This window comes from Clostridium sp. K13 (assembly GCF_019734195.1).
GTDB lineage: Bacteria > Bacillota > Clostridia > Clostridiales > Clostridiaceae > Clostridium.
Genome location: NZ_JAASHM010000003.1, coordinates 1 through 115,343, shown reverse-complemented (window position 1 = coordinate 115,343; position 115,343 = coordinate 1). Strand labels below are relative to the sequence as shown.

The window sequence follows — 115,343 nt, the reverse complement described above, 5'->3', positions numbered from 1 at the left end:
GTTAGAGCTTGATTTTGGCTTTTTTCTATTTGATCCCAAAGAGTATAGTTATCATGGGCATCAGCATAGTTTATACTTTCATTTGGGTTTGAAGTTAAGGTATAAATAGAACCCTTTAATCCCTCAATTATATTCCAATTACAAATTGCATTATGTTGATTTCCATTTATAAATCCATTTGATGGATTATTATCTCCTCTAATTGCATCCCTAAATGTATCATTAAAAACAGAGAAATTTTCATTTCTTTGTGAGCCTTTAAATGTACCATTCATTAAAGGTGAACTTCCACCCTTCCATGGTTCACCATAAATCAAAAAGTTTGAATCAAATTTACGAGATTTACGAACTATTTCTTTAGTAGTATTTATATCTAATAATTCCATTAAATCAAAACGCATTCCATCAATTTTATAATTTTTTATCCAATGAATACATGAATCAATTATAAATTTTCTTACCATTGGTCTTTCAGTTGCTAGTTCATTTCCACAACCAGAGCCATTAGTAAATCTTCCAAGATAATCAGTTCTAAAGTAATATCCTGGCACAATGTTATCCATATTCATAGTCCCCATCATATGATTATAGACCATATCCATAACAACCCTTATTCCTTTTTCATGGAATTTCATAATCATTTCTCTTAATTCAATAATTCTTGTTATTGGATTATATGGATTTGTTGAATAACTTCCTTCAGGTACATTAAAATTTTTAGGGTCATATCCCCAGTTTCTATTGTTTGAACTTGGAAAACGCTCATCTACTGATCCAAAATCAAAAACTGGCATTAAATGAACATGGGTTACTCCTAGTTCTATTAAATGATCTAGTCCCGTTTTTACAGTTTTACCAGTATAAACATCTTTGTATATTGTATTTTCCTGTACAGCACCTAAATAAGTACCTTTTAAGCTATCATTTACTCCAGAGCTTTCATCAATTGTAAAGTCTCTAATATGCATTTCATATATAATAGAATCATCTTTGCTTTTTAATTCAGGAATATTATGATTAATAAATCCATAAGGCTTTGTAAGCTTATCATTTATATCTACTACATATCCTTTATCGCCATTTACACAAACAGAAGTTGCATAAGGATCTATTGCATATGTTATTTTATCACATATATTTCCATACATATCTACATCTTTAAAGTATATCTTATATAGATAATACATTTCATTTGCATCATCTTTATTTATAACAGTAGTATACACTCCTGTTTTATAGTCATATATCATAGGATAACTAATATACTCATCCTCTTCTTTAATATACCACTCCTTATATAGTAACAGTTCAACTTTATAACTAGTTGGAGCCCAAAGCTTAAAGGAAATTGCATTATTTAAATAAACTATTCCTAAGTCTTCTTTTGAATAATAAAATTTATCTAAATAGTTTCTAAATAAAACTTTATATGGTCTATAAGTATTAGATGCAGAAACTAAAAGTAAATCATTTGCACGTATATGTCTAGGTATATTAGTTATTATTACTTCTTTTCCCCTGATTATAGAAGAGGTACCTTCAATCTTTTCACCATTTAGATATAATTCAAAATCAAGTCCTAATAAAGGCTCACTTGAAAGATAAACTTTTACTTTGTTATGGTCGTCTATAACGGCAAATTTTATATTTGTTTGATTTGCTATTATGGCTGATTTTAAAGAAGTATATCTTCGTTGATCTCCATATATTATATATACGTCTTTGTATAGACCTTTTAAATCATAAGTATTAGTTTGTTCAGCCCAATAGTTTATCCAGTTATTTCCCCATTGTTTTTTTCTAATAATTAAATAATCTTCTTTTACATATGATGCAAAGCCATAATCTGTATTTAAATTAAAATCTCTTTCTTCACCAGAACAATTTTCTCCAAATAACCAACAATTCCAAATATAATCATGACCTTGATAATTATTATCTTCTAAATAAAAATGTACTAATGTACCAATATATTTATTATCCTCTACTATTATTTTCTTTGTTGCAATTAAATCTTTATCAATAGCTTTTCCACAAATAATTATTTCAGTACCTTGTGGTACATTATTATTTACTATTAAATATCCATTTTCAATTTTTGCTCCATCAATTTCATTTTCTAAATACCATGTCATTTCTGGTAGTGACATTCTTCCATATAATCCTGTACATACACCTATTAACTCAACAGGTCTTTTGTAAGTCACTATATTATTTGATGAGTAAATTTTTAATGTATCATTTATCTTTTCCCACATGAAACTGAAGCTATTTTTTTCACTTCCTTCCGAATCTATCCATATTTCATTTCCGTTACAGTCAATTAATATATATTTATATCTATACTTCCCGGGTTTCAGCCCATTTGGAAATTTAATTTCTTTTATCATTTTTAAGGAACCATCATTTGTATCTACTTGCCAGTTTAATTTATATGCTTCAGATTTTTCCCAAGCATTAAAATCTCCAACAACATATGCATAAATACAGCCATCATATTTTGCTGTGAATCGTATTGTGTTAGATATAGGACATAAATCTACAGAATAAATGCCCTTATCATTATTATTTATTTCAAATTTCTCAATAAAATCTGTACTTTTCATATAAACACCCCGTCATATAATTCTAGCCTAAAATTAAATTTATAATACATTAAAAGCAAGAAAATAATATATATTTAACCATAGTATACATTTATTGTAACATTTTTTTGAGTATTTTTCATATTAAAAATCACAAAAAAACAAGATAAGACACTAAAGGAAGTGTTTATCTTGTTTTATTTTAAAAAAGTTTTTTTAGAAATTTAAGGAAAATACGTTTATCTTTAATTTCTATATCTATAATTTCATTTTTAATTTTATCTAGAGAATATTTAAAGTCATGTTCATAAAAAAGGTTTATTATGTCATTATTATTACATAAAGCAGCATAATGAATAGCCATTAAATTTCTATCATCTTTTATATAAAGATTAGCACCTTCTTCTATAAGCAAACTACATAAATCAATATTGTGTTCTAAAACAGCATAAAATAAAGCAGTTTTACCATCCTTATCTCTATAGTCAATATTAGAAACCTTTATAAGGCCTTCTACCACTTTATAATCATTATTTTGTGTTGCTTTAATAATATCACTTGTTTTCAATTTAAACACTTTTAAACATTACTTTAATTATTTAATATATTTTATTTACTCAACTTGAGTTAATAATCTTCTCATTACATCTTTAAGCTTATTATATCCTAGCTCTTCGTTAGCCATTACTAAAACAGCTTTTATATCATTATCAGAAGGTTCCCACTTATAAGCTTTAAAATCTATTATAGAGTCCTCTGGTAGATATTCTTCAAGTTCAAAGCCTAATTCCTCTGTAGATGCCATATATTCATCAAATAAAGCATCTTCATCTAATTCATTAATATCAACACTTTCTTCTATTTCTTCATTTAATGTATCGATGCTTACACTTAAATTAAAAGCAACTATATCTTCTCTTTTAGAACCTTTACTCATATCTTTTACAACTTTAAATTCAGTGTTTTCTTCAATTATATTTTTTATATCATTACTATCTAAAACTCTATTTCCAAATGCAATATACATTATTATGTTTCCTCCTGGGTTTTAATTTACCTTCTACAAAAATCAAATTGATTTTGTAGAAGGTATTAAATTTAAAAATCTTATTTATAATTTAACAAAATAAATGATAAATATCAACAACAAATGTTAATATTATCATTAATAAAAGTATAACCTGTATTTAGTGCAAGTTTATTTAGGTCATAATATTTAGGTTTTCCATGTAACTTAATAGAATTTATTAGTGAATCTAAAGGAACTAAATTAGTTAAATTAATCAAGCTTCCTAATAAAATCATATTAGCTAGTGATTTATTTCCTATGCTAGTAGCAATATCATCACAAGGAACTTTTATTATTTTAACATCATTTCTATTAGTATTTATAGTAACTAAATTACTATCTATAATTAGGAGCCCATCTTTTTTTAAATATGATTGAAATTTTTCTAATGAAGGATTATTCATTACGATAACAGCGTCAGCATGAGTTATTATTGGAGATGCTACTTCATCTTTACCTAATATTACAGAACAGTTAGATGTACCACCTCTCATTTCTGGCCCATAAGAAGGCAACCATGAAACATTTAAATTATTGTCCATAGCTGAATAAGCTAAGAATTTACTCATAGTTTGTATACCTTGACCACCAAATCCTGCAAAAATGATTTTATACATAGGATTTATTTACCTCCACTATTAAATATCTTTTTTTATTCCTAAAGGATAAAAAGGAATCATGTTATCAGTCTGCCATTTCATTGAATCTATAGGGGTTAACCCCCAATTGGTTGGACAAATAGAAAGAACCTCTATAAATGAAAATCCTTTTTTGTTTATTGAGTTTTGAAAGGCTTTTTTTATTGCCTTTTTAGTTTTATTTATATTTACTATACTATTTATTGCAGTTCTTTCTACATAGCAAACTCCATCAATAACTGATATTATTTCTGACATCTTCAATGGGTTTCCTTGTGTTTTAATATCTCTTCCATAAGGACTTGTTTCTGTAATTTGCCCAGGAAGAGATGTTGGTGCCATTTGTCCTCCTGTCATGCCATAAATACAATTATTAATAAATATTGTTACTATGTTTTCACCTCTTGCGGCAGCATGGATTATTTCAGCGGTTCCTATAGCAGCTAAATCACCATCCCCTTGGTAGGTAAATACTACTTTGTCAGGATTAGCTCTCTTTATTCCTGTTGCAACGGCAGGAGCTCGTCCGTGAGCTGCCTCAAAAACATCACATGCAAAATAATTATATGCAAGAACAGAACAACCAACAGGTGCAACTGCAATAGTTGTATCTAAAATATTTAATTCTTCTAGTACTTCTCCAATTAATTTATGAACTATTCCATGTCCACAACCAGGACAATAATGTGTTTTTACATCTATTAAGCCTTTAGTTGGTGCATAAACTTTATTCATTTATTACTCCCCCAATTACAATTAATATATTTTATTATTTCTTCTGGAGTAGGAACTATTCCACCTGTTCGACCATAAAAGCTTACATTAGATTTTCCGTTTACAGCTAATTTTACATCTTCAACCATTTGACCACAGGACATTTCAATACACAAAAAGCCATTTTTTGTTTTAGTTACTGCATTTTTTATTATTTCACTTGGAAATGGCCATAATGTAATTGGGCGGATTAAACCTAGATTTATTCCAAGTTCCTTAGCTTCTTTAATAACTGTTTTACATATTCTTGATGTTGTTCCATAAGCTATTAGTATTAAATCGCAAATTTCATCACAATTATATAATTCAAATTTAACTTCTTTTTCTTTTATAATATTATAAGTCTTTTGAAGTTCACTGTTTAAGTTCTCAAGCTCTAAAGGATCTAAATAAAGGGAATTTATTATATTATGAGATTTTCTCCCATTTAAACCATTAGCCTTCCATGTTTTTTCAGGAAGAGGTCTTTTAACTCTTTCCTTAAATTCTATTGGTTCCATTATTTGTCCTAGCATACCATCAGCCATAACCATAACGGGAGTTCGATAAATATATGCTACATCAAATGCTTCTTGAATTAAATCATAAATTTCTTGTACACTATTTGGAGCATAAACAGGAAGATTAAAATCACCATGACTTAAACCTTTAGTTGCTTGAAAATAGTCACTTTGAGCAGGTTGAATTCCTCCTAATCCTGGACCACCTCTAACTACATCTATAATTACACAAGGTAACCTTGCACCAACTAAATAGGATATTCCTTCAGACATTAAGCTTATACCAGGGCTAGAAGATGAGGTCATACATCTTACACCAGTTCCTGCAGCTCCATATATCATATTGATTGCAGCTATTTCACTTTCTGCTTGTAAAAACACACGTCCTCTATTAGGCATTTCTTTAGATAAGTAAGCTAAAACTTCGGTTTGAGGAGTTATAGGATATCCAAAGAAGCATTTACAGCCAGCTTTTAAAGCAGCTTCGCCTATAACTTCATTACCTTTCATAAGAAACTTTTCACTCATTGTTATCTATCCTCCTGAATTTTTTCTATACTTATAGCTGAATCTGGACAAACTTTAGCACAGCAAGAACAACCAATACACATATTTTTATTTTCTTCTGAAATTATTGGAGTATAATAACCACTTTCGTTAACTTTTTTATCCATATCAATTATCTTTTTAGGGCAAAAATTAACACAAAGCTCACAACCTTTGCATCTATCTTTTCTAAAAGTAACCTTAAACATTAAATAACCTCCTATATAATTAATCCCATGGAAATTTTACTTTTCTATCAATTTCAAAAATATCAGCAATGATAAGGTTTTCAATAAGTGGTGTAAATTCTTTTAAACAAAGTAAATATGAATAACTTATATTTAATGCTTGTGAAAGTAATTTAGATTGAGAATCACCGTAAATAATGTCAGTTATTTTAGTATTTGAACCATAATGAGTATTAGAAACTATATCTGTTATCTTCATATTACACAAACTTTCAAATGATTTTATTTGATAAATAGCATTATTATAGTTTTTAGTTTGAGGTCTTGCGGTATTAAAAATATAATACATTTTATAGTTATCTTTTAGTTCGTTTTTTAATTGAATTAGAGCTTTAACTCCATCAAGATCTCCTCCAACGTCTATAATAATAGAATCAAAATTAGATTTTAAAGAAGTCATTATATTAAAAGGTATTATCATAAGTTCAGCATTATTTAACTTTGGATTTGGTGCTATAACTGTAATATTATATAAAGATGTGAGCATTTCGATATATTCTCTAGAGCAAAAATAAGGATTAACAATATCTATGTCAATAAGAGCTGTCTTTTTGTTTGAAAGGGATTCTTTAATTGCTAAATTAATAGAAAATTCTGTTTTGCCGCTTCCAAAATTTCCTGTAACTATATGAATTGTACTCATAAATCACCTCACCTTATAGAAATAGTTAAGACAAAATATGTTTATATAAAATATTATATGCTTAAGTTTTTATAGTGTATTTTTATGTATTTTTTATGTTGATAATACATTGTAGCAAATTTTATCTAATTAAATAAATAGTACCATTATTATTAAAAATATTAGATTTAATATATAAAAAAACACAGAATATAATAATTTTACATTCTGTGTTTTGAAATTTTAGGCTCTTATAACTCTTTTTAATGATATATTTATTGTTTGATAAAGAATAAATCCACCAATTGTATTTATTATTAAAGCTGGAATTACTATAGTAACAAATAGTATTGAAAATTTAGCAGGTAATCCAACTATATATTGAGCTGATAGTAAAAAGGTAGTTCCGCTTATTAATGTTCCAAGTGGAAAACTGATTAATACTAATAAGTTTTTCTTAATACTTTCATTAATTTTTATAGAATCTGTTATTTTATTTATAGATAGTAAAATAACATACATTAAATTTACAGTAACCATCTTATCTATAATATTAGGAAGCTGACCTCCAGGAAATTTAGTTGTTAATGCAGTAAATACACCTGTAATTATTGCAGCAATTATTGATGTTTTATAATCATTGTTATTAATTATCATTATTATAAAAAGCATGGCTAATGCAAAATCTGGTTGCATTGGTAACCCTAGCGCTGGAGTAATTTGATGTAATATAGCACCTATAGCTAAAAGAAGAGCGTTAATAACCATTTTTTTTGTATTCATATTTCTTTTCATTTTTATTCCCCCTGAATTTAAATAATAATTATGAGTTTTAAATTTTATATTTGATTTAGCTATTGTTCATACCATATTAATCACCTCCTTAAATATTGATTTATTATTATAAATAAAAAAACTCCGTCCTATAATATAGGACGGAGTAAATAATCCGCGGTACCACCTAATTTATGAAAAATAAATAATAAATTTCATCACTTAAAACCAAGTACTATCATACTTGTCCTACTATAACGTGTAGGTTACGGTTTCCGGTACTAAGATATCTTTTCCCTTTACTTCTCTAAGGCCCATTCATATAAAGTCTTCTTGTTAAGATCCCACCATCCTTAACTCTCTTTAATAAAGCTACAATATACTACTATCCCTTGTCTAAGAATTTAAATTTCTTTTATTAATAATATAATATCCATAAATTAGGTAAAAGTCAACATTATTTTTTTATATTATTAATTGTTATATTTGATACTTGTGGAAATAAGTTTTCATAAAATTTATCAAACCCATCATCTTCTAATAATACTTCTTGTTTATCATCAACATAAAATTTATTCATAGTACTAATTACTAAGTCAAACTTTTTTAGATTATTTTCTTCAAGTAATACTGTATAAAGATAAGCTAAATGATTTTGCATATATGCTTGAATAGTATTCATGTCCTCTTCAGAAATTTTACCATCTTTACATAAGTCTTTTATAGGACCGTTCTTTAATGCAAAGTAAGATGATGCTTTTGCTATATTTGCTATATATTCTTGTGGTTTTTGGTTATTCATATGGTGTATTTCCTTTCATTCGTAAAATAATTAGATTTTCATATAAAATATTTTATATTACTATTAATTTACTTACAATAGTTTCAGTGTATAAAAGCTTTATTTAAAAGTTTAAATTTTCTTCTATTTCTTTTATATGATTTTCTATTATATATTTAAACCAAAAAGTATAATTGTCAGGATTAGTTTTAAGATCAACTTTTATATTATCTAAGGATATCCATTTATAATCTTCAACTTCTAAAGGATTTATTGATATTTCATTAGAGTATCTACCAAAGTATACATGATCAAATTCATGTTCAATAAGATCATTATCAAACTTTATATAGTACATAAAAGAAAATACTTCTTTTAAATCACAAGAAAATCCCATTTCTTCTTGTAATCTTCTTATAGCTGCATCATCAGTACTTTCATCTTTATTTGGGTGTGTACAACAAGTATTTGTCCAAAGACCTGGAGAGTGATACTTTCCACTATATCTTTTTTGTAATAACAGTTCATTCTTTTCATTAAAAATAAATATTGATAAGGCTCTATGAAGTAGTCCTTTTATATGAGCATCCATCTTTTCTATATGCCCTACTTCATTGTCGTTTTTATCAACACAAATTATAATTTCCTTCATTTAAAAATCTCCTTAATAACCTTTTAAAATAAATAGATTTATAGGGTTAAGTATATTTAGATAAAATAAGCGTCGTAATTTTTTAACGACGCTTATTTTAAAATATTTATAAATATTTTATCTTCTTTTAAGCAATTTATACAAACCAATAAATCCTATTAAAGCTCCTACTCCAGCCATAATAACAACTTTAGAATCAATGTTTTTTATTTTATCCATAAATAAATCAGAACATCCGCATGCACATTCTGAATTACTATCCATAGATTCATTATAATCATCATCTAAATAATCAAAATCATTATCATTAGTATAATCACTGTTATTATCATCACAATTATATTTATAAAGATTAATATATTCTTCTTCGCAATTATCTGAATCCTTATAATATGATCTTTGAGTAATAGCAGGAACTTTTATTCTTTTTGTAGCTGCATCTAAATTTTTGCTTAAGTTTATTCCTATACTTTGGTACATAAGTATCACCTCAACCTTAGTATAATCACTTTTTTTAAACTTAATTCAAAATTATAATTTTTCTATTTCTTTTATTTCGTTTATGTATGTTTCATTAGTGCTGTCTGCATCATGTACTATATTTAAATAACTTAAAGCATCTTCATATTGTTTTAATGCCTTATAGCACATTGCAATACCAAAGTAAACATCTATTGTTCCTTCTTGTAAATCTATTGCTTTTTCGTAGTTTATTAGTGCGTTAGTGTATTCTCCTATATTAAAGTAGTATTCAGCTAATCCAATATAAGCTCTACCTATATTTTCATCAATTTCAATAGCTTTATTAAAGTATTTTAATGCTTCATCATTATTATTTAAGTATTTTAAATTAATCCATCCTAGATTAACTAATATATATGCAGTATCATTACTATTTAGTACATTTGAATTTAAAATATTTTCTCCTAATTTAATAGCTTCTGAGTATTTATTTAAATTGATATTTATATCAATTAAGTAAGCAGTAACAAAAAAGCTATTTGGATTTTCTAATTTTAAGTTTTCAAATATAGATTTACTTTCTTCAAATTTATTTAAATAAAATAAAGATTCACCTAATAAACTTTTAGCATATGTACTGTTAGTACAATTATTAGATAATGATTTTTCTAATATATTTACAGCTTTATCAAATTCATCTAATGACATATAGCAATCAGCAATATAAGCATAGAAATCTGAGTTGTTACTTTCTTTTAGTGCATTTAATGAAAAGTCTAAAGCTAATTCAACATCTTCATTCATTAAATCATTATATTTTTCTAAAAACTCTTTATTTAATTCCATTAGAGTACCTCTTCTTATTAAATTTTAGTAAACATTATTAAATTTATTCAAATAACCTTAGTATTTCATCTTTTGATAATTCAAAAATATTATTAATATCTAGAGAATTATTATCTAGAATTTTATTTATTAATTGTTTTTTCTCATTTTGTAACTTAATAACTTTTTCTTCAACTGTATCTTTAGCTATAAGTTTTATAACTTCAACAATATTTTTTTGTCCTATTCTATGAGCTCTATCACTAGCCTGTGCTTCAACAGATGGATTCCACCATGGATCAAAGTGTATGACAATATCTGCACTTTGCAAATTCAAGCCAGTACCTCCCGCTTTTAAGCTTATTAGAAATATAGGTATATCACTTTCATTAAATTTGTTTACCTCTTCACTTCTTTTCTTCTGTGACAGTGTACCATCTAAATAACAATATTTCAAACCTTCTATTTCCAATCGCCTTTTTATATTACTTAAAACAGATGTAAATTGAGAAAAAACTAGTATTTTATGTCCTTCATCATTTGCCTGATTTAATATTTCTATTAGAGCATCTATTTTACCACTATCTCCTTCATAATTATCTAAAACAACACTTGGATCAAGTGCTATTTGTCTTAGTTTTGTTATATATGATAGTATTTCTATTTTCCCATTTGAAAACTCATCATCACGTATTTTCTTTTCAATTAAATCAATAACTTTATTATTATAAATACTATATATTTTTTGTTGAGACTTAGGAAGTTCTACTTCAATAATTTTTTCAATTTTAGCTGGAAGCTCTTTAAGAACATCTTTTTTTAATCTTCTTAATATAAAAGGTTTTATCAAATTCTTAAATTCTGTTGATAATTCATTATTATCCATAAAACGTCTATAATACTTTACTATAAAAGTATCCCTATCAAATAAGTATCCAGGCATTATAAAATCAAATATAGACCATAACTCTAATAAGGAATTTTCTATTGGAGTACCTGTAAGGGCAAATCTGCTTTTACATTTAAGCTTTTTTACATATACTGCATTTTGAGATGCGTAATTCTTTATATTTTGAGCTTCATCTAATATGACACAATTAAAATCAATATTTAAATATGTTTCTATATCATTTTTAAACGTTGAATAAGTAGTTATTAGAACATCCAAGTTATCAATATTATTAAGTAGTTTCTTTCTATCATCCTTATGACCTGTAATTAGTTTTACATTCAATTCAGGAGCAAATTTACTAAACTCTTGTTTCCAGTTTAATACTAATGAAGAGGGTGCAATAATTAATGATGGTTTATCTTTAATAGAGGCTATAAATGAAATAGTTTGTATAGTTTTACCTAACCCCATTTCATCACCTAATATTCCACCAAAACCTAGTTCGTATAAAGTTTTTAAAAAACAGTATCCTGTATATTGATATTTTCTAAGTTCTCCAATAAATTCTTTTGGAATATCATACTTTAACTTATTAATATTATTAAATTGGGTCTTTAAAGTTCTTAAATAACCTAGACCTTTTAAAAACTTAATGTTATTTTCTTTTATAAATTCATTTGCATATAATCCTTTGCTTTTATGAAAATCAATAGTGTTATTTTCTATATAATTACAAGAATTAAGGTTATCTATTAGTTTTAAAAAGTTATTCAATTCTATTGATTCTAGATCAAGATAATCTCCATTTTCAAGTTTATAATATTTTAAATTATCTCTAAAAGCTCTTAAAATATTGCTTATTTCAAAAGCAGGTATATCTTTTATATCAAATTTTAATTCAAAATAGTCATATTTTCCTGCAGATATATTTCCTATTATGCCTTTAGAATCTATTTTACGAATACCTTTAAAATTCTCTGAATAATAAACTTCACCAAAGTTTTGCAGTTCATGAATTTTGTTTTTAAAGAAATTATATATGTAATCATCACCTAATGTTAAATAATATTTATTGTTAACATAATCAAAGCCAAGAGCTTTTAAAGCAGACATAATTTCTTGCTCTTTATTAAAATCCCTATATATTATTTTTTCATCAAATTCATTAAATATATTGAATTCATATTTATCATATTGAACTTTTAAGGTCATTAAGACAAAGTTATTTTCTCTATCAAAATAAAAGTTGAACTTTGGTTTAGCTAAAACAACTTTATTTTTGATATTTGAAGATAATATTAAATTATCACTTATATTATTAAGTGTTGGGATAAGTTCTTTTAACACTCTCTCTTCTTCAGTTTTAGGAATAATAACCTTATTATCTTTTTTGAAAATTTCGTAATAGGGTTTTATTTTATTAATAAAGTTTTTTTGTGGTAGATATACAGTAGCACCATTAAATAAGATATTATAATTGTTGTTTAAAATCATAGGCAAATCAGACATAAGTTGTAGCTTATATTCTTTATCTATATATTCTAAATTCATTTCTATATATGGATTACCAATTACAATTTCACAATCAACAGGTCTACTATAGAAGCCTTCATTAAAATAAGTACGATGATCTTTTATAGTATAAAAAAAATCCTTTATTAGAAATTTAGGTGGATATATGTATTTTCCTTCTATTAATCTATCATTTGATTTTAAATACTTAGGTTTATTACCTTCCATTTCATAAAGTTCATAAATAAAATCAATTAAAGCAATGTCCTTGCTAGAGAAATACTGCTTGCTCATATCAAAGGTAAAGTCATTGCTATATTTTAATGTTATATTATTTTCGTAATAAACTAAAAATTGTCTTATATCTCTAATTATATTTAGTTTATTAGATGAAGTATTTTTTAAACCAATTTTAAATTCTATAGAAAGTTGTCCTTTATAATCTATTTTATTTAAATAGATTTCTATTTTTAACTCTTCTTTATTTCTATCTTTAAGAAGAACATCTAAAACATTTGGATTTTTATTAGTGTACATATTCCCTCTCCTTTACAATTTTTTATTATATCATAGATAAATAAGTATTTAGAAGTAGCATAAATGTAAAAAAAAGCTGTGCTTTCAACTAAGCACAGCTTTTATGTTATTTATTTTCGATTTTATCTAATTTTTTATTATATAAAAACATATATAATGATACAGCAAATATAATTATATAACCAATTACACTTAAGTAATCTGGTAAAACACCAAACATAACTATACTTATTATTGCTGAGAATATAATATTGCTATAATCAAATATAGATATTTCTTTTGCTTTAGCATATTTATATGCAATAGTAATACCAAACTGACCAATACTAGCAAAAATACCCGCTAGAATTAAGTAAATAAACTGAATTAGGGACATTTCCTTATATACCATTAACATAAATGGTAATATTACTATTGTAGAGAAGAATGAGAAATAGAATACTATAGTATAATATTTTTCTTTGCCTCCTAATACCCTTAAACAAGTATAAGCCGCTGCTGCACATATAGCACCACAAACCCCTATAAGAGATGGAATTATATCTAAATTAAATTGTGGCTTTATTATAAATAAAGCTCCTATAAAGGCAACTAGAATAGCTAGTCCTTGTTTTAGGTTTATTTTCTCTTTTAAGAAAATAGCACAGAATATTATAACAAAAAATGGACTTAATTTATTTAACATATTTGCATCTGATAATACTAATTTATCTATTGCATAAAAGTTAAATACTATTCCTAATGTACCAAATAGTGAGCGTAAAATTAGAGTTTTTTGATTTTCCAACTTTCCAAAGAAGCTTTCTTTATTAATAAGTATTAATACAAATGCAATTACACAGGATGTTATATTTCTAAAAAATGTTTTTTGAAATGAAGGTAAATCACCTGAAAGCTTAACGAATGCAGACATCATTGCAAAGCCAAATGCAGACATTATTATAAATAAAACACCTTTTGTTCTATTACTTAACTTTATATTTTTCATATATCCTCCTAAATTATTTTTTCTTTTTATAGCTTACCATAAATAATAATTATCATCTATATATAATTATAACTTATATAATTATTTACTTTAAAATAAAAAAAGACCTATAGTAAATAGATCTTTTTATTGTGATTTAGAATTTTATACTGGAAACTTGTCTAACCATATTTAATTCATTTTCAGATTCAACTTGAACTAATGTCTCATTCCAATCTTTATCAAATGCTATTTTAAATATTTCTACATCACTTTTGTTGTTTACTGGAGCCATTGCAACATATTCAGTTTTATTAATTAATTTTTGTTCTAATATAGCATATTCAACTTTATTTCCAGATTCATCAGTAAATTTCATAGTCTTTTCAGTCATATGTAATCTCTCCTTATAAAATTAATATTATTAGTATTATAAAAAGAAGAGGAAATTATTACAGTTTTTAATAAAAATATGATTAAAGAACATATGTTCATTAGCAACGAAAGTATCATTTACTTATTAAATTAATAATAAATAGCATATAATATTAAAAAAATATTTATAAAAAACTTATTATTATGCCATTTCACTTTTATTGCAATAAATATGCTTATCAATAATTATGCCAGAATCCATAGATACAATTTTATTTGAAACAAGTTTAGCAAATTCCATATCATGTGTAATTATAAGCATAGACATTCCATTTTTACTTAAACTTTTAATTAAGTTTGCAATATCTTTAGTTAAAGATGGATCTAAAGCTGAAGTTGGCTCATCAAAGCACATTAGCTTTGGATTTAATGCTAAGGCTCTACCTATAGCTACTCTTTGCTTTTGTCCTCCTGATAATTCACAAGGATAATTATTAGCTTTGTCTTTTAAACCTAAAAATGATAGAATTTCTTTTGCATTATTAATAGCATTTTCCTTTTTTTCACCTAATACTCTTATAGGAGCCTCAATAATATTTTCTATGACAGACTTATGAGGAAAAAGGTTAAAGCTTTGAAAAACAAGGCCAATATTTTTTCTAATATCATTAATTGATTTTTTATCTGCATATTTTCCATCTTTAAAGAATAGTTTCCCATTAATCTCAATACTACCTTCTTCACATTTTTCTAAGCCAGTTATTGATCTAAGTAAAGTTGTTTTACCTCCTCCTGATGGACCTACTATTACAGTAATTTCTCCTTCATTAATATCTAAATTTACACCTTTCAATACAGTAGTATCACCAAATGATTTTTTTAATCCTCTAACCTTTAGCATAATTTCACCTCTTAATTATAGTATTGATATTTTTTTTCGAGCTTGTCTAATAATTTAGTTAGTATTCCTATAAGAATTAAATAAACTATTCCAATAACTACTAATGGTAATAAAGATGAATCTCTATTACAAGCTATCTTACCTACTCTTAATAGATCATCTAAGCCTATAACATATACTAAAGCAGTATCTTTTACTAATGTTACTACTTCGTTTGCTACCGGAGGTAATACTCTTTTAAATGCCTGTGGAAGTATTATTCTAAAAAATGTATCTTTTTTTGATAATCCTAATACGTGAGAAGCTTCATATTGACCGAATTCAATAGAAGATATTCCAGCTCTGAATATTTCTCCAAAATAAGCACCATAGTTTAATGTAAATGCAATTATAGCAGCTGGGAATCTATCAATTACAATATTTAGACTAGGAAGTCCAAAAAATATAAATACTATTTGTAAAAGAAGAGGAGTTCCTCTAATTATTAAAACATAAAAACTTGTTAATTTATTAATAACCTTTATTTTTGATAATCTACATAATGCTACTATAATTCCTAATGGTATAGATAGTATTAAAGTTAAAATAAATAGTTCAATTGTTACCTTTAATCCTTCAAAAATTTGAGGTAATAAAGTAAGAATATAATTTAAAAGTGTATTAATTTCAGCCATTATATTTTCCAAGTTAGTTACTCCTCTCTTTTAATTATTGAACTTTAATAGTAATATCTTCACCAAACCATTTTTCAGATATTTTTTTCAATGTACCATCTAGTTGCATTTCAGTATAAGCATTATTAAAAGCATCTACCATTTCTGTATCACCTTTTCTAATACCAACACCATATTCTTCTTCACCAAAGTTATCAGACAATATTTTAAATTTATCTTCGTCTTTTAAACTTATATAGTATCTTACAAGGATTTCATCTGCTACTACAGCATCAATTCTACCAGCTTCTAAATCCATTAATGCTTGATTATTATCTTCAAAAGTAACAGCACTTCCTCCAGCAAAGTTATTATATAAATCCTCTTCTTTTTCCATTGCAGTAACAGCTGGCGACTCACTTTGTGCACCAACTTTTTTACCGTATAAGTCCGACTTTGAATTAATACTACTATCAGATAGTGTTACTATTACTTGTTTGTTTTTTAAATATGGAACTGAAAAATCAACTTTATTTTTTCTTTCATTTGTGATTGTATATCCATTCCATATAAAATCTATATTTCCTGCTTTTAATTCTGATTCTTTCATAGTCCAGTCAATTGGTTGAAAAACAATTTCTTTATTTAACCTTTTACCTAATTCTTTTGCTAAATCAACATCGAATCCAGTTATTTCACCACTTTCATCTTTAAATCCCATTGGAGCAAATGCATCATCCATACCAACTATAAGTGTATCTTTTTTTAATGTACCTTCTGAAGAAGATGCCTTTGAGCAACTAATAAGAGCCATTGATAGCGATAAAAGACTAACCCCTAAAGTTATTTTTTTTATTAATTTACAGTAATTCATAAATATATCCCCTTTATATAAAAATTCAAAAACGCTTTTCTTATTTAAAACTTTATCACGTTAAAGTGTTAAAAGCAATACTTTTCCAACTTTTTTATAAAAAAAGAACAATGAATAATATATTCATTGTTCCTAAATTTTTAACTTAATATTTCTGTTAAATATTTTCTAAGTTCCATATTTAAAGAATTATCTCTTAAATATACTAATTTACTATTTATTTCTTCATCTTTATTGTGTAAAGAATAAAAACTTAATGCAGCTTTAAGTCTTAAGTCTTCAGCTACTGAAGATAAATCAAATTCACCCTTTTCATTCTTTAAAATTAAAGATAAGTCCAACACTTCATCGCTAAGAGCAACTGCTTTTAAAAATATTAATTGTTCTCTTGTAAATGTACCTACGTTATTAATTATACTTAATGTAACATCATATGCAGATTCAATATTATTATCGTAAATATATTTTTTAAAATATACTTCTAGCGTTTTTAAAACTTTTGCATTATTTTTAACTTGTGATAAAAAGCCTAGTGTTGAAATTATATTCTCTTCACTGAAGTTTTCCATTATATAAATAATAGAATCTATAATTTTATTTTCTTCAATGCCTTTAGCAGCCATTTTACATAATAAATTTACAGCTTTTATACTATTGCTTGATTTATCATTAGAAATCTTTAATAATTCATCAACACTATTTTCATTAAATGAATATAGTATAGTTAATACAGCATTTTTTACAGCATTTGGCCATGCACCTAAACCATTATATCTTCCTTTTAAAGCAGTTGGTTTAGAAATCCCACCATATAAATATTCTGTTAAGGCTGTTATATTTTCTATACCTATTGCTTTTGCAGCTTCTTTTGCATATATCTCCATAGAATCAAAGTTTTGAGACTTATCAACTACCTTTAATATTTCACCAGTTATTAATGTTTTTAATTCTTCAGGTGTAAGCTCTGCCATGTTATGAAACTCTTCAATATTATCTATTACAAAATTATAATTAAAACTATCATTTTCATTATTTGTAACAGTATTACTTTCTTCTTCTTTTATTTCTTTTATCTCTAAAGCTTCCTCTAAATCTATATTATCTTCATTTTCTTTTTTTCGCTTGAAAAAATCAAATATCCCCATTTATATTACCTCCTAATTCAATTTCACTTACTACATCTATAAACGATTCTTTCAATAATTGTGCTGTTAATCCCATACCTTTAATTTTAGTTCCATTAAAATTACCATCATATATATAATTAACACCACATGATGGGCTACCCTCTTTTAATATTGCCTTTGTTATGTTAAGTTTTTTAGCAATTTTTAATGTTTCTTGTGCGCCTTTAATAAATTGTGGTGTTACGTCTCTACCGTTTTTATCAATTACTAACCCATTATTATTTAATATATCTAAAGACTTACCTATAATTTCACTTGGTATTCTTGGTGTGGGCAGTCCCCCTAATTGTTCTGGACAAACTAATATTGCCTTTCCAGAAGCAAATAAATTATCACATATTTCATTATAATTGTTTAAACCATTGTATTTACAATTTACTCCACATAAACATGCGCTTATTAAATACATAAAACCCCTCCTTAGTATGCTTTAATTATAGCATACTGGGAAAGGGTTTCAAATGAATTTAATTTATTAATTTAGCTCTATTTTAATTCTACAATCGTTACTCCATCTCCACCTTCTCCATATACACCAAGTCTATATGATTTTACGTGAGGATGTCTTTTTAACATATCATTAATAGCTTTTCTTAAAATACCTGTTCCTTTACCGTGAACTATTGTAACTTCACCTAAGTTTCCTAAGTATGCTTCATCTAAATATTTATCTGTTCTATAACAAGCTTCTTCAGAATCCATTCCTCTTAAGTCTATTCTACTATCCACAGATTTCATATTTAGTTTAACTTCTCTTTTTTTCTTTTCCTTTTTCTTTGGTTCTTCTGGAACTTTTCTTAAATCTTTTAATTTAACATTAATTTTTATTATTCCAGCTTCTACTTGCACTTCTCCTTTATTATCTGGAGTTGATACAATTATTACTCTTTGATTTAAAGAAGGTAAAAATGCTTCCATACCAAGAGTAACTTTAGTAATTGTTTCACCAGTGTTTTCTCTTGATTTAACCATAGCAGCTTCTTTTTCTTCAAGACTAGCTTTAAGTTTGCGTCTTTCTTCTTCTAATCTATTTCTACCACCTGAAGATATTCCCATCTTTTCTAATTCACGCATTGCTTTAACAATTTCATCTGCTTCATCTTTGGCATTAGAAATAATTTGTTTAGCTTCCTGACGAGCTTCATCATAAACTTTATCTCTAACAGTATCTAATTTCTTTAGTTTTTCATCATATTTCTTTTTTAAATTTTCAGCCTCATCTTTGATTCTTTTGGCTTCTCTTGCATCACGATTAGCAATTATACTTTTTTCTTGAAGATCTCTAATTAAATCTTCAAATTGTAGATTTTCTTCAGACATAAAATCTTTAGCTTTAATTATAACATCTTCACTTAAACCAAGTCTTTTTGATATTTCAAAAGCATTAGATTTACCAGGAACACCTATTAATAATCTATAGGTAGGTCTTAATGTTTCCACATCAAATTCAACAGATGCATTTTCAACTCCAGGAGTTTTTAATGCATATCCTTTTAATTCACTATAATGTGTTGTTGCTATAATTCTAGCTCCTCTTTTATTTAAAGTTTCTATAATTGCAACTGCCAATGCAGCACCTTCAGTAGGATCAGTTCCAGAACCTAATTCATCAAATAATACTAGTGAATCAAAAGAAGCCTCTTCTAAAATTGACACTATATTAGTCATATGTGATGAGAAAGTTGATAGAGATTGTTCTATACTTTGTTCATCCCCTATATCTGCAAAGATATCTCTAAAGAAGCCAATTGATGAACTATCTTTAGCTGGAATTAGTAATCCACTTAATCCCATTAAATGTAGTAGGCCTACAGTTTTTAATGTTACAGTTTTACCACCGGTATTAGGTCCTGTAATCATTAAGGTATTAAAATCCTTACCTAAATAAATATCAGAAGGAACAACTACTTTAGGATCTATTAATGGATGCTTTCCTCCTAATATATCAAAGCTTCTATCATTTCTAACATTAGGCTTTATTGCATTTAGTGAAGATGCATATTTACCTTTAGCAAATATAAAGTCTAATTCCCTTAAAATATTAGAATTACTTCTTAAAATATCAATATTATCATGAACTTTTTCAGAAAGCTCACTTAGTATTCTTTCTATTTCAGCTTTTTCTTTAAGCATCAACTCTTTAATTTCATTATTTAAATTAACTAAGCTTATTGGCTCTATAAAAAGAGTTGCACCAGTAGAACTTTGGTCATGTACAAGCCCAGGTACAGCTCCTTTATATTCTGCTTTAACTGGTATTACATATCTATCTCCTCTCATTGTATAAAGAGAATCTTGTAAGTATTTTGAATTTGATCTAACAATTGAGTTAATTTTTTCTCTAACAGAAGAATTCTTTTCTTTTAAGCTTCTTCTTATATTATATAAAGTGCCACTGGCTTTGTCGCTTATTTCATCTTCTGAAATAATTGCAGAGTCAATTTCATTTTCAAGATTTTTTAGAGGAACTAAAATAGATGCTAAATCTTCAAGATGTCTATAGCCAACTTCCTCTTCTTTTCTTGAAATATATTCTTTAAACCTTCTAGAGCATCTAAGCATAGCCCCAATCTTCATTAATTGTCCAGGATTTAATGTTCCACCCTTACCCGCTCTTTCAAGTTCTTCTTTAGTTTCATGTAATCCCTCAAAAGGAGGTATGCCCTTCTTTATCAGTATATCTAAAGCCTCATTAGTTTCTTCTAATTTATTTTCAACTTCATAAATAGACTTATATGGAGAAAGAGCATCAATGAGCTCTTTTCCACCACTAGTTACAGCATAGCTTCTAAGTTTATTTTTTACTTTATTAAACTCTAAAATTCGTAAAGTTCTTTCCTTCATAAATTTCTCCTATATAAACGCTATTTTTTTATATCTTTTGATAGTTTTTGATTATTAATAACTAAGAAAATTGCTACTACACCACTTACAATTAATATTGAAATATTAATAATATTTTCATAATAATGAGTTTTCCCAATAAAAGAAGAAATTAAAATTAACATTTCACAAACTAATATAGCAAGTAGAATTATACTAGTTTTCCAATTTCCTTTTACTTTTGATGTTGTTTCAAGCTTTTCATTATAAGATAAGCTTTTGAACCAATCTGTTTTTAATATAGACGACGATTTTTGCATTTGAAAAATACCAAATACAAATACAGCAATTAATACCAAAATATTTAATATTTTCATTATTGCCCCCCTATTCTATTCCTCTTCTAAATTGACCTTTAGTATAATTACTCTTATCATATTCTTTATTATTTTTATACATAGTAATTACTTTCTTTACTTCATCATAACTTTCATCTCTAAAATCAAATCTAAATGTTTTAACTCCAATTTCCTTTAAAGTATTTACTTCATCAAATAAATTTAATGGTACTGGATTTAAAATATAACTTCTACAGAATAAATCAGTCATTACTCTATTTCTTTCATTAACTCTATCTATAAGCGTAAACTTATCTCTAGTACATATTGCATTACATTCCACATTAGTTTTTCTACCACCAAAGGTACTTCCAATTGGACAGTACTCACTAATCATAAGTTCTGGCTTACCATAAATAACATAGGCATTATTACCTTTATTTTTACGTAGTATTTCTTTAATTTCTGATCTATTTAATTCCATACTTAATGTTGGAATTGCAATTTCTCTTTGATAAAACTCTAAACTTTGAGAGTTCATTATATTAAGCTTATAATCACCAATAATTAAAATAGAATCTTTATATACATTAATTAATCCTACATTAGATGTTATTATTCCTTTTATATAAGGTTTTACTTTATCTATAAATTTACATACTTTATCAAATTCACCTTTTATTATAGAAGATGTTTTAATGTATAGATTTACTTCACCATTTACCTTTTCAAATGTATCAATTATATCAGAAGCTCTAAGTGCACCTAATTCTCTACTAAATATATCAAATGCTATATCTTTTACATTAGAATCTAATAATGCTTTAAGTTGATCTTTTGTTATACAACTATATATTTCTGGCATTTCAAGAGTATTTCTAATTAAATCAGAATTAGTTTTATCTTCTTTTTTAGGACGTTTTCTTCTAGCTTCTTTACAAATACTTTTAGCAATGCTTTCTAGTGCATCTCTTCTTAAGTTATTTAAATCAGCAATACGTAAGAAGCCATTTTCAAAATCAGTGAATTCAATTAAGTCTAGTTTATATGGAATTTCACCAGATTTTTTTAATGCTTCTTCAATTCTTTCTTTATCTAAAGGTCTTTTTTCTGCCTTCTGTACAATTTCACCAGTAAAGATGTATTCTTTATTATTATGTACTATACTTAATTCTATAGGAGCATCAACAATGAACTTAACTTTTGCATTTAGAGATATTTTTTTATTATAAGGCTTAATATAAGCCTCTAACTCATCAAATAATTGCTTGTTTAAGCTTTTAAATAATTCATCACCTTTTTTATAATCTATAGGGAACAGTTTAACAACATCACCTCTTTTGGCAGCTGAAACTTCTTTACCATTTAAAAGAATTTTACTTACTGAAAATCCCTTATCTCTATATCTAACACCATCTCCTAAAGCTAAGCTTTCTTTAAGTTTGATTTCACCAGATTTCTCTACTATTCCTAATGGAACACCAGCATTTTTAGGTGAGTTAAAACTCATCATATCTTTACCAGTATTACCTTTTAAATATGCATTAGTAAAGCCACTTCTATTAAATAATTGAAGTAATTGACCTTTACCCTCCTGTACATTGTATTTTTTCTTAAATAGAACTTTATCTACAGCTTTTCTATAATTATCTACAACTCCAGCTACATATTCTGGTCTTTTCATTCTACCTTCAATTTTTAATGAATGAGTACCACTTTCAACTATGTCATTAACATCATCTATAGTACACATATCCTTTGGACTTAATAAATGACCTTTTTGTTCACCGGATTTTTCACCTTTTAATGTATATTCCATTCTACATGGTTGAGCACATCGTCCTCTATTACCACTTCTTCCACCTATTATTGAACTCATAAGACATTGGCCAGAGTAGCTAACACAAATTGCCCCGTGGACAAACATTTCGGTTTCTATCATTAAATCTGATGAGATATGCTTAATTTCATCAATTGTCATCTCTCTAGATAAAACTAATCTATGAAAGCCTTTTTCTTTAAAATATATAGCTGCTGCTCCATTATGAATTGTCATTTGTGTTGAAGCATGAAGCTCTAAATCAGGATACTCTTCTTTAATTCTTTTAAAAAGACCTAAGTCTTGAATTATAAGAGCGTCAGCACCTATTTCATATAAATAGCCAACATATCTAACAGCCTCTTCAATTTCATTTTCTTTTAGTATTGTATTTATTGTTACATAAATCTTAACACCATAACTATGCGCATAATCAATAGCTTTTTGCATATTTTCATTATCAAAATTTGATGCATATGCTCTAGCAGAAAATTTGTTCCCACCAAGGTAAACCGCATCTGCTCCTTTATTTATAGCAGCATACAAGCTTTCCATACTTCCTGCTGGTGCAAGAACTTCTATTTTATTCATAAAAATCTCTCCTAAATTTATTAAGTTAATGTAATCTTTTGTTCAAAATATATAATGATTTAACTGTTATAGTATAACCATTATAGCTACTTATTGTTATATCATAATTATTATTGTTTTTCTATAGTAATTAAGATAAGTCCGTTCAAGGATGAACAGACTTATCTTAATAAAGGATTTTTATCTCTTTTTTCTACAGCTAATTTAAATTGACTATCCATAAGTTTTTTTTCTAAATCTAAAACTTTATACTTGTAGTTTTGTAATTGAAAATTAATATCTTTATTACGCAATCTATAAGTTTCTTTTTTACTTAAGGCATCTTTTAACTCAGATTCTAATGTAGTAATTTTTTTCTCGAAAGAATTTTTTTCTTCTAAAATTTGTTGTGTATTTGATACTTTAAATTCTTCTAATTCTGCTTCTTTAAATTTAACTATTTCTTTTAATTTAATTTCATTTTCTTTTAATTCAGAATTCTCAACAGAATAATTATTAACTTGACTATGATATGATGATACTTTTTCTTTTAAATCATCATTTTCATCACTTAATATAAGATTTATTTTTTGTGTTTTCTCTAGCTTTTCCACTACTTTTTCATATTCTGAACTTAAAACTCTGTTATTTAATTCATCATTACAGTTTCTAAGTGTAGTTTCAAGCTGTTGATTTTTATCTTGTAATTCTGATAATTCTTTATTTAATTCTGAAACTTGTAATTCATTATTATTATTTATTTCAGTTAAAGCTTTTACTTTTTCAGTTAATTCTTCACTTAATAGTTTAAAACTTTCCAACTCTTTTAATTTTGTTTCCATATCGAATATAATAGATTTTAGAGATTCAACTTCTGATGTCCTTGCTTTTGCAGTCTCGTCTATTTCAACTTTAAGTTCTCTTAATCTTTCTTTTAATGTTAAATGACGTTCTTCAAGAGAATTTTTTTTCTTGGTGATATTTCCAATTTCTAAATCACATTTAAAAAGCTCATCTGCAATATTAACAGCTGTAAGAACTGCAGCAGAACTTGTACTTAACTTTTTATTACTTCCTGAAATTTCTCTTATTTTAGTATCTACATAAGCGGCAACATCAGATAAATATCTTTCGTCTTCTTTTCCTCTTAAATTATATTCTACACCATTTATTATAACCGTTACCGTATTCATTTTGCACCTCTCGAATTTTCATTATGCTACAATTATACCACAATTGACTTAAAATAACTATATGTTACCTTAAATTGATTAATGGAATATATACTGTTATACTAATTTCTGCGAGGTGTTTATATGGATTATATGAAATTGTTAGAAAAGTGTAATTTATGTATGAGAAATTGTAATGTAAATAGAAATAAAGGGGTAAAGGGTCTTTGTAATAGTACTAATAATATACGAATTGCAAGAGCTGCCCTTCATTTTTGGGAGGAACCATGCATTTCAGGTGAAAATGGATCTGGAACTGTATTCTTTTCAAATTGTAATTTGAAATGTGTTTTTTGCCAAAATTACGAAATATCAAGTGAAGGCTTTGGAAAAGAAATAACTATTGATAGATTAGCTGATATATTTATAGAGCTACAGGAAAAAGGTGCAAATAATATTAATTTAGTTACACCAACTCATTTTGTTCCACAAATTATAGAAGCATTAAAAATAGCAAAAAATAATGGACTAGATTTACCTATAGTATATAATACTAATTCAATTGATACATTGGATACAATAAAAGCTTTAAATGGATATATAGATGTTTATTTACCTGATTTTAAATATTTTGAAGATAAGTATTCTATGAAATATTCAAAAATAAAAGGATATTCTAAAAATGTTATTGATGTTATTGATGAAATGATAAAACAGGTAGGTGCTCCTAAATTTAATAAAGATGGTATTATTGAAAAAGGGGTTATTGTAAGACATTTATTATTACCAGGATTATTGTTTGACTCCAAAAAAGTTGTTGATGCAATTTATAATAATTTTGGAGATAATGTATATATTTCTTTAATGAATCAATATACTCCTATGCACAATGCTAAAATGTACCCAGAAATAAATAAATCTATTAATGAAAAAACTTATGATGTCTTAATAGATTATGCTCTTTCTATAGGTATAAAAAATGGTTTTATACAAGAATCTGGAACTAATTCTAAAGAATTTGTACCTGATTTTAATAATGAAGGTGTATAAAAAGGATAGTTTAATATTAAACTATCCCCATTTTACTAATAACACCATCAATTATTTGTTTTCTTTTTTGAGTTAAGTATTCACCATAAAAAACTTCTTGCTCTTCTAAACTTAACTTATCTAAAATTTCAGTATTAATACTATTTAATACTATTTTGTTAATATCAAGTCTATAAGTTTTTTTAATTTTATTAGTAATTTCATTATACTCTTCTAATGATTTACTCTTTTTATATTTTCTTATTAAACAGTCTAATGATGTATCATACTTTTTTATTTTATATACAATTGAATTAAGGGTTGTTAATTTGTTTTTTAGAAAATGAATTTCATAAGCTTGTTTACATTTAATTAATTCATTAATAGTATATTCAGTATTATTTATATTAAATTTAACAATTCCATCATTAAAAGCTTTTTCTATAATATAATTTAGAATCTCACTGTTATCATCACATAATAAAACTGATTTTCCACCAATTATTTCTAAGCCTTTTTTTAGTTGATTAATTTTTTCATTTAATCCCCTATCCTTTATTTCCATGTATTTCCCTCCAGTATTATTGATAAAAGTTTTTTCTTTAGATTTATAAAATATAAATAAATTTATTTAGCACTGTTGATTATACAGGATTCGAGGTATCTTTGTAAAATATATTTATGAAATAATAGATTTTTTTACTAAAAAAGCATGTTAAATTTATGTAAAGTTACTATTTAAATTTTCTAAATTATGATTTATAATGAAGAAAAAGGGTAGGGAGGAAATTATCATGATTTTAAGATGTATAAATAATAATTTATGTGCTAGTTTAACTGTAAATAAGGAGTATTATGTAATTGAAGAAACTTCTGAATATTATGTAATAATAGATGATTTACAAAATGAGACAACTTGTAAAAAGTCAAGATTTGTTATTGTAGAGGATAACGATTTATCAAAGAAGTGTAAAGCAACTATTAATGAGCTTTCATTCCAATTAGAAAATGAATTCAAAGATATTAAGAATTTTTCAATTAGAAAAAATTCAAAGGGTGAAATTAAAGAAATTATTGTAAAGTTTAAATATGAATAATTATTAAAACTTTATATAAATTAAGTAATCCCTAATATAGATGTATATTCTACATTTATATTAGGGATTTTATATTTTTATTATTAAATGTGAAATTATTTCATTAATTTACAAATATTATTAGTAAACTCAACAGGATCTGATATTGATAAACCTTCTATTAATAATGCTTGATTATATAAAAGATTAGTATATAAGTTTAATTTATCTTTATCATTCTCATATGCATCTTTTAATGAGTTAAATATATCATGATGAATATTAATTTCTAATACCTTTTGAGCCTTTACATCTTGATTATTAGGCATTGAATTTAATACTTTTTCCATTTCAATTGAAAGATCACCTTCATTTGATAAACAAACAGGATGATTTTTAAGTTTCTTAGATGCTTTAACAACGCTTATCTTACCGTTTAATATTTCCTTCATAGCATCAAATAATGAGTTATTCTCTGCATTATTTTCTTCCTCTTTATTGTCATCATAATTATTTTCTATGCCTAAATCACTGCTAGAAACAGATCTAAATTCTTTTTCTTTATATTTCATTAACATTTTTATAGCAAATTCATCGATATCATCTGTGAAATATAAGATTTCATATCCTTTATCTAATAAAACCTCAGTTTGTGGCATTTTTTCAATTCTATCAATAGATTCACCAACAGCATAGTAAATATATTTTTGTTCTTCGCTCATCCTTGTAATATATTCATCTAATGTAACCATCTTCTTTTCTTTTGATGAATAGAACATTAGTAAATCTTGAAGAACTTCCTTTTCAGCTCCAAAATTATCATATACACCAAATTTTAAAGTTCTTCCAAATGCTTTATAGAATTTCTCATAACTTTCTCTTTCATTTTTAAGCATTTTTTCTAGTTCGCTTTTAATTTTATTTTTTATATTTTTAGCAATAAATCTTAATTGTCTATCATGTTGAAGGATTTCTCTAGAAATATTTAAAGATAAATCTTCAGAATCAACTATTCCTTTTACAAATCCAAAATAGTCTGGTAAAAGATCAGAACATTTATTCATAATCATAACACCATTTGAATATAGTTCTAACCCCTTTTCATATTCCTTAGTATAGAAATCATAAGGCATGTTTTCAGGAATATATAATATTGCATTATAGCTTACAGTTCCATCAACACTTAAATGAATATGTTTTAAGGGATTATCAAATCCATAATGCTTTTCTTTATAGAAATTATTATAATCTTCTATAGTTAATTCATTTTTATTTTTTCTCCAAATAGGAACCATACTATTAACTACTTTTTCTTCTATGTAGTCTTCATAATCATTTTCAGTTCCTTCTTTAAGCTTTCTTTCAGTTATATCCATTTTAATTGGATATCTAATAAAGTCTGAATATTTTTTAATTAAAGATTTTATTTTATATTCATTTAAATACTCATCAAAATTTTCATCATCTGTATTTTCTTTTACATGTAATATAATATCAGTACCTACTGTATCTTTAGTACATGGTTCTATTGTATAACCTTCAACACCAGTAGATTCCCATTTATAAGCTTCATTATTTCCAAAAGCTTTAGTGATTACAGTTACTTTATCTGCTATTAAAAATGATGAATAAAATCCTACACCAAATTGACCTATTATGTCACAACCATCTTTAATTTCATTTTCTTTTTTAAATTGAAGAGAACCACTTTTAGCAATAACTCCTAAGTTATCATCTAACTCCTCTTTATTCATTCCAATTCCAGTATCACTTATTTTAATTATTCTATTATCCTTATCTATAGAAACCTTAATAAAAAAGTCATCTTTATTAAAGTTTATAGTGTCATCCCCTAAAGATTTATAATATATCTTATCAATAGCATCACTAGCATTAGAGATAAGCTCTCTTAGAAAGATTTCTCTATGTGTGTAAATTGAATTAATCATTAAATCTAATAGTCTTTTAGATTCTGCTTTAAATTGTTTTGTTTCCATAAAACTCTCTCCTTAATAACATTTATATTTTTTTGTTGTTAGCACTCTATACAGATGAGTGCTAACCTTATATAATTAATTTTACTCATTTATATTTTAATGTCAACATCTTAATATGAGAATTTTTAACAAATCTTTTGTTATTGTTTTCATAAAAATTCTAGCTGAATGATACAACGAATATATTATTATATACTATTTATAATGTGGAGGGGTTTTTACGGGAATGTGGTATAAAGAAAATAAACTAATTAATATGCATATAAATGAAAATACTATAGTAATTTCACTTTATATTTTTCCTATTTGTTTGCTTTATTTTTATAATATAAGCTATATTATATGGGCATATCCTTTAATTGTTTATTTTTTATGTATTGGAAGTAATAATATAAGAATTAATGCAAGAAAAGCATTTATATTACAAGTAACGTATACTATTATAAATATAGTATTTATTACATCTATAAGGGAAATAGTGGGAAAGCTTATTTACTATCCTTATCCACAATATGTATTAAACTTACTTGCATCAATTGCAGGACCATTAATATTTACAGTTACGTCAGTATTTATTGTTTTATCTTTAATTTTTATTATAGATAATTATTCATTTAAATAATTTATAAATTAAAAATAAAAAATTAACTCTCCTTATTCTAAATATAAGGAGAGTTAATTTTTATTTTATAACTTAAATTCCCTTTAATATCTTACTACTAAATGGCTTCATTTTAATATTTAATCTACTACCTTCACTTGTAACTTTATTATTTTCATCTAATAAATCTACAAGTGATTGATCTTTAAATGGATTATCAAGTTCTATATACTCTTCTTTATCATCAAGATTTAATAATATTAATATCCAATTATCATTTAAATATCGACCAAAAACAAATTGCTTATTTTTAACAAGAAATTCTTTATATACTCCATAAGTAAGTTCTTTATTATTTTTTCTTATAGAAATTAAAGTTGTAATAAAGTTTTCAAGTTGTTTTGAATTTTCATTTTTATCAAACTCATCTATATTAAGTTGTGGTCTTAGGTTAAGATCAGTAATACTTCTATCACCTTCTATTCCCCATTCACTACCATAATATATTGATGGCACTCCTGGTATTGTAAATAATAAGGTATATATATTCTTTAGATATCTTTTATCATTTACAATAGTAGCTATTCTATTTACATCATGATTATCAACGAAATTATATAAGGTTAAATTTTTATATATACCATACTCTCCAAATTGTCTATTAAGTGAATAAGCTATTTCAAAATAATTTTTATCATTATGCCCTGAATATAATCCTTTATACAATTCATAGTTTGTTGCAGAATGTAACATTTCAGGTGAAACTATAGAATTATAATCACCATGAATCATTTCGCCAATTAGCCAAAAATTGTTTTTTTTCTTGTTAGTTGTAAATCTTAATTGTTTAATAAAATCTTTTTCTAATAAATATGCAACATCAAGTCTTATTCCATCAATATCAAAATAATCAATCCATTTTTCAACAACTTGAAGCAAATAATCTTTTACAGCTTGATTATATAAGTTTAGCTTAACTAAATCATAGTGTCCTTCCCAGCCTTCATAATAAAAACCATCATTATAATTACTATTTCCATTAAAGTTAATATTAAACCAAGAGGAATACTTTGAGTTACTACCATTGTTTTTAACATCTACAAATGCCCAAAATTCTCGACCAACATGATTAAAAACACCATCAATAATAACTTTTATATTATTATCATGAAGTTTAGATACTATATCCTTAAAATCATTATTTGTTCCTAAACGATCATCTAGTTTAAGATAATCTATTGTATCATATCCATGATAGCTTGATTGAAATATAGGTCCAAAATAAATTGCATTTATGCCCATATTTTTTAAATGATTTATCCATTTATCATCAAATTTATTAAATCCTACATTTGATGATAACTCCTTTTTATTATTAATAACACCGCAAAAGCCTAATGGATAAATGTGATAAAATACTGCATCTTTTATTGAATTTAACATTTAATACCCTCCTAAAACAATTACTTTTTATCATAAATACAACTATTCACCATATAATATATAATATAAAAAAACTCATAATATTCTCCTATAAATAAAGCCTTTTGGATTTAATTTATTATTTTATCCAAAAGGCTTACATTTTTTATAATATAAAATTTAATAGGCAACTACCCATCTATTATATGCTTCTATAACTTCTTGTTGGCGGTCAAGTGCCCTTTCATAATTATTATTTAAAGCATATAAACTTGGAGCTTGTGGCAAGCCAGCTAAAAGAGTTGCTTCATCTTCAGTTAAATCCTTTGGTTGTTTATTAAAATATCCATTACAAGCAGCTTTTATTCCTGTATAACCATCTCCATAATAAACAACATTAACATATAGTTCTAAGATTTCTTCTTTAGAATATAGTTTTTCTAGTTCAAAGGCCAAAAAGATTTCATTTATTTTTCTTTCAAAAGTTTGATTCATATCTAGGAAGACGTTTTTCACTAACTGTTGGGTTATTGTACTTCCCCCTTCTAGAATTTCTTTGTTTTTTATATTTATAAGTGTTGCACGAGCTATAGAGATTAAATCTATTGCTCCATGTTCATAGAAACGATGATCTTCAATTGCAACAATTGCATTTAAAAATGTTCTATTTATATCTTTAGCTTGTACATAATTAGAATTTGATTGTATTTCATTTATTATACTCTCAATTTCAACATCAGCTACTACTGACTTATGAATATAAGATGTTATTAACATAAAGCTAAAAAATATTATAATAGTTAAAGCTATTATAATTTTAATTAATTTAAATTTAACGTTCTTTGACATACATATAGTTCCTTTTCCTTAACTTAATTATAGTTATATTATACATTAAATTTTAGATGTATATCTATAGAATCTATTACATTTAAATTACAATTTTGTAATATAATAATTAAAAAACTTATATTATTGTGTATAAAATAAAAAAAATGGCAATAATTATTAATGTAAAATACATTTTGTGTATTGAGCTACACACATACCTCTGTATAATTACCTTAAATAAAGGAGCAGGTTTTACTATTTCCTGCTCCTTTATTTTAATTAAAAACTTCTATAACGCAAATAACGTTCATTTAAAAGTTCGCGTACGGTTTTATTTTTTAAAATATTTAATTCGTTTATTAAGCTTTCCTTAATTTCAGTAGCAACAAAACCAATATCGTTTTGAGCGCCTCCAGCAGGCTCCCTGATAATTTTTTCAATTACCCCTTTTTCTAATAGATCATAAGAAGTAATTCCCATTATTTCAGAAACTTCTTGAGCTTTTGAGGCATCCTTTAATAGTATAGAAGCAAAGCCTTCTGGTGATAAGATAGAATAAACAGAATTTTCAAGCGCCCATACTCTATCACCACAAGCTAATGCAATAGCACCACCGCTACCACCTTCCCCTATAATTATAGAGATAATAGGAACAGTAATTTGAGATATTTCCATTAAATTTCTGGCTATGGCTTCTCCTTGGCCACGTTCTTCAGCCTCAACTCCACAATATGCACCTGAAGTATTAATAAAGCAAATTATTGGTCTTTTAAACTTTTCAGCTTGCTTCATTAATCTTAGAGCTTTTCTATAGCCTTCTGGATAAGGAGAACCAAAATTTCTTTCCATATTTTCCTTTAAATTTTTCCCTTTTTGTATGCCTACTATAGTAACGGGAATCTTATTTAATAATCCTATTCCACCAATGATAGATTTATCATCCCTATAGTTTCTATCTCCATGCAATTCAAAAAAGTTCTCAAATATCAAATGTATATAATCTTCTGCATTTGGTCTTTCTACCATTCTAGCTAAGGTTAGTCTATCCCATGCTTTGATTTTTTTAGTCAATTGATACACCTCCTTGAGGTTTATGCAACTCTAATAATAAAGATAAGGTAGATTTTAACTCTTCTCTTTTTACAATATTATCTACAAACCCTTTTTCTAATAAAAATTCTGCACTTTGAAAATCATCTGGTAATTTTTCTTTAATTGTTCCTTCAATTACCCTTCTTCCAGCAAACCCTATTAAAGCTTTAGGTTCAGCAAGAATTATATCTCCAAGCATTGCAAAGCTTGCAGTGACTCCACCAGTTGTAGGATCGGTTAAAACGGTTATATAAAGTAGTCCTTTTTCACTATGTTTTGCAAGTGCTGAACTGATTTTTGCCATTTGCATTAATGAAAGAATTCCTTCTTGCATTCTTGCACCACCTGAAGCAGTGAAAATTATCATTGGTAGATTTTTACTTATTGCTTTTTCAATGGCAAATGTAATTTTTTCACCAACAACTGTACCCATACTTCCCATCATAAAGCTTGAGTCCATTATACAAACAATTGATTCATTTCCATTTATAGTACACTTTCCAGTTACTACAGCTTCATTAAGATTAGAGTTTTCCTTATTTACTTTTAATTTATTATCATAATCAGGAAAGTTCATTGGATTTTTTGATTCTAGGCATTTATTGAATTCAACAAATGTATCTTTATCACAAATGAGTTCTATTCTTTCACGTGCTCCTAATCTAAAATAGTAATTACAATTAGGGCACATTTTATAATTTTCGTCTAAGATTTTCTTATATAAAATCTTTCCACAGTGATTACACTTTAACCAGGCTCCATCAGGAACACTTGGAATATCATTACTATCAGTAGGCGATACGTTTATTACACCGTATTGTTTTTTCTTAAAAATCCCCATAATTTCACCTACCTATAAATTATATTCTTTGCTTATAAAACTTGTATCAAAAGTTCCTAAGCGGAATATTTCATTGTTTAAAATATCTATTTGAAATTCGATATTACTTTCTATTCCTTCAATAATAAATTCATCTAAAGCACGTAACATTTTATTTATTGCTTCTTCTCTAGTTTTGCCATGGGCAATGAGTTTTGCAATCATAGAATCATAAGTTGGAGGAATAGTATAACCGTTATAAACAGCTGTATCAACTCTAATACCATTTCCACCTGGTATGTTTAAAAAACTAATTTTACCAGGACAAGGAGCAAATGATTTATTTGGGTTCTCAGCATTAATTCTACATTCAATTGCATGACCTTCTATTTTTATGTCATCTTGTGTTATTTGTAATTCATCTCCATTAGCAATTTTTAATTGTTCTTTTACTATATCAATAGAAGTTATCATTTCTGTTACAGGGTGTTCTACTTGAATTCTAGTATTCATTTCCATGAAATAAAAATCACCATGTTTATCTACTAAAAATTCAATTGTACCAGCATTAACATAATTAACAGCTTTAGCTGCATTAATAGCTGCGTTACCCATTTTTCTTCTTAGCTCATCATTTAAAATATAAGATGGAGCTTCTTCAAGAACTTTTTGATTTCTTCTTTGAATAGTACAATCTCTTTCACCAAGATGAATTATATTACCAAATGTATCGCCTAAAATTTGAAATTCTATATGCCTTGGATTTTCAATGAACTTTTCCATATATACTGAATCATCCCCAAAGTTATTCTTAGCTTCAGATTTAGCAGTAAAGAATGCATTTTCTAATTCATCTTCGTTAGAAACAATTCTTATACCTTTACCGCCACCGCCTAAAGAAGCTTTAATCATTACGGGATATCCAATTCTTTTAGCTTCTATTTTAGCATCTTCAATATTTTCAATAAGACCATCACTACCAGGAATAACAGGAACATTTGCATTTCGCATAATTTCTCTTGCAACTGACTTATTACCCATAATGTTTATAGTATCACTACTTGGTCCAATGAACTTAATGTTACATTCTTCACACATACTTGCAAAACTAGCCTTTTCTGATAAAAACCCAAATCCAGGATGAATTGCATTACACCCAGTTACTACTGCTGCACTTATGATATTACTTTCATTTAGGTAAGAATCTTTAGATTTTGAAGTTCCAACACAAATAGCCTCATCTGCAAGTTCTGTATGCATAGCATCTTTATCAATTTCCGAATAAATAGCAACAGTTTTTAATCCAAGCTCTCTACAAGCTCTTATAATTCTTACAGCAATTTCACCTCTATTAGCTATTAAAACTTTTCTAATCATAAAACACCTCTTCTTTATTAACCTACCATAAAGGTTAATTCTCCTTCACAAACCTTCTTATCATCAACGTAAGCAATTCCATATCCAACACCAGCTTTGCCACGTATTTTAGTAAGTTCAACTTCTAATCTTAACGTATCTCCAGGAACAACTTTTCTTCTAAATTTAGCATTATTTATTCCTGCAAAATATGCTATCTTACCTTTAAACTCATCCTTACTTAAAAGAGCTACAGCACCAGCTTGTGCTAATGACTCGATTATTAATACACCTGGCATAACAGGTTCAGTTGGAAAATGTCCTTGAAAGTAATATTCATTTGCTGTAACATTTTTTATTGCAGTTATTTTATTTTCCTCAATTTTTATAACCTTATCTATTAAAAGAAAAGGATATCTATGAGGAATTATATTCATAATTTCCTTAATATCCATTTTAAAATCTCCTTAAATAATAGATATTTTAATAAGTGGCAGTAAAAACTATTTATTAAATTTTCACCACCACTAATACCTATAAATTTATTTATTATTACGAACGAATTTTAAATAATTCCATTCCAAACTCAACAATTTCTTCATCGCTTCTTAAAGCTTCGACAATTTCACCATCTACTTCAGAGGTAATTTCATTCATTATTTTCATGGCTTCTACTATACATAATACATCACCTTTTTTAACCTTTGATCCAATTTCAACATATGGAGTTCCTCCAGGAGTTGAAGATGAATAATAAGTTCCAACTAATGGTGATTTAACTATAGCTAAGTCTTCTTCTATTACTTCTTCTTTTTCAACTAAAGCTTCTTCACTCAAAGATTCAGATGATTTTATAAATGTTTTTGAGTTTTCAGTTTTATTTATATTAACATCATTTTCTTTATATAAATAATTTTCTTCATTTTTACTTAGTTTTAATTTTATATCATTATTTTCTAATTCAAAGACTCTTAGTGAAGATGAGTCTATCTCTTTAATAAGCTCTTTTATTTGGTTATAGTCTAACATTTTAACTACCTCCATTTTTTAAATATAAGAGTTCCGTTATGTCCACCAAATCCTAAAGAGTTTGACATTGTGTATTCTACATCCGCTTCTTTTCCTTCATTAACAACAAGATTTAGATCACACTCTTCATCTTTATTTACATAGTTAATTGTAGCTGGAACAAAATTATCTTCTATAGCTTTTATAGAAACAATAGCTTCAATAGCTCCAGCAGCACCTAATAAATGGCCAGTCATTGATTTTGTAGAACTAACATATGAGTTCATATAATTATCGCCTAAAGCCTTTTTTATAGCTAGAGTTTCAACCTTATCATTTATTTCTGTAGATGTACCATGTGCATTAATATATGAAATTTTATCGCTGCTTATATCAGCATCAATTAATGCATCTCTCATAGCTCTATATGCACCATCACCATCTAAACAAGGTGATGTTATATGATAAGCATCACAAGTTGAACCATAGCCAACTACTTCTGCATATATTTTAGCTCCTCTTTTTATTGCACTATCTAAGTCTTCTAATATTAAGGCTCCGGCACCTTCTCCCATTACAAAGCCATTTCTATCTTTATCAAATGGAATTGATGCTCTATTTCTATCTTCACTTCTACTTAATGCAGTAAGTGATTGGAAACCTGCAATTCCAAATTCACATATAGAAGCTTCAGCACCACCAGCTACAATAATATCAAGATATCCATCCTTAATACTTCTATAAGCCTCACCAATACAATGAGTTGAAGTAGCACAAGCAGAAGTTAAGCTTAATGTACTTCCTAAAATTCCATGTTTTATTGCAATAGTACCTGAAGCAATATTTGAAATAGCCATTGGTATAGTAAGTGGTGATACTCTATTAGGTCCCTTAGCTACTAAATTTCTTATTTGGCTTTCAATAGTACAAAGGCCACCAATACCAGAACCAAACATTACTCCAATTCTTTCTTTATTTATTGTATTTAAATCAAGTTTACTATCTTTAATAGCTTCATCTGATGAAATAACAGCAAATTGAGTATATCTATCCATTCTTTTTGATTCTTTTTTATCTATAAAGTTGCTAGGGTCAAAGTCTTTAACCTCAGCAGCCATTTTTACTTTAAGATTTTCGGCATTAAATAAAGATATTTCATCTATTCCATTCTTGTTTTCTTTAATACCATTCCAAAAACTATCTACATTATGACCAATTGGAGTTATTGCTCCAAGTCCAGTGATTACCACTCTTCTTTTCAATTTAATGCCTCCTTTATGCCATTACCATTCCACCATCAACATTTATAACTTGACCTGTAATATAGTCTGATAAATTTGATGATAAGAATAATACTAAATTAGCAACTTCTTTTGGATCACCTATTTTTTTCATAGGTATACTTTTAATTATTTCTTCTTTAACCTTATCAGGTAGGTTTTTAGTCATATCAGTATTTATATATCCTGGAGCTACTACATTAACATTTATATTTCTTGAAGAAAGTTCTCTAGCTACTGATTTAGAAAATCCAATAACACCAGCTTTTGATGCAGCATAATTACATTGACCTGCATTACCAGCTATACCAACTACAGAAGAAATATTAATTATTTTTCCATATTTCTGTCTAACCATAATAGAAGAAACTGATTTTGTAGTGTTAAATGTTCCCTTTAAATTAACATCTAAAACATCATCAAAATCTTCTTCTTTCATTCTAAGTATTAATCCATCTTTAGTTATTCCTGCATTATTAACTAAAACATCTATTGTATTATAGTGAGCTTTTACTTCTTTGATAAATTTATCAACTTCATCAGCAATACTAACATCACATTTTATTGCAAATGCATCTACACCAAAGCTTTTAATTTCATTTAATAAATTTTCTACTTCACTATTTAAGTTCCTATAATTAATAGCTATATTAGCTCCATTTTGTGCTAAAGTTAATGCAATTTCTCTACCGATTCCTCTAGTAGCACCAGTCACTATTACATTTTTACCTTTTAACATATAGCTTCCATCCCTTCTAGTGTCTTATTAAGCGATTTTAAATCTTCTACATTAAAGATTTTTACATAAGTTTTCTTTTCTTTACTTATTTCACGAACAAAACTACTTAAAGTTTTTAAAGGTCCTATTTCAATAAATGTATCAATACCTTCATCAATCATTTTTTCAATAGTTTCGCTCCATCTTACAGATGATTTGACTTGATTAATTAATAAATTTTTGATTTCTGTTTTATCATTAATAAAATCAGCAGTTACATTTGTGATTGTTTTTATCTTTGGATCATTAAATTCTATATTATTAAATTCATTTTCTAATTTAATAGATGCTTCATTTAATAATGAAGTATGAAATGGACCTGATACTTTTAAAGGAATAACCATTCTTGCACCAGATTCTTTTAATAATTCGGTAGCTAACTCTACAGCGGCACATTCGCCTCCTATTACTATTTGATTATTTGTATTATAGTTGGCTATTTCAACTATGCCTTTTTCACTAGCAACCTTTAATACTTTTTTTATTTTACTTTCATCTAATCCAATAACTGCAGCCATTGAACCTATACCTTGAGGTACTGCCTCTTGCATGAAACGTCCCCTCTTTTTAACTAAAGAAACTGCAGTTTCAAAATCTAAAGCTTCACTAGCAACAAGAGCAGAATATTCACCTAAACTTAATCCAGCAACAATATCTGCTTTAATACCCTTTTCCTTTATAGCTTGTAGAATAGCTATTGAAGTAGTTAATATTGCTGGTTGTGTGTTTTCAGTAATATTTAACTCTTCTTTATCACCATTAAATATTAATTCTTTCAAATCAAAGCCTAAAACTTCATTAGCTTTATCATATACTTTTTGACAACTAGGAATATTATTATATAATTCCTTTCCCATTCCAATATATTGTGAACCTTGACCTGAAAAAATAAAAGCTACCTTCATAATTCCTCCGTTAATCTATTAGTTATAGATTTCTCTTTACATCTTCGTATTCATTAAACATTTCTTCAATTATTTCACTTGCATATTGAACTTTCTTAACCATTCCTGAAATTTGACCAGCCATTAATGAACCATTTTCAATATCTCCATCAACTACAGCCTTTTTAAGTCCACCTTTACCAAGTTCTTCAAGTTCATCTACACTTACATTGTTTGATTCAAGTTTTAAGAACTCTTTTGCAAGTTTATTTTTAAGTACTTGTACTGGATGTCCTGTACATCTTCCAGTTACAACTGTATCTATATCTTTAGACTTAATAACAGCTTCTTTATAATTATCATGAATTTTACATTCTACTGAAGCTAAGAATCTAGTACCAACTTGTATTCCACTTGCACCTAAAGCAAATGAAGCCAAAATTCCTCTACCATCTGCAATTCCACCAGCAGCTATAACTGGAATATTTACAGCATCAACAACTTGAGGAACTAATACCATTGTAGTTAGTTTACCAACATGACCACCTGATTCACATCCTTCAGCTATTACTGCATCAGCTCCGCATCTTTCCATTCTTTTAGCTAAAGCCACTGAAGCTACTACTGGAATGACAGTTATATTGGCATTTTTCCATTTCTCCATATACTTTCCAGGATTACCTGCACCAGTAGTTATTACTTTAACCCCTTCTTCAATGGCAATATCAGCTAACTCATCTGCATTTTCTGATAAAAGCATTATATTAAGTCCAAAAGGCTTATTTGTAAGTTCCTTTGTTTTTCGTATTTCCTCTCTTATAAAGCTAGCAGGAGCTCTTCCTCCTGCTATTATTCCAAGTCCTCCTGCATTAGAAACAGCTGCAGCTAAAGTACTTTCTGAAACCCAAGCCATTCCGCCTTGAAAAATAGGATACTTAATACCTAAAATACTGCATATATCCTTTTTCATATATTTACCTCCAATACTATTTTGCTGCTGTTGCTTTTTCAATGTAATTTACAGCATCTGAAACTGTTTTTATGTTTTCAACTTCCTCAACTTTTACATCAAAAGCATCTTCAAGCTCCATTATAACTTGGAATAAATCTAATGAATCAGCTTCTAAGTCTTCTATAAATCTTGTTTCTAAAGTAACATCTTCTTCATTAACTCCTAATTGATCTACTACTATTTCCTTAATTTTTTCAAATATCATTTTAATTTCCTCCTAAATTTTAACCGACGTTATTTCTATTTTTTTACGTTTAAATTCATTTTTTCTCTTAATTTTTATAAGATACTACCATTCAAGTAGTATTCCCGCCCAAGTTAGGCCACCACCAAAAGCAACTAAAATAACTTTATCGCCTTTTTTAATTAAATTTTTTTCTACAACTTCACTAAAGGCAATAGGTACACTGGCTGCTGAAGTATTTCCATAGGATTCTAGATTCACATAGAACTTGTCCTTACTTATATTTAACTTTTTAGCAGCATCATCTATTATTCTTAGATTTGCTTGATGTGGAATTATATATTTAATATTTGATATATCTTCCCCAGAATTTTCTAATAGTTTATTTACTACTTTAGGGATTATAGATATAGCAAATTTAAAAACCTTTCTACCGTCCATTTGTATGTGTTCTTCTCTTTCAAGAGAACTTTCTGCAAATGGTGTATTAATTGTGAATTGATTAGCAGTTAATGCTTTAGCACCTGTTTTTCCATCTGAACCAAAGTAAGTACTTATGATTCTGCTATTGTCTGAACTAGCTTCAAGAATAGCTGCACCTGCACCATCACCAAATAATACACAAGTGTTTCTATCATTCCAATTTACTATTCTTGAAAGAACTTCACTACCAATAACTAAAGCTTTGCTTCCTCCTCCATTTTTAATTAAAGAGTTAGCAATTATAGATGCATATAAAAATCCAGAGCAAGCAGCACTTACATCAAATGCAGCTGCATTATTACATCCTAATACGCTTTGGACACTACATGCAGTAGAAGGCATAATTCTATCAGGTGAAGTTGTGGCAACTACAATTAGATCTATATCTTCTGGAGTACAATTTGCCATTTTCATTGCATTAATTGATGCTTTAACAGCTAAATCCACTGTATTTTCACCAGTTGAAATTTTTCTTTCACATATTCCTGTTCTTTTTACTATCCATTCATGTGATGTATCAACTAAATTAGATAATTGATCATTACTTACAGCATTTTCTGGACAGTAATGTCCAACGCCTACTATTTTTACTACATTCATTTTAACACCTTTGTTTTAAAAATATAATTATTTGATAATCAAATAATATTCTTAAAAATATTGAAATATTAAATACTTTAATATTTCTCTTTAGTTAATCTCATAATAAATAATAAGTCATTAATATATTTAATCTAATAAAAGATACTATTGATTAAATACAATTTGTTTATAATTTTATAAATAAAAAAAATAATTCCAAAATAAAAATATAATTTTAAAGTTAAATTAATATAAAATAATTCAAATAGCGACTAAAATTCTAAAATTATCCACTCCCCTTTCAAAAATTTTGATTATCAAACATCTTTATAATAAGACTATTTTGGGATTTTGTCAATCTTTTTTTACAATATTTCCTTTCTAGAAGTATATATTGCATCTTAAAATATATTTTAAGTATCAAAATATATCATTTGAGAAAACTATTTACAGAATTGAAAAATAGGAAATTAAATAGAAGAGTTATCGGTAATACAGTGAATATTGGAGTTGGTATATTAAATTGATTAGTTAGTAAAGAAAATAGAATTCTAAAATATTAGAATTTTATTTTCTTTATATTTATAAGTTAATTGGTGGTTTTTCAGATGGTTCCAATTCACCTAATATAAATGGTATAACTTCATCTACCTTAATGTTAAGGACTAATGCAAATTCTTCATGTAATAATCTTTGAGCTTCAGACATTATTTTCTCATCACCTACATAAAGTTTTTTACCTTCATTTTTTTTCTTTTCTTTTTCAAGATATAAAGTTTTTATTAATTTGATTAATGCTATAGTATCTCCTTTTTTCAAAATATCAGTATATTTTTCCTTACGGAGATTTATATCATCAATCCATATAGTCTCATTATCAGGCATTGATCTTATTAATTCATATACATCTTTTACAGTCATAATTTTTCTTGTATTTATCGTAGTATTATCAATAGGAGCATAAATAGTTGAATTAGGATCATAGGCAGGTTTAAGAACGTAATACTCTCTCTCTATATTAGTATTAAACTTCTTTTTTACTATATCAATTACTTTACATACACCTGTTGTTCCATAAATAATATAGTCATTTTTTGAAAACATTATATTCCTCCTTAATAAAAAAACGTGTAATTTATCGACAACTGGACTTACGTTGTATATCGACAAACTACACGTTGTATATTTTATAATTTACATATTGAATAATTCAATATTATTTTTATAACATTATTATACAGCTAAAAAAAAATTTTTTCAAATGATTGTAATTTAAATTAATTACTACTTAGAATACAAATAGTTAAATAATAAGTAATTTTATATTTAATGATATCTTTATTTTTCATAAATAAATCTTTATAATAGTATCATAATATACTTTAGGAGAGATTTTTATTTTATGAATAAGATATTAACAGAATCAAATATTAAAAAATTACAAGAAGAGCTAGATTATAGAATGACAGTAAGAAGAGCTGAAATAGCTAAAGAAAAATTAATTGCAGCAGCACATGGAGATAGATCTGAAAATGCTGAGTATAAAGCTGCTTGTGAAGAGTATAGAGAAAACGATAATAGAATACAGCATCTATTAACTCTTATAACTACTGCCACAGTTATTGATGATGAAAATATAGACAAATCAACATTAGGCATAAATACAAAAGCGAAAATTAAGTTTATAGACGATGATTTTGAGGATACTATAACTTTAGTAACTACATTAGATGCTAAACCAGAAGATATGTTAATAAGTATTGAGTCAGAGCTTGGAAAAGCTTTATCAGGTAAAAGAGTTGGAGATATAGTTGAAGTTGAAGCACCTGGTGATAATTATTCTGTGGAGATATTAGAAATACTTTAAAAAAATGCTATATCAAATGTGAATTTGATATAGCATTTTTTAATTATTATAAATGTTTAGTTACAATAAGTTTATTTCTTTACATAATTCTAATATAAATAAGTTTTTATATTCTCTATATTTATTTATATCATTAGGGAATAATTTAGAAGCTCTAATCTTAATTTTACTATAATTTTCAGTAGCTTCTTTATTACTATTTAAGTAATTTCTTAATAAAAGCTGTTTTTTTAATTCCTTTGATTTTCGAGTATAAACATACAAGTTATGCGTCATGAAACTTTGAGTACCAGTATATTTAAATGCTTCAATTTCTTCGAGTTTCAATGAACCTTTATATGTATACCCAATTCTGTTTAACCTTTTTATAACAATATTGAAACAATTATAAGTTGGAATAATAATATCTATATCAATTATAGGATTACCTACTAATCCTTTAACAGATGTACCTCCAACATGTTCAATACCAATAATAATATCATCTAATGCTTTTATTAATTGATCCTTTATTTTTTCAAATTCAAATTCCCAATTTTTATCATAAGGTAAAACTACAACTTCGCTAGTCTTCATTTTTCCTCCTATATAAATAATTTATAAATTATTAAGTATTTAAATATTTAAATATTTAAATATTTTATATATTATTTATATTTTATTTTATAATAACATATTCAAATTTATATAGCTTATTTTATGATTTAATATTATATATTATTATTTAATTATCATCTTTTAAAATTGAAACAAATCTTAATAAATCAACTAATAAGTTTAAGAAACTTATAAATATAGAAAATGAAAGACTTACTATTTCTTCTTCTGATAAAATGCTATATCTACATCTATTTTGAACAGATTTCATAATTATCAAAGCGTAAATAGAATATATAGCTATTCCAATAGCTGAAATAATTAAATCATATGTTCCAAAATTAAAGAAAAATATATTTATAAATTCTAAAACTAATAAAACTAGAATACCTATTGTTACAATTGGGCCTAATTTGAATATATTTTCCTCGCTTTGATTTGAAGCAACTAAATAAGATATACCAAATATTAAAATTACTCCAATTATTACTGAAATAAAAGTGGCAGCCCCTAAATTATAAAAATAATATATATAAGTTGAACCCGTAAGTATTCCTAAAATAAAAGCATATATATTCATATTAGTTTTATTTCTAACAAATCCCCCACGCCTACTAAAAGCAGATATTAAAACTAATATAAAGAATGCTATGTTTAAGAAATACCTAAAACTTGCTGGAATAAAATTAACTCCTATAAATGCTCCTAATGCTAGAAATAATAAAGCTATAAAAAATGTTTTTAATATTTCTAGATAATTACTCTTAACTATACTTCTCATTTCAAAACCTCCTACTACCTTCCATTTTTATTATATCCATATAATATGAAATAATAATATATGTTCTGTTAAATTTATGTCAATTTTGAAAAATGCACCTATAAAATAGGTGCATTTAAGATTCTAAGATAAATTACTTTTTGTTTTTAAGTCAAGTGGTTCTGATATTTCCTTCATAGCCCTTCTAAATTGAATAAAGAATAATATAGCAGTTGTAGAAACAGCTAATATATCAGCTACAGGTTCTGCTGTAAATACAGCTGTTGTTTTATCAGCCATAAATAGTGGCATAATATAAATTAAAGGTACTAATAATAATATTTTTCTTAATAAAGCTAAGAATAATGATGTTTTTGCATTTCCTAATGCAATAAATGATTGTTGACAAGCAATTTGTATACCAAATACACAAGAAACAGCCATATATATTCTTAAAGCATGACTTGTAAATTCAACAAGTTCTGGATCATTATTAAATATAAGCACGAAAGTTCTAGGGGTTATCATTGCAAGTCCCCATAGTACAAATGAATATACTAAACATGAAATAAGTAGTATTTTAAATGCTTTTTTAACACGATCAGCATTTTTAGCACCATAATTATAACTTATAATTGGTTGACCACCTTGTGTTAAACCAGTAAGTGGAAGCATTGAGAATTGCATTACACTTGTAAGAATTGTCATTGCTCCAACTGCAACATCCCCTCCATATTTTAAGAGTGATGAGTTAAAACAAACCGCTATTAAACTTTCTGTAGATTGCATTATAAATGGTGCTAGTCCTAATAATATAGAAGGAAGTATTATTTCCTTAGATAAACGTAAATTTTTCTTTCTTAATTTTAATGTTGTTTTTTTACCTGTTAAGAAGAATAATATCCAAATCATAGATAATGATTGAGAAATTATTGTTGCTAACGCGGCACCAGATACTCCCATATTGAATCCAAAAATAAATATAGGATCAAGTATAATATTAAAGATTGCTCCTATTAAAACTGTCATCATACTAGTTTTGGCAAAACCTTGTGCACTAATAAATGCATTAAGTCCAAGAGTTAATTGAACAAATATTGTTCCAAGGCTATATATTTTCATATAACTTACTGCAAATTCTATTGTATTTTCACTTGCTCCAAATATTAAAAGTAAGTCCTTTGAAAATAAAGAAAAAATAACTGTAATAATAAGTGATAAAATTATTAATAATGAAAATGAATTTCCTAAGGTCTTTTCTGCATTATCTTTTTCACCTTTTCCTAAAAAGATGGAAGCTCTTGGAGCAGCACCCATACTTACAAGAGCAGCAAATGCTGAAATAAGCATAATAAGAGGTAAACATACTCCTACACCTGTAAGTGCTAATTTACCAACGTTTGCAATATGTCCAATATACATACGGTCTACTAAATTGTACAATAAGTTAATAATTTGTGCTGCAATTGCAGGAACTGCTAATTTAAAAAGTAGTTTTCCTACACTGCAACTTCCTAATTCTTCAGTTTGATTATGTTGCATAATATCTTTCTCCTTTAATAAAATTGACAAATAATAATAATTTCTATAAAATAGTTTACAAGGAAACAGTTTATACGTCAACTATATATGGAGGATAATAATGAAAAACAATTTTGATATTACTAAAATACTGTATTCTATTAAGAATATAAATGATTTATATTATAATTTATCAGTAAAAGTTGCGGCTGAATGTGGAATTACAAAACCAGAAGCTGATGTTCTAGCCTTTCTTAACAATAATCCAACATGCGATACAGCTAAAGATATAGTTAAATTAAAAGGATTTTCAAAGGCGTATGTTTCAAAAGCTGTAGAACCACTTTTAGAAAAAGGACTTCTAAAAATTAATATTGATAAAAATGATAGACGATGTCAACACTTAAAGCTTACTGAAGAATCTAAACCTATAATAAAAGAGTTATATGATATGCAAAATAAATTTATAAATAAAATTACAGAAGGAATAGATAAAAAAGATATAGAAAAATATCTTGAAGTTATACAATGTTTTTCAGAAAATGCTACAAAATAATAAAAAGAGAGCACTTTTTAATAAATGCTCTCTTTTTATTTAATTTATAAAACCAAATTCATCAAAAGGAAATACCTTAATAAATGCTTTTCCTTTTATATCATTAAAGTCTATATATTTATTTACCCAATATCTAGAATCAAATGAGTCACCTCTATTATCTCCTAAAAAGAAGTACTTTCCAGCCGGTACAGTATAAGATCCACTAAAATAATCTTGATTCTGGATATAATCTTCAGTTAAAATTTCACCATTTACACTTAATACACCATTATCTATTACAACATTATCATTAGGTAATCCTATTAACCTTTTTATCATTAATTCTTTTTTTTCATCAGAATAAAAAATTATTAAATCTCCTCTACTTAGACTTTCTTCTTTATATATTCTATTAGCAAATAATCTATCACCTATCTCTAGAGTTGGAAGCATTGATTCACTAGGAATTTGAATTTGAAATATTAGAAATTTATTTATTAATATAGCTATAAAAACTGCACAAATAATTGGTATAATCCAATCATAAAAAACTTTCATAAAAAACTTTTTTTTCTTTACTACCTCTATCATAATACTCTCCCATTATTACCATATAGATTGTCCAATAAATAGAAATGATTATTGGAATAGTTCATTATTATCATCATCGAAATATTTAACATCTAAACGAATTCCAGAACTTTCTTCAGGGGTTAAATTTTCCTTTATTAAAACCATAGATTCTCTTCCAAGTTCTAAATCAGCAGTATATTTATAAATATCATTTATTGTGATTTCGACCCTTGAAACCTTTTCCCCATTAGAAATTATAACATAACCATATTTTGCCTTAGATATATCATTATAATTTTCATAAATTATTCTGTAATTAGAAACACCTAATCCCTCTTTAGAAATGTCTAATTTATTTGTCTGATTCAATTGATATTTTCCTTCATTATCTTTTTCATATACAAAAACTCCTTGAGTAGAATCAGTTGAAAACCCTACAATTTTTGTATCTGCAACATAAATTTCATCTATAACAGAAAGACTATATTCATTAACTATATTTTCTAATTCCTCTTTATTAATATCTTTTAATTCCTCATCATTTCTATTTAAATAAATTTTACTTTCCATACAGCTTATAAGAAGTAAATTTAATAAAACAATGGAAATTACTAATATAATTCTTTTCATAGGTTTCCTCCATTTATTATTAAGAAGATAATTAAATTATATTTTATTATGTGTAATTTAATTATACACTTAAATTGGTAATAAAATCTATATATTATATTAATTTATATAAATAAAAATATTATATTTACCTTAAAACAAAGAATTATAAATTTTTATAATTCTTTCACCTTTATTCCTAGTTATATAAGTAATTAAAATTTTATATGCTATAATAAAACATAATAATTTATTAAAATGAAAGGATACAAAAGATGGAAAAGTATATTTCAAATATAAAAACGCCTAAAATAAGTATTGCACCTATGGTTGATAAATCACATAGACATTTTAGATATTTTTGTAGAATTATGAATAAAGATGCGCTTCTTTATACAGAAATGGTAACAGCTCAAGCAATAATTAATGGGGATTTAGATAAAATTCTATATTTTAGAGAAGATGAAGGACCAGTTGCTCTTCAAATAGCAGCTGCAAGTTCAGAAGATGCTTATAAAGCTGTTAAACTGGCTGAAAAATATAATTATGCAGAAATTAATTTAAATTGTGGCTGCCCTTCTGATAGGGTGTCAGGAAATCTAATGGGAGCAGCTTTAATGTCTGATAAGAATTTAGTTTATGAAATAATTTCGGCTATGAAAGAAGCAACTAATAAACCCGTAACAATAAAACATAGAATAGGAATTGATGGTACTGGGGTATTAGATGACAATACAAAAAAGATTATAATGAATGGATATGAAGACTTGTTAGAATTTTTAAACACAGTATCTAAAGCAAAACCAGATAGATATACTGTTCATGCTCGTTCAGCTATATTAAAGGGACTTAGTCCTAAAGATAATAGAGAAGTTCCTCCTCTTGATTATGATATGGTTTATAAATTAAAAAAGGATTTTAGTTATTTAAATATAGAGATAAATGGTGGATTTAAGACTTTAGAAAATATAAAAGATGCATTAACAAAGGTTGATGGAGTTATGATAGGAAGAGCTTCCTATGAAGATTGTTATCTATTAGCAAATTTACATAAACTTAATGAAAAAAATATAAATAGCAAATCAATTTCTCGAGGAGAAATTATTAAATCTTATATCCCTTATGTTGTTGAAGAAATTGAAAAAGGTAGCAATGTACATGCTTTAGCTGCTCCATTACAAAGTTTATTCCAAGGTGAAAAAGGAAGTAGAAAGTTTAAACAGTTACTATCATCAGGTAATGTAAAAAAAGAAACTATAGTTGATATATTATATAATATATTAGAAGTTATGCCTCCTGAAGTTTTATGGGATTTATAAAAAGACTATAATAAAAAGTACTTATATTTCTTTAGAAGTAAGAAATATAAGTACTTTAGTTTTTTATAATTTTAAAATATATTTTTCTATTCCTGTTGCAACGCCATCTTTCTGTACTTCATCTGTAATTTTATGTGCATATTTTTTTACTTCATCATTTGCATTTCCCATAGCTATACCACATCCTACAGTAGAAAGCATTTCTATATCATTTTTTCCATCACCAAAAGCATAACTATTTTCAATACTAATATCTAAGTATTCTAAAACTTTAATTATTCCAGTGGCCTTCGTATTCTTTTTAGAGTATAATTCAAAAGATTTTATGGCTATGCTATTAACATAATCATAATCTTTATTTCTTTGAACAATTTCTAAACAAGATTTTGCAACATCATCATTTGGGCACATCATTTCAATTTTAAATGTTTTAATTTCATCTAATGAAAACTCATCTTTTATTAAATCTTTAGAAACACCTACTGAATCATAAAAATCATAGAATTCCTTGAATTTTTTATTCATATATGAATAATATTCACCTTCTAATATGTACTGTATATTAAGCTCGTCTAATTCATTTGCTAAATTATTAATAAATTCACTTTCAATATGATCACTATGAATTGTTTCATTATTTATTATTACATGAGCACCATTAGCTAAAATAAATCCATCAAACCCAAAATCTAATATATTTTTACTTAAAAATGCATATGGTCTTCCTGTTGAAATAAAGACATAATGTCCCTCTTTTTGTAAAGCTCTAATTGCTTTCTTTACATTAGGAGTAATATCAACTATTCCCCCAAAATGATCTAATAATGTTCCATCAATATCAAAAAATACAGCTTTTTTCATTAAATCCCCTCCATTCCTAGTTATGCTCATTTTATCTCAGTTTATCCTTATTGTCAATTGACTTCTTTTTTAAAATAGAATACAATGAGAATAAATAGGAATATGATTAAAGGAGATATGAAATGTTTACTGAAGAGCGTCATAAATATATATTAGAGTTGTTAGATCAAAATGGTAAAATTCTTGTAAAAGATTTAAGTAAAGAATTTAATGTTAGTGAAAGTATGATAAGAAAAGATTTAAAGGTATTAGAGAGAAAAAATTTACTTCGTAGAACCTACGGTGGTGCTATTACTATAGATAATAATCCTATTAAGATAAAAAGTTTTAATAATCGTATAAGTGAAAATATAGAATTTAAAAGTATAATTGCTAAAAAATCATTTGAAAAGTTATCAGATAATGATACCATTTTTCTAGATGCATCAACTACTTCTTTTATGATAGCAAAATTAATTGTAGAAAATAATAAACAATTAACTGTAATTACTAATATGTTTGAAATAGCATCTTTAATAACACCTGATACCAATACAAAATTTATTTTTATTGGTGGAGATTACAACTCATATGTTGGGGGTAGTATAGGCTCTCATGCTATAGAACAAATAAATAATTATAGATGTAACAAAGCATTTATGGGGTGTACAGGAATTGATCTTAGAGATGGGACTATAAGTACTTCACTTTCAGAAGACGCTGCAACTAAGAAAGCAATTACTAAGATCTCAGATAAATTATTTTTACTTTCTTTAAATGAAAAATTCAAAAAAAATGGTTCATTTAAATTTTCTAACTTGCTTGATTTTTATGGAATAATTACTGAAGAGTTACCAGACGAATCAATATTATTAAATCTTAAGGAATATTATGTAAATATAATTTAATATTTTTATAAAAAAGAACAACTTCTATTAAAATATAGAAGTTGTTTTTGTTTATAATAAATTATAAATTAATGAAAAAAAATAACTTTTATTAATAGTTGATTTTTTTTCATCATTACTAATTATTTCTCCATTTTTTATCTTTAAATATAGATAATATGATTTTTCAAAATCTTTAAAAATTAATTTTCTTTTTTTAGTTAGCTTACAAGATGGAATGTTTTTATTAGCACAATCTATAACTATAAAATTATTTTTCCTTTTAGCACTAAACCACCTATGCTTTCTTTTATCAGTAGGAATTGTTTCAAACTCAATTGTTTTATTACCTAATCTATTAATTATTTTATCCCAGGCTAAATAAGGTAATATATTATATAGTACTTTTTCAAAGACATTATAATATATAGCACTTGCAATTAATCCCTTACAAACCTTTTCTTCTTTTATATAATATGTTAAAAGAGCTTTAGATAGTTTAATGTCAGATATATCTGCCAGTTCATATAATTTACTATAATTTTCATGATATATATTAATAGTATTCTTATAATTATTATCTATTAAATTAATTTCATAAACAAAATCTACAAATTCTATTATAGTAGAGCTATACCTAATTATAGTATTATAAAAAGCATTATTTTTAGATTCATAAAAAATATTATTTTTATTACTAAAGTAGTCAATATAAAATTTAATCTTTTCTATAATATCCATAAACATATCCTCTTAATATTTAAGGTATATTATTAGTATATTAATTACTTTGATTCTTGTTCTTTATAATAAAAAGATACCTATTATTTTCTTATCATCTCTCTAGAAATATCTTTAATTGAATATGCACCACACATGGCCATAGTATCTTCCAGTTCAGAAGCTAATTTATGAATGTATGTTTTAATCCCATCTTCTTCACCACCATAAAGTGCAGTAACGAATGTTCTACAAATAAGTACTCCATCTGCACCTAGTGCTAATGCTTTAAATATATCAATTCCTGAACGTATTCCACCATCAACAAATACTTTCATTGAATCTCCTACCGCATCAACAATATCAGATAATACTTCTGCAGTTGAAGGACATTGATCTAAAACTCTACCACCATGATTAGATACAACAATTGCCGTTGCACCAGCTTCTTTAGCTTTTAAGGCCCCTTTTACAGTCATAATTCCTTTTATTATAAATGGTAAGTTAGATATTTCAATTATTTCTTTAAGTTCAGATACTGATTTAGCTCCTGCTGGAGGATTCATGTTTTTTAAAAATGGAAGGCCAGCAGCATCAATATCCATGGCTATTGCTATAGCACCAGAATTTTTAACTAAATTTAATTTTTCTTTTATAGTATCTATGTTCCAAGGCTTAACTGTAGGAATACCTAATCCTGATACGCTTTTTATAGCGTCTGTAGCTGATTTCATAACTTCAGGATTAGTACCATCTCCAGTAAAAGCTAATATTCCTTCATTAGCACATGATGAAACTAAAATATTATTATAAGACACATCATCATATTTATTACCATAATGTAAATTAACTGCACCTACAGGTCCAGCAAAAAAAGGATATTTAAATTTATGACCAAATAGTTCAATACTTGTATCAATAGACCTATTTTCAGTTAAAGTATCCATATTAACTCGTATTTCTTTCCATTTATCATAATTACGTATGGCAGTATCTCCAATTCCTTTTGCTCCTGGACCTGGAATTTGATTTTTACATGCTTTTCCATTACATTCTATACAAGCTTTGCAATATTCACCAATGCAATGTTTTGCATTATTTAATACTTCATTATAATTCATTTACTTCAATCCTTTCATAATAAAATTAATTTAATGCCTTTAAAAACTCTAATACAGATTTTTTATCACCTTTATAAATAATATTTCTTGTATCTTTTGATATAGAATGTTTATAGAGTGGATCATAATAGTTAACTAAAAATAATTCTATCCATCTGTTATGATGATAAAATTCATTAGTTGAGCATTGAAGGCTAAAAGCTGTTTTTAACTCTTCTAATACAACTTTAAAGCGATCACCACCAAGTCTTTCTTTTAACTTCATCATACTACCTGCTATATTTTCATACCATTTTCTCATCCCTAAATCTATATTGTTATAAAATTTTATATATTCAGTTTGAGCTTTAATAACATAATCATTTAATATATTTTCAATCCTCTCTTCCAATGTTGAATCTAGAAATACTACACTTCCTTGATTTATAAATTTATAGAATTCCATAGGTATAAAACTTTTACCTATATTTTTACTTTCATCTTCTACAATTATATGATTATATCCTTTATTTGAATGCTTGATAACTTCATAAGCTAGGTTATTTTCAAAATTTATTTGTGTTGGTTGAGGTGTTATAAATCCACCAAATGCAGAACCCCTGTGATTAGCAATTCCCTCAAGATCTATTGATGTATCAAGTTCTTTTAATACTTCTGTTTTTCCTGAACCTGTATAACCAGTTAGAACTATTGGTTTTGCATAAATATTACAGGGATCTAAAGCTTTTATAAGAAAATTCCTAAATTCTTTATATCCACCTTGTAATTTAGTAATATTTATTCCTAATTCATTTACTATCCACTCTTGAGCTATTGTTGAACGAGAACCTCCTCTAAAACAATATATAAGTGCTTTTGGATTCTTTTTAAGAAATCTTTCCCATTCATCTAATTTATTTTTCTTATTTTTACCTGAAACAATTTTATAGCCAAGTTTTGTAGCCTCTTCATTACCTTTTTCTTTATAACATATTCCTATAATATGTCTTTCATCAGTTGTTAATATAGGTATATTTGTAGAATTAATAAATGCACCTTTTTCAAACTCTATAGATGCACGAACATCTAAAAGCGGTAACTCATTTATAATTATGTTCTTATAATCATTTGTTATTTCCAAATTTTTCATCTCTACTCCCTCTATAATTAGTAAAATTAATACAATTATATCATATTTAAACTAATAGTATTTAATAAAAGTTAAATACATTTGATCCGGTTTTTCTTCGATATTATATAAATAATCGTAACTAACATTTCCAAAGTTGATTATTTTACTTACTTCATCATTATAACATTTTAAAATAGCTATACAATCTTCAGAAATATACACTTATACAGTAACAATAAAAAATACAAATACCATAGGAACTGAAACTGATGCCTTTTAATTTATTATTATAGATAATATATCAACATGGGCTACGCTTAATATAAATTCAATAATAGTAAATGGTACTGGAAGTTATGGTCAATATAATTATACTACCTCAACTGTTAATGTTCCTATTAATAAACTTCAACCTGGTGGATATATTACACTTCCAACTGGTCAAAGCTATACGGGACCTTCATATAGAAATGGAGTTTCAATTATGCCAACTGTATCATCTAATGTTGTAACATTCCCAACAGAAGCAATTATAGATGCAAGAGCTGTTGCACAAACAATAACCTATACACTTTTCTGTAAGATAAATGATGCAATAAAAGTATATCCTAATTATGCTACAACTCAAACTAATACTTGTTCCTGTTCATATAGGCAAGGTTCATCAACAGGTACTTTAGTAACAGTTACAAAAACACTTTTGTTTTTTGTAAATCATCCTAATATAATTTTAAATTTAGATGCAACTGATTTAACTACAAATATTTTTTCATATTACAATCTTGATATTAGTGCTAATTCAAGTATTTTATTTAATATATCAATGGAAAATAATAGTTTAATATCACTTGTAAATGGTAAATTAGAAATTCCTATAGATTCAAATTATATATTTTATGCTATTAATAATGCACTGATGTGCGATGCAACTGATAGTTTTAAAATAAGTATACCATCAGCTTTATTACCTTATACTTTATATATTGATGGTATTAAAATTACAGATGTACCTGCATATACTGCCTACTCAGATAATTTGGATATAATGAAAAATCTTCCTAATGGAACTAAGAAGACTATAACTATACAAACCCTTATTCCTAGTTCTTCTCCATTTGGTACAAGATATGATTTTACTGTAACAGTAGCTTCACTTACTTATCCTTATCCAAGTAAAACCGTATTAAATATGGATCCAAATTAGTAATTTATTAAATAAAATATTTTTATTATTACTATTTTTGATATTAATTATTTTTAAAATAAAAAGAACATGTGAATTAATATAAATCACATGTTCTTCTAAAATATTTATATAAAATTTAAATTACACTTCCACTAATCTTTCTACTTTTTTTAAATCATTAGCTGTAATAACTAATATATCATTAGGCATTATTACTGTACTTCCATTTGGTACTATTACCTTATCTTTACGTTTTATCATAACTATAAGAATATCATCATTTATATTAGAATCACGTATAGATTTATTTGCTATAATACTATTACTACTAACTGAAACTTCCATTATATTTGTGCTTTTTCCTTCTTTATAATCAGTAAAGTATATTAGGTTATTTCCTGATAAAACTAGAGTATCGCCTGGAAAAATTACTGTAGAACCATTTGGAACAAATACATCTCCATTACGTTTTATCATGACAACAAGTATATCTTCAGGAATGTCTGCATCCATTATACTTTTATTAGCAAGTGGGTTACTTTCGTTAATTGTAAGTTCAAATAACTTTGTACTCTTATCTTCTTTATAGTCATTAAATGTTTTAAAAACCGAATCTTCATCATCTATTAAATCAAGTTTTCTTGCTATAGTAGGGATAAGGGTACCTTGTACAGCTACTGAGAATAGCGCCATAAAGAATATTATATGAAAAATATCATAATTTATAGGAACTCCATATGTTACAGCAAAAATTGCAAATACTATTGATGCAGCACCTCTAATACCAACCCATGAAATAAAAAGTTGTTGTTTAATAGGTACCTTAAACCAACTTAATATACTAAATGTTGTAATTGGTCTTGCTATGAAAATCATAAAGATTGAAATAGATATTCCCTTAATTATAACAGATGGTATTTGTGATGGAAAAGCTAATAATCCAAGTAAAAAGAACAATAAAATTTGCATTAGCCAAGATATTCCATCGAAAAATTGGAAAATACTTTTTTTATGAGGTATTTTACTATTTCCTATAATAATACCTGTTATATAAACACTTAAGTATCCATTACCACTTAAATATTCACTTAATGAATAAGCTAGTACTGCTATGGCTGTGATGAATATAGGATAAAAACCTTCTATTTCAAATTTGACATGTCTTAATAAATAAACAGATAATTTTGCTAATATACATGAAGTTACAATAGCAACTATAATTTGACTTAATAACATTGGAATAATATTATTATATCCAACATTGGACATTAATCCTAATGTTATGATAGTAAGCATATATGCAAATGGATCGTTACTACCACTCTCAATTTCTAATATTGAAGCTATTGAACTTTTTAAATTTAACTTTTGAGAACGTAAGATTGCAAACACAGCAGCTGCATCTGTAGACGCAATTACTGAACCTATAAGTAACCCCTCTAATAGTGTTGTATTAAAAATAGAAAAACAAAATAATCCTGTTAGTCCAGCTGTAATAAAAACACCTAATGAAGACATAAGTATGGATTGGATTGCAACAGGCTTGGCCATATTCCAATTAGTACCGAATCCACCATAGAACATTATAAAAATAAGAGCTATAGAGCAAATATTACTAGCTAGTTCAAAATTATCAAAGTATATACCTACTATACCATCAGAACCAAACAACATACCAAGTACTATAAAAATAAGAAGAATTGGAACACCAAACCTATATAATATTTTTGTTGAAGTTATACATATTAATAATACTAATGCACAAATAATCATTAAATTTATCATAGATTTACCTCCATATAAAATCATTATATATTATATTTGCGTATATATAGTACTATAAATTGTTAATAAATTCAATAATATGTATTTTATAACTTCTTAATTTTCATCTAATATTAAGAATGAGATTTTTATTACTATTTATTTAGAGTTAATATTATTTTTTTTTATGGTATTTTCAAATTTCTTAAAGTCCATATCAGTAACATTTTTAAAGGCCTCATTTATATTATGATCTTTTAATTCAAGTAACAAATTTGTAATTACACTCTCATTACTCATATTTACAATTTTATTTATTGAATGATAACTTTGAATATATTGTTTTCCTGACTTTATTTTAAGCCAATCACTTGAATTTGAAAGTTTATTAAATTCAATAAATTCACTACAATCATAATCTAAATTATATAAACGATTTGAAATATAATCGGCAATTCCTTCATTTATCCACACGGGAACATTCTTAGGTAATATATCATTTTCTTTTAAAAACTCTGAAAAATAGTAATGGGATATTTCATGAGTTAACATTGTACTAAAACTATTTTTATCATTTAAAATATCAAAAGAATTATTTAAGTAAATATATATAGTTTTAGTACTATCTATATAATATGAGGAAAGGTTATCTGATTCTTTCCCAAATCTAGATAAAAATACATCTTGATTATAATCTAATTTTATAGTAAAAGAGACATTTATATTATTAAATATCTTTTCACATTTATATTTTGAGGAATCTATTAATTCTTTTAATAATGGAATTACTTCAGATATATTATCTTGGTATAATATTTTAATATCATTATAATTAGCTATATTAAAATTAGAATTGTAATTACTGGGTTCTAAATTTGATATATAACTATTTGCAACTACTTGAGTAATATTATCTATATTTTTTGTAACATAACTCCATAGCAATACAATAAGAATTAGAAGTATATTTATTAATGTAAATATTTTTTTATCTATTTTATTTTGTACTTTCTTTATATTTAATTTTAAGGTAGTTAATATCAGTATAGTTAATAATATTATGCTAAAAATTATAGAGATATTATTATTTTCTAAGATAGATGTAGAGAGTATAATGTAAAGAAAAACTAATATTATATAAGCTGTTATTTCTACTAAGTATTTCATATATTCCCCCATAAAAATTAGATATACTTAGTTTATTAATATTATGTATAAATTAAGAAAATACACATTAAGTAATCAAACTTAATGTGTATTTTCTTAATTTACAATTTAATAATAAAAAGAGAGCAAATTTGCTCTCTTTTTATTATTCTTTATATGCACCTTGCAAGTAAACATTTCCTAAAACAGAAACTTGGATGCCTTTAACATTTTCTTTCCATCCCATTACAGTTGTATAATAGTATATTGGAACAATTGGCATTTCATCCATTAATATATCTTCAGCTTTTCTTAACATTTCTGTTCTCTTAGTTAAATCTATTTCTACTTTAGCATCATTAATTAAATTATCATATTCAGCATTACTGAATCCACAGTCATTATTTCCTCCACCAGTTACCCACATGTCTAAGAATGTCATAGGATCTGAATAATCTCCAATCCATCCATGTCTAGCAAATTCATACTCACCATTTTGTCTTGTATTTAAGAAGACAGCCCATTCTTGGTTAGTTAACTCGACAGTTATTCCTACTTCAGCTAAATTTTGTTGAATTATTTGACAAATATCTTTGTGAGAACCTTCTGAATTATACATTAACTCTATTGTTGGAAGACCTTCACCATTTTCATATCCAGCTTCCTTTAATAATTCTTTTGCTTTTTCAACATTTCCATCCATATCTGATGGGTCAAAGTATTCTTTGTTAGCAAATTCACTTCCATCAGCATTATAAATACCTTGTGGCACAAAACTATAAGCAGGTACTTGTTCAGCTTTACCAACATTATCAATTATTTCTTGTCTATCAATTGCTAAATTTATAGCTTGTCTAACTAATTTATTACCTAATGCTGTTTTTACATCTTCACTTAAAGTATCTTGTTTACCAACATTAATTGCAAAGAAGTAAGTTCCAAGCTTTGGCATAACATGTACAAGTCCTTCTTCTTTACCAGGCTCAATTTCATTTGTTGGAACAGAGTTAACTACATCAAAGTTTCCAGCTTGTAATTCTGAATAAGCAGTAGTGTCATCGGTTACAAGTTTAAAAGTTAATTTATCTAATTTAACACTATCTTTATTCCAATAGTTATCATTCCTTTCAAATACTAATTGATCCTTCATATCCCATTTTACTAATTTAAAAGCACCATTTGATACGTATGTTTCAGGTTTAGTTGCCCATCCTTCAGGATCTGCACTAACTATATCTTCTCTTAATGGAGCATATGTTGGGAATGCTAACAATTGTGGGAAGTATGAAGTTGGAGCTTCTAATGTTACTTCTAAAGTATAATCATCAACTACTTTAATTCCCACTTCATCAGCAGTTGCTTCACCGTTATAATATTTTTCAGCATTTTTTATATAGTATAATTGGTAAGAATATTCTGCTGCAGTTTCTTTAGTCAATGCCCTCATCCAAGAATAATAGAAGTTATCAGCAACTACAGGTTCCCCATCTGACCATTTTCCATCTTTTTTTAATTTAATTGTATAAACTAATCCATCATCTGATACATCTAAGCTTTCTGCTGCACCTTCAATTGCATTATCATTTTCATCAAGTGTCATTATGCATTCAAAAGCATTTACTATTATTGATGCTGCCTCAGAAGCTGTGTTTAATGTTGGATCTATTGTTTCTGGATCTGCCCCTAAGTTAAATACTAACTCTTGCTTGGTATCTTTATTACCTGTAGACTGAGTTTCTTGCTTAGCGCTATCCTCCTCTTTTGAAGGAGTATTACTTCCACACCCAAATAGTAATGTAGTACTAAGAGTTGCAGCAATTAATACTGCACATAGTTTTTTTTGTTTTGAACTTTTCATCTTTAATTGCCCCCTTTGTATTTATATCTAAACTGCTATATGCAATTTATATCTTTTAAAGTATATAGATTCAAAAATAATCTATTTATTTTTTCTTATAATCTTGCCCCTAAAAGATTTATAAGTTTTAAATACTTATACAAATAATTGTATACCATTAATCTGCTTATAATACAAAATTTGTTAAGTTATATTTTGATTATAATTGAAATTTTACATTTGTCAAAGTATATTGTTAAAAAATAAGAGTATTTATTGATATATTATCAAGGAAAAAAGAAATATTAATTAAAATGTCAATCTTGTATAAAGAGTATACTAACGTTTTCATTGGCTAAATACCTTGTTTTTATCTTTTTTATTTATAGTTAGTTTACAATTAACTTTATATTTAAAAAAAAATAATATTATTTTTTTATATATTTAACATTTCTTTACAAACAAACATTTCTTTGTTTCTATACTATTCTAGAAGGACATAAAATATTTTATTATTATTTTTTAAAATCTAAAAGAGAGTCCTAAGACTCTCTTTAAAATTTTGTTATTCTTTATAAGCATTTTTAAAATATACTTTTCCAACTACAGATACTTGGATTCCCTTAACAGCTTTATTCCAAGCCATTACTGTAGTATAGTAATATACAGGAATTACTGGCATTTCATCCATTAATATATCTTCAGCTTCTCTTAATAAACCTTCTCTTTTTACTACATCAGTTTCAATCTTTGCTTGAGAAATTAAACTATCATATTGTGCATTACTAAAGCCAGTATCATTATTTCCACCATTTGTAACCCACATATCTAAGAATGTCATTGCATCAGCATAATCTCCACTCCAACCATGTCTTGAAATTTGATAATCACCTTGTTGTCTTGTATTTAAAAATACTGCCCATTCTTGATTAGTTAATTCAACATTAATTCCAATTTCATTTAAATTTTGTTGAACAATTTGACAAATATCCTTATGAGATCCTTCAGAGTTATACATTAATTCAATAGTAGGAAGTCCTTCTCCATTTTCATATCCAGCTTCTTTTAATAATTCTTTTGCTTTTTCAATATTCACTTCCATATCTTGAGGATTATAATATTCTTTACTTGAGAAATCTGAACCATCATTATTAGGTATTCCTTGAGGTACAAAGCTATAAGCTGCAATTTGATCTGCTTTTCCAACATTATCAATTATTTCTTGTCTATCGATAGCTAAACATATAGCTTGTCTTACTAATTTGTTATTTAATGCTGCTTTTACATCTTCACTTAATATATCTTGTTTACCAACATTTATAGCAAAAAAGTAAGTAGCAAGATTAGGTAATATTTGAACAAGTCCTTCTTCTTTTCCAGGTTCAATTTCATTAGTTGGTACCGAATTAACTACATCAAAATTACCAGATTGTAATTCAGAATATGCAGTTGTTTGGTCTGTTACTAATTTAAATGTCAATTTTTCTAATTTAACTTTATCTTTATCCCAATAATTATCATTTTTTTCGAATACTAATTGATCCTTCATATCCCATTTTACTAATTTGAATGGCCCATTTCCTACGTATGTTTCTGGTTTTGTTGCCCAACCCTCAGGGTCTGCAGTCACAATATCTTCTCTTAATGGAGAATATGTTGGATGTGCTAATAATTGCGGATAATAAGATGTTGGTGTTTCTAATGTTACCTCTAATGTATAATCGTCAATAACTCTAATTCCTACGTCTTCTTTAGATGCCTCACCATTATAATATTTTTCAGCATTTTTTATATAATAAAATTGATAAGAATACTCTGCTGTAGTTTCTTTATCTAATCCTCTCATCCAAGCATAATAAAAATCATTTGCTGTTACAGGTTCCCCATCTGACCATTTTCCATCTTTTCTTAGTTTAAATGTATATACTAAACCATCATCTGAAACATCCATACTTTCAGCAGCACCAGGTTTAGCTACATCATTTTCATCCAATACCATTAATCCCTCAAAAGCATTAACAATTATTGTTGATGAAGTAAGAGAAGTATTTAGAATTGGATCGATAGTTTCAGGATCTGCTCCTAAGTTATATACTATTTCTTGTTTACTATCTGCTCCCCCAGTATTAGTTACATTATCCTTACCACATCCAATAAATAACGAAGTAGTAACATTAGCAGCTAATAAAACTGCACATAATTTTTTTAATTTTGATTTTTTCATTTCAAAATTTCCCCCTTTGTATTTTTATATAAATTGCTATTGCAATTACTAACTTATATTAAATAATCATTATGTTATTAACTTTTCAATTATATAAATGAATAATATTTTAATAGAGTCCCCAATAAGTAAATATTATTTTCTTAAAATAGTATTTATAGTTTCTTCTGTAAGGCTCTTTATTACTTCTACAGCTAAAGATACAGAAGCTTCAATATCTTCTTTGGCGCAATAATTATAATGGCTATGAACATATCTTGATGGAATTCCTAAAACTAGTACTGGAACAGCTTTATAAGTTAAACTTATTTTTGCTGCGTTAGTTGATCCTCCACGTCTAACAGCATTTTGATATTTTATAGAGTGTTTTTCAGCAATTTCTTCTGCATGTTTAATAAATAATGGATTTGCTATATAACCTTGATCTAAATTTCTAATTTGAGTTCCATTTTTTAATGCGCCTTGTGATATATTTTTGGAGTAATATAAATCATCAGCTGGAGAACCTTCAAAAACAATGGCTAAATCTGGTTTAACAACCTGTGAAGTAACTTGTGCACCTCTAGTTCCAACCTCTTCTTGTGCAGCAAAAGCTCCAATAACATCAACATTAAGCCCGCTTATTTCTGATAAAGCTTTTAATGTCTCTATTATGCAAAAGCAACCTACTCTATTATCAAAAGCTTTACCATAACAAACATTATTTTTTTCATTAAAATCAAATTCTACTTTTGGAGCTATTGGGTCACCTATTCTAATATTAAAAACATCCATGACTTCTTCTCTGCTACTTGCTCCAATATCTACAAAAATATCTTCTATTTCTAATGAGTTACTAGATCTTTCACTAGCATTCATAAAATGTACTGGTTTAGATGTTGTTATTCCTTTTATAAGATCACCATATCTATTTCTAACATAGACAGTATGTGCTGGAATAGTTGTATTATGCCATCCACCTAATTGTACTATACTTAATAATCCGTTATCATTAATTGCTTGTACCATAAATCCTACTTCATCAGTATGAGCATCTAACATAACAACTAATTTATTTCCATTATGATTTTTTAACTTGGCATAAACATTGTTCATAGAATCATTTTCTACTAGCATGTCGGTGCAATGTTTTTTTATTACTTTTGTAACTTCATCTTCAAAACCTGATGGTCCAAAGGCATTTGATAATTCTTCTAAAATTTTAATATTAATCATATTCTATCCTCCATGTAATAACTAATATTTATTGATATATTTTTAGTTTATATTTATAAAAGTTGATTATTTGTTAATAAATAATTATATATATTGTTAGTTTAGTATTTATAATCATTTTTTTACATTATACATGTATTAAATACATTTGTCTACTATTTAAAGCAAAAAATACCAAATTATTATTTTGGTATTCTTTGCTTTATATTTTTAACATATTAATTTTTTTATTCTACTATTTAATTTAATTATCCATAGAATTATAATAATGATTAATTCCTTCAAAAATTATATCTTTATTTTGTGCTATTTCTTCAGTTGTTAAATCCTCACCTTTTCCATGAGGATGTTTATAATTATTAAAATTATAAACATGTTTATGTGCACCCATGGGGTGAAACTTAGGTCTATTATGGTTAGATGTATCAATATCTTTTATAACCTTTCCATTTTCATCAAAAATTCTTCTTTGTTTAACCTTATTATCTTCAACTAAGTCTATTATACTATTGGGTTCACCTTCAATTGGAAGTTTTCTATTATTATCATCAACTTTAATTATAAATCTCTTTTTAATCATATTTATATACTAAAAATTTCCTTTCTATACATGATATCCCTCAATAATATTATACTTCTTCTATAATAATAGTTTCAATATACTATAAAAATCTAATAAGCTATAAGATTATATGCAATAGCTGCTATAACTTTATAATTAGCTTTCCAGATAGATTTAAATTCTAAAATACTTAAGGGGCAAGTTCCTTCTCCAACCTCAATAGTTACACTAGGAATAGGATTTTCACTTTTTGAACATACCCAATCCTTAAAGCCTCCTGGAACAACATTTATACATTCATTATCACTTTTTTCTTTTATATATTTAGTTATAGATGAAATAATATCAGCTAATTCACTACATTCTTTTTTTACTAAGCTATCTTTATAATCCCAGTAAATTAAATTTCCTGATGAATGATAACTTATAGTATATATGAAATTATATTTATTAATTAAGTTAACAAGTGCCTTAGATTCAGGTTCAGAATTAATATGCTTTCCCTTATAGTTTTGGAATGAACATTTAGTAGTTTGTTTTAATTGATCCCATGAAGCATCAAAATTTCTATTTAAATCTACCCCTCTAGCATTTGCTTTCCATTTCATTAAATACTTTTTAAATTCATCACAAGTATACATAGAATTTAAATCATTATAATAACATTCATAAATTATACTTTTTAAATTTTTATTTTTTATACCATCTATACCTATTTGACTTAAAGTTATCCCATCAGGGTTTACCATTGGTATTAAATGAAATGCTATAGAATTAAACAAATTATTATATTTAATACCATGATATTTTTTCACCTTATAATTTTCTAAATAAAATTCTAATTGCTTCATAATTAATAAAGATGTTAAATACTCTCTACCATGAATTCCAGCATGTATTAATACATGCTTCTTACTATTTATATTTCCTAATATTACTTCATAAATGTTTCTATTATCATGAGATTTTCCAATAATATTAATACTTATTTTGTTATTATATCTTTTTTTGAAATCTTTTAAATCTCTAATCATTTTTTCATAAGTATAAATAGCTTTTGATGTATCTACTATTTTTAGAAACCTCCTATAAAAGACTTATAATATATTCTATAAATTATTCTATGTTTCGTTCCAAATAGAAAAAGCGATGAATGTATTTCAAATATAATCTATTATTTCTTATTTAGGTTTAAAATATTTGTACTTTTTTCATATAATATAAAATGAATATTTATTTCTAGGAGGGGATAAAATGAAAAAGCCAATAATTGCAATTGCAGGAGGAATATCTAAAGATTTAAGAGTTGAATTTGCTGGTGAGGATTATACTAGAATTAATAATAACTATCCAAAAGCAATAGCAGCTGCTGGGGGTGTTCCTATTATTTTGCCTTTAATAAGTGATATAGATATTTTAATAAATCAATTATCTATATGTGATGGATTACTCCTTCCAGGTGGAGTGGATGTTAATCCATTGTCATATAAAGAACTTCCTAGACCCCTTTTAGGATTTTGTAATGAGTTAGTTGATTGGTATCATATTAATTTAGCCCAAAAAGCTCTTGAATTAAATAAGCCAATATTAGGAATATGTCGAGGATGTCAAGTTATTAATGTAGCTTTTGGAGGAACATTATATCAAGATGTATCCTATGCTACCGACTCTCCAATAATGCATAAACAAGAAAGTCACCTTTCAGAAAAGTGTCATTCCATATATATTGAAGAAAATAGTATTGTATCAGAAGTGTTTGGTAAGAGTTATATTGTAAATAGTGGACATCATCAAGCAGTTAAGGAAGTTGCCCCTAACTTTAGAAATACTGCTGTATCTCCAGATGGAATTATTGAGGCTATTGAAATGATAAATAAACCATTTGTTATAGGAATACAATGGCACCCTGAAATGATGGCGCAACATGATGATATAACAATGAATTTGTTTAAAAAATTTATTGAGAGTTGCAAAAATTAAAATTTCAATTTATGATAAAATATCTAGATTAAGTTTTTTAGATAATTTTATTTTTATAATAAATTTATTAATATATAAAAGAGAGTCAGTAAATTGACTCTCTTAATAATTATTTATTTACTTTATAAGCATCTTTGAAGTGAACTTTACCTAGGGCTGTTACTACAACCCCCTTTACATCTTCATTCCATGCCATAACTGTTGTATAGAAATAAACTGGTATAACTGGTGTTTCATCCATTAATATATCTTCAGCGGCTCTTAATAGTTCTTCTCTTTTCTTAATATCAGTTTCAGCCTTAGCTTCTGATATTAAAGAATCATACTTATCATTACTAAATCCACAATCATTATTTCCACCATCAGTTATCCACATATCTAAAAATGTCATAGGGTCACTATAGTCACCAATCCAACCATGCCTAGCAATTTGGTATTCACCATTTTGTCGTGTATTTAAAAAAACTGCCCATTCTTGATTTGTTAGTTCAATAGTAATACCAACTTCTGATAAATTTTGTTGAACTATTTGACAAACATCTTTATGTGCACCTTCCGAATTATACATTAATTCAAAAATTGGAAGCCCTTCACCATTTTCATATCCAGCTTCTTTTAATAATTCTTTAGCTTTTTCTATATTGCCTTCCATATCTTGTGGATCATAATATTTTTTATCAGAAAATTCCGTACCATCATATGTTGGAATTCCTAGTGGTACAAAACTATAAGCAGCAACTTGTTCAGCTTTTCCAACATTATCTATTATCTCCTGTCTATCAATAGCTAAACTCATAGCTTGCCTTACAAGCTTGTTGCTTAATGCATTTTTTATGTCTGAATTTAAACTATTTTGTTTTCCTACATTTATTGCAAAAAAGTAGGTACCAAGCTTTGGAATTATTTGAACTAACCCTGCTTCTTTTCCAGGAGCAATTTCATTAGGCGGAACTGAATTCACAACATCAAAGTTACCTGCTTTTAATTCAGAATATGCAGTAGTTTCATCTGTAACTAATTTAAACGTTAATTTTTCCAATTTTACATTATCTGCATCCCAGTAATATTCATTTTTTTCAAAAATCAGTTGGTCCTTCATATCCCATTTTACTAACTTAAATGCACCATTACCAATATATGTTTTAGGACTTGTTGCCCAAGTATCTGGGTTAGCAGAAACTATATCTTTTCTTACTGGTGAGTAAGTTTGGTGAGCTAATAATTGAGTAAAATAAGCTGTAGGTGATTCTAATGTAATTTCTAAGGTATAATCATCTAAAACTTTAAGTCCAACTTCATCAGCTGAAACTTCATTATTATAATATTTTTCAGCATTTTTAATATAGAAAAATTGATAACAATATTCAGCAGCAGTACTTTTATCCATTCCTCTCATCCAAGCATAATAAAAATCATTTGCTGTAACAGGTTGTCCATCAGACCATTTTCCATCTTTTCTTAACTTAAAGGTATAAACCAATCCGTCATCTGATACTTCATAACTTTCAGCGGCTCCCGGTTCTGCTTCATTTTTATCATTAAGCACCATTAGACATTCAAATGCATTTACAATTACGTTTGATCCATCTATTGCTGTATTTAGAACAGGATCAATTGTCTGAGGATCAGCTCCTAAATTATAAATTATCTCTTGTTTTACTTCTGTAGAAGAATTAGAAGATTTAGTAGGCTCATCACTTTGATTATTCACATCATTGTTACAGCCAATAAATAATGATGTGCTAAGAATTAAAGCCATTATAACTGCAGAAATTTTTTTTAGCTTAAAAGTTGTCATTATATTTGCCCCCTTAATAATAAAAAATATTAAATGCAATATATTAATGATTCTTTAAAATATAATTAACTGATTAATTAAATATATAATCATAGTTAAGATAAGCAATATAAATACTTTTACCCCAAATACACTTTTTAACTTATTAAATATTTTAAAACAATTATTAAATATATTACAATTAATTTACTATAATTAACATTTTTAATTTTAGTTTTTATATTATATTATTAAAATTTAAAAAGTAGAAGAAATTTATTGTTAAAAATAAAATAACTTTAACTATTTAGTGATATTTCAATAATAAAAACTTGATTAATTAATTAAAATGTTAAATGCAAAATAAGATAATTGCATAAAAAAAAGATAATCAATATAGAAATACTATAATGATTATCTTTATACTTATTATGATTTAACTTTATCAATTTTATTTAAAGCTGTTATTACCAAAGCTGAGATTATTACTAACCAAATCATAAAATTTGATGCTCCTAAAAAATCATTTCTTTCCTGCATATAACTAACAAATGTTGACACATCTTCATTTGTAAAAAACAATTCTGTTTTAAATAGAATATTATATAAAACTAAAATAAAAATACCACATATTAATGGTTTAATAATTAATATTCTTTTCATATTTCCCCCATACTTAATTATTCTATAATAATCTATGTAAACATTATTACTTATATGTTTAGTTAAATAAAAAATTAAAGTCAGATTGTAAGAAATTAAATTTCATTTATAAACTAATTCTTAAATATAAACTCTTTATGTAATTGCCATGTATTCTCTTCCCACTTATAAATACAAATATTATCAAATGTACATTCAAATGTACATTTAAATCTTGTTATATAATCCCATAATTCAGTATATATTTTTTGAATTTTTTTAGAGCTTAAGGTTATATGAAATATTTTATCTTTACCATCACTTTTAGTAAAATTAATATATGGAATTTTAGAAAGGGTTTCAATAAGCTTATCATGAACATTCTTTCCTTCTGTTGACATATTTACATCCATATAGATTACCCTATTGTCAAAATGGTTATATCCATCTATTATATACGGTGCAGCTTTTTCAGTACTACAAATTTCCTTTATACTATACTCTAAATCTTTAATACTTCCATCATATTCAAATGGAGATTTTATTGTAAAATGAGCAGGAAGCTTTGATGATCTAGCTTTAAATTTTTTAAATATATCTTTTCTTAAATCATTATTAAACTTTCCAGCTTCTCCTTTTACAACACTTACAATTACATATCTCATTAATTTATACACCTTCTTTTTTCTATTATATTTATATTTCCTAAAATTTTATAAATATTTTAAAGTATTTACTCATATAAATCAATAAAAGAGTTAAAGGTGGAGGAACTTTTATGCCAGAATTATCTACTCATATTAATTTTATTAAACATTTAAATGATATAAATTTTAATGATTATGATTTATACTATTTAACTCTAGGAAGTATAGCCCCTGATTAATATGTTGTTTTTAAAAATAAAGAAAAGGCTTGTTTATCACATTTTAAAGAAAAAATAACTGATAAACCTAATATTTATTCTTTTAAAAAGAAAATTTCGAATTTTAAATTATCTTATTATGAGAAATCATATGTAATGGGCTATTACTATCATTTATGGTTAGATAATTACTTTAATGAAAATATAAATAATCTACCTATAAAAAAAAGTACTTACAATTCATTTCTTGAAAAAAAGTTTATAAAAGAAAATATAAAAAACTATGATTTAAAATGTATTATTAATTTTATTAATTCAATAAGTTTATCAAACTCTATTGAATGTGATAACAATATACTTCCTGTTACAATAAAAAAGGCAAATAATATATTAAGAGATTTAAAATTTAAAAGTTCAATTGTGGATTTAAAATTATCATGTCCTGTAATTATTGATAATAATGATTATAATAAATTTATAATAAAATCTGTTAATAGCTTAATATCATCTAATGATATTATTATTTGAATATATTATAAAAATTGCAATAAGGCTGCCTAAAAAGACAACCTTATTATTATTTATTAAATATTTCTAAACTCCTATCTAAAATGCCATTTAAGAAGGCTAAAATCACTCCATAATTTGTTATTGCTACGTCTTTATCATTACAGAGTTTTATTCTATTTAATATAGTTTTTCTATTTATCATACAGCCACCACAATGAATTATTAAATCATATTCATTTATATTCTCTGGAAAATCATGCCCTACTCTAAATTCATAGTTTAATTCTGCACCAACGTACTTATTTAAAAGCTTTGGTATTTTTATTCTACCTATATCTTCATGAGAAATATTATGTGTACAGCTTTCAGAAATTAATATTTTTGAGTTTTTATTTAAAGTGTTTATTTTCCTTGCCCCATTAACAAATGAATTTAAGTCTCCTTTATGATTTGCAAATAAAATAGAAAAACCTGTTAATTTTATATTCTTAGGTACAATTTTATTTACTTTTTTAAAGGCTTGTGAATCCGTAACAACTAAATCAACATCTTTTATATCATTTAAAGCTGATTGAAGTTCTGTATCTCTTACAACATAGGTTTTAATACCATTGTCTAAACAATCTCTAATACATTGAACTTGTGGTAATATAATTCTTCCTTTTGGGGCCTCAGAATCTATGGGAACAACTAATATCACTTTCCCACCATAAGGTACTAAATCTCCTACTATAGGTATTTCGTTTTCAGTGTCTTGAAGCTTTGTTATTAATTGATTTTTTAATTCATCAATACCTTCATTACTGTAAGTAGATATAAAGACAGCATTGGTATATTTTTCTTTTATTCTATTTAATTTAGATTCTTCTATATCTTCAATCTTATTTATGACTAATAGATATGGTATATTATGTTTTTTAAATTCTAATTTTATATCTTTATAATCATTATCATTTATATTATTTGCATCCATTACATATAAAGCAAAGTCTGTTCTTTTTATTATATCCATAGTTTTTTTTACTCTAAGTTTACCAATCTCACTTTTATCATCAAGTCCAGCAGTATCTATAAATAAAACTGGACCAAGTGGAATTAACTCCATAGCTTTAAAAACAGGATCTGTTGTTGTTCCATTAGTATCTGATACTATAGCAATTTCTTGACCACAAATACTATTAATTAAAGAAGACTTTCCAGCATTTGTTTTTCCAAATATAGCTATATGTTTCCTATTTGCATTTGGTGTACTATTCATTTTTTCCCCCTAAATATAAATATCTCTTTTGCCTTCCTTTAATTTAATTATTCCTTCATTAACAAAACTTTTTATAGACTCATTGTTTATTTTCAGTATTTCATCATTTACTATTTTTTCTGTCTTATTGCATGTTTCTTCATCACCATAATCTAATGCATATTCCATTAATGTCATTAATGCATTTGGCTCACACATATTTTGTATTTCACCAGTTTTAGCTAACCCCATAAAAGTTTCACCAGTTCTTCCTTTTCTATAACATGCAGTACAATAACTTGGAATATAACCTTCATCCAATAACCAATTTAAAACTTCTAATGGTGTTCTTTCATCTGAAGTTTTAAACTGTTCAATACTGTTACCTTCTTCCCTTTGCTTATAGCCTCCAACTCCAGTAGATGAACCTGAACTAACTTGAGTTACCCCAAATTTTAAAGCATCTCTCCTCATCGCTTCATCTTCTCTTGTGGACATAATTATCCCTGTAAATGGAACTGCTATTCTAATTATTGCAACTATTTTTCTAAACATATTATCGCTTAATAAATATGGGAAATTTTCTAATGTAACTCCTTCTGCTTGTCTAATTCTTGGAACTGATATTGTGTGAAATCCAACTCCAAACCTTTTTTCTAAGTGTTCATTATGCATCATTAAAGAAAGCACTTCAAATTTAGGGTCAGATAAGCCAAATAAAACACCACCACCAACATCTTCAATTCCAGCTTCCATTGCTCTATCAAAAGCATTTAAATGATATTCATAACTAGATTTTAGTGAGTGCGGATGCATTATTTCATATGTTGGTTTATGATAAGTTTCTTGAAATAAGATATAAGTTCCTATATTTGCATCTTTAAGCTTTTTATAATTTTCCACTGTAGTTGCTGCAATATTAACATTTACTCTTCTAATATTTCCATTTTCATTTTGAGTTTTATATATAGTATCAAGGCTTTCTAAAACATATTCTATAGGTGCATTTACTGGATCCTCACCTAGTTCTAAAGCTAATCTTTTATGCCCCATTTTTTCTAATATTTTAACCTCTTCTTTTATTTCATCTTGTGTAAGTTTTCTTCTTTTAAAATTATTACACTTTTTATAACCACAGTACACGCAATTATTAACACAATAGTCGCTAATATAAAGTGGAGCAAATAAAACTACTCTCTTACCATAAATAGAGTTTTTTATTTCTCCAGCAACTTTAAACATTTCTGCTTCTAATTCTCTATCATCTAATTGTAATAATGAAGCAATATCTTTATGAGAAATACCCTTTTTTTCTCTTGCTTTTTCTAATATATTTAATATATCATTTCTTGATGCTTTTTTACCTTCCTCTAATAGTTCATATACCTCTTCATGATTAATATACATAAATAATTCTCCTACCATTTTATTTTACTAAAGTTATATTATTTAAATTAACTTAAACATTATTTTTTATTTTTATATTTTTATATATTAAGTTTCTTTCTCTTTCTGATAGTACTAAGCTATCTCCTCTATCAACTTTTAATTTGAAACCTGCATTATTTATTCTTTTTTCGATACAGTCTCTACATTCAGCTGCTTCATCTCCAGTGCATATTTTCCCATTGTAAAGTGAATATTTTTCTCTTACACTTGTTGGAGAAAGATTAGGCATAACTACATTTCCACCGGCTTTTAACCCCTTCTCTCTTCCTAATGGATCAATACTTCCAAGTGCTGTTGTTGCAGGCAATAAAGCTTTAGGTAATATTAACCTTATTAAGGCTAACATTGTTATAGTTTTTTCAACTGTACCTCCACACTCATTAGCAAGAGGTGTATCTATATGTGGGATAAATGGTCCAATACCACACATATGAGGATTTAATTCTTTTAAATACAATAGATCATCTACTAAATCATTATTATTTTGATTTGGTAGTCCAACCATAAATCCTGCTCCTATTTGATATCCTATCTTTTTTAAATTTTCAAGACATTTTCTTCTATTTTCAAAACTTGAATTAGGATGTAAAGATTCATATAACATTTTATTAGCTGTTTCATGTCTTAATAGATATCTATCAGCACCAGCTTTAAACATCTTTTCATATGATTTATATGAACGTTCACCAAGTGATAATGTAATTGCATTATTAGGATATTTATTTTTTAGATTTGTTATAATTTCAACCATTTTTTCATCAGTAAAATACGGATCTTCTCCTCCTTGAAGAACAAAAGTTTTATATCCTAACTTGTCACCAATATCTGCACATTCTAATATTTCATCTAAAGTAAGTCTATATCTATCTGCTTTATCATTGGATTTCCTTATTCCACAATACTTACAATCTCTAATACAATAGTTTGTAAATTCTATAAGACCCCTTATAAATACATTATTGCTATAATTTTTTAATGATACATCATGTGATTTTTCAATTAAATACTTCTTATCTTCAGTAGATATATTATCTAATAAAAATAAAAGTTCTTCATAGGAAGCCATAGATGTATTATAAAGTTTATTTATAATATCCTTAACATTCATAGGTTTATTTAAATCTCCCTTTTTGCAATTGCTGTTTTAACTACAACTCCTGGGATATTTCCTAATTTTCCAGTTAAACTATTAATATCTTCTAAAGTTCCTGTTACAGTTATACTAATAACAGAAATTCCTTCTTCAAAAGGTATACCCATTCTCCCTTTTATGCTACCTCTAAAATTTGAAACAATACTATTAAACTTTTCTTGACATTCTTTTGGTTCTTCTAAAATTGCACTTATTACAGCTATTTTCCTCAAAATTATCATCCCCTTATTCAATACTAATAAAAAAAGCTAGCTTTCTTTAAAAGAAAGCTAGCTAAATAAAATATATAAACGAAAAGAGGCGCTTATATATATTTACCAAACTTTTAATTACTCTCTTTTAGATCAGACTTAACTTTTCTATCAGATTTAATTATACTTTTTATATTTAATATCCTATATTTGTAAATAATTTATGTTTAAATAATACTCTCATTTCAAATTATTGTCAATAAAAAAATATTTCTACTAACGTATTCATTAAAATAGAAAAAATCAGAATTGAAATTTCAACTCTGACTTTTAAACTAATTATCTTCCATATTAAAGTTCCATTCATAATAAAACTCATTTAAAAATTCTTCCATATATTTATGTCTTGCTATAGCAATTTCTTTGGCTGATTTAGTGTTCATTCGATCTTTAAGCTTTAATAATTTTTCATAAAAATGATTTATTGTATGATTATCGCTACTTTTAACTTCATCTAATGAGTTAAAGTTAATTGGTTTAATATTAGGGTCATAAATAACTCTATTTTTACTTCCTCCATAGGCAAATGTTCTTGCAATTCCAATTGCACCAATTGCATCTAACCTATCTGCATCTTGTACAACTTTTCCTTCTATAGTATCTTGACTTGAATCAACTACGCCACCTTTAAAAGACATAGTTTTAATAATTTTAATAATTTTTATTAAGTCTTCTTCAGTAACTCCAGAGCTTTTTAAAAAATTTTCTGTAGTTGTTGTATCTGTAGTGTTATTACTTGAAAATTTCCAATCATCTATATCATGTAATAAAGCAGTCATTTCTACTATAAAAAAATCTGCATTTTCTTTCTTAGCTAAGTATTTTGATAAATTATATACCCTTTCAATATGATACCAATCATGTCCACTACCTTCACCATAAAGTTTTTCTTTAACAAACTCTTTAGTTTTATTTATTATTAATTCTTTATCCATCTGTAAGTCCTTTCTTATATAAATAACTTTTAAATTATCAAAATATGATTTAAATATATAAATAATATATCATAAAAAAATATAACCTTGTTTCAAATAAAAAAGAACTAAGTATATCTAAATGATATACTTAGTTTCTTTTTATTTAAGTATTTTTTACTTATAAGACAAAATGTTAGGTAAAGATTTTTCAAGTTCTTCTCTAGTACATCCAATTCTTCTTGCATAATCTTCAGCTTGATCTTTATCAATTAAATTAGAATTAAAATATCTTGATTTTTCTGAAGCAAAGTATAAGCCACATACTGATGATACAGGATCCATCATATAGCTTTCAGTTAGTTTTACACCTGTTACCTTTTCACCATCTAAAAGATCAAATAGTTTTTTCATTTGACTTTGGTCACTAAGTGATGGATATCCAAATGCTGGTCTAATACCTCTGTAACTAGCTTTTAAAATTTCTTTCATATTTAAATTTTCATCTGTGGCATATCCCCAGTAATACTTTCTTATATCTTCATGAAGCTTTTCTGCAAATGCTTCTGCTAATCGATCACATACAAGTTTTAACATGATTAAATTATATGAATCACCTTTTGCTTCTAAATCTTTAGCATATTTATCTGTTCCAATTCCAGCTGTTACTATAAATCCACCTAAGTAATCAGTTATATCAGTTTCTTTAGGTGCAATAAAGTCAGAAAGGCATAAATAATTACCAGAACTTTTTTTCATTTGCTCCCTAAATAAATTAAATGTTGTTGCTACACTATTATCGTTATTATAAACTTCAATATTATCCCCATTTGAATTGGCTTTAAATATACCAAAAACACCTTTAAGATCTATAACATTATTTTTTTCAATAAAATCTAACATATCATTAGCATCACTTAATATCTTTTTAGCTTCTTCTCCATAATTTGAATCTTTTAAAATATCTGGATATAACTTTTTCATTTCCCATGCTACAAAGAAGAATGTCCAATCAATATAAGGTCTTAAATCAGATATAGTATAATTGCAGATTTCTTTTATACCTATAAAATTAGGTTGTTCAATATTAGTGTTATTCCAATCTATTTGATATTTATTTTCCCTAGCTTCTTCTAATGATATCATCTTTTTTTCATATTTATTATAAGTGTTTCTTACCTCTTCATATTCACCTTCAATAGATTGAATATATTCAAATTTATTTTCACCTAATAGATTTTTACATATTTCAACAGTTTTTGAAGCATCATATCCATATACTATTGTTCCACTATAATTAGGGGCTATTTTTAAAGCAGTATGAGCTTTGGAGGTTGTAGCACCACCAATTATTATAGGTATATTCATATTTCTATTTTCCATTTCTAAAGCTATATGACACATTTCATCTAAAGAAGGTGTTATAAGGCCACTTAGTCCAATTATATCAACCTTTTCTTTAATTGCAGTTTCAATTATTTCTTCACAAGGAACCATAACTCCTAAATCTATTATTTCAAAATTATTACAAGCCAGAACTACACCAACAATATTTTTACCAATATCATGAACATCGCCTTTAACTGTTGCTAAAAGAATCTTACCGGCTTTAGAGGTTTCCCCTTCTTTTTTATCATTTTCTATATATGGAAGTAAAAATGAAACAGCCTTTTTCATAACTCTAGCTGATTTAACAACTTGAGGTAAAAACATTTTTCCATCTCCAAATAGTTCTCCAACTTTAGTCATACCATTCATTAATGGACCTTCTATTATATTAAGGGCTTTTGGATACTTTTTTATTGCTTCTTCTAAATCTTCATCTATATATTCAGTTATTCCCTTAATTAATGAGTAACTTAATCTTTCATCTAAATTATTTTCTCTCCATGCATTTTTGTTAGTTTGGATTGATGTACTTCCTTTTTTATAGTCTTCTGCTTTATCTAATAATCTTTCTGCTGCATCTTTACGTCTATTTAATACTACATCTTCAACAAGTTCTAATAAATCTTTAGGAATATCATCATAAATTTGTATCATTCCTGGATTAACTATTCCCATATCCATTCCAGCCTCTATTGCATGATATAAAAACACTGAATGCATTGCTTCTCTGATAGTATTATTTCCCCTAAATGAGAAGGATAAATTTGATACGCCTCCTGATACTTTAGCATAAGGAAGATTTTCTTTTATCCATCTAGTAGCATTTATATAATCAACAGCATAATTATCATGTTCTTCTATACCTGTTGCAATTGCTAAAATATTAGGATCAAATATTATATCCTGTGGTGGAAATTTTAACTTATTAACTAATAAATTATAAGCCCTTGAACATATTTCTTTTTTTCTATTAAAAGTATCTGCTTGTCCGTTTTCATCAAATGCCATTACCACAACAGCAGCACCAAAATCTTTAACAACTCTAGCATGAGTTAAAAATTCATCTTCACCATTTTTTAATGAAATGGAATTTACTATAGGTTTTCCTTGAATACTTTTTAATCCAGCCTCTATTACTTCCCATCTTGATGAATCTATCATTATAGGTTTTGAAGATATATCAGGTTCAGATGCTAATAGCTTTAAGAAATACTCCATTTCTTTAACACTATCTAATAATCCATCATCAAAGTTAACATCTATTATTTGAGCCCCATTTTCTACCTGATCTTTTGCTATAGACAAAGCTTCTTCATACTTCTTCTCTCTTATAAGCCTTGCAAACTTAGCAGAACCAGCTACATTAGTTCTTTCACCTATATTTATAAAATTATTTTCTTTATTGCTTCTAACCACCTCAAGGCCACAATATATACTTTCTATTTTAATTTCCGGAATTTTTCTTGGTTCTAATCCCTCTACAACATCAGATATTGCTTTTATATGATTTGCTGTAGTCCCACAACATCCACCAACAATGTTTACTTTCTTTTCTTCAGCTAATTGGCGTATAAATCCTGCAGTTATATTAGGAAGTTCATCATATTCACCTAATATATTAGGTAAGCCTGCATTGGGATAAACAGATATAAACATATCTTGAGTATTTGCTAATTCTTTTATAAATGGTATTATATCCTCTCCACCAAAAGAACAGTTTAATCCTATTGAAATTACATTTTCATTTCTAATAGATTGTGCAAAAGTATCTAACTTTTGACCAGATAATGTTCTGCCAGACTTGTCAGTTAAAGTTCCAGAAATCATTATAGGAAGATTTTTTCCTTTTAGCTTATAAACATTATTAGCTGCAACTATAGCTGCTCTAGCATTCAATGTATCAAAAATAGTTTCAATTAATACACAATCTATTCCACCATCCATAAGTGCAGAAATTTGTTCACTATATGCTTCTACAAGCTCATCAAAAGTAATATTTCTATAACCTGGATTTTCTACATCAGGTGATAAAGATGCTGTCTTATTTGTAGGTCCAATAGAACCTGCAACAAATCTTGGTTTGTCTGGAGTTTTTGATGTAAACTCATCTGCTACTTCTCTTGCAATTTTTGCTGATCTATAATTTAAATCATAAACTAAATGTTCTAATTTATAATCTTCTTGAGATATAGTTGTAGAACTAAAAGTATTTGTTTCAATTATATCTGAGCCTGCCTCTAAAAAATCCCTATGAATTTTTTTTATTATTTCAGGCTTTGTTAATGATAATACATCGTTATTACCTTTTTGTTCTTTATGAAAATCCTTAAGTAACTCACCCCTAAAATCTTCTTCAGTTAACTTAAAGTTTTGTATACTTGTTCCCATAGCTCCATCAAGAACTACTATTTTCTTTTTTAAAATATCAATTAAATTGCCCCTATTCATTTGCTTTCCTGCCTTTACTTATAAGTTTTAGAATAATTATACATTTTTTTGATTTTATTTACAATATATAATTATAACTCAGTATATTTTTTACTATTTCCTTTAGATTTTTCTACTGGATATTTCTTTTCATTTTTATCCATCTTATTATTTATTATTTCATTAATATTAACATTTAAAGCATCAGCCATATGTAAGCAATAAACCATAACATCTGCTAATTCTTCTTGAACATTTTGTTTGTTATAATTTTCATTATCCCATAAGAATTCTTCTAATAATTCTGCTGCTTCAATAGAAATAGCTTTTGCTAAATTTGATGGAGAATGAAATTGATCCCACTCTCTATCTTTTCTAAATTTTCTTACTCTACGTATTGTTTCTTCCATTGCTAGTACTCCTTTATACTTATAATTTTTATATATTTTACCATATATTTTATAAATAATCATATATAAGTATTAATTATAATGATAAATTTATAATTAATATAAAGAGAAAATTTATTTTTATCAAAAAAAAAATTAAAGGTCTGCAATTTTGCCCACCTTTAATTATTCTCAATACTTTAAAATTATTCATTAAAATCTAATGATTAAATTAGGATTTATTTATTACTACTTAATAAGTTAACACAACCTAATATTTCTATATAAGGAAAGTATAAAGAATCATTCATTTTGAATTCAGAATTAGATTGTATTTCAAGACATTTTGATGGGGAGTTGAAAATAACTTTTATTTCATTGTTGACAATTTTTAAAGAATTAGTTATGTCAATCTTATAGGGAATATTAATATTATTAGCAGTTAAAAGTAGCTTATCATTAAAATAAATATCTGTTAGTCTGCTTACTTTTTCAAAATATAATATTACTTTATCACAATAAAAAATTTCTTCATTAACATCAAAAAATTTTCTATATTCATAATCATAGTCTATAATATTTTTCGATTTTAATTCATTATCATTAAAATAAGAATTTCTAATTTCATTATTTGAAGTCAAATCACCTAATATACTTTCAGATATATTAGCTTTTCTCCATTCTTTTTCTCCAATTTGTCTCATTTTCCAATTTTTATTTAGTGCTATTTTAAACATAATATATTTTACTCCTATAAACTTTTTAATATCATAATTAACAATTTAAAACTAACTTTTACATTAATTATTTATTGTAAATTTATAAATATTAATATAAGCTTATTTTAGATTTATCAGTAATATTACATTATAAGAATAATTTATAAAAAATAAAAAAGATTATATTATTGCTAAACTTATTAATATAATCTTTTAATATTTATTAAATATATAGCTATTAAATTTTATGATCTACTTTAAATTTTTTATAAAATGAAAATATGCCTGCCCCTATAATTCCTAATACGCCTCCAAGTGCAAAGAAAAATAAAACATCGCCTACTAAAGATCCTGTTATTATTCCTATTCCAACACCACTTGCTAATCCTTTTGTTAAATATTCATAATCTTTTTCTGATAAAATTAACTTCTTCCACACTTCTTTTACACCCCATAATATACCGCAAAAATTTAATTTATATTTATTAGACTATTACTTAACATAAAAAGTTCCATATATTCCTTTATTTTTTTTATTTTACATAGAATTTTTACGCTCCTTAGTATTATAAAGGCTTTAATACACACTATTATATTCATATTTATATAAATAGTTACTTAAAAATTATATTCTTTTTATAAATAATATATAAGTTAAACCTAGTTTAATAAAATTTAAACCAGGTTTATAAATTACTTCTAACAATAGATATTCATTTTTAAATCTACTATTTCTTCTAAAATTTCTGCTGCATCTTCTACACAGCCTCTACAAGAACGTAGCATCGTTCCAGTAGTAATTCCTTTTAGCTCTTTACATAATACTGAAGTATTTTTATCTTTAAACTTTTTTTCAATTTCATTTAAAAGCTCCATGTCATCTTTAACTGCTTCAGCTGGATTTTCTAGATTTATATTTCCATTTAAGTAATTAGCTATAACGTATGCCCCCATTACAGCTCCACATACTTTATAAGCTCCACCACTATATCTTTTAACCATATCTTTCATTGTAGATTCATCAACATCTACTAAATCACAAAAAGCACATGCTACAGCTTGTGAACATGTATATCTATTACTGTGCAATTCTATTGCTTTATTTTTTCTTTCGCCCATTTCTATATTTTCCTCCATAAACTTTATTTATCATCCTTATTATATATTTTTTTGTAAAACTTGTCACTTTAATACTGTGAAAAATATTCTATACCCATTGCTTCCCTTACTTCAGTTAAAGTGATAGCGGCTTTACTTCTAGCTATTTCACTCCCTTTTTTCAAAATATCATATACATAATCTAAATCCTTTTCATAGATTTTTCTCTTACTTCTTATTGGTTCAAGCTCCGCTTGAATTATTTCATTTAGATATTTTTTTACTTTTACATCCCCAAGTCCACCATTTTTATAATGTGATTTCATTTCTTCTAAGAAATCTTTATCTTTACAAAAAGCATCTAAATAGGTAAATACAGTATTATTATCTATATTTCCTGGATCTTCAATCCTAATATGATTAGGATCAGTATACATGGACATAATTTTATTTCTTATCACATCTGGCTCATCACTGAGATAAATTGCATTATTTAAAGATTTACTCATTTTAGCTTTTCCATCTATACCAGGTAATCTACCTAACCCATCCTTTGGTAAAATTGCCTTTGGTTCTACTAAAACTTCTTTTTGGTAAATGGTATTAAAGCTTCTAACTATTTCTCTTGTTTGTTCTATCATAGGAAGCTGATCTTCACCTACTGGAACTATATCAGCTTTAAAGGCTGTAATATCAGCAGTTTGGCTTACAGGATAAATTAAAAATCCTGCTGGGATACTCAAATTAAAATCTTTCTCTTTTATTTCATTTTTTACTGTAGGATTTCTTTCTAGCCTTGCAACAGTAACTAAGTTTAAATAATGCATTGTAAGTTCATTTAATTCAGGTATTTGTGATTGAATAAAAATAGTTGATTTTGTTGGATCTATTCCAACTGCTAAATAATCTAAAGCTACCTCTATTAAACTATTTCTTATTTTTTCAGGATTTCTAGCATTATCTGTTAATGCTTGCTGATCTGCTATAATAATATAACTTTCATATAGTCCACTGTTTTGTAAATTTACTCTATTTACTAATGAGCCCATATAATGACCTATATGAAGCTTACCAGTTGGTCTATCACCTGTTAAAAGAATTTCTTTTTTCATAATTATCACTCCTTACTTTTTTATTTAAATAGTATTATTTTTGAAAATAAAAAAACTCCATCCTAAATTAATAGGACGGAGTATATATCCGTGTTGCCACCTAAATTGTGTAAAATAAATTATTAAAATTCACACCACTCTTAATCAAGTACTAACATACTCTATCTGCTATAAGGTGCAGCCCACCACTTAGATACTCTCTTAAACTTGATTTCTCCTTGTTCCTCTGAGGCCCATTCATTAAATTATTTCTTGCTAAGCTTCCACCATCCTTAACTCTCTTTATTGAACCTAAACTTAATTACTCTTCCTCTTCATAGGATATATTAATATTTTTAATATATTATATTCCTATACTTTAGTATATGTCAAATATATTATAAAAATAATTTTTATTTAAATTGTTAACCATTTCAATTATTTTGATTGACAAACTATTTTTCTTTCAATATAATATCAACCAGGAGGTTAGTTATGTTAATAAAAGGAAAAGTTTTAAAGATTTTAGAAGAAAACAAAGGTAGAAATATTTCAGGTGAAGAAATTGCCAAAACACTGAATATATCTAGAACATCTATTTGGAAAGCAATTAATTCTCTTAGAAATGAAGGATATGTTATTAATGCTGTTACTAATAAGGGATATTCTTTAGCTACTAATACTGATTTTATTTCAAAAGAAGGTATCTCCTTATATTTAAATAAGTCATGCTCTGATATAGAAATTTATAATTATAAAACAATATCATCTACTAATGAAATAGCCAAAAATTTAGCTTTATCTGGTGCTAAACATGGAACTGTTGTTATTTCAGAAGAGCAAACGGCTGGAAAAGGTAGATTAGGAAGAAGCTTTTATTCACCAGCTAACACTGGTATTTATATGAGTATTATATTACGTCCAAATTTAACAGCAATGGATTCAGTATTAATTACTACATCTTCTTCAGTAATCATCTGTGAATCAATAAAGAAAGTCACTGGTATAGACTGTCAGATAAAATGGATAAATGATATTTATTTAAATAATAAAAAAGTTGCTGGAATCTTAACAGAAGCTTCTACTAATTTTGAAAGTGGCACTATTGATTATCTAATTTTAGGAATAGGAATTAACTTTAATCAACCCAAGGATGATTTTCCAGATGAGCTTAAATCAATAGCCTCTTCATTATTTAATAATAATAACAACAATATTAATAGAAATATGCTTTGTGCAGAAATAATAAGTAATATTTTAGATATGATTCCAAGAATTAAAAATTATGATTTTATATCAGAGTATAAAAAAAGAAGTATTGTTTTGAATCAAGAAATTATATATATAAGTTCTGGAATATCATCTAAAGGTAAGGTTATTAATATAAATTGTGATGGGTCTTTAGTAGTAGAACACGATGATGGGTCTATTAAAATTTTAAATTCTGGTGAAGTTTCTATTAGGAGGTTAAATTAAATGAATAAACTTAATACAAAATCACTTATTTTATGTTCACTATTTGCAGCATTAATTGCAGTTGGAGCTTTTATTAAAATTCCAATACCTGTTGTTCCATTTACCCTTCAAGTTTTATTTACTACATTAGCAGGATTATTACTTGGTCCAAGATTAGGAGCAATTTCAGTTGGTATTTATTTATTAGTTGGATTAATTGGTATTCCTGTTTTTACTCAAGGTGGTGGTTTAAGTTATATTGTTCAACCAACCTTTGGATATCTTATTGGATTTTTAGTTGGAACTTATGTTACTGGTTATATTGCACATAAAACTACAAAGCCATCTATTAAAAGGCTTATATGTGCAAGCTTAACAGGATTATCAATAGTTTATATCTTTGGAATAGTTTATTATTATTTTATAGCAAATTATTATTTAAATTCACCTATTACTGTTGGTGGAGTAATATTTTATTGTTTTCTTATATGCGTTCCAGGAGATTTAGTATTATGTTTTATTAGTTCAGTAATTGCCAAAAGAACAATTCCAGTAATTAAAGGACAGATGATTTCAAATGAATATAATAGATAAATTAAAAGAAAAGATTTTAAAAGGAACTATATTAGAAAAAGAAGAAATACTTTCTTTATTAAATGAACCACTTGATAAATTATGTATAGCTGCTGATGAAATACGTAAACATTTTTGTAGAGACTTCTTTGATATGTGTACAATTATAAATGGAAAATCAGGACAATGTTCTGAAAACTGTAAATATTGTGCTCAATCACTACATTTTAAAACATCAGTTGAGGAATATTCTTTATTAGATAGTCAAGCTATATTTAATTATGCAAAATATAATGAAGAAAAAGGTGTATTAAGATACTCGATTGTTACATCTGGTAAAAGATTATCTCAAAATGATTTAAAAACTTTATGCAAAGCTTATAGATTAATTAATGAAAACTTAAATATATCACTTTGTGCATCACATGGTTTATTATCTTATGATGATTTTGTAAAACTAAAGGAAGCTGGAGTTACAAGATATCATAATAATTTAGAAACATCTAGAAATTTTTTCCCTAATATCTGCACAACCCACTCTTATGATGAAAAAATCTCAACTATTAAAGCTGCTCAAAAAGCTGGTCTTGAAGTTTGTAGTGGTGGAATATTAGGTCTTGGTGAAACTATTGAAGATAGAATTGATATGGCACTTGAAATTAGAAATCTAGGAATTAAGTCTATTCCTGTAAATATATTAAATCCTATAAAGGGTACCCCATTAGAAAATAATAAAATATTATCTAATGCCGAAATTAAACTTACTGTCGCTATTTTTAGGTTTATAATACCCTATGGTGCAATTAGATTAGCTGGTGGACGTGGATTATTAGAGGATAAAGGTAAATCATTATTTAAGAGTGGTGCTAACGCTACTATTACTGGAGATATGTTAACTACTGCTGGAATTAGCATTAATGACGACTTTAATACAATAAAAGAATTAAATTATAAGGTGGCCAAGCTATGATACAATCATTAAAAAGTATACTATTAAATAATAGAAAAGGAATATTTATTACAGCAACAGGCACTGAAGTTGGTAAAACTTATGTCTCTTCCCTTTTAATTAATACTTTAAAAAAAGAAAATATAAATGTAGGATATTATAAACCAGCTTTAAGTGGTGTAGATATTGTTAAGGAAAAGGCTATAGCAGGTGATGCAAATTATATTTGTAAAACATGTAATATAGATACTGATCCTAACTCCTTAGTATCTTATATCTATAAAACTGAAGTATCCCCACACTTAGCCTCTGTAATTGAAAATAATCCTATTTCATTATCTAAAATTTTATCTGACTATGAAAAGCATAAAAAAGAACATGAATTTTTAGTAGTTGAAGGATGTGGTGGAATTATATGTCCTTTAAACTTAAATAGTGAAAATTTGATGTTAACTGATGTAATTAAAGCTTTAAATTTAGATATTATAATAGTTGCAAATGCATCCCTAGGGACTATAAATAGTACTATTTTAACCATCGAATATGCTAAAGCTTTAAATATAAATATAGTTGGAATTATATTAAATAGGTATGATGAATCTAATTTTCTTCATATAGATAATAAGATTTCATTAGAGAAACTCACTGATATTCCAATTTTGACCTGCATTTTAGAAAATAAAAAAACACTTTAAATTTAGGCTGTATCAAAGTATATTTATTGATACAGCCTTTTAAAATTACCAACCTCTTGTATATTCATTATAACAATCTAAGCAAACTTTTTTCCCTTTTTCAATTCTTATCTTATGTTCTGGAGCTAACTCTCCACAGCCTTCACACTTAATTGAATTAAATGACCGTGCATATAAAAAATTAAAAATATATATGCCGTATCAAAACTATTAATTTATATAGTTAAGAGTGAAGAAGTAAGAATAAAAAGTTAAGTAAATAATTCAGCTAAGCTGAATTAAAATATATTTTTTAAGAAACTACGATAGCAGTTTCAACCTTAACTCTTCACTTTTCCTTCTTCACTCTTCACTCAATTTAATTGGTAATATATTTCAAGTGTGTAGAACAAAATAGTTATACACTACCACTACTTATCCAATAAGCTCTTCAATTAACTCTTTAACTTTAACAATTTTATCTAATCTATAAGCATTTGCACCACAAAATACAAGCGAATTATCAACATCACCTTTTACAGCACGTACTAATGCACCAGTTATGCAATATGGTATAGTTGACATATCACATTTTTTTAAACATTTATAACATTTACTTATTTTTTCATTTGTTAATTTCCTATCTTCCATGAATTTATTACTTATAGCACGCCCTGGCATTCCAACTGGACTTTTTACTATCATTACATCTTCTTTTTTAGCGTTAATATAAGCCATTTTAAAGTTTATATCTGCATCACATTCTTCAGTTGCTACAAATCTAGTTGCCATTTGAACACCTGAACAGCCTAAACTAATATAATGATCAATATCAGCTCTATCATAAACTCCTCCAGCAAATACTACTGGTATTTTCTTATTATACTTTTTCTCATATTCTTTAACTATTTCGATTATTTCAAGAACTTCCTTATCATAACCCTTTGTTTCATATTCATCTAAACTTTCATTAGAAAAACCTAAATGACCACCAGCTTTTGGTCCTTCAATAACTACCATATCAGCAGTTCTTCCATAACGTCTGTCCCACATTCTTAAAATGACACTTGCAGACTTTGGTGGTGATACTATTGGAGCTATTTTAATATTTGAGCCTTCTGTAAGCTTTGGTAGGTCAGTTGGCAATCCTGCTCCTGATATAATTAAATCTGCACCATTATCTATTGCACATTTCACATATTCATCATAATTTCGTGTGGCACACATAATATTAACACCTATAATTCCACCATTTGATATTTCTTTTGCTTTTTTTATATGTTTTCCTAATGCTCTTATATTAGCACTTAATGAATCCCTTCCAAAATCATCCTCTAAATATCCAGGTTGTGCAGCTGATATTACACCTATTGCGCCTTCTTTCGCTACTGCTCCTGCAAGTGAAGATAGACTTACACCTACTCCCATGCCTCCTTGTATTATTGGCACTTGTGCTACTAAATCTCCTATAATCAACGAATTTAACTTCATATATTAATCCTCCTAGTTATCCCAACTCACTCACATAGTTTTTATAACTATATGGTACAATGTTAGTATAATAAAAATGTAACTATATGTCAATATATTATAATCAAATATTTTTATTATCAAAGTATTTTAAAAAAATTAATATAGAAATAAAGTTAAAATATTTTATCTTAATTTCTATATTAAATATATATCTTTTAATTTACTACTACTATCTATATTTTTATATCTTTAGGTATAAACCTTAAGGCCATAATAATTGATACTAATTTATATCTGGTGTCTATTGCTATATTATTTTTTCCATTAATAAATTATTTCTCAATTAATTTATATCAATAATATTCAATTTTGTAAATAAGTTCTATTAAATATCTTTGAGAAAATAAAAATTACATGTAAAATTGTTACTGAATTCACATGTAATTTTTATTTTATATTCTTAATACTATCCTATATTCAGTTCCTTTTATGCCATTAACTAACTCTATAGTTCCATTATGTTTTTCTATAATAGCCTTAGTTATAGCAAGTCCTAATCCAGTTCCACCAGTTGATGAGCTTCTAGCTTTATCTTCTCTAACAAAAGCATCAAATATTTTATCTCTTACCTCTTCTTTAATCCCTCTTCCATCATCTGAAATTACTATTTCAATTCCATTACTGCATTTTCGTGATATTATAGTTAAAGTTGTATTTTTATCATTATATTTTATACTATTATCTATTAAATTACTTAATGAAGTATTTTATAGTTTTTATAATCTGTTTCTATAAATTGATCAGTATATTCCTTAGCTTCAAATTTTGAATAATAGATTTCATTAATTTTATATTGCATTTTTTCCTTAAAAATTCTACTATTAGCACCTAAAACACCAATTCCTATAACAATAATACAGGTACCTATTATAAGTTTCTTCTTATGCCTTTTAATCTTATTAGTCATTTTTCCCCCTAAAATATCTAGTATTTAATTCATTAATTAGCTTAATATTATCATAGTATATAATAGTTAATCTACTATTATATAAACCTTAAATTTACATTAAATTAATAACTTATAAATTGAAGATTTCTATAAAAAAGAGATATAGCTTTGAAGCTATATCCCTATATCCAATATTTCATTAAAATTATTTATAATATAATTAGCATTTAATAATTCATCAGTTTTTCCAAATCCATAATTACAACCTATGAATTTCAAATTATGCTTTTCTGCTAATTCCATATCTACATATCTATCGCCAACTACAATAAAATCACCCTTATATTTTTCTTTAATAAACTCAAAAATTTCATATTTAGGTTTAAAATCATAATATTCACTACAAAAAAAATCTATAAAATACTTATCTAATTTAAAAGCTTCTATATGACTTCTCATATAACTAACTTTACAGTTACTTAAAAATATTAATTTATATCCTGTTAGTTTTAATTGATTTAATGTTTCTATTGTTCCATCATATAACTTTGCCTTACCTTCAGAAATATACTGTAACATAGCTTCTCCTATAATGGAACTACATTTTTCCTTTTCTGAGTTTGGCAAATTAGGCATAAAAGTATTCCACATATCCTTTGCACTTAACCCTAAATACTGGCTTATTTCAGATTCACTAAATTCTTTTTCTTTAGCATAACCATTACTAATTAAATAATCATATGCCTTTAGAAAAGCTGGCTTATAAATTTTTATACTATTATGCAATGTACCATCATAATCAAAAATTATATATTTCATAGGTTAAAAATTCTTTAAAAGATTAGCCATTTCTATAGCAGTTACTGCTGCATCATAGCCTTTATTTCCAGCCTTAGTTCCAGCTCTTTCAATAGCTTGTTCTATACTATCTGTAGTTAATACTCCGAATATAACTGGCTTTTCAGTTTGTAGTGATACACTTGCAATTCCTTTTGACGCTTCTGCACAAACATAATCAAAATGTGGAGTTGATCCCTTAATAACTGCACCTAAACAGATTACTGCATCATAATTTTCATTTTGTGCCATTTTCTTTGCTGCTAATGGAATTTCAAAAGCCCCTGGTACCCATGCAACATCTATATTACTTTCATCTACACCATGTCTTTTTAATCCATCTAATGCTCCACCTAATAACTTTGATACTATAAATTCATTAAATCTTCCTACTACTATACCAACCTTTAAACCTTGTGCTACTAAATTTCCTTCTATTATTCTCATTTTTTATTCCTCCTAAAATTTTATATTATATTTTAATAACTCCCATATGAGTTTCTACCTAAACTCTTAACTCTTCCCTTTGCACTTTAAAGTATATGTCCAAGTTTTTCTTTCTTTGTTTGCAAATAAAATTCATTTTTTTCATTATGATTCATTTGTATTGGAATCCTATTTGTAATTTCTATTCCATAACCTTCTAATCCATTTATTTTTCTAGGATTATTAGTCATTAAATTAACCTTTTTAACTCCTAAATTTCTTAAAATAGCAGCTGCTACATCATAGCTTCTCATATCAGCAGCAAAACCTAGCATTTCATTTGCTTCTACAGTATCATATCCTTTATCTTGAAGTGCATAAGCCTTTAATTTATTAATAAGCCCAATACCTCTACCTTCTTGCCTCATATAAACAAGAATTCCACAACCTTCTTCTGAAATTCTCTTCATAGCAGAATCATACTGTTCACCACAGTCACATCTTTTTGAACCTAATGCATCTCCAGTTAAGCATTCTGAATGTACTCTAGTTAAAATTGGAGTCTCACTACTTATATTTCCTTTAACTAAAGCAACATGATGTTCTCCATTTAACTTATTTATAAATCCATACATTTTAAAATCACCATATCTAGTTGGCATTTTAACTTCTGCAACTCTTTCAATTTCTAAATGTTTTATTTCACTTTCTTTTCTATATTTCACTAAATCTTCAATAGTAATTATTTTTAAATTATGTTTTTTTGCAAATTCCATTAATTCTGGAGTTCTTGCCATAGTTCCATCTTCATTCATTATTTCACAAATAACACCTGCAGGTTTTAATCCTGCTAATTTAGCTAAATCTACTGCTGCTTCAGTATGACCATTTCTTTCTAAAACTCCTCCATTTTTAGCCACTAAAGGAAATACATGTCCTGGTCTTCTAAAATCATCTGGCTTTGAATTTTCATCTAAGACTTTTTGTATAGTTAATGCTCTTTCAAACGCCGAAATCCCTGTTGTTGTATTAACATGATCAATTGCTACCGTAAAAGCTGTTTCATGATTATCAGTATTATTCTTTACCATGGGCCCTATTTCAAGTTCATTTAATCTATTTTCTTCTACTGGCATGCAAATAAGTCCACGTCCGTACTTAGCCATAAAATTTATAGCTTCTCCAGTGACTTTTTCTGCTGACATTAATAAATCACCTTCATTTTCTCTATTAGGATTATCAATAACTATGACAATTTTACCTTCTTTTATATCTTGTATTGCTTCTTTAATGCTATTAAATTTATTCATTCTCTTAACCCTCCAATATTAAAAAAATCCATTACTTTTCAAAAACTCTTCTGTTATAGAACTAGTATTTTTCTCTTCTTTTTTACTTTCTAATCCCATTAACTTTTCTACATATTTTGAAATTACATCACATTCAAGATTAACAGTTTCTCCAATAATTTTATTTAAAAGAGTAGTTTCAGCTGATGTATGTGGTATTATAGATACTTTAAATACAACATCATCAACATACGCAACTGTTAAACTAATACCATCTATTGTTATAGATCCTTTTAAAACTATATATCTTAAAATATCACTTGTAGTTTTTATGGTAACCCATGTAGCATTATCTTCTTTTACTAAGGAAATAACTTGTCCTATTCCATCTATATGTCCACTTACAATATGCCCACCAAGTCTACTTTCTAAAGTTAATGCTCTTTCTAAATTAACCTTACTACCAATAATTAAATTTCCTAAATTACTTCTTCTTAAGGTTTCTGCCATAACATCAGCTTCAAAACTATTTGTCTTTAAAGCTGTGACTGTTAGGCATACCCCATTAGTACAAATACTATCTCCAACCTTTGTTTTATCTAAAACCTTATTTGCCTTAATAGTTAGTTTTGAGGATTTACTTCCCTTTTTAACTTCCTGAATTACTCCTATTTCTTCAATTATTCCTGTAAACATAAATTAATCACCTAACCTATATATCCCTCTAATAAAATATCTTCACCTACAATTGATGTATTTATATTTCTCAATCTAAAAGCATCAGTTAATTTATTTATTCCATTCCCATCTATTGGAGTTTTAGATTTTTCCCCTCCTATAATTTTAGGGGCTATATACATCATAACCTTATCAACTATTTTTTCTTCTAATGAACAATAATTAAGAGTTGCTCCACCTTCTAATAAAATACTATCTATATTTAGTTTTCCAAGCTTTATCATTAAATCATTTAAATCAACACGTCCATTTTTTTCTTTTATAATTAAAACCTTAATATTATCTTCTAAAAGAGCCTGCATTTTTTTTAAATCAGCTTTCTTAGTAGTAGCTATCATAGTTTTGCCATCTTTATTTTTTAATACTTTAGAATCTAAAGGTATTCTTAGTGAACTATCAACAATAATTCTAACTGGATCATTTCCATTTTGTGTTCTGCAAGTTAATTCTGGATTATCAGTAATTACTGTATTTATTCCAACCATAATTCCTGAAAGTTTATTTCTTAATTCATGAACTTGTAATCGTGATTCTTCACAGCTTATCCATTTTGATTCACCTGTTTTTGTAGCAATTTTTCCATCAAGAGACATAGCAGCTTTTAATACTACATAAGGCTTTTTAGTTATAATATATTTTATAAATATCTCATTTAATTTTTTACATTCATCTTCTAAAATACCAGATTTTACTTCTATTCCTGCAGCTATTAATTTATTTATTCCATTACCTGCAACTAAAGGATTTGGATCAATCATTCCTATAATAACTTTATTTATTTTGTTTTCTATTATCATATCTACGCATGGAGGCGTTTTTCCATAATGTGAACAAGGCTCTAAAGTAACATACAGTGTAGCTCCTGAAGGATCTTCTTTTAGACTTTTAAATGCATTTACCTCTGCATGAGCTTCTCCATATTTTTCATGATATCCTTCTCCAATTATTTCTCCTTCTTTTACTATAATTGCACCAACTAAAGGATTTGGATTTACTTTTCCTACTCCTTTTTTAGCTAGCTCAATAGCTTTTTTCATAAAGTATTCATTCAAATTCATCATCTCACAATCATAATAATTCGAATTTAATAAATCTTTAGCTAAAAATTAAAGGCTCTGAGATTATAAACTCAGAGCCTTTAATAAAAAATATATTTTTTACTAATTCTATTTTATAATTAACTTTAATAGAAAAAAATATATAGATGCTTAAATAAGCATAGTAAATAAATATATTACATAGAAATCTAAAAAAACTCTGAAATATAAAATATTTCAGAGCATAGCATACAAACTAAATAAATATAGTATTTTAGATTACTACATTATTACTTTATCTTCTTTCATCCAGACTTTACTGTCGGCCTCGGAATTTCACCGAATCATGCTAAATTAGCTCGCGGGCTTTACCGCCGGTAGGGAATTTCACCCTGCCCTGAAGATTTATTAAATTGTAATTAAATAATATTACAATCTTTTCCACTTGTCAATAAAATATAACAATTTTTTATTATTAACATTTATTTTAAATAATATTAATAATTTAACTTTATAATTTATGCTACCATTGTATTATTAAATACTTTACAATATAGGAGCAATACACTTATGAATGAATTAGTAATAATAACAGATAGTTCTTGTGACTTATCTTTAAACTATTTAAATGAAAACAATATTATTTTATTACCCTTAACTATTGAGATACAAGGTAAAATTTATAAAGACATAATTGATTTAGATACCGAAAAATTTTATAACTTAATAGATGATAAATTATCTATACCTAAAACTGCTGGAGTAAATTTATATACTTTTGAAGAAGTATTTAAAAGAGAATTACTTAAAGGAAATGAAGTATTATATATTGGTATTTCCTCTGAAATTAGTAGTACATTTAGCAGCGCCTATCAAGCAAAGTCAATACTAGGTAGTAATAAGATACATTTAATAGATTCTAGATCTGCTGCATATGGACAAGGTTTATTAGTTGAAATAGCTAATAAAATGAAAAATGAAGGTAAAAATGTTAATGAAATAATTAAAGCTATTGAAGATATAATTCCTAGAATGGATTATGCTGTAATGATTAATGATATAGAAATGCTTAAAAGAAGTGGAAGAATTTCTGCAATGACATCTTTTGCAGGTAACTTATTGAATATAAAACCTGTGATTTGTGTTCAAGATGGTGAGGTTGAAATATTAAAAAAAGTTAAAGGAACTAAATCTGCTATAAACTTTTTAGTAAATAGATTATCTGAGTTTAAACCTGATAATAAATTTCCTATAGTAATATACTATGGATGTGATAACGATTTAAAGGATATGCTAAATGATAACTTAATTAACCTTTTCCCAAATAACAATATTAAAAATATGCAAATTGGTGCTACAATAGGCTCTCATACTGGCAAATATGGAGTAGGTATATTCTTTGTAAAAGAAAAGTAATAATATTTAATAATTAATAAAAAAAATAGTACTCGCATATGAGTACTATTTTTAATTTATTATCTTATAAAGTTTGTTCTTACTACAGGAACTAATTCAGGAGTCGGAATATTCTTAGCAGCTTCTTTACACTTAATTAAATAAGCCATATTTCTAGCTAATACCTTCATAGTTCTTACTCCTTCTAAATCTTGCACAACTTCTTCTGGTGTATTACCATGAATTTGATTCCAATAAACTGATGATACTATTGGCATTTCATTTATAGTAAAATATTTATTTAATTGATCAAATGCAGCACTTGCACCACCCCTACGACATGATACAATGCTTGCGCCAAATTTATGTCTTAAGTGATTTTTATCTGTTGAATAAAAAAGTCTATCTAAAAATGAAGTTACTGCTCCACTAGCTGCTGCATAATGCACAGGTGAACCTACAATAAATCCATCTGAACTTTCTAATTCCTTACTTACTTCATTTACTAATCCACCATGAACACATTCACCTAATTTTCTACAAGCACCACAGCCTGTACATCCTATTATAGCCTTGTTACCCACCTCGTAGAATTTTACTTCTATTCCTTCATTAATTAATTCTTTTTCTATGATTTTTAATGCAGTATGTGTACATCCATTAGCTCTTGGACTTCCATTTAGTAATATTACTTTCATGTTTAACTCCCCCATAACAATTTACTATTGATATTATAGCAGAATTAAATTACTTTTATAACAAAATTTTAATTATATTTTTACTTTTTAAGTATATTATGACATGCTATTTTATGACCATCAGATATATTAACTAAAGTTGGTTGAATTGTTTTACAAATTGAAGTACAGCAGTTGCATCTATTAAAATATACACATCCAGTTGTAGTTTCATTTTCATTAACTTTTTCTATATTATTATTAATCTTAGAATTAAAGTTAATTGAAGCATTCCTCCACTAAGCTGATATGGGTAACTGTCTAATACAGTTTTAGAGTTTTGTATTTTCATTTCCTTTAGGATATTTAGAGCTCTATTTTCTATTTCTTTAAAAGCGTTTGGTGTTAATCTGCTCTCCACATCAAAAATCATATCTACATCTCCAGCTTTTAATAAATTTACAAATGTATCTCCATCAGGTGTAAATACTATTTTAATTTCACTAAACTTAGGTGCTTCCCCCAAATACTCTTCATTTCTATATAATATTGCATATTGTCCTGGTTTATATTCCTTTAACTTCCACATACCTGTACCAATAGGTTTAACTATACCTTCCGAAGTATTAGCCTCTTCCGGGAATGAGCTTTCGGCCATAATTCTTACTGGTCTAGATAAAGCTAATTCTTGTAGTACTGGATAATAAGCTTCCGTATATTTTATTTTCATAGTGTATTCATCAACTACATCAACAGCTTCAATTAAATTAATAGATTCTAAAAAGGAGTGATCAGATTTATTTTGCAATACTTCATCAAAATTCTTTTTTACGATTTCAGCATTAAATTCAGTACCATCTGTAAATTTTACTTTTATTTGTTGACTCATTTTCTGTACTTTTTGCTTTATTGCATCCAACAGTACCAGCATTGATATAATTCCTATTAAACAAAATGCTATTCTTCTAATTAGTCTATTTTTCATAAATCTTCTCCCCCTAAACACTTTTTTTCCTTTACTTTACATAATTTTAAGAAAAAAATAGAAGGCATAGCTACAGAAAAAGCTATACCTTCGTGGTATATAATAATATAATTATTATTTAATTTATATTTATATATATTCCCTATTATACTAAATATACTTATTTGAATTATTTTTTTAGAAAGAATTAATTAAAATTATCTAATTATATATTCTTCACATCTGATTCTTTAATTACAAAGTAAGTAATTATAAATCCAGCAATATAAGAAATACATAATCCTATAAAGTAATTAAGCATACTTTGTGGTTGCATTATAGGAATAGCAACTAATCCTGATGGTCCCCAAGCATTAGCTAAAACATGTGTTAACATTACATATGCACCACCAAAACCAGCACCAAGACCAGCGGTAATAAATGGTTTAAACATAGGAAGAGTAACACCATAAATCAATGGTTCACCAACTCCTAAGAATCCTGCTGGAAGTGCTCCTACAATAACTTGTTTTAATCTTTCATTATTTATTTTTCTAGCAATTAAATAGATAGCTATTGCGGCTCCAACCTGACCTGCACCAGCCATTGCAAGTACTGGGAATAATGAAACTCCTCCCATTGCTTCTAGTTGAACTGCATAAATTGGTATTAATCCATGATGTAACCCTAATAATACCATTGGTAAGAATAATGCAGCTAATACATATCCACTAATTACACTAACAACTGGATTAGAAGAATTAATAATTATACTTAATACAGCTACTAATACATCTGAAATAAATCCTGCCACTGGCATTATAATAAATACAAATAAGATGCCTGTTATTAATAATGTTAATAGTGGAGTTAATATTAAATCTAGAACGTCTGGCAATCTCTTACGTATTGCCTTTTCTATCTTAGCTAATATATAAACGCCCATAATAACACCTATAATACCGCCTTTTCCTGTAGTTAAGATAGAATTTAAAGGTACAGCTTCATCATACAATCCAAAGGTTTGGGATATAGCAACTATATTTGCACTTATTGATATAGCACCTATCATTCCTCCTAAGCCTTCAGTTGCACCAAATTGTTTTGCTGAGTTTATACCAGTATAAATAGCAAAATAGCCTAAGAATCCTCCACCTATTAAAGAGAACATTAATTGAGTTACTTTCCAAAATCCTTCAGAACTTAAAACACCTTGTCCTTGAAGAGTTGAAATTAAGCTTCCTAGACCATTAAATATACCTGCTGCAATAATTGCTGGAATTAAAGGAATGAAAATATTAGCAATAACATTAATTACCTTCTTAAATTTACTTTCTTTTTGAGAACCTTTAACAGCTGCCTTATTTTCTTTCCACTCTCCAGCTTTCAATGATTCTTTAGGTAAATTTAAATCTTCAATGCAAATATCTGCTACCTTTTTAGCTTTACCAGGACCTAATACAATTTGTAGATAATCTCCATTTTGAACTATTCCTATTACTCCTTCAGTGCTTTTTAATTGATTTGTATTAATTAAATTTTCATCCTTTACATTTACTCTTAATCTAGTCATACAGTTTGCAACTTTTATAACATTTTCCTTACCACCAATTAGCTCAACAATCTTTTTTGCTAATTCTAAATTTGTCATATAATTATTCATCCCCCTAAAAATTATTTAAAATATTTACCTCATGAATAATTTTTGTAAGTATAAAACTTATGTCAAAAGATAATTAGTATTTAATTAATACATATTTATATCACCCCATTTTTCTTGTTATTATATTATAGTTATTATTTTTACTCTAAATGTCATTTATCTTAATTATTTTTAAATTAATTAAATATGTACTTATTTTTTAAAACCTACTTTAAGTTTAAAACTTTAGAAAATATATAAAATTTAAAGCCACTATATAATTATTTAAAATAAAAAAGACTAAATGCTTATTATACAAACATATAGTCTTAAAATTTATATAAAATAACATTTTATAGTTATTTACGGACTTTCCTATTTTCAGAAAAACCATATTGAAGATAATGATCAATTCCTGATACAAATGTTCCCTTTTTAACTGCATCAGCTACATCTGGATTAAGTTCAAGATATTCACCTTCATTATATTCTACAGGAATAGGTGGTAATGGTAATCTTCCTTCTTTCCTTCCATAATCAACATAATGTTTATAAGGATTATCCTTATAAACTGTACTTTTAGCTACATCCGGATATTTTTTAAGATACCAATTCTTACTAAACACATACATAGAATAATTCATCTCCCCATTATTAGAAGTGTTTTGTAATTTATTTTTAAAAGCAGTCCATCTGCTCCAATTATTATCTGACCAATTAGGACATATTTTATGACTTGCATCATAATGTCTTACAACACTGTTATTAGAAAGATTATATTTCTTTTGTAAATACTTAACTAACTCTAATGCATTATTTTCTGTTGTTTCTGAAATAACTCCATTACTATTGCAGCACATTTCTATATTAATAGAATTTCTGTTTGTTATTCCATATATACCTGTTCCATCGCCAACAGACCAAGCTGCATTATATTCTTCTACTGATTGCCATATAGAAGTATCATCTACAAAATAATGTGCACTTGCGCTTCTATCTCCATTATAAAAATAATCAACATTATTCTTAGCTGTATCTCCTTTGTTTCCTGTGTAATGAAGAATTATATACTTTACGCTATCACCGTTTCTACTTGAATAATTATAAGAGCTTATTTTTCTTTGTATTGGTAACATTATATACATCTCCTTTCACCTTATATTATGAAATATGCTTTACAATTGTGATTATAATGTCAATTAAATACTAAGAGTATGGAATAAAAATTTTCTATTAACCTTTAATAATTTTTATAAGTGAAACTTATTATTTACTACAAAAAAATAATGAAAGCTTATGATGATATTTTTCATAAAACTTTCATTATTTAAATATAAGATTAAAACTCTATATTATTATCTTTACACCACTTTATTGCTAAATTTCTTTCACTATCTTCCCTATAATCATACCATTCACTACCAAGGCCAGCATTTTCAATTGCATTCCTTAGTTCTCTAAATGAATCTTTATTTTCTAATATTGTATTCCTTATATCTGAATCTTCTATTGTATTAGTAAAATTAATCATCATTCCATATTCATCTATATCAGCATGGTTTGGAAGTTGAATATAATCATTATAATTTTCTTTAAAATCATGAAGTGAAAGTATAAGTTCTTTTTCCCACTCTTCAAACTTATCAATATTTTGTATATCATCAGCTTTATAGTTTGCTGTACTACTATCTTCAATATATATTATTACTCCTGTTTTTTTATTATAGTAATGAGTTAATAACTCTCCTTCAAATTCTATACATTCTATTACATCATTTAAATCTACTTTCATTTTAATCACATCTTTCCTTTGAATTTCTTATTTTGCTTATAACCTAATAGAATCAGTATATTATAATACTGATTCTATTACTACAATTTAATTTTAAACATATTCATTATTTTTTAATCAAACTCTAATATGCTTTATTATTAATTTTAATGTTATTAGGTAATGCTTTTATTAATGATAATACAAGTAAAACTGTAATAGCTTTATCTACTAAATCAAAGATAATTTGAGTTGAAAATATACTTGTAACTATGTTTACTCCAGCTTCCTTTAAATACATTACAATAAAAGAAGTACCAGATGATGTAATTCCACCAAAAACAAAGGCAGAAATTATTGAGGCAACAATAGATCCAATTACAGTTGTTATTAAAATACCAAGAACTAAATATTTTCCTTTAAATAAATTCTTTTTATAACACACTCCAGCTACTATACCTATAACTAATTGAACAGGCATAAAATATAGTGAGTATGGATCAAATGTTAATCCATTAATTAATGCAGTTACAATTCCTGTTAACATTCCACTTATAGGTCCGAATAGAAATGCTGATAAAAATGTTCCTATTGTATCTATGAAGATTGGTAGTTTTAATGTTGCAGCAACGAATGCTCCTACAATATTTATTACAACAGCCATAGCCATAATTATTAATTTAAAAGTATTATTTCTTTTCATATTAAATCCCCCATTATTTACGCTTTAAATTTATTTAATTTACTCCATATTTAGGATTACTAAGTACTATTTCAATATCTTTTTGATTATCTGGAAAAATTCTCTCTAAAAACATTTTCATAAATTTTTTAGAATCTACCTTATTCAAAATAAGTCCATTATGCTCTTTTTTATAAAATTCACCAACATCAACTAAAGTTTGTCCTACTGCTATCCCATCAACAACTATATCTAAATATGATGTAAACCCTTCACAAATGCTTCTATCAATAAAATATGCTACTGCCAATGGATCATTAATTACACATCCTAAAGTTCTTTCTTGCTTCCAATGGAAATCAACATAAAATTTAGTTATATCTACAATAAAATTAGCTACATCTCCACCAATTTGTTTAATAAGTTCTATAAGATTAGGTGTTAATACTATTTCTCTAGTAACATCTAATCCAACCATGGAAAAAGGAACCTTACTTTTATCAAATACTTCTTTAACTCCATGGGGATCTACCCAATAATTAAATTCTGCCACTTGTGAACAATTACCATGAGACTTAAATGCTCCTCCCATAGAAACTATTTCATTTATCATATTAAAAGCTTCTAAATCCTTTTCTATTGCTTTTGCTAAATTAGTTAATGGTCCTAATGCAATTAAACTTACATTGCCATTTATTGCCTTTTCTAAGATGAAATCTACTCCCCCATAATTTATCTCTACATCTGCTTGTTGATAATTAGTTTCGCCAAGGCCATCTTCCCCATGAGTATCTTGGGCTGTTATTAAATCTCTTTCTAATGGAACCTCTTCTCCTATGTATACCGGTATATCTTCTCTCTTCATTAGTTTTAATACTTTTAATACATTTCTTGCTCCCTGATCTGCTTTTACATTACCTGAAACGGTTGTAATTCCTATAACTTCGATCTCTGGTGAGTTCAATGCTAAAATTAATGCTAATGAATCATCTATACCTGGATCACAATCAATTATTACTTTCTTTTTCAATTTTATCTTCTCCTTCATTAAGTTAATATAAAATTTATATTCAGAAAATAAAAAATGGAATAAACATTTGTTCATTCCATCACAAAACAAAGGGAGCTATTATTATTAATAGCTCCCTCATATATTAAAATCTAGTATTATTTTATTGAAATTATAACAACAAAATTGAACTAATAGCTTTAAAAATATTAAAGTTTATTAGTGGTCCTAGTTTTTTATAGAGGGATGGTTACGAACCTCTCTCAGAATTAATCTGAGTATATAAATTTTACCTATTCAGTATATATGTTTATTTAAAATTTATCAATACTAAATTTAGTTTTATTATTATATATTTTTTCTATTTTTATATTCTTTCGTAGCCTTAAGAGCATCCTCTTTTGAATTGAATATAAATAACTTATATTCAACTTGTATATAACTATAAATTAAAAGGTTTAACTCTAAATATATTAGTACTTAATATAAATTCATTTCTTCATAAATTTTGAAAGAAAAAATATTTAAATTAAAATAGTTATTGATTTTATTGTTAGCAAACATATCCAATTTTATTCCTTTTTTTTAAATCACTTACTTATATTAATTAAAATTTAAAACCACTCTAATTTTATAGCTACATATATCATTTAACTTAATTATCATATTTAGATTAATAATTTCATATAATTTACTAATTAATAACGGGGGTATTAACGTTGAGCGAAAATAACAAAAATAATCAACTTGAAAACTCAAATAATTCTTACAACGGTTTATCTATTGCAGGATTTGTTCTAGGTATTATATCTTGTTTCTTAAACTTTTTCGGAATTATTGGAATAGTGGCAGTTGTTCTTTCATCAATAGGCTTATCACAAATATCCAGAGATTATCAAAAAGGTAAAGCTTTAGCTATCATAGGAATAGTGCTAGGTACCATAAATATTATTTTTGCATTATTTGTATTTATTTCATTCTTCTAATATATACTTATACACTATAAAAATTAAAATCCCATAAGAATTGTATTTTACAATTCTTATGGGATAAATTATTTCTAAATATTAATTCATTTTAATATAAGTTGATAAAAAATAAACAAAGAGACCATATTTTTTTAGTCTCCTTGCTATGAATATTATTATTCTTCCTCATTATCACTTTCTTCATTTTTAGAGTTATATCCTATTTTAGCTACTGCTAAATCTTTATTGCTTTCTAATACTATTTCATTTGGTATAGATAGATCTTTAATAAAAATTTGACTTCCTTCTTCTAATTTAGATACATCTACAGTTATATTATTAGGAAATTTATCAGGTTCACCTTGTAACTCCACTTCTGTAATAAATGATTCTAATAATAAACTTTTAGACAATAGAGTCTCTTGTCCAACAAAACTAATTGGAATTTTTAATTTTACTAAATCACCTTTATTTATGCTTTGAAAATCTATATGAATTATCTTTCCAAAAGCATCTTGTTGCATCTCTTTAACAATACACTTTTTAAAATCCCCATTTAAATTTAAAGATACAACTGAACTCTTAGGATATCTTAGCAATCTAATCATTTCTTTTTTTGTAATTTTAGCAGATAAAGACTTGTGATGGTCATTTCCATAAACAATACAAGGAATTTCTCCATTTTTTCTTACTTTACTTCCCTTTTCACTTCTTTCACATATGTTGAATACTAAATCATCCATTATAATCCTTCCTTTATCTTTTATATTTATATAAAGCTTTTATTTTGTATATCCTATTTTTATTCATAATAATTATTCAATATTACAACTTAATTAATATTAATTATTTTACTGATGTTTTTAGAAAAGCAATTGAAATTACACCAACAGAATATAGAAAGTTTTATATAAAAAAAGTAGGGATGTATCTATCCCTACTTTATGTAATTATTATTATACTAACACTTCTGTATTAACAAACTTATCTATAGCATGAGCAATTCCATCTTCATCATTTGATAATGTAATATAGTCTGCTATGTCCTTTAATTCTTTAACAGCATTATCCATAGCAATACCTAATCCTGCATATTTAACCATTGAGCTATCATTATGACCATCTCCAAAAGCTATTATTTAATCCTTTTATTAAGGTAATAGTTTACATCCCCCCTTTACTTTTGTAGTATAATCAAAGAACTATAAAAATTACTTTATACACACTTCAATATTTGTAACTTTATACAATATTAATAATTATTTCTATAAAAATTGATTATATTTTTATAAAATCATATATAAGTATATAAAAGTCTTTAAAATAATATAGGCAAATTAATATATCTAATATTGTTTTAGTTATATTAATTCGCTTATTAAGTTTACATATAAATCATTTTGAGGTATTCTTTAATTCTTCTTGATAATCTCTTACTGCCTCTAATGCGTTTAAACAATCATCTTTATCTTTCAAATTTATATATAGTAATGTAGATATATTTCCACCTTTTTCACTTATCCTCGTTGCAACTCTATAATGATCTTCAAGCTCCTTTATCTCCATTTTATATATTAAATCTAAATGGGTTGTTTCTCCATTAAACTTTACGTTAATATTATCTTTTTCTATTTCTAAATTAACATTGTTTTCAGTTATACCTTCTGATATATTTCCAAACTTAGTAAATGTATAGGAAACATTATTATAATCAAATCTATTACTTTCTTTTAGATTTTCTAAAATATATTCTCCATCTTTAACTACATCTACAAACTCTTCTTCTTCATAAAAACGATATTTTCCTAAGTAATCTAAAGTATAGCATCTAAAAATATTATCTTTTTCTATGTTATCCACTATATATCACATCCGTTATCTGATTTTATTATATAAGAAACTATTTGCTTTATTATAGTATGACCTATATTTTAATTTGTATAATTAAAATTACTAACTATAGATATATAATTATACACCAACTAAATTTTTAACTAAAATTGTCTTAGGTCTTTTTGTTATTTCCTCTGGAGTATCAATTTGAACTATTTTTCCTTTATCCATTATAACTACTTTAGTTCTTAATTTTAATGCTTCTTTAATATCATGAGTAATAAATACAATTGTCATACTAAGTTCTCTATATATTCTTAATATTTCATCTTGTAAAAGTTTTCTAGTTATTTCATCTACAGCTCCGAAAGGTTCATCCATAAGCAAAATTTTTGCATTACTTGCTAAGGCTCTTGCAATTCCTACTCTTTGTCTTTGTCCTCCTGAAAGTTCACTTGGATACCTTTCCAACATATCCTCATTTAATCCCACTGCTTTTATTAATTCTTTTACTTTCTTATTTATATTTTCTTTACTTTCCATTTTAACTAAATTAGGTATATATGATATATTCTTTCTAACATTCATATGCGGAAATAAATCTATTTCTTGAATAACGTAACCTATACCTCTTCTTAAAGCTATTTTATCTACTTGAGAAATATCAGTATTATTTACGAAAACTTGTCCATAATCTGGAGTTATTAAGCCATTAATTAATTTTAAACATGTAGTTTTACCACATCCTGAGCTTCCTATTATAGTTACAAATTCACCTTTATTAATTTTTAGATTGATATTATTTAATATTATTTTATCACCATATACTTTACTTATATTTTTTAATTCTATAAACCCTCTTTCACCCATTGCTATCCTCCTTATTAATTTTTATTTTAATAATCCTTTATCTTTTAGGAAGTCTTTAGCAACTTTTACCTCATCCTCTTTTTCAGTTTCAACTTTATAATTTAACTCTGCCATTTCACCTTCGGTCAATATATTATTCATTTTCATTAATACATCTTTAAGTTCAGGATATTTCTTTAATGTGTTATTTCGTACTATAGTTCCACAATAATAAGTTTGATAAAATTCTTTGTCGTCATCTAATAGTACAACATTAGAATTAGAAAGTTGTCAATCTGTAGTAAAAACATTCATAATGTCTATTTCTTTAGAGTTTATAGCATCATATTTTAATCCAATATCTAAATCAACAGATTTTTTAAATTTCATTCCATACTCTTTACATAAAGCATCAAAGCCATCTTCTCTTTCATAAAAATCATATTCAGCCCCAAAAGTAAAATCCTTTGAATATTTAGCTAAGTCTGAATATGTTTTTATATTATATTGCTCTGCTAGATCTTTTCTAATAACTAATCCATAAGTATTGTTAAATCCATATAATCCAATCCAACTCAAATCATATTCGCTATTATATTTATTTTTCAATTCATTATATAATGTTTCATCATCTGGAATGCCCTCTTCCTTTAACACAAAGCTCCAACTAGTACCTGTATATTCAGGATAAAGGTCAAAATCTCCCTTAAGTATAGCAGGATGAATATTACTAGTTCCACCGCCTATTCCTTTTGTAATTTCTACTTTTAAATCAGTGTTTTCTTCAATCAATAGCTTGAGCATTTCTCCTAATATAAATTGTTCTGTCATTGGTTTTGTTGCTATTTTAATAGTATCATTTTTATTAGAACATCCTAATGTTGCAATGCATAATATTATAATTAGTATAAATATTAAGATTCTTTTAATCCCCCTCATTAACTCAACCTCCAAATTTTTACTATCTTTTTCTCAATAACACTAATAATAAAATCTAATAATAAAGCCAATAATGCTATTAATAAGCTACCTGCAATTGTTAATATTGAATTATTAGTTGTTATACCTCTATATACTGCAACGCCTAATCCTCCTGCACCTATAAATGAGGCAATACCAGCAAGAGCTATTGTCATAACTACCATATTTTTAAAACCTGCTAAAATTACTGTAGTAGCCATTGGAATTTTAATTTTATATAGTATTTGAAATTCTGTACTTCCCATCCCACGAGCAGATTCTATAATTGATGAATCTACGTTTTCCATTCCCGCATATGTATTTCTTATCATTGGTAATAAAGCGTATATAGTTAAAGCTATTATTGCCGTGGTATTGCCTATACCTGAAAAAGGTATTAAAAATCCTAGAAAAGATATAGAAGGTATTGTATAAAGAAAATTTACTATTCCTAAAACAAATTTCGAACTTTTCTTATATTCACTTATAACAATTCCTAATATTCCACCTAGAATTGTTGCAATAACTATAGATATTCCTGATATAGCTAGATGCTGAAAGGTTAATTTCAAAAAGAAATCATATCTTTCTACATATATATTTATTAACCTAGCGCAAAAATAGCGTTTGTTTCTGTTCATAAAACATATCTTTCTACATATATATTTATTAACTCTTTAATATTTCTCCCTCCTACTAAATATTTATTCTTTATATAATACTCATAAAAACATAAAAAAAATTCCTAAAATAAAAATTTAGGAATTTTATATATTAAAAGCATTCTTTCTTAAAATAAAAAATATTATAAAAATAAAAATAGTTGAAATTAGTAAAGATGGGAAAAAGAAAATTTTATTTATATTATAAATATAAGATAATATAATTGGTCCTATGGCATATCCTAATGACTCACAAGCTCCTACAACTCCAAATATTATCCCTTCAACTTTTTTCTTTTCTCCAAATTTGAGTAAAGAGTTTTGAAGACCTGAATTTAAAAATGTTGCTCCTAGAAAATATATTATAATAGATATAGTAAATAACCTTAATGTTTTTATCATTGATAATATGGTAAGTGCTATTATCATTACTATAAAAGACATAAATAATTGTTTTTTAACTCCTATTTTATCACTAATCCATCCTGCAATTGGAGCCGCCAAACCAAAAACCAATAAATAAGTTGATATAATTCCTGAGGTATAAATGGTTGATACACCTAAAACTTCTTGTCCATAAAAATGAATTAATGCAACTACACATGAATAAATATAATCTCCTAAAAATGCACTTGCTCCTAAAATAATAATTTTATATGTTAAGTTTCTGCTTTTTATTTCATATAAAATATCCTTTATATTATGATTATTTTGCTGTTTTAATTTTGGTGATTTTACTTTTTTTATTCTAATCATTACATATAGTAAGCTAAAAAATATTCCTATTGACGCAGTATAAAAAACTAAATTAAAGCTAGTGTATTTTTCTAGTATTAAGCCTGAAATTGCTGCACCAATTCCACCTCCCAATGTAAAAACAGCTGAGGCCAAACCAGTACATTCTCCTCTTCTATTTGAATCTAATGTTCTAGATAATATAGAGTACGTGGCAGGTGCAGCAATTCCTAATATTACACCTTGAAAAACATATAAAGTTCCGTAATTAAAGCATGTATTAGCTAATATATATCCAATAGGAATAAAAGTCATTAATAGTAAGCTTAACTTTAATGTTAGTTTGTCACCTATGTTATTGGAAATAACTCCAAATGGTATTTGAATTATTGTTTTGCTTACACCATATAATGAAATTACTATTCCTATTGTAACTGTACTCATCCCATTATGTTTAAAAAATAATGGTAAAATAGGTATCATAAGGCTATAACTAATTCCAAATATTAATCTGTAAATACAAAAGCTTCTGAAATATTTATTGCTTAATAAAAAATCATCATACATAATATTATTTTTTCTCCTTAACTATAGTAAAATAATATTATGTATATTCTAATTATTTAGAGTTTATTAATTTGTCTGTTATATTACATAAATATATGAAGATTTTATAATTATTAAATTATTATTCCATTACAATGATCAATTTCATGTTGTATAATTTGTGCTACAAATCCTGTAAATGTACCCTTTTGTTTTTTAAAATCTCTATCAAGATATTCTACTTCTATAGTTTCATATCTATTAGTTTTTCTAAAACCAGTTAAAGATAAACAACACTCTTCTGTTTCATAACTATTATTTTTCTTTGTTATAACAGGATTAACCATTGGAACTATAATATCTCCTACACAAAAAACTATAATACGCTTTTTAATTCCTATCATATTTGCTGCCATACCAACACAATCATCTATATTTGCTCTTAGAGTATCAATTAAATCTTCAATGACGTTAATATCATTTTTAGTTGCATTTTCTGATTTTTGTGCTAAAAATAATACATCTTTCATAATTGGTTTTATCATATATATCACACCTTTCTAATCAATTTATTATATCATTAAAAATGGTGTTGTAGATAGATATTCAGTAATATCTCCATCAAACTGGAATTTATCTCCTACAGATGATAATGGAGTTAAAGGGCCAGTTGAGTATGCATTAATTGGTACTGAAATTAAAGATATAGAGTCACCTATTGAAATAGCTTCATTATACTATTCATACAATATTTCTGAAGAATTAAATAATAACTTTAAGACTATTTGTGATAAGGTTTTAGAAAAATTAATTTATATAATTAATAAGTGATAAAGAAACATTCGAAAGGTTAGTTTTTGATCAAAGGAACCTTTTTCTATAAATAATAAAAGAGAGCTAAATATAATATATATAGCTCTCTTTTACCTATCTTAAACTATATTATTCAAATAATTCTTAATCATTATCTTCATCGTTGTTATCATCATTATCTTCAGTATTGTCATTATGATCATCATCACTATTATTATCATTATCATTATGATCATCATCATGTGAGTTATCATCTTCTTGCTCATCTTCTAGCCTATCTTCAAGTTCATCTTGAAGTTCGTCTAATGCATCCTCATTCAAGAATAAATTACTATTATTGCTTTTTAATAAATCTAATAACTCTTGAGTACTTAAATTTTCAAAAGCTTCTTCAATTCCATCTTCATCAAGCTTTGCAATCGCTTCATATTTTCCTAAACTTATTCCTTGCTCTGCTGCCATTGCTAAACTTTGTTCATTTCCTTTAACAAAGGCAACATTTGTATCATTAAAAGTAGTTTTAACTATATTTTGAACATTTTCTTCATATTCAATATTGTCGTTTCCTAAGAAAGAAAAACCAACTAAAATGGAATTTCCATTACCTAAGTAATTATCTTTGGTTAAAATTTCTTTTAGTTTAATAGCTCCTTCTTCTACTGTTAATCCCGTTATGGTGTTTATATCCAATACTTTTCCATCATCATTAAGTCCTTTAACATTAATTATTTTACCATTAGCATCTAAATTAAATTCAATACTAGGATTAACATCAAAAGTCAAAACTGCATAAGTATTATTTAAATTAGATGAAAATCTATTAAATATAGGATTAATAAAAATAAGTATAAGCGCTGCAACAGCTCCTAAAGGTATTAATAAATTCTTTAATCCCTTATTTTTAGAGCCTACTCTTCCATTATAAATATCTTCATCTAAACAAAATATAGTTTCACCAATCTTTAAATCACTCTTTTTGTTAATACGAAGAATTTCTCCTCCATCCTTCATAACAATTACATACTTTTCTTTTATCTCCATAACAATCGCCTTAAACATATTTTCACCTCCTTATCCATAACTTTAAATTTCTAAAATTCTTATCTAATATAATTACTACTGATATAATAAATCTTTTACTTCTCTTTATTATTTTTTCTGTAACAGAAAATTTTAAGGATATTTGTTTTATTGGTAATCTTCTCTTTTCATACATAAAGCTTTTTAATAAAACTTCATCATTTACTTGTTCTGATATAAAAATTGCTCTTTTTCTTGTATCTTCATGTTTAGGTGACTCTTCCACCAAATCTTCAAATGAAAATCCAAATTTATTTATTTCACCCTTTAGTTTATTTATTTCTACTGCAAGCTCATCATTACTTTCTATTGGTGTATGATAAACATTTTCCACATTAATTCCATTTTCACTTAGTTCTTCTATGGAATCTACCTTATTATGTTTATTTTCCTTAATAAGATAATTCTTAATTCTACTTGAAATAACAAGCTTTGCAAAAGCTGAAAAGCTTCCTTTACCTTCATCAAATTTATCAATAGCTTCTTTAAAAGCTATCAATGCGATACTAAACTCATCATCATTTTTAACTGAAACATACCTCCCAGTTATTGAGCTTACTGTTTTTATTATTAATGGCATATACTCATTAATTAAACTATTTATATCCTTTCCTGAAATACTCTTTATGTTATCATCTAAAAAACCTTCCATATAATATAAATCTCACCTCCTATCTTTAGGTTTTATTATATTGTAAATTATATTCCTTTATTTTTGTTTTACACTATTAAATACAACTGTTATTTTTGCTTTAGGTACTTTTTTAGATAATTATAATTAAAATAACAATTTGCATGTCCAATATCTAATAATATACTTGATTATATCTTTTTAAAGTACCATTTTTAACTAAACTATCAAAGCTTGCTGGATTTAAATCAAGAAAGGTCCCTGTAATGATAAAAATCTATTATCTATACATGAACCCATTCTCTTATAATAATCATTTAATCCATTATCATTTTTATCTAAAACAAATCCAATTCCAAATTCGATAATCTCAATTCCTATATCAGTATCTTTAAGTAACTCTAATACTTAATTATCTTTAAATAACTGTGACACATAAATTTTACTCATCTTATTTATTTTAGAGACAATGTCTCTATCTCTTATTTTAAATTTAACATAATTATATATCACATTCATATATTATTAAATAAAATAAATATTTATTTCTTTTTTAATGATCTGATAACTTCAACTCTTGTAACTACATTGTTCTTTATCTTTTCTACTTTCAAAGCAAATCCTGGATAATATATGCATAATCCTGTACCTAATTCTAATTTCCTAGAGTCAACCTCTTTCAAAATTACTTCTTCTAATGTATCTTCCTTATTTTCATAAGGTATTTCTATATTCTCTAATAAATTAATTCTTTTAACTCTTTCACTTCCCCTATAAATAGTTTTATCTACTTCATCGAAATTATAAAATAAGTATCTTCTAGTAGCAAATAATGCAGCAATAGATGCTATTCCTACTAAATTTTCATAAATAGACATATGCTCCACAATTAATTGCCTTGCAATTGCAAATAATAAAACCTCTATTACAGTTTCAGGAGTATGCTTACATAACATTTTTATAAATTCTATTCCAATTACAAAATTAAAAGCTTTAGAAAGATAACTATTAAATGAATCTAAATTACTATTGATTGAAAAAATAGAAGTTAAATCAAAAATAAGATATACCACTGAAATAGCAATACTTATCGCTAAAAGAATTCCAATTATAGTTTCTAAAACATCTGCTACTTTCATTACCTGTTCTCTTATAAATCTTTTCATTTAATTACCTCTTTACTTTATACAAAAATTTATTTTTAAATAACTTATAAGCTAATTCAGCTTTTTTTCACCATATCTATTTAAGTAAATTCTAATTAATCCTGCTATTTGCATAGATAATATCATTCCTAGTGCACCAAAATAACTTCCTCCAATTAATACAGCTATAAGTATCCAAACTGGAGATAATCCAATTTTATCTCCAACAATTTTAGGTTAAACAAAATTCCCATCAATTTGTTGATATAATAAAAGTAATATTGCTCCTGTTATTCCCATAGACATACTTGTAAATATACCTAAAAGAAATGCTAATGCAGCGCCAAGAATTGGTCCTATATATGGAATTATATTAGTTGTCCCAGCTAAAACACCTATTAAAACTGCAAAAGGATGTTTTATTATTAATAACAGAATAGTTGAAACTATGCCAACAATTATTGAATCTAAAATTTCTCCTAAAATGAATTTACCAACTATATTATCTAAATCTATCAAGAAGGTTGTAAGAGCATTTTCAAATTTATTGGGTAGTAAAATATGAGCAAATTTCTTTAATTGCCTTATTAATCTTTCCTTATCAGATAAGAAATAAATCATCAATATGATAGTAACAACAAAATTTAATATAAATGAAGAAATATTAGATATTGAAGTTACAAAAAAGCTTACTATTTTCTCAGCTGCTATTCCAACCTTACCTGCTATTTGTGATGCTATTTGTCCTGTAATTGGTATATCTATATTTTTATCTTTTAAGCTTTTAATAATTTCATTACTCCATATTTTTAATTGGTTCTCAAACTCTGGTAAGGAGTCTATTATCTCATTAATACTCTTAAATATTGGAGGGACTATATAGTTATATATTAAAACTAATAAAACAATTACTAAAGATAAAAGTAAAATAATACTTAATAATCTTAATAAGAAATTATATTTTAAATTGTTTTTTTTAGATGTTTTTGATAGAAGGTTAGATAATAATTTTTCTATATACATCATTGGCTCATTTAATAAATAAGCTAATAACATAGCATATAAAATAGGTTTAATTATCCCTATAAAATTTTTAAATTGGTATACAATCCATTCAATTATATTTTCACTATAAACTATTGTTTTAACTGTTAATATAACAACTAAAGCTATAAATATAATTATAACTCCATATTTTATATAAAATTTATTATTTCTAAGCTTATCAATCATATTAGCTTTCCTCTCCTTAAGTTTTCTTTAGTTCTAACTAATTGCTTATACTAATTTACCCATAATTAAGTAATTTAATTTATAAAAAAGCAAAAAAAGAAATCTTAGTAATTTATCTAAACTAAGATTTCTTTTTTTATTTTATATTATTTCTTTTTTCTTCTTAATAATACTGTTCCTAATCCAACAATTAGAACACCACCAATAATAATTATAACTACTACCTACTACGGCTCCAGTTTGTGGTAACTTTGAGCTAGATGGTTTATTGGGTTTATTGTTATCTGAAGGTTTACTTGGTTTGTTTGGATTAACTGGTTCTGTTTTATCTTCATAATCGTTAGGATTATCAGGATTAGTAGGATCATTTGGTTCTACTGGTTTTTCTTTATCTTTCTTACTATCTTTTATACCTACCTTTATAGTAGTGATTGCTTTGTTATATAATTATATTTTTACCTTTATTGTATTTTTTTAAATTATTTCAAAAAAGATGTAATAATAACTAAGAGAAACCCCTTAGTTATTATTACATCTTTGCAAATATTCCAAGTATAACTTAAGACTAAATTATTTAATTATGACATTATAAATATATAACATGACTAATTTTATAAATTTTTAGATAAAGTGTTATTCAAATAATCTAAGTACTCTTTCTACATACTCTTGGCTATAACCCATATTCTTAAAGTCATCTATATAAAATCTATCAACCACCTTTGCCTTTCCAAGGCTTTGCAGCTTACTATCTATTTCATATACAACATTTTCATAACTTTCATCAACAACTTCAATTGACCCACCAATTAAACTTATTTTATTTCCATCTCTCATAACTAGGTTATAATATACATCACTATCTTGACCTTTTGTAAAGCCTAACTCTAATTTTTCAACATCATCATAATAATATACTTTGTCTGAAAAAACTTTTTTATAAATTATTTCATCATTTGTTACTGCTGTATAATTAGTATAACTAAAGGTTATGATTCCAACTACAAAAAGAATATATAATACTTTAAATAGGCTTCCCTTTGTAATACTACTTATTCTTTTATCCATTAAAATAGTCCATTTAACTAATGAACTATATGAATCTATGTTTTCATATCTAAGTTCACCCTTACTTTTAGATGATATCTTTTTACTTAAAAATTTTCTATTAAGCTTAAATATTATTATTCCAATAATAGAAGCAATAAGTATCATAATAGCTACCATACTTTCAGATGATATTGTATAAAGTATAAATGATTTTTTTTCAGAAATTAACTTATGACTTTCAATGAATAGTAAATCTCCTCCAAGTACTAAAGCTATAGTAGTAATAACAATTACTAAATATTTTAGAATCCACCCTAAAAACTCTTTTACTGATTTATTCAAAATGCTCACCTACTTTTATATTAGGTTTAAATCCCCCAAATCTTTAATACTATTTTACTACTTTTTTAAATTATTATCCATATGAATACCTTAATTAGTTTCTAATTAAGGTTATATAACAATTCTAGATACAATTCTATTTCTTGATCATTTATAACCTTATATTAATATCTATATTTCAATATTATAAATATTATTTATAAACAAAAATAGTAGACAAATTTATAATTTATAAATCTGCCTACTAGATTTAATTATTATTGTAGAATTGTTGAAAAGCTTTCACTAATACTATCTAATATCTTATTAATTTCCTCTACACTCATTGTTTCATCACCTACATTTAAAACAATTGATTTTTTTGATAAATGTAAATTAAAGTTATTTATTCCTTCTTTATATTGTACTATTTTTGTTTTTATTCCCCTATTAAGTAACTCCTCATTTAAAGTATTTGCTAAGCTTAAGTTTTCACTATAATTTTCACATTTTTCTGCTAAAATTATTTCTACATCTGATTTATCTGTATCTTCTTCATTACTTTCTCCCCTATGAATATCTATTAAAACATAACTTGAAAAATTTGCTATATTCTCTTTAATAGTATTTTCTGCATTTAAAAATGATGTTTTATATTCACTTGGTTGTTGACATTCTAAAAATGTTGAATTTATACTTAATTCATTTAACTTATCATTTAATACTCTTCCTGCATCCATAACAGAATAGCCATCTTTGTACTCCTCATCACCATGAGAGTTATAAATAACTGCATTAATTTTTGAATTTACTTCTTTATTAGTAAGAGATACTTCATTTAAATCAACATCTAAAGTTACATCTTTACCTTTTACAACCTTAGTATTTATTTCATTAGAAATATTATTAACTAATTTTTTATTAATACTATTTGTATCCTTTAATTCAGATTTCTCTGAATTCATACCACTACTTAAAGTAATACTACCTAATAATATTATAATCCCTATACCAGTTATTATTTTTCCAATTCCAATCTTTTTATTATTTCCAATCATAATAATTCTCTCCTTTAACTTTTTCTTATTATTAATCATTGAACTAATTCCTAAAGGTATAGAAGCTTCCCCTATATAACTAAGAACGTTAATAATTGTATAACCATAAGATACCCTTTCCCTTTTATCTAACTTTGAAATAACCATATTATCACAAGCTACTTCACAATCTTCTTTTAATGTATTTAGTGCAAATAATATTATTGGATTAAACCAGTATACAGCCTTTAATAAATATATAAGCAAAGTTAAAGTAACATCTTTTCTTTTATAATGGCATAGCTCATGTAAAATTATATATTTTAATTCCTCCTTCTTAATATTATTAAATATTTTTATTGGAATTAAAATTTTAGGTTTTATAACACCACATAAAGCTGGACTACTAATTTCATTAACTACTAATATTTCTATATTTCTTCTTATATTTAATAAAGTTAAACAATCCTTTAATATTTTATAAGACTGTCTATTATATCTGTATATCATATTTTTTCTTATATTGATCAACTTATAATAAGAAAAAATTAAAAATATAAAAAATATAGAAATTCCAGTTATCCATATGGAGATTAATATTGTTTTTGTATTAAAATAATTATTTATATTTGCTGATTTTGACATAGGCTTTTCAATAATATTATTTGAAGTTTCTGAAGTGTTATTTATAGGTGTTTTTATCTTATTTGTATACGACTTTATTTGAGAATTATCATTTATTAATTTTTCATCATATGAAATGGAGGTATCAACCTTATTAAATAAATTGTAAATACTTATTTTACTTTCTGGACCATAAGGTATAATCAATTTAATTATTAATAAAAGCCATAAAAAATATACTATATTAATTCCCAATATTTTTCTTATCATAGGCCTTAAAATTAATATAATAATTGCTAAGATTGAAGTCAGTATCGATACTTGAAATATTATATTTAATATATTTATACAAGTCACCTCCATTTTTGAATTACAATTGTAATCTGTAATTATAGTTTACACTTGTAATTTTAAATAGTCAACTATAATAGTGCAGTTTTCCTTGAATAATTTTACAGTTAAATAAAAAATGAACTTTAACAAGCTATTTTTAATGA

The 115,343-nt window shown here is 26.2% G+C and carries 115 protein-coding genes, 4 pseudogenes, 2 riboswitches and 2 other annotated features (1 of these 123 running past the window's edge); of the genes and pseudogenes, 17 read left to right on the top strand and 102 right to left on the bottom strand.

Annotated elements, in window-relative coordinates; translation table 11 throughout:
* The 25 genes from pulA to zapA all read right to left on the bottom strand — a co-directional run.
* Window positions 1-2,606: the 5' portion of a type I pullulanase gene (gene pulA / locus HCG76_RS03440; RefSeq protein ID WP_221698625.1), read on the bottom strand. It extends 589 nt beyond the left edge of the window; only the first 2,606 of its 3,195 coding nucleotides appear in the window; its start codon is at window positions 2,604-2,606; the stop codon falls past the left edge of the window.
* Between the two features lie 181 nt (window positions 2,607-2,787).
* Complete coding sequence (locus HCG76_RS03435) at window positions 2,788-3,153, bottom strand: ankyrin repeat domain-containing protein (protein ID WP_221698626.1); 366 nt, start codon at window positions 3,151-3,153, stop codon at window positions 2,788-2,790.
* Between the two features lie 45 nt (window positions 3,154-3,198).
* A complete protein-coding gene (locus HCG76_RS03430) occupies window positions 3,199-3,612 on the bottom strand; it encodes a hypothetical protein (RefSeq protein ID WP_221698627.1) in 414 nt (137 codons plus the stop codon).
* Between the two features lie 113 nt (window positions 3,613-3,725).
* Window positions 3,726-4,271: a 2-oxoacid:acceptor oxidoreductase family protein gene (locus tag HCG76_RS03425; protein WP_221698628.1), complete on the bottom strand. Its 546-nt coding sequence runs from the start codon at window positions 4,269-4,271 to the stop codon at window positions 3,726-3,728.
* Window positions 4,272-4,292: 21 nt separating this feature from the next.
* Window positions 4,293-5,027, bottom strand: coding sequence for a thiamine pyrophosphate-dependent enzyme (locus HCG76_RS03420; RefSeq protein WP_221698629.1), 735 nt, complete (start codon window positions 5,025-5,027; stop codon window positions 4,293-4,295).
* A complete protein-coding gene (locus HCG76_RS03415; RefSeq protein ID WP_221698630.1) occupies window positions 5,024-6,094 on the bottom strand; it encodes a 3-methyl-2-oxobutanoate dehydrogenase subunit VorB in 1,071 nt (356 codons plus the stop codon). Before HCG76_RS03415 ends, HCG76_RS03420 begins: the two co-directional genes overlap by 4 nt.
* 2 nt (window positions 6,095-6,096) lie before the next feature.
* Window positions 6,097-6,321 (bottom strand): 4Fe-4S binding protein, encoded by a 225-nt coding sequence (locus HCG76_RS03410; RefSeq protein ID WP_221698631.1) that lies wholly within the window; start codon window positions 6,319-6,321, stop codon window positions 6,097-6,099.
* A gap of 19 nt (window positions 6,322-6,340) precedes the next feature.
* Window positions 6,341-7,003 carry a nucleotide-binding protein gene (locus HCG76_RS03405; protein WP_221698632.1) on the bottom strand — a complete coding sequence of 221 codons (663 nt, stop codon included), beginning with the start codon at window positions 7,001-7,003 and terminating at the stop codon, window positions 6,341-6,343.
* Between the two features lie 222 nt (window positions 7,004-7,225).
* Window positions 7,226-7,777, bottom strand: coding sequence for a tryptophan transporter (locus HCG76_RS03400; protein WP_221698633.1), 552 nt, complete (start codon window positions 7,775-7,777; stop codon window positions 7,226-7,228).
* 133 nt (window positions 7,778-7,910) lie between these two features.
* Window positions 7,911-8,164 (bottom strand) — a binding site (T-box leader).
* 49 nt (window positions 8,165-8,213) lie between these two features.
* Window positions 8,214-8,558 (bottom strand): hypothetical protein, encoded by a 345-nt coding sequence (locus HCG76_RS03395; protein WP_221698634.1) that lies wholly within the window; start codon window positions 8,556-8,558, stop codon window positions 8,214-8,216.
* 103 nt (window positions 8,559-8,661) lie between these two features.
* Window positions 8,662-9,189: an isopentenyl-diphosphate Delta-isomerase gene (gene idi / locus HCG76_RS03390; protein WP_221698635.1), complete on the bottom strand. Its 528-nt coding sequence runs from the start codon at window positions 9,187-9,189 to the stop codon at window positions 8,662-8,664.
* 117 nt (window positions 9,190-9,306) lie between these two features.
* Entirely contained in the window at window positions 9,307-9,669 is a 363-nt protein-coding gene (locus HCG76_RS03385; protein WP_221698636.1) for a hypothetical protein, read from the bottom strand.
* 51 nt (window positions 9,670-9,720) lie between these two features.
* Window positions 9,721-10,497, bottom strand: a complete 777-nt coding sequence (locus HCG76_RS03380) for a tetratricopeptide repeat protein (RefSeq protein WP_221698637.1) — start codon at window positions 10,495-10,497, stop codon at window positions 9,721-9,723.
* Window positions 10,498-10,540: 43 nt separating this feature from the next.
* Complete coding sequence (locus HCG76_RS03375; protein WP_221698638.1) at window positions 10,541-13,417, bottom strand: DEAD/DEAH box helicase; 2,877 nt, start codon at window positions 13,415-13,417, stop codon at window positions 10,541-10,543.
* A 106-nt stretch (window positions 13,418-13,523) separates the two neighbouring features.
* Window positions 13,524-14,405 (bottom strand): DMT family transporter, encoded by an 882-nt coding sequence (locus HCG76_RS03370; RefSeq protein ID WP_221698639.1) that lies wholly within the window; start codon window positions 14,403-14,405, stop codon window positions 13,524-13,526.
* 136 nt (window positions 14,406-14,541) lie between these two features.
* Window positions 14,542-14,778, bottom strand: coding sequence for a DUF1292 domain-containing protein (locus HCG76_RS03365; protein WP_221698640.1), 237 nt, complete (start codon window positions 14,776-14,778; stop codon window positions 14,542-14,544).
* 183 nt (window positions 14,779-14,961) lie between these two features.
* Entirely contained in the window at window positions 14,962-15,660 is a 699-nt protein-coding gene (locus HCG76_RS03360; RefSeq protein WP_221698641.1) for an amino acid ABC transporter ATP-binding protein, read from the bottom strand.
* Between the two features lie 11 nt (window positions 15,661-15,671).
* Window positions 15,672-16,334 carry an amino acid ABC transporter permease gene (locus HCG76_RS03355; RefSeq protein WP_221698738.1) on the bottom strand — a complete coding sequence of 221 codons (663 nt, stop codon included), beginning with the start codon at window positions 16,332-16,334 and terminating at the stop codon, window positions 15,672-15,674.
* A 34-nt stretch (window positions 16,335-16,368) separates the two neighbouring features.
* Window positions 16,369-17,187 carry an amino acid ABC transporter substrate-binding protein gene (locus tag HCG76_RS03350; RefSeq protein ID WP_221698642.1) on the bottom strand — a complete coding sequence of 273 codons (819 nt, stop codon included), beginning with the start codon at window positions 17,185-17,187 and terminating at the stop codon, window positions 16,369-16,371.
* Window positions 17,188-17,327: 140 nt separating this feature from the next.
* Entirely contained in the window at window positions 17,328-18,332 is a 1,005-nt protein-coding gene (locus tag HCG76_RS03345; protein WP_221698643.1) for a hypothetical protein, read from the bottom strand.
* Window positions 18,319-18,783 (bottom strand): DUF523 domain-containing protein, encoded by a 465-nt coding sequence (locus HCG76_RS03340; RefSeq protein ID WP_221698644.1) that lies wholly within the window; start codon window positions 18,781-18,783, stop codon window positions 18,319-18,321. The genes HCG76_RS03345 and HCG76_RS03340 overlap by 14 nt, the downstream gene beginning before the upstream one ends.
* Window positions 18,784-18,860: 77 nt before the next feature.
* On the bottom strand, window positions 18,861-21,218 hold the full coding sequence (locus tag HCG76_RS03335; RefSeq protein WP_221698645.1) for an endonuclease MutS2: 2,358 nt from the start codon (window positions 21,216-21,218) through the stop codon (window positions 18,861-18,863).
* A 20-nt stretch (window positions 21,219-21,238) separates the two neighbouring features.
* Window positions 21,239-21,574: a hypothetical protein gene (locus HCG76_RS03330; RefSeq protein ID WP_221698646.1), complete on the bottom strand. Its 336-nt coding sequence runs from the start codon at window positions 21,572-21,574 to the stop codon at window positions 21,239-21,241.
* Window positions 21,575-21,584: 10 nt separating this feature from the next.
* Window positions 21,585-23,945 carry a U32 family peptidase gene (locus HCG76_RS03325; RefSeq protein WP_221698647.1) on the bottom strand — a complete coding sequence of 787 codons (2,361 nt, stop codon included), beginning with the start codon at window positions 23,943-23,945 and terminating at the stop codon, window positions 21,585-21,587.
* 161 nt (window positions 23,946-24,106) lie between these two features.
* Entirely contained in the window at window positions 24,107-25,117 is a 1,011-nt protein-coding gene (gene zapA, locus HCG76_RS03320; RefSeq protein ID WP_221698648.1) for a cell division protein ZapA, read from the bottom strand.
* 123 nt (window positions 25,118-25,240) lie between these two features.
* Here zapA and HCG76_RS03315 point away from each other — a divergent pair, with 123 nt between their 5' ends.
* Entirely contained in the window at window positions 25,241-26,146 is a 906-nt protein-coding gene (locus tag HCG76_RS03315; protein ID WP_221698649.1) for a radical SAM protein, read from the top strand.
* 16 nt (window positions 26,147-26,162) lie between these two features.
* Here HCG76_RS03315 and HCG76_RS03310 read toward each other — a convergent pair whose 3' ends face one another.
* Window positions 26,163-26,690 (bottom strand): hypothetical protein, encoded by a 528-nt coding sequence (locus tag HCG76_RS03310; protein WP_221698650.1) that lies wholly within the window; start codon window positions 26,688-26,690, stop codon window positions 26,163-26,165.
* A gap of 229 nt (window positions 26,691-26,919) precedes the next feature.
* On the opposite strand from HCG76_RS03310, the gene HCG76_RS03305 reads away from it, so the two are divergent.
* Window positions 26,920-27,222, top strand: a complete 303-nt coding sequence (locus HCG76_RS03305; protein WP_195987853.1) for a hypothetical protein — start codon at window positions 26,920-26,922, stop codon at window positions 27,220-27,222.
* 95 nt (window positions 27,223-27,317) lie between these two features.
* Here the strand turns inward: HCG76_RS03305 and htpG are convergent, their stop codons facing one another.
* Complete coding sequence (gene htpG, locus HCG76_RS03300; RefSeq protein WP_221698651.1) at window positions 27,318-29,198, bottom strand: molecular chaperone HtpG; 1,881 nt, start codon at window positions 29,196-29,198, stop codon at window positions 27,318-27,320.
* Between the two features lie 226 nt (window positions 29,199-29,424).
* Between htpG and HCG76_RS03295 the strand changes: the two genes are divergently transcribed.
* Window positions 29,425-29,820, top strand: a complete 396-nt coding sequence (locus HCG76_RS03295) for a hypothetical protein (RefSeq protein ID WP_221698652.1) — start codon at window positions 29,425-29,427, stop codon at window positions 29,818-29,820.
* Between the two features lie 72 nt (window positions 29,821-29,892).
* Here the strand turns inward: HCG76_RS03295 and HCG76_RS03290 are convergent, their stop codons facing one another.
* The 14 genes from HCG76_RS03290 to HCG76_RS03225 all read right to left on the bottom strand — a co-directional run bounded on the left by HCG76_RS03290 (window position 29,893) and on the right by HCG76_RS03225 (window position 42,635).
* A complete protein-coding gene (locus HCG76_RS03290) occupies window positions 29,893-31,242 on the bottom strand; it encodes an alpha-amylase family glycosyl hydrolase (RefSeq protein ID WP_221698653.1) in 1,350 nt (449 codons plus the stop codon).
* A 159-nt stretch (window positions 31,243-31,401) separates the two neighbouring features.
* A complete protein-coding gene (locus HCG76_RS03285) occupies window positions 31,402-32,070 on the bottom strand; it encodes a biosynthetic peptidoglycan transglycosylase (protein WP_260458004.1) in 669 nt (222 codons plus the stop codon).
* 261 nt (window positions 32,071-32,331) lie between these two features.
* Window positions 32,332-33,123 (bottom strand): acetyl-CoA carboxylase carboxyltransferase subunit alpha, encoded by a 792-nt coding sequence (locus HCG76_RS03280; RefSeq protein ID WP_221698654.1) that lies wholly within the window; start codon window positions 33,121-33,123, stop codon window positions 32,332-32,334.
* Window positions 33,116-33,985: an acetyl-CoA carboxylase, carboxyltransferase subunit beta gene (gene accD, locus HCG76_RS03275; protein ID WP_221698655.1), complete on the bottom strand. Its 870-nt coding sequence runs from the start codon at window positions 33,983-33,985 to the stop codon at window positions 33,116-33,118. Before accD ends, HCG76_RS03280 begins: the two co-directional genes overlap by 8 nt.
* Before the next feature lie 12 nt (window positions 33,986-33,997).
* Window positions 33,998-35,341, bottom strand: a complete 1,344-nt coding sequence (locus tag HCG76_RS03270; RefSeq protein WP_221698656.1) for an acetyl-CoA carboxylase biotin carboxylase subunit — start codon at window positions 35,339-35,341, stop codon at window positions 33,998-34,000.
* Between the two features lie 17 nt (window positions 35,342-35,358).
* Window positions 35,359-35,775: a 3-hydroxyacyl-ACP dehydratase FabZ gene (gene fabZ / locus HCG76_RS03265; protein WP_221698657.1), complete on the bottom strand. Its 417-nt coding sequence runs from the start codon at window positions 35,773-35,775 to the stop codon at window positions 35,359-35,361.
* Between the two features lie 97 nt (window positions 35,776-35,872).
* Window positions 35,873-36,349 (bottom strand): acetyl-CoA carboxylase biotin carboxyl carrier protein, encoded by a 477-nt coding sequence (gene accB / locus HCG76_RS03260; RefSeq protein WP_260458005.1) that lies wholly within the window; start codon window positions 36,347-36,349, stop codon window positions 35,873-35,875.
* Between the two features lie 5 nt (window positions 36,350-36,354).
* On the bottom strand, window positions 36,355-37,590 hold the full coding sequence (gene fabF, locus HCG76_RS03255; protein ID WP_221698659.1) for a beta-ketoacyl-ACP synthase II: 1,236 nt from the start codon (window positions 37,588-37,590) through the stop codon (window positions 36,355-36,357).
* A gap of 13 nt (window positions 37,591-37,603) precedes the next feature.
* Complete coding sequence (fabG, locus tag HCG76_RS03250) at window positions 37,604-38,347, bottom strand: 3-oxoacyl-[acyl-carrier-protein] reductase (RefSeq protein ID WP_221698660.1); 744 nt, start codon at window positions 38,345-38,347, stop codon at window positions 37,604-37,606.
* A complete protein-coding gene (fabD, locus tag HCG76_RS03245; RefSeq protein ID WP_221698740.1) occupies window positions 38,341-39,294 on the bottom strand; it encodes an ACP S-malonyltransferase in 954 nt (317 codons plus the stop codon). The genes fabG and fabD overlap by 7 nt, the downstream gene beginning before the upstream one ends.
* Before the next feature lie 19 nt (window positions 39,295-39,313).
* Window positions 39,314-40,240 carry an enoyl-[acyl-carrier-protein] reductase FabK gene (gene fabK, locus HCG76_RS03240; protein ID WP_221698661.1) on the bottom strand — a complete coding sequence of 309 codons (927 nt, stop codon included), beginning with the start codon at window positions 40,238-40,240 and terminating at the stop codon, window positions 39,314-39,316.
* A gap of 16 nt (window positions 40,241-40,256) precedes the next feature.
* Window positions 40,257-40,487: an acyl carrier protein gene (gene acpP / locus HCG76_RS03235; RefSeq protein ID WP_221698662.1), complete on the bottom strand. Its 231-nt coding sequence runs from the start codon at window positions 40,485-40,487 to the stop codon at window positions 40,257-40,259.
* Window positions 40,488-40,571: 84 nt separating this feature from the next.
* Entirely contained in the window at window positions 40,572-41,549 is a 978-nt protein-coding gene (locus tag HCG76_RS03230; RefSeq protein ID WP_221698663.1) for a beta-ketoacyl-ACP synthase III, read from the bottom strand.
* A gap of 564 nt (window positions 41,550-42,113) precedes the next feature.
* A complete protein-coding gene (locus HCG76_RS03225; RefSeq protein ID WP_221698664.1) occupies window positions 42,114-42,635 on the bottom strand; it encodes a CarD family transcriptional regulator in 522 nt (173 codons plus the stop codon).
* Window positions 42,636-42,933: 298 nt separating this feature from the next.
* On the opposite strand from HCG76_RS03225, the gene HCG76_RS03220 reads away from it, so the two are divergent.
* A complete protein-coding gene (locus tag HCG76_RS03220) occupies window positions 42,934-43,398 on the top strand; it encodes a GreA/GreB family elongation factor (protein WP_221698665.1) in 465 nt (154 codons plus the stop codon).
* Between the two features lie 60 nt (window positions 43,399-43,458).
* On the opposite strand, the gene HCG76_RS03215 is transcribed toward HCG76_RS03220, so the two are convergent.
* The 3 genes from HCG76_RS03215 to HCG76_RS03205 form a co-directional block, all read right to left on the bottom strand.
* Entirely contained in the window at window positions 43,459-43,974 is a 516-nt protein-coding gene (locus tag HCG76_RS03215) for a GrpB family protein (RefSeq protein ID WP_221698666.1), read from the bottom strand.
* A gap of 148 nt (window positions 43,975-44,122) precedes the next feature.
* Window positions 44,123-44,776 carry a Bax inhibitor-1 family protein gene (locus HCG76_RS03210; RefSeq protein WP_221698667.1) on the bottom strand — a complete coding sequence of 218 codons (654 nt, stop codon included), beginning with the start codon at window positions 44,774-44,776 and terminating at the stop codon, window positions 44,123-44,125.
* Between the two features lie 123 nt (window positions 44,777-44,899).
* Window positions 44,900-46,297, bottom strand: coding sequence for an MATE family efflux transporter (locus tag HCG76_RS03205; RefSeq protein WP_221698668.1), 1,398 nt, complete (start codon window positions 46,295-46,297; stop codon window positions 44,900-44,902).
* Between the two features lie 100 nt (window positions 46,298-46,397).
* Here HCG76_RS03205 and HCG76_RS03200 point away from each other — a divergent pair, with 100 nt between their 5' ends.
* Entirely contained in the window at window positions 46,398-46,832 is a 435-nt protein-coding gene (locus tag HCG76_RS03200) for a MarR family winged helix-turn-helix transcriptional regulator (protein ID WP_221698669.1), read from the top strand.
* A 39-nt stretch (window positions 46,833-46,871) separates the two neighbouring features.
* Here HCG76_RS03200 and lepB read toward each other — a convergent pair whose 3' ends face one another.
* On the bottom strand, window positions 46,872-47,405 hold the full coding sequence (lepB, locus tag HCG76_RS03195; protein ID WP_221698670.1) for a signal peptidase I: 534 nt from the start codon (window positions 47,403-47,405) through the stop codon (window positions 46,872-46,874).
* Window positions 47,406-47,453: 48 nt separating this feature from the next.
* Entirely contained in the window at window positions 47,454-48,017 is a 564-nt protein-coding gene (locus HCG76_RS03190) for a hypothetical protein (protein WP_221698671.1), read from the bottom strand.
* A 254-nt stretch (window positions 48,018-48,271) separates the two neighbouring features.
* Between HCG76_RS03190 and dusA the strand changes: the two genes are divergently transcribed.
* Complete coding sequence (gene dusA, locus HCG76_RS03185) at window positions 48,272-49,315, top strand: tRNA dihydrouridine(20/20a) synthase DusA (RefSeq protein ID WP_221698672.1); 1,044 nt, start codon at window positions 48,272-48,274, stop codon at window positions 49,313-49,315.
* Window positions 49,316-49,378: 63 nt separating this feature from the next.
* Here the strand turns inward: dusA and HCG76_RS03180 are convergent, their stop codons facing one another.
* Window positions 49,379-50,176, bottom strand: coding sequence for an HAD family hydrolase (locus HCG76_RS03180; protein ID WP_221698673.1), 798 nt, complete (start codon window positions 50,174-50,176; stop codon window positions 49,379-49,381).
* 122 nt (window positions 50,177-50,298) lie between these two features.
* Here HCG76_RS03180 and HCG76_RS03175 point away from each other — a divergent pair, with 122 nt between their 5' ends.
* The gene (locus HCG76_RS03175) at window positions 50,299-51,063 is read left to right on the top strand and encodes a DeoR/GlpR family DNA-binding transcription regulator (RefSeq protein ID WP_221698674.1); all 765 of its coding nucleotides are present in this window, start codon (window positions 50,299-50,301) and stop codon (window positions 51,061-51,063) included.
* A 51-nt stretch (window positions 51,064-51,114) separates the two neighbouring features.
* On the opposite strand, the gene HCG76_RS03170 is transcribed toward HCG76_RS03175, so the two are convergent.
* The 3 genes from HCG76_RS03170 to mnmH form a co-directional block, all read right to left on the bottom strand.
* Entirely contained in the window at window positions 51,115-51,783 is a 669-nt protein-coding gene (locus HCG76_RS03170; RefSeq protein WP_221698675.1) for a DUF6508 domain-containing protein, read from the bottom strand.
* An 83-nt stretch (window positions 51,784-51,866) separates the two neighbouring features.
* Window positions 51,867-52,883, bottom strand: coding sequence for an alpha-hydroxy-acid oxidizing protein (locus HCG76_RS03165; protein WP_221698676.1), 1,017 nt, complete (start codon window positions 52,881-52,883; stop codon window positions 51,867-51,869).
* A gap of 25 nt (window positions 52,884-52,908) precedes the next feature.
* Window positions 52,909-54,012, bottom strand: coding sequence for a tRNA 2-selenouridine(34) synthase MnmH (gene mnmH, locus HCG76_RS03160; protein WP_221698677.1), 1,104 nt, complete (start codon window positions 54,010-54,012; stop codon window positions 52,909-52,911).
* Window positions 54,013-54,478: 466 nt separating this feature from the next.
* Between mnmH and HCG76_RS03155 the strand changes: the two genes are divergently transcribed.
* Window positions 54,479-55,198, top strand: coding sequence for a hypothetical protein (locus tag HCG76_RS03155; protein WP_221698678.1), 720 nt, complete (start codon window positions 54,479-54,481; stop codon window positions 55,196-55,198).
* A gap of 123 nt (window positions 55,199-55,321) precedes the next feature.
* On the opposite strand, the gene HCG76_RS03150 is transcribed toward HCG76_RS03155, so the two are convergent.
* From HCG76_RS03150 to HCG76_RS03120, 7 genes are all read right to left on the bottom strand, one after another.
* Window positions 55,322-56,965, bottom strand: a complete 1,644-nt coding sequence (locus HCG76_RS03150) for a potassium/proton antiporter (protein WP_221698679.1) — start codon at window positions 56,963-56,965, stop codon at window positions 55,322-55,324.
* A gap of 138 nt (window positions 56,966-57,103) precedes the next feature.
* Complete coding sequence (locus HCG76_RS03145; protein WP_221698680.1) at window positions 57,104-58,111, bottom strand: hypothetical protein; 1,008 nt, start codon at window positions 58,109-58,111, stop codon at window positions 57,104-57,106.
* A 145-nt stretch (window positions 58,112-58,256) separates the two neighbouring features.
* Entirely contained in the window at window positions 58,257-59,948 is a 1,692-nt protein-coding gene (locus HCG76_RS03140; RefSeq protein ID WP_221698681.1) for a peptide ABC transporter substrate-binding protein, read from the bottom strand.
* Between the two features lie 544 nt (window positions 59,949-60,492).
* The gene (locus HCG76_RS03135; RefSeq protein WP_221698682.1) at window positions 60,493-62,151 is read right to left on the bottom strand and encodes a peptide ABC transporter substrate-binding protein; all 1,659 of its coding nucleotides are present in this window, start codon (window positions 62,149-62,151) and stop codon (window positions 60,493-60,495) included.
* Between the two features lie 135 nt (window positions 62,152-62,286).
* Window positions 62,287-63,366 (bottom strand): M42 family metallopeptidase, encoded by a 1,080-nt coding sequence (locus HCG76_RS03130; RefSeq protein ID WP_221698683.1) that lies wholly within the window; start codon window positions 63,364-63,366, stop codon window positions 62,287-62,289.
* A 244-nt stretch (window positions 63,367-63,610) separates the two neighbouring features.
* Window positions 63,611-63,946, bottom strand: a complete 336-nt coding sequence (locus HCG76_RS03125) for a hypothetical protein (RefSeq protein ID WP_221698684.1) — start codon at window positions 63,944-63,946, stop codon at window positions 63,611-63,613.
* 92 nt (window positions 63,947-64,038) lie between these two features.
* Window positions 64,039-64,962 carry a M14 family zinc carboxypeptidase gene (locus HCG76_RS03120; protein WP_221698685.1) on the bottom strand — a complete coding sequence of 308 codons (924 nt, stop codon included), beginning with the start codon at window positions 64,960-64,962 and terminating at the stop codon, window positions 64,039-64,041.
* Between the two features lie 220 nt (window positions 64,963-65,182).
* On the opposite strand from HCG76_RS03120, the gene HCG76_RS03115 reads away from it, so the two are divergent.
* On the top strand, window positions 65,183-65,908 hold the full coding sequence (locus HCG76_RS03115; protein ID WP_221698686.1) for a gamma-glutamyl-gamma-aminobutyrate hydrolase family protein: 726 nt from the start codon (window positions 65,183-65,185) through the stop codon (window positions 65,906-65,908).
* Between the two features lie 109 nt (window positions 65,909-66,017).
* Here the strand turns inward: HCG76_RS03115 and HCG76_RS03110 are convergent, their stop codons facing one another.
* From HCG76_RS03110 to HCG76_RS03100, 3 genes are all read right to left on the bottom strand, one after another.
* Window positions 66,018-67,706 (bottom strand): peptide ABC transporter substrate-binding protein, encoded by a 1,689-nt coding sequence (locus HCG76_RS03110; protein WP_221698687.1) that lies wholly within the window; start codon window positions 67,704-67,706, stop codon window positions 66,018-66,020.
* A gap of 408 nt (window positions 67,707-68,114) precedes the next feature.
* The gene (locus HCG76_RS03105; RefSeq protein ID WP_221698688.1) at window positions 68,115-68,348 is read right to left on the bottom strand and encodes a hypothetical protein; all 234 of its coding nucleotides are present in this window, start codon (window positions 68,346-68,348) and stop codon (window positions 68,115-68,117) included.
* 113 nt (window positions 68,349-68,461) lie between these two features.
* Window positions 68,462-68,992: a 2'-5' RNA ligase family protein gene (locus HCG76_RS03100; protein ID WP_221698689.1), complete on the bottom strand. Its 531-nt coding sequence runs from the start codon at window positions 68,990-68,992 to the stop codon at window positions 68,462-68,464.
* A 356-nt stretch (window positions 68,993-69,348) separates the two neighbouring features.
* Between HCG76_RS03100 and HCG76_RS03095 the strand changes: the two genes are divergently transcribed.
* Complete coding sequence (locus HCG76_RS03095; RefSeq protein ID WP_221698690.1) at window positions 69,349-69,720, top strand: hypothetical protein; 372 nt, start codon at window positions 69,349-69,351, stop codon at window positions 69,718-69,720.
* Between the two features lie 49 nt (window positions 69,721-69,769).
* Here the strand turns inward: HCG76_RS03095 and hydF are convergent, their stop codons facing one another.
* The 11 genes from hydF to trpS all read right to left on the bottom strand — a co-directional run bounded on the left by hydF (window position 69,770) and on the right by trpS (window position 81,840).
* Window positions 69,770-70,960: a [FeFe] hydrogenase H-cluster maturation GTPase HydF gene (gene hydF / locus HCG76_RS03090; RefSeq protein WP_221698691.1), complete on the bottom strand. Its 1,191-nt coding sequence runs from the start codon at window positions 70,958-70,960 to the stop codon at window positions 69,770-69,772.
* Between the two features lie 9 nt (window positions 70,961-70,969).
* Window positions 70,970-72,346 (bottom strand): [FeFe] hydrogenase H-cluster radical SAM maturase HydG, encoded by a 1,377-nt coding sequence (hydG, locus tag HCG76_RS03085; RefSeq protein ID WP_221698692.1) that lies wholly within the window; start codon window positions 72,344-72,346, stop codon window positions 70,970-70,972.
* Between the two features lie 52 nt (window positions 72,347-72,398).
* A complete protein-coding gene (gene hydE / locus HCG76_RS03080; protein ID WP_221698693.1) occupies window positions 72,399-73,496 on the bottom strand; it encodes a [FeFe] hydrogenase H-cluster radical SAM maturase HydE in 1,098 nt (365 codons plus the stop codon).
* Window positions 73,497-73,504: 8 nt separating this feature from the next.
* Window positions 73,505-73,753 carry a TM1266 family iron-only hydrogenase system putative regulator gene (locus HCG76_RS03075; protein ID WP_195989820.1) on the bottom strand — a complete coding sequence of 83 codons (249 nt, stop codon included), beginning with the start codon at window positions 73,751-73,753 and terminating at the stop codon, window positions 73,505-73,507.
* 314 nt (window positions 73,754-74,067) lie between these two features.
* Complete coding sequence (locus HCG76_RS03070; protein ID WP_221698694.1) at window positions 74,068-74,727, bottom strand: HD domain-containing protein; 660 nt, start codon at window positions 74,725-74,727, stop codon at window positions 74,068-74,070.
* A gap of 156 nt (window positions 74,728-74,883) precedes the next feature.
* Window positions 74,884-78,543 (bottom strand): methionine synthase, encoded by a 3,660-nt coding sequence (gene metH / locus HCG76_RS03065; RefSeq protein ID WP_221698695.1) that lies wholly within the window; start codon window positions 78,541-78,543, stop codon window positions 74,884-74,886.
* Between the two features lie 71 nt (window positions 78,544-78,614).
* Window positions 78,615-78,932, bottom strand: coding sequence for a nucleotide pyrophosphohydrolase (locus HCG76_RS03060; RefSeq protein WP_221698696.1), 318 nt, complete (start codon window positions 78,930-78,932; stop codon window positions 78,615-78,617).
* 218 nt (window positions 78,933-79,150) lie between these two features.
* Complete coding sequence (locus HCG76_RS03055) at window positions 79,151-79,648, bottom strand: glycosyl hydrolase 2 galactose-binding domain-containing protein (protein WP_221698697.1); 498 nt, start codon at window positions 79,646-79,648, stop codon at window positions 79,151-79,153.
* A gap of 220 nt (window positions 79,649-79,868) precedes the next feature.
* On the bottom strand, window positions 79,869-80,069 hold the full coding sequence (locus HCG76_RS03050) for a hypothetical protein (protein ID WP_195989825.1): 201 nt from the start codon (window positions 80,067-80,069) through the stop codon (window positions 79,869-79,871).
* Window positions 80,070-80,329: 260 nt separating this feature from the next.
* Window positions 80,330-80,749: a C-GCAxxG-C-C family protein gene (locus HCG76_RS03045; RefSeq protein WP_221698698.1), complete on the bottom strand. Its 420-nt coding sequence runs from the start codon at window positions 80,747-80,749 to the stop codon at window positions 80,330-80,332.
* A 68-nt stretch (window positions 80,750-80,817) separates the two neighbouring features.
* Window positions 80,818-81,840: a tryptophan--tRNA ligase gene (gene trpS, locus HCG76_RS03040; protein ID WP_221698699.1), complete on the bottom strand. Its 1,023-nt coding sequence runs from the start codon at window positions 81,838-81,840 to the stop codon at window positions 80,818-80,820.
* 68 nt (window positions 81,841-81,908) lie between these two features.
* Window positions 81,909-82,167, bottom strand: a binding site (T-box leader).
* Between the two features lie 147 nt (window positions 82,168-82,314).
* Between trpS and HCG76_RS03035 the strand changes: the two genes are divergently transcribed.
* The 4 genes from HCG76_RS03035 to bioD are packed head-to-tail and all read left to right on the top strand — an operon-like array spanning window position 82,315 to window position 85,491.
* A complete protein-coding gene (locus tag HCG76_RS03035) occupies window positions 82,315-83,295 on the top strand; it encodes a biotin--[acetyl-CoA-carboxylase] ligase (protein ID WP_221698700.1) in 981 nt (326 codons plus the stop codon).
* Window positions 83,296-83,868, top strand: coding sequence for a biotin transporter BioY (locus HCG76_RS03030; protein WP_221698701.1), 573 nt, complete (start codon window positions 83,296-83,298; stop codon window positions 83,866-83,868). It abuts the gene before it with no gap.
* Complete coding sequence (bioB, locus tag HCG76_RS03025; RefSeq protein ID WP_221698702.1) at window positions 83,852-84,817, top strand: biotin synthase BioB; 966 nt, start codon at window positions 83,852-83,854, stop codon at window positions 84,815-84,817. Before HCG76_RS03030 ends, bioB begins: the two co-directional genes overlap by 17 nt.
* Window positions 84,814-85,491 (top strand): dethiobiotin synthase, encoded by a 678-nt coding sequence (bioD, locus tag HCG76_RS03020; RefSeq protein WP_221698703.1) that lies wholly within the window; start codon window positions 84,814-84,816, stop codon window positions 85,489-85,491. The genes bioB and bioD overlap by 4 nt, the downstream gene beginning before the upstream one ends.
* 45 nt (window positions 85,492-85,536) lie before the next feature.
* On the opposite strand, the pseudogene HCG76_RS03015 reads toward bioD, so the two are convergent.
* From HCG76_RS03015 to ribD, 9 genes and pseudogenes are all read right to left on the bottom strand, one after another.
* A pseudogene (locus HCG76_RS03015) lies at window positions 85,537-85,662 on the bottom strand (TraR/DksA C4-type zinc finger protein); the annotation flags it as partial.
* A 243-nt stretch (window positions 85,663-85,905) separates the two neighbouring features.
* Entirely contained in the window at window positions 85,906-86,961 is a 1,056-nt protein-coding gene (locus HCG76_RS03010) for an NAD(P)H-dependent flavin oxidoreductase (RefSeq protein ID WP_221698704.1), read from the bottom strand.
* Between the two features lie 434 nt (window positions 86,962-87,395).
* Window positions 87,396-87,644: an ATP-binding protein gene (locus HCG76_RS19485; protein ID WP_370778852.1), complete on the bottom strand. Its 249-nt coding sequence runs from the start codon at window positions 87,642-87,644 to the stop codon at window positions 87,396-87,398.
* 53 nt (window positions 87,645-87,697) lie between these two features.
* Window positions 87,698-87,910, bottom strand: coding sequence for a hypothetical protein (locus HCG76_RS03000; RefSeq protein ID WP_221698705.1), 213 nt, complete (start codon window positions 87,908-87,910; stop codon window positions 87,698-87,700).
* 156 nt (window positions 87,911-88,066) lie between these two features.
* Window positions 88,067-88,711 (bottom strand): HAD family hydrolase, encoded by a 645-nt coding sequence (locus tag HCG76_RS02995; RefSeq protein WP_221698706.1) that lies wholly within the window; start codon window positions 88,709-88,711, stop codon window positions 88,067-88,069.
* A 3-nt stretch (window positions 88,712-88,714) separates the two neighbouring features.
* A complete protein-coding gene (gene ribH / locus HCG76_RS02990) occupies window positions 88,715-89,176 on the bottom strand; it encodes a 6,7-dimethyl-8-ribityllumazine synthase (protein WP_221698707.1) in 462 nt (153 codons plus the stop codon).
* A gap of 86 nt (window positions 89,177-89,262) precedes the next feature.
* Entirely contained in the window at window positions 89,263-90,465 is a 1,203-nt protein-coding gene (locus HCG76_RS02985) for a bifunctional 3,4-dihydroxy-2-butanone-4-phosphate synthase/GTP cyclohydrolase II (RefSeq protein ID WP_221698708.1), read from the bottom strand.
* Between the two features lie 18 nt (window positions 90,466-90,483).
* The gene (locus tag HCG76_RS02980; RefSeq protein ID WP_221698709.1) at window positions 90,484-91,140 is read right to left on the bottom strand and encodes a riboflavin synthase; all 657 of its coding nucleotides are present in this window, start codon (window positions 91,138-91,140) and stop codon (window positions 90,484-90,486) included.
* Between the two features lie 11 nt (window positions 91,141-91,151).
* The gene (gene ribD / locus HCG76_RS02975; RefSeq protein WP_221698710.1) at window positions 91,152-92,234 is read right to left on the bottom strand and encodes a bifunctional diaminohydroxyphosphoribosylaminopyrimidine deaminase/5-amino-6-(5-phosphoribosylamino)uracil reductase RibD; all 1,083 of its coding nucleotides are present in this window, start codon (window positions 92,232-92,234) and stop codon (window positions 91,152-91,154) included.
* 278 nt (window positions 92,235-92,512) lie between these two features.
* A riboswitch (FMN riboswitch) is annotated at window positions 92,513-92,628 on the bottom strand.
* Window positions 92,629-92,789: 161 nt separating this feature from the next.
* Between ribD and HCG76_RS02970 the strand changes: the two genes are divergently transcribed.
* Window positions 92,790-93,635: a DegV family protein gene (locus HCG76_RS02970; RefSeq protein ID WP_221698711.1), complete on the top strand. Its 846-nt coding sequence runs from the start codon at window positions 92,790-92,792 to the stop codon at window positions 93,633-93,635.
* 59 nt (window positions 93,636-93,694) lie between these two features.
* Here HCG76_RS02970 and HCG76_RS02965 read toward each other — a convergent pair whose 3' ends face one another.
* The 7 genes from HCG76_RS02965 to HCG76_RS02935 form a co-directional block, all read right to left on the bottom strand.
* Entirely contained in the window at window positions 93,695-94,312 is a 618-nt protein-coding gene (locus HCG76_RS02965; RefSeq protein ID WP_221698712.1) for a flavodoxin family protein, read from the bottom strand.
* Between the two features lie 229 nt (window positions 94,313-94,541).
* On the bottom strand, window positions 94,542-95,276 hold the full coding sequence (locus HCG76_RS02960; protein ID WP_221698713.1) for an ABC transporter substrate-binding protein: 735 nt from the start codon (window positions 95,274-95,276) through the stop codon (window positions 94,542-94,544).
* A gap of 205 nt (window positions 95,277-95,481) precedes the next feature.
* Entirely contained in the window at window positions 95,482-96,906 is a 1,425-nt protein-coding gene (locus HCG76_RS02955; protein ID WP_221698714.1) for a PTS transporter subunit EIIC, read from the bottom strand.
* Between the two features lie 350 nt (window positions 96,907-97,256).
* Window positions 97,257-98,033: a peptidoglycan recognition protein family protein gene (locus tag HCG76_RS02950; protein ID WP_221698715.1), complete on the bottom strand. Its 777-nt coding sequence runs from the start codon at window positions 98,031-98,033 to the stop codon at window positions 97,257-97,259.
* Between the two features lie 203 nt (window positions 98,034-98,236).
* Window positions 98,237-98,689, bottom strand: a complete 453-nt coding sequence (locus HCG76_RS02945; RefSeq protein WP_221698716.1) for a UPF0158 family protein — start codon at window positions 98,687-98,689, stop codon at window positions 98,237-98,239.
* Between the two features lie 124 nt (window positions 98,690-98,813).
* Window positions 98,814-99,371 carry an ECF transporter S component gene (locus HCG76_RS02940; RefSeq protein ID WP_221698717.1) on the bottom strand — a complete coding sequence of 186 codons (558 nt, stop codon included), beginning with the start codon at window positions 99,369-99,371 and terminating at the stop codon, window positions 98,814-98,816.
* 34 nt (window positions 99,372-99,405) lie between these two features.
* Window positions 99,406-100,398, bottom strand: a complete 993-nt coding sequence (locus tag HCG76_RS02935) for a nucleoside hydrolase (protein WP_221698743.1) — start codon at window positions 100,396-100,398, stop codon at window positions 99,406-99,408.
* Between the two features lie 183 nt (window positions 100,399-100,581).
* A riboswitch (PreQ1 riboswitch) is annotated at window positions 100,582-100,626 on the bottom strand.
* Window positions 100,627-101,078: 452 nt separating this feature from the next.
* On the opposite strand from HCG76_RS02935, the gene HCG76_RS02930 reads away from it, so the two are divergent.
* Complete coding sequence (locus tag HCG76_RS02930) at window positions 101,079-101,345, top strand: DUF4190 domain-containing protein (RefSeq protein ID WP_221698718.1); 267 nt, start codon at window positions 101,079-101,081, stop codon at window positions 101,343-101,345.
* Window positions 101,346-101,503: 158 nt separating this feature from the next.
* Here HCG76_RS02930 and HCG76_RS02925 read toward each other — a convergent pair whose 3' ends face one another.
* The 8 genes and pseudogenes from HCG76_RS02925 to HCG76_RS02890 all read right to left on the bottom strand — a co-directional run bounded on the left by HCG76_RS02925 (window position 101,504) and on the right by HCG76_RS02890 (window position 107,457).
* The gene (locus HCG76_RS02925; protein WP_221698719.1) at window positions 101,504-102,070 is read right to left on the bottom strand and encodes a 50S ribosomal protein L25; all 567 of its coding nucleotides are present in this window, start codon (window positions 102,068-102,070) and stop codon (window positions 101,504-101,506) included.
* A gap of 213 nt (window positions 102,071-102,283) precedes the next feature.
* Window positions 102,284-102,466: pseudogene (locus HCG76_RS02920) on the bottom strand (HAD hydrolase family protein); the annotation flags it as partial.
* A gap of 256 nt (window positions 102,467-102,722) precedes the next feature.
* A complete protein-coding gene (locus HCG76_RS02915) occupies window positions 102,723-103,187 on the bottom strand; it encodes a hypothetical protein (RefSeq protein WP_221698721.1) in 465 nt (154 codons plus the stop codon).
* 111 nt (window positions 103,188-103,298) lie between these two features.
* Entirely contained in the window at window positions 103,299-104,030 is a 732-nt protein-coding gene (locus HCG76_RS02910; RefSeq protein WP_221698722.1) for an ATP-binding cassette domain-containing protein, read from the bottom strand.
* 21 nt (window positions 104,031-104,051) lie between these two features.
* Window positions 104,052-104,813: pseudogene (locus HCG76_RS02905) on the bottom strand (glycine betaine ABC transporter substrate-binding protein).
* 134 nt (window positions 104,814-104,947) lie between these two features.
* Window positions 104,948-105,610 carry an ABC transporter permease gene (locus tag HCG76_RS02900; protein ID WP_221698723.1) on the bottom strand — a complete coding sequence of 221 codons (663 nt, stop codon included), beginning with the start codon at window positions 105,608-105,610 and terminating at the stop codon, window positions 104,948-104,950.
* 126 nt (window positions 105,611-105,736) lie between these two features.
* On the bottom strand, window positions 105,737-106,933 hold the full coding sequence (locus HCG76_RS02895) for an MFS transporter (protein WP_221698724.1): 1,197 nt from the start codon (window positions 106,931-106,933) through the stop codon (window positions 105,737-105,739).
* A 113-nt stretch (window positions 106,934-107,046) separates the two neighbouring features.
* Window positions 107,047-107,457: a peptide deformylase gene (locus HCG76_RS02890; protein ID WP_221698725.1), complete on the bottom strand. Its 411-nt coding sequence runs from the start codon at window positions 107,455-107,457 to the stop codon at window positions 107,047-107,049.
* A 22-nt stretch (window positions 107,458-107,479) separates the two neighbouring features.
* On the opposite strand from HCG76_RS02890, the gene HCG76_RS19480 reads away from it, so the two are divergent.
* Window positions 107,480-107,743, top strand: coding sequence for a nickel-dependent hydrogenase large subunit (locus HCG76_RS19480; RefSeq protein ID WP_221698744.1), 264 nt, complete (start codon window positions 107,480-107,482; stop codon window positions 107,741-107,743).
* A gap of 126 nt (window positions 107,744-107,869) precedes the next feature.
* Here the strand turns inward: HCG76_RS19480 and HCG76_RS02880 are convergent, their stop codons facing one another.
* The 7 genes and pseudogenes from HCG76_RS02880 to HCG76_RS02845 all read right to left on the bottom strand — a co-directional run bounded on the left by HCG76_RS02880 (window position 107,870) and on the right by HCG76_RS02845 (window position 115,209).
* Window positions 107,870-108,784 (bottom strand): anti-sigma factor domain-containing protein, encoded by a 915-nt coding sequence (locus HCG76_RS02880; protein WP_221698726.1) that lies wholly within the window; start codon window positions 108,782-108,784, stop codon window positions 107,870-107,872.
* A gap of 4 nt (window positions 108,785-108,788) precedes the next feature.
* Window positions 108,789-109,457: a sigma-70 family RNA polymerase sigma factor gene (locus tag HCG76_RS02875; RefSeq protein ID WP_221698727.1), complete on the bottom strand. Its 669-nt coding sequence runs from the start codon at window positions 109,455-109,457 to the stop codon at window positions 108,789-108,791.
* Between the two features lie 521 nt (window positions 109,458-109,978).
* Window positions 109,979-110,602 carry a phosphate-starvation-inducible PsiE family protein gene (locus HCG76_RS02870; RefSeq protein WP_221698728.1) on the bottom strand — a complete coding sequence of 208 codons (624 nt, stop codon included), beginning with the start codon at window positions 110,600-110,602 and terminating at the stop codon, window positions 109,979-109,981.
* A gap of 51 nt (window positions 110,603-110,653) precedes the next feature.
* Window positions 110,654-111,814: pseudogene (locus HCG76_RS02860) on the bottom strand (AI-2E family transporter).
* Window positions 111,815-111,960: 146 nt separating this feature from the next.
* Window positions 111,961-112,026 (bottom strand): LPXTG cell wall anchor domain-containing protein, encoded by a 66-nt coding sequence (locus HCG76_RS19475; RefSeq protein ID WP_370778850.1) that lies wholly within the window; start codon window positions 112,024-112,026, stop codon window positions 111,961-111,963.
* Window positions 112,027-112,447: 421 nt separating this feature from the next.
* The gene (locus HCG76_RS02850; protein ID WP_221698730.1) at window positions 112,448-113,206 is read right to left on the bottom strand and encodes a hypothetical protein; all 759 of its coding nucleotides are present in this window, start codon (window positions 113,204-113,206) and stop codon (window positions 112,448-112,450) included.
* A gap of 257 nt (window positions 113,207-113,463) precedes the next feature.
* Window positions 113,464-115,209: a M56 family metallopeptidase gene (locus HCG76_RS02845; protein ID WP_221698731.1), complete on the bottom strand. Its 1,746-nt coding sequence runs from the start codon at window positions 115,207-115,209 to the stop codon at window positions 113,464-113,466.
* Between the last annotated feature and the right edge of the window lie 134 nt (window positions 115,210-115,343).

Excerpts from the sequence above, each read along its gene's own strand:
- acpP (WP_221698662.1), bottom strand. The coding sequence starts at position 40,487 with ATGATATTTGAAAAAATTAAGGAAATAGTAGTAGATCAATTAGGAGTT.
- HCG76_RS03345 (WP_221698643.1), bottom strand. The coding sequence starts at position 18,332 with ATGGGGATATTTGATTTTTTCAAGCGAAAAAAAGAAAATGAAGATAAT.
- HCG76_RS03410 (WP_221698631.1), bottom strand. The coding sequence starts at position 6,321 with ATGTTTAAGGTTACTTTTAGAAAAGATAGATGCAAAGGTTGTGAGCTT.
- HCG76_RS03270 (WP_221698656.1), bottom strand. The coding sequence starts at position 35,341 with ATGATTAGAAAAGTTTTAATAGCTAATAGAGGTGAAATTGCTGTAAGA.
- hydF (WP_221698691.1), bottom strand. The coding sequence starts at position 70,960 with ATGAATAGTACACCAAATGCAAATAGGAAACATATAGCTATATTTGGA.
- HCG76_RS03335 (WP_221698645.1), bottom strand. The coding sequence starts at position 21,218 with ATGAAGGAAAGAACTTTACGAATTTTAGAGTTTAATAAAGTAAAAAAT.
- HCG76_RS03060 (WP_221698696.1), bottom strand. The coding sequence starts at position 78,932 with ATGGAAGAAACAATACGTAGAGTAAGAAAATTTAGAAAAGATAGAGAG.
- HCG76_RS03125 (WP_221698684.1), bottom strand. The coding sequence starts at position 63,946 with ATGATTAAAAAGAGATTTATAATTAAAGTTGATGATAATAATAGAAAA.
- HCG76_RS03135 (WP_221698682.1), bottom strand. The coding sequence starts at position 62,151 with ATGAAAAAATCAAAATTAAAAAAATTATGTGCAGTTTTATTAGCTGCT.
- HCG76_RS02900 (WP_221698723.1), bottom strand. The coding sequence starts at position 105,610 with ATGAACAGAAACAAACGCTATTTTTGCGCTAGGTTAATAAATATATAT.
- HCG76_RS03140 (WP_221698681.1), bottom strand. The coding sequence starts at position 59,948 with ATGAAAAGTTCAAAACAAAAAAAACTATGTGCAGTATTAATTGCTGCA.
- HCG76_RS02890 (WP_221698725.1), bottom strand. The coding sequence starts at position 107,457 with ATGATAAAACCAATTATGAAAGATGTATTATTTTTAGCACAAAAATCA.
- HCG76_RS02845 (WP_221698731.1), bottom strand. The coding sequence starts at position 115,209 with ATGGAGGTGACTTGTATAAATATATTAAATATAATATTTCAAGTATCG.
- HCG76_RS03155 (WP_221698678.1), top strand. The coding sequence starts at position 54,479 with ATGCCAACTGTATCATCTAATGTTGTAACATTCCCAACAGAAGCAATT.
- HCG76_RS03360 (WP_221698641.1), bottom strand. The coding sequence starts at position 15,660 with ATGCTAAAGGTTAGAGGATTAAAAAAATCATTTGGTGATACTACTGTA.
- dusA (WP_221698672.1), top strand. The coding sequence starts at position 48,272 with ATGGAAAAGTATATTTCAAATATAAAAACGCCTAAAATAAGTATTGCA.
- accB (WP_260458005.1), bottom strand. The coding sequence starts at position 36,349 with ATGTTAGACTATAACCAAATAAAAGAGCTTATTAAAGAGATAGACTCA.
- HCG76_RS03150 (WP_221698679.1), bottom strand. The coding sequence starts at position 56,965 with ATGATAAATTTAATGATTATTTGTGCATTAGTATTATTAATATGTATA.
- HCG76_RS03400 (WP_221698633.1), bottom strand. The coding sequence starts at position 7,777 with ATGAAAAGAAATATGAATACAAAAAAAATGGTTATTAACGCTCTTCTT.
- HCG76_RS03100 (WP_221698689.1), bottom strand. The coding sequence starts at position 68,992 with ATGAGATATGTAATTGTAAGTGTTGTAAAAGGAGAAGCTGGAAAGTTT.
- HCG76_RS02870 (WP_221698728.1), bottom strand. The coding sequence starts at position 110,602 with ATGAAAAGATTTATAAGAGAACAGGTAATGAAAGTAGCAGATGTTTTA.
- HCG76_RS03010 (WP_221698704.1), bottom strand. The coding sequence starts at position 86,961 with ATGAAGTTAAATTCGTTGATTATAGGAGATTTAGTAGCACAAGTGCCA.
- HCG76_RS03295 (WP_221698652.1), top strand. The coding sequence starts at position 29,425 with ATGTGGTATAAAGAAAATAAACTAATTAATATGCATATAAATGAAAAT.
- ribH (WP_221698707.1), bottom strand. The coding sequence starts at position 89,176 with ATGAGAATAATAGAAGGAAATTTAGTAGCACAAGGTTTAAAGGTTGGT.
- HCG76_RS02950 (WP_221698715.1), bottom strand. The coding sequence starts at position 98,033 with ATGTTACCAATACAAAGAAAAATAAGCTCTTATAATTATTCAAGTAGA.
- HCG76_RS03315 (WP_221698649.1), top strand. The coding sequence starts at position 25,241 with ATGGATTATATGAAATTGTTAGAAAAGTGTAATTTATGTATGAGAAAT.
- lepB (WP_221698670.1), bottom strand. The coding sequence starts at position 47,405 with ATGATAGAGGTAGTAAAGAAAAAAAAGTTTTTTATGAAAGTTTTTTAT.
- trpS (WP_221698699.1), bottom strand. The coding sequence starts at position 81,840 with ATGAAAAAAGAAATTCTTTTAACAGGTGATAGACCAACTGGTAAGCTT.
- zapA (WP_221698648.1), bottom strand. The coding sequence starts at position 25,117 with ATGAATACGGTAACGGTTATAATAAATGGTGTAGAATATAATTTAAGA.
- hydE (WP_221698693.1), bottom strand. The coding sequence starts at position 73,496 with ATGAATGTTAAGGATATTATAAATAAACTTTATAATACATCTATGGCT.
- HCG76_RS03430 (WP_221698627.1), bottom strand. The coding sequence starts at position 3,612 with ATGTATATTGCATTTGGAAATAGAGTTTTAGATAGTAATGATATAAAA.
- HCG76_RS03030 (WP_221698701.1), top strand. The coding sequence starts at position 83,296 with ATGAATAAACTTAATACAAAATCACTTATTTTATGTTCACTATTTGCA.
- metH (WP_221698695.1), bottom strand. The coding sequence starts at position 78,543 with ATGAATAGGGGCAATTTAATTGATATTTTAAAAAAGAAAATAGTAGTT.
- HCG76_RS03365 (WP_221698640.1), bottom strand. The coding sequence starts at position 14,778 with ATGACTGAAAAGACTATGAAATTTACTGATGAATCTGGAAATAAAGTT.
- HCG76_RS03380 (WP_221698637.1), bottom strand. The coding sequence starts at position 10,497 with ATGGAATTAAATAAAGAGTTTTTAGAAAAATATAATGATTTAATGAAT.
- HCG76_RS02925 (WP_221698719.1), bottom strand. The coding sequence starts at position 102,070 with ATGGATGATTTAGTATTCAACATATGTGAAAGAAGTGAAAAGGGAAGT.
- HCG76_RS03395 (WP_221698634.1), bottom strand. The coding sequence starts at position 8,558 with ATGAATAACCAAAAACCACAAGAATATATAGCAAATATAGCAAAAGCA.
- HCG76_RS03130 (WP_221698683.1), bottom strand. The coding sequence starts at position 63,366 with ATGATTAATATTAAAATTTTAGAAGAATTATCAAATGCCTTTGGACCA.
- HCG76_RS03385 (WP_221698636.1), bottom strand. The coding sequence starts at position 9,669 with ATGTACCAAAGTATAGGAATAAACTTAAGCAAAAATTTAGATGCAGCT.
- HCG76_RS02945 (WP_221698716.1), bottom strand. The coding sequence starts at position 98,689 with ATGAAAGTAGATTTAAATGATGTAATAGAATGTATAGAATTTGAAGGA.
- htpG (WP_221698651.1), bottom strand. The coding sequence starts at position 29,198 with ATGGAAACAAAACAATTTAAAGCAGAATCTAAAAGACTATTAGATTTA.
- HCG76_RS02875 (WP_221698727.1), bottom strand. The coding sequence starts at position 109,457 with ATGGAAGGTTTTTTAGATGATAACATAAAGAGTATTTCAGGAAAGGAT.
- HCG76_RS03070 (WP_221698694.1), bottom strand. The coding sequence starts at position 74,727 with ATGGATAAAGAATTAATAATAAATAAAACTAAAGAGTTTGTTAAAGAA.
- HCG76_RS02910 (WP_221698722.1), bottom strand. The coding sequence starts at position 104,030 with ATGGGTGAAAGAGGGTTTATAGAATTAAAAAATATAAGTAAAGTATAT.
- HCG76_RS03330 (WP_221698646.1), bottom strand. The coding sequence starts at position 21,574 with ATGAAAATATTAAATATTTTGGTATTAATTGCTGTATTTGTATTTGGT.
- HCG76_RS03165 (WP_221698676.1), bottom strand. The coding sequence starts at position 52,883 with ATGAATTATAATGAAGTATTAAATAATGCAAAACATTGCATTGGTGAA.
- accD (WP_221698655.1), bottom strand. The coding sequence starts at position 33,985 with ATGGGGATTTTTAAGAAAAAACAATACGGTGTAATAAACGTATCGCCT.
- HCG76_RS02985 (WP_221698708.1), bottom strand. The coding sequence starts at position 90,465 with ATGAATAAATTTAATAGCATTAAAGAAGCAATACAAGATATAAAAGAA.
- HCG76_RS02895 (WP_221698724.1), bottom strand. The coding sequence starts at position 106,933 with ATGTATGATGATTTTTTATTAAGCAATAAATATTTCAGAAGCTTTTGT.
- HCG76_RS03210 (WP_221698667.1), bottom strand. The coding sequence starts at position 44,776 with ATGAGAAGTATAGTTAAGAGTAATTATCTAGAAATATTAAAAACATTT.
- HCG76_RS03045 (WP_221698698.1), bottom strand. The coding sequence starts at position 80,749 with ATGGGCGAAAGAAAAAATAAAGCAATAGAATTGCACAGTAATAGATAT.
- HCG76_RS02965 (WP_221698712.1), bottom strand. The coding sequence starts at position 94,312 with ATGAAAGTAATATTACTAAATGGAAGTCCAAGAGCTAATGGATGTACA.
- HCG76_RS03340 (WP_221698644.1), bottom strand. The coding sequence starts at position 18,783 with ATGTATTTAATAAGCGCATGTTTATGTGGAGTAAATTGTAAATACAAT.
- HCG76_RS03375 (WP_221698638.1), bottom strand. The coding sequence starts at position 13,417 with ATGTACACTAATAAAAATCCAAATGTTTTAGATGTTCTTCTTAAAGAT.
- HCG76_RS03180 (WP_221698673.1), bottom strand. The coding sequence starts at position 50,176 with ATGAAAAAAGCTGTATTTTTTGATATTGATGGAACATTATTAGATCAT.
- HCG76_RS03420 (WP_221698629.1), bottom strand. The coding sequence starts at position 5,027 with ATGAATAAAGTTTATGCACCAACTAAAGGCTTAATAGATGTAAAAACA.
- HCG76_RS03190 (WP_221698671.1), bottom strand. The coding sequence starts at position 48,017 with ATGAAAAGAATTATATTAGTAATTTCCATTGTTTTATTAAATTTACTT.
- HCG76_RS03000 (WP_221698705.1), bottom strand. The coding sequence starts at position 87,910 with ATGACTAATAAGATTAAAAGGCATAAGAAGAAACTTATAATAGGTACC.
- fabK (WP_221698661.1), bottom strand. The coding sequence starts at position 40,240 with ATGAAAAAGGATATATGCAGTATTTTAGGTATTAAGTATCCTATTTTT.
- bioD (WP_221698703.1), top strand. The coding sequence starts at position 84,814 with ATGATACAATCATTAAAAAGTATACTATTAAATAATAGAAAAGGAATA.
- mnmH (WP_221698677.1), bottom strand. The coding sequence starts at position 54,012 with ATGAAAAATTTGGAAATAACAAATGATTATAAGAACATAATTATAAAT.
- HCG76_RS03285 (WP_260458004.1), bottom strand. The coding sequence starts at position 32,070 with ATGTCAAAGAACGTTAAATTTAAATTAATTAAAATTATAATAGCTTTA.
- HCG76_RS03175 (WP_221698674.1), top strand. The coding sequence starts at position 50,299 with ATGTTTACTGAAGAGCGTCATAAATATATATTAGAGTTGTTAGATCAA.
- HCG76_RS03355 (WP_221698738.1), bottom strand. The coding sequence starts at position 16,334 with ATGGCTGAAATTAATACACTTTTAAATTATATTCTTACTTTATTACCT.
- HCG76_RS03095 (WP_221698690.1), top strand. The coding sequence starts at position 69,349 with ATGGGCTATTACTATCATTTATGGTTAGATAATTACTTTAATGAAAAT.
- HCG76_RS03310 (WP_221698650.1), bottom strand. The coding sequence starts at position 26,690 with ATGGAAATAAAGGATAGGGGATTAAATGAAAAAATTAATCAACTAAAA.
- HCG76_RS03220 (WP_221698665.1), top strand. The coding sequence starts at position 42,934 with ATGAATAAGATATTAACAGAATCAAATATTAAAAAATTACAAGAAGAG.
- HCG76_RS03425 (WP_221698628.1), bottom strand. The coding sequence starts at position 4,271 with ATGTATAAAATCATTTTTGCAGGATTTGGTGGTCAAGGTATACAAACT.
- HCG76_RS03035 (WP_221698700.1), top strand. The coding sequence starts at position 82,315 with ATGTTAATAAAAGGAAAAGTTTTAAAGATTTTAGAAGAAAACAAAGGT.
- HCG76_RS02940 (WP_221698717.1), bottom strand. The coding sequence starts at position 99,371 with ATGAAAAGAAATAATACTTTTAAATTAATAATTATGGCTATGGCTGTT.
- idi (WP_221698635.1), bottom strand. The coding sequence starts at position 9,189 with ATGAAGGAAATTATAATTTGTGTTGATAAAAACGACAATGAAGTAGGG.
- fabZ (WP_221698657.1), bottom strand. The coding sequence starts at position 35,775 with ATGGATATTAAGGAAATTATGAATATAATTCCTCATAGATATCCTTTT.
- HCG76_RS03120 (WP_221698685.1), bottom strand. The coding sequence starts at position 64,962 with ATGATTAGAGATTTAAAAGATTTCAAAAAAAGATATAATAACAAAATA.
- HCG76_RS02995 (WP_221698706.1), bottom strand. The coding sequence starts at position 88,711 with ATGAAATATATAATTTTTGATTATGATGGTACATTGCATAATAGTATA.
- HCG76_RS03230 (WP_221698663.1), bottom strand. The coding sequence starts at position 41,549 with ATGAATGTAGTAAAAATAGTAGGCGTTGGACATTACTGTCCAGAAAAT.
- HCG76_RS03110 (WP_221698687.1), bottom strand. The coding sequence starts at position 67,706 with ATGACAACTTTTAAGCTAAAAAAAATTTCTGCAGTTATAATGGCTTTA.
- HCG76_RS03405 (WP_221698632.1), bottom strand. The coding sequence starts at position 7,003 with ATGAGTACAATTCATATAGTTACAGGAAATTTTGGAAGCGGCAAAACA.
- HCG76_RS02955 (WP_221698714.1), bottom strand. The coding sequence starts at position 96,906 with ATGACAAATTTAGAATTAGCAAAAAAGATTGTTGAGCTAATTGGTGGT.
- HCG76_RS03325 (WP_221698647.1), bottom strand. The coding sequence starts at position 23,945 with ATGAATAAAATAGAAGTTCTTGCACCAGCAGGAAGTATGGAAAGCTTG.
- HCG76_RS02970 (WP_221698711.1), top strand. The coding sequence starts at position 92,790 with ATGAATGAATTAGTAATAATAACAGATAGTTCTTGTGACTTATCTTTA.
- HCG76_RS03370 (WP_221698639.1), bottom strand. The coding sequence starts at position 14,405 with ATGAAAAATATAAAGTTAAGTAATAGAACAAAAGGTGTTTTATTTATA.
- HCG76_RS03170 (WP_221698675.1), bottom strand. The coding sequence starts at position 51,783 with ATGGATATTATAGAAAAGATTAAATTTTATATTGACTACTTTAGTAAT.
- HCG76_RS03215 (WP_221698666.1), bottom strand. The coding sequence starts at position 43,974 with ATGAAGACTAGCGAAGTTGTAGTTTTACCTTATGATAAAAATTGGGAA.
- hydG (WP_221698692.1), bottom strand. The coding sequence starts at position 72,346 with ATGTATATTAATCATGAAGAGGTATATGAACTATTAGAGGAAGGTAAA.
- HCG76_RS02980 (WP_221698709.1), bottom strand. The coding sequence starts at position 91,140 with ATGTTTACAGGAATAATTGAAGAAATAGGAGTAATTCAGGAAGTTAAA.
- HCG76_RS03055 (WP_221698697.1), bottom strand. The coding sequence starts at position 79,648 with ATGTTTAAAATAGCACTAAATAAAAATTGGAAAATGAGACAAATTGGA.
- bioB (WP_221698702.1), top strand. The coding sequence starts at position 83,852 with ATGAATATAATAGATAAATTAAAAGAAAAGATTTTAAAAGGAACTATA.
- HCG76_RS03115 (WP_221698686.1), top strand. The coding sequence starts at position 65,183 with ATGAAAAAGCCAATAATTGCAATTGCAGGAGGAATATCTAAAGATTTA.
- HCG76_RS02880 (WP_221698726.1), bottom strand. The coding sequence starts at position 108,784 with ATGTTTAAGGCGATTGTTATGGAGATAAAAGAAAAGTATGTAATTGTT.
- HCG76_RS03205 (WP_221698668.1), bottom strand. The coding sequence starts at position 46,297 with ATGCAACATAATCAAACTGAAGAATTAGGAAGTTGCAGTGTAGGAAAA.
- HCG76_RS03415 (WP_221698630.1), bottom strand. The coding sequence starts at position 6,094 with ATGAGTGAAAAGTTTCTTATGAAAGGTAATGAAGTTATAGGCGAAGCT.
- HCG76_RS03305 (WP_195987853.1), top strand. The coding sequence starts at position 26,920 with ATGATTTTAAGATGTATAAATAATAATTTATGTGCTAGTTTAACTGTA.
- HCG76_RS03105 (WP_221698688.1), bottom strand. The coding sequence starts at position 68,348 with ATGAAAAGAATATTAATTATTAAACCATTAATATGTGGTATTTTTATT.
- HCG76_RS03145 (WP_221698680.1), bottom strand. The coding sequence starts at position 58,111 with ATGAAATACTTAGTAGAAATAACAGCTTATATAATATTAGTTTTTCTT.
- HCG76_RS02935 (WP_221698743.1), bottom strand. The coding sequence starts at position 100,398 with ATGAAGGAGAAGATAAAATTGAAAAAGAAAGTAATAATTGATTGTGAT.
- HCG76_RS03200 (WP_221698669.1), top strand. The coding sequence starts at position 46,398 with ATGAAAAACAATTTTGATATTACTAAAATACTGTATTCTATTAAGAAT.
- HCG76_RS03350 (WP_221698642.1), bottom strand. The coding sequence starts at position 17,187 with ATGAATTACTGTAAATTAATAAAAAAAATAACTTTAGGGGTTAGTCTT.
- fabG (WP_221698660.1), bottom strand. The coding sequence starts at position 38,347 with ATGTTAAAAGGTAAAAATGTAATAGTGACTGGTGCTACTAGAGGAATC.
- HCG76_RS03290 (WP_221698653.1), bottom strand. The coding sequence starts at position 31,242 with ATGTTAAATTCAATAAAAGATGCAGTATTTTATCACATTTATCCATTA.
- HCG76_RS03225 (WP_221698664.1), bottom strand. The coding sequence starts at position 42,635 with ATGTTTTCAAAAAATGACTATATTATTTATGGAACAACAGGTGTATGT.
- HCG76_RS02960 (WP_221698713.1), bottom strand. The coding sequence starts at position 95,276 with ATGAAAAATAGACTAATTAGAAGAATAGCATTTTGTTTAATAGGAATT.